Here is a 110222-nt window from a genome sequence, read left to right as displayed (position 1 = left end):
GTCTCGTCGGTGGCGATGTGGGAATGCTGGTGACACAGCACGCCCTCGAAGGGCTGGCAGAGGGTGGCCAGGGATATGGCGTTGGCCGCCGTGCCGGAGGCCACGAACCGCACGCTGGCGTCGGCGTCCAGCAAGGCGCGGACCGCGTCGGCGCCGGCCTTGGTGATGTGGTCAGAGCCGTAGCCGGAGGTGACGCCGGCATTGGCGGCCACCAGGGCGTTCATCGCCTCGGGCGTGGCGGGGGCGGTGTTGTCGGATGCGAAGTCGTATCGGGCCATCCGCCGAATAGAACCGATCGCCAGCCGTTGAAAAGAGCTAGACGCCCTTTCCCCAGTCCCGCACGTCGGCGACGAACAGGTCGGGCTCCTCCATGGCCGCGAAGTGCCCGCCGCGGGGCATCTCGGTCCAGCGCGTGATGTTGTAGGCGCGGTCGGCCCAGGTGCGGGGCGGGGCGGTATAGAGCGGCTCGCCGGGGAAGTTGGCGAAGGCGGTCGGGGTTTCGCAGCGCTCGCCTTCCTTGAAGGCGATCCCGCCTTCCTCCAGCAGGCCACGATAGTACCAGGCGCCCGTCGCGAAGCTGCCGGTCATCACATAGATCATGATGTTGGTCAGCAGGCGGTCCTTGGGGTGGACTGCGTCCAGGGGCTTCGCCCGCAGGTCGGACCAGTCATGGAAGCGCTCGGCGATCCAGGCGGCCTGGCCCACCGGATTGCCCGCCCCCATCCAGGCCAGGGACTGGGGCTTGGAGGCCTGCAGGCGGAAATAGGCGCCCATGACGTCCATCATGGCGCCCTGGCGGGTGAGCCAGGCGATCTCGTCGGGGGTCTGTGGACCGCCGAAGGGGCGAAAGGCCATCATGTTGAGGTGGATGGCGCGCACGGTCTCGCCGTGGTCGTGACCCAGCCACGAGGTCACCATGGCGCCCCAGTCGCCGCCCTGGGCGATGTAGCTCGGATAGCCCAGCACCTGCGTCATCAGGGTGTTGAACAGCCGCGCGGTGGTCCTCTGGCCGATCGGTTTCCTGGGCTTGGACGAGAAGCCGAAGCCCGGCAGGGACGGGATCACGAGGTCGAAGGCGTCCTTCGGATCGCCGCCGAAGCGGGACGGGAAGGCCAGCTTCTCGATCGCCCCCCAGAACTCGTAGTGCGAGCCCGGCCAGCCGTGGGTGATCAGCAGGGGCCGCTTGCCGCCGGCCTCGCCGATCACGTGCAGGAAGTGCAGGTCATAGTCCTCGACCCGGGCCGTGAACTGCGGAAAGCGGTTGAGCTCGGCCATGGCCGAGCGCCAGTCGTAGCGCTCGGTCCAGTGTTCACAGAGGCCCTTCAGATAGGTGGCGTCGCAGCCATAGGCCCAGCCGTCGGCGACCTCGGGGATCGGCGGCCAGGGATAGGCTCGCACCTGATCCAGCACGACCTGGACGTCGGCCTCGGGCCAGGTGACTTCGAAGGGTTGGATATTGGCCACGCGTGTTTCCCCAGACTGTTGCGGGGAACCTCGGCCAGTGACGCAGGGGCGGTCAAGTCTTACGGGCGCAGCCCTCGCGCGAGGGCGCCGTTCAGGTGACGGTGTAGCTCCCGCGCGGCGCCCGGGGGGATCTTGCCCGCCAGCTCCAGCCCCACCGCGCCGTGAGCCGCGGCCCAGAACATCTTTCCGATCTCCTCTGGATCGCCCTGCAGCACGCCCTCGGCCACCAGGGTCTTTACGTACTGGGTCTGGGTCTCGTGGGCGCGGTGGCCGGCCGCCACCAGGTCGGGATAGTTCTCGGCGTGGGGCTGATCCAGGTCGAACATCAGCTTGTAGGTCTGGGGATGTTCGAAGGCGAAGTTCAGATAGGCCTCGCCCACGGCCGCCCCCTTGGCTCGCGCGCCTTGCGTATTTGCGTAGGCGTCTTCCAGGGCCTGGGCGAAACGGTTGAAGCCGTTGGTGCGCACCGCCGCCAGGATGTCCTCCTTGTCGGCGAAGTAGCGGTAGGGGGTCATGGGGCTGACCCCCAGCTCAGAGGCCAGCTGGCGCATGGTCACCGCGTCGGGGCCGCGCTCGGCGAACAGCTTCTCGGCCGCCTCGCACAGGCGCTCACGGAAGTCGGCGACATCGCTTTCGGACAGGACGCGGGGCATACCGGAGACTCTAGCAAACAAATTGCTTGCAAGGCGTTACCTCTTACGCAATAAATTTACAACGTAAGAAACAAAATGGGGGAGACGATGGCCGGTTGGGACCTGTTGGTGGACCGCAAGGACCTGCGCAAGGCGCAGATCGTCTCCGCCGAGGCGCCGGCCCTGGCCGACGGCGAGGTCCGCCTCGAGGTCGAGCGTTTTTCGCTCACCGCCAACAACATCACCTACGGGATCATCGGCGACGCCTTCGGCTACTGGAAGTTCTTCCCGGCGCCCGACGGCCTGGGCCGCATTCCGGTCTGGGGCTTCGCCACGGTGACGGAATCCAGGGCCGCCGACGTGCCCGTCGGTCTGCGCCTGTTCGGCTATCTGCCGATGTCCACCAGCTTCGTCATGCAACTGGTCAAGGCCCGCAGCGGGTTCGTCGACCGCGCGCCGCACCGGGCCGAGCTGCCGCCCACCTACAACGCCTACAACGAAGCGCCGGCCGATCCCCTGGACGACCACCGCGCCCTGCTGCGGCCCCTGCTGATGACCAGCTTCCTGCTGGACGATTTCCTGGGGGAGGACGAAGGCCTGACCTCGCTGGTGCTCTCCAGCGCGTCCAGCAAGACCGCCCTCGGCCTGGCCTGGTTCGCCAAGGCTCGCGGCCGTGAGGTGATCGGACTGACTTCGCCCGCCAACGCCAAGCTGATCGAGGGCCTGGGCCTCTACGACAAGGTCCTGACCTATGACGAGGTCGCCGCGCTGAAGACCCGAGGCCCCACCGCCTTTGTCGACTTCGCGGGCGATCGCAGCGGGACCGCCAAGGTTCACGCCGCCCTCGGCGCCGGCCTAAACCGCAGCATCATCGTCGGCGCCACCCATTGGGAAGCCGGCGGCGGGCAGGTGGAGATCGCAGGCCCGACGCCGACCCTGTTCTTCGCGCCGGATCAGATCCGCAAGCGCATGGCCGACTGGGGCCCCGGCGAGGTCGAGACCCGCTTCGACGCGGCCCTGCGCGCCTTCGTCGCCGACAGCTCCTGGCTGAATCTGGTGCAGCACCAGGGCCAGCAGGGCCTGACCGAGGCCTATCACCTGGTCCTGGAAGGTCGCGTGCGGCCCCAGGACGGACACATCATCACGCCGGCCTAACCGGTCAATTAGAGGGAGACACGCCATGGACGGCGAGGTTCGCATCAATCCCTATCTCGGCGGCAACTTCGCCCCCGTGCGGTCCGAGGACGACTTCGATCTGCAGGTCACCGGTGAGATCCCGGCCGGCCTGCGCGGCACGCTTTACCGCACCGGACCCAACCCGCAGTTCGAACCGCGAGACCCCAACTATCACTGGTTCACCGGGGACGGCATGCTCCACGCCTTCCGGGTGGAGGACGGCAAGGTCAGCTACCGCAACCGCTATGTCCGCACGCCGAAGTGGGAGCTGGAGCACGAGCACGGCCGCTCGCTGTTCGGCGGCTTCAACCCGATGCTCACCGACCCTGTCGCCGCCGGCAAGGACAGTGGCGTGGCCAACACCAACATCCTCTGGCACGCTGGTCACCTGCTGGCCCTGGAAGAGGGCCACATGCCCTTCGAGGTCGCCCCCGGGACCATGGCCCCCAAGGGCTATGCGGAGCAGTACAAGGGTCGGGTGACGGCCCACCCGAAGATCGATCCCAAGACCGGCGAGATGGTCTGGTTCGGCTATGGGGTCGGCGAGGCGCCGCTGTCGGCCGGGATGAGCTACGGGGTCACCGACGCCAGTGGCGTGGTCAGCCGGCGCTCGGATTTCCAGGCGCCCTATTCGGCGATGATCCACGACTTCCTGGTCACCGAAAACTACGTGCTGTTCCCGGTTCTGCCGCTCACCGGCAGTCTCGAGCGGGCCATGAAGGGCCTGCCGGCCTATGCCTGGGAACCGGAGAAGGCCGGATATGTCGGGGTCATGCGCCGCGACGCCGATGTCTCCACCATCCGCTGGTTCAACGTGCCCGCCTGCTACGTCTTCCATCCGATGAACGCCCATGAGGCGGACGGCAAGATCATCGCCGAGGTGGCCCGCTACGACGCCGCCCCGCTGTTCCCCATGGCCGATGGATCGCCCGGCCTGCGCACCGCCGCGCGCCTGACCCGCTGGACTTTCGACCTGGCCGGAAACAGCGACGCCATCAAGGAAGAGGCCATCGACGACCTCGACTGCGAGTTCCCGCGCTTCGACGAGCGGCTGGCGGGCGGCGCCTATCGCCACGGCTTCTATGCCGGCGACACCACCAATTCGAAGTCGGTGAAGCTGAACGCCATCGCCCACCTGGACCTCGCCACCGGCAAGCGCCAGGTCCACGCCTTCACCGGCGGCGATCTGACGTCGGAGCCGGTCTTCACGCCGCGTTCGCCCGACGCAGCCGAGGGCGATGGCTGGCTGACCGCGGTGGTCTATCGCGCCGCAGAGGACCGCAGCGACTTCGTGGTGTTCGACGCCCTCGACGTCGCCAAGGGCCCCATCGGCATGGCCCACATGCCGCGCCGCGTGCCCTTCGGCTTCCATGGCAACTGGGTGGCCGACTAGACAAACCCCGTCATCCCGGACGCCGATAGGAGCTTGCTCCGGCGAGCACGGGCTCCCACCATCGCGCCATGACCTTCCTGGTGCGACCCGAGCCGCTTCCCCATCCCCGCCTGCGCGCTGTCCTGCGCTGGGCGCTGGCGGTCATCTACATCGCCTTTGGGGTCGTACACCTGCGTAGCGCGCCGGGCTTCCTGGCCATCATGCCGGCCTGGGTTCCTTATCCGCTGGAGGTGGTGCTGATCACCGGGGTCTGCGAAATCCTCGGCGGCCTGGGCCTGCTGATCCCGCGCCTGCGGTGGATCTCCGGCGTTATGCTGGCGCTCTACGCGATCTGCGTCTATCCGGCCAACCTGCATCACGCCTTCGGCCAGGTGGACGTGGGCAGCCTGCCGTCGAGCTGGTGGTATCACGGGCCGCGCCTGGCCTTTCAGCCGGTGTTCGTCTGGTGGGCCCTGTTCGCCGGCGGCGTGATCGACTGGCCACTTCGGAGGACACCCGCATGAAAGCCATCTGGTACGACCGCACGGGTCCCGCCCGCGAGGTGCTGGAACATGGCGACCGCCCGACCCCGGACCCCGGACACGGCCAAGCCCTGATCCGGGTGAAGGCGTCTGGGGTGAACCCCTCCGACGCCGGCATGCGCGCGGGCCCGGCCGCCATGGCCTATCCCCGCATCACCCCCAACAGCGACGGCGCGGGCGTGGTCGAGGCGGTGGGGCCGGGCGTGGCGGCGACCTGGGTTGGCAAGCGGGTCTGGTTCTACAACGGCCAGCGCAACGGCCGCGCTTTCGGGTCCGCCGCCGAGTACATCGAACTCGACACTGACCTCTTGATGGAGCTGCCCGACAGCGTGTCGTTCGCGGAAGGCGCGACCCTGGGCATTCCCTGCATGACCGCCCACCGCAGCCTGTTCGTCGCGGGCCCCGTCCAGGGCCGCACGGTGCTGGTGACCGGCGGAGCGGGCGCGGTGGGCCATTACGCCGTGCAGTTGGCCAAGTGGGCCGGCGCCACGGTGATCGCCACGGTCAGTTCGGAAGAGAAGGCCGACCGCGCGCGGGCCGGCGGCGCCGACCATGTCATCGACTACCGCCAGGAAAAGGTCGCCAGACGGGTCCGCGAACTGACCGGCGGGGAGGGCGTCCACCACGTCGTCGATGTCGACTTCGGCGGCAATATCGCCACCACGCTGCAGGTGGTTCGAGTCAACGGATCGGTGGCCTTCTACGCCACCAAGGGGGCCCGTGAGCCGGTGGTCCCGGCCGGCGCCCTGATGGGGCTGAACCTCGGCGTCCATGGGGTCTATCTGCCGATCTCTCCGCCCGAGGCCCGCAAGCGCGCCCAGCAGGACATCACCCGCTGGATCGGGACCGGCGAGCGCATTCTCTCGGTCGCCGGCCGTTTTCCGCTGGAGGATTGCGCCGGCGCCCATGAGCTTGTGGAGGCGGGCTCCAAGGTGGGTACGGTGGTCGTCGAGCCGTGACCCCAGCCGAGACCGCCATCCGGGCTCGGCGCAAGCTGACCAACAAGCTGATCGCCGCCCACGAGGCCGCCCGCCTGCGGCCCTTTCTCGCCTCGGACATCAACCTGATCGCCGGCGACGGCAGCCTGATGGTGGGCGTTGAGTCGGTGCTGGCCGCCTTCGACAGCCAGTTCCGCGATCCCAGCTTCGTCACCTATCTGCGCACCACCGAGGCCGTTCGCCCTGACCAGGACGAGGCCCGCGCGGCGGAGACGGGGACCTGGGTCGCCACTTGGCGCGGCTCGCCGACCCTGACCGGGACCTATCTGGCGGTCTGGAGGAAGGTCACGGGCCAGTGGGTGATCGAGTCCGAGCTCTACGTGACCCTCACCGAAACGCCCGCCTGACCCCATGCAGTCCTGCAGAGCGGGTCTGCGAAACTGACCCCTCCCGCAATGGCCAAGCTCACCCCATATACGGGCTGTCGCCGCTCCCCCGGCGACGCCTACCGCACTTGGAGACGACCCGTGAAGATCCTGTGGCCGCTGCTCACGCTGGGCGTGACGATCAGCATGGCGATGACGACCTGGTCAGGTCACGCCTTCGGCTAGCCCCTGACCTTCCCACGACGAGCGAGGCGCGGCTGTTGTGCGCCTCGCGGTGGAAGCCGGCGATCTTCTTGTATTCTCCGGGCCCGCTCGCAGACCGGTCAGACGCCTCGGACCCCGAGCAGGTCGTCGCTCCCCTAGACCAGGGTCCCGTGGCAGTGCTTGAACTTCTTGCCTGAGCCGCAAGGGCAGGCCGAGTTGCGGCCGGTCTGCTGCCAGCCGTCCGGCAGGGCGGCGACGGGCAAGGCCTCGCGCTGCGCCACCGACAGGCCTTCGGGCAGGGCGCCCATCTCGGCCGCGTTCTCGCCGGTCAGGGGATCCATGTGGACCTCGGTGTAGTTGCTCAGCGGCGCGGGCTCCTCCGGCTCGGCGTAGCTGAACTCCACCGTCATCAGCCAGCGCGTCACGTTCTGGCGCAGGTCCACCAGCAGCTTCTCGAACAGGGAGAAGGCCTCGGTCTTGTACTCGTTCAGCGGGTCGCGCTGGGCGTAGCCGCGCAGGCCGATGACGTTGCGCAGGTGGTCCAGGTGCATCAGGTGCTCGCGCCACTGCAGATCGACCATCTGCAGCAGGAAGCTCTTCTCGATATTGCGCATCTGGTCGGGGCCGACGGCGGCCTCCCGCTCGACGGCGCGCGCGTCGGCCGCCTGCTGGAGGCGCTCCTGGATTTCTTCGTTGGCGATGCCGTCCTCGGCCGCCCACTGGGCGATCGGCAGGTCCATGCCCAGCATGCTCACGACATGCTCGTGGAGGCCCACGACATCCCACTGCTCAGCATAGGCCTTGGGCGGCAGATGGCGGGTCACCAAGTCCTCAATGGTGTCCTGGCGCATCTCCGAGATCACTTCGGAGAGATCGACGGCGTCCATGAACTCGGCGCGCTGCTCGAACACCGCCTTGCGCTGGTCGTTCACGACGTCGTCGTACTTCAGCAGGTTCTTGCGGATCTCGTAGTTGCGCTGCTCGACGCGCTTCTGGGCCGTGGCGATGGCGCCGTTCAGCCACTTGTGGGTGATCGCCTCGCCTTCCTGGACGCCGAAGGTGCGCATGATCCCGTCGAGGCGCTCGCCGGCGAAGATGCGCAGCAGGTCGTCCTCGCAGGACAGGAAGAATTTCGAATGGCCGGGGTCGCCCTGACGGCCGGTGCGGCCGCGCAGCTGGTTGTCGATCCGGCGGCTCTCGTGGCGTTCGGTGCCCAGCACGAACAGGCCGCCGGCGGCCAGGGCCTGGACCTTCAGGTCGGCGATCTCGGTCTCGATCTCAGCCTTGCGCTTGATGGCCATCTCGGGCGTGACCTCGATGCCCAGGCCGAGCTGCTCGTCACGCCACTTCAGCACCCGCATGTCGACGTTGCCGCCCAGCTGGATGTCGGTGCCGCGACCGGCCATGTTGGTGGCGATGGTCACCGCGCCGGGGATGCCGGCGTCGGCCACGATCAGGGCTTCCTGCTCGTGATAGCGGGCGTTCAGCACGTTGTGCGGCACGCCCTTGACGGTCTTGCCGCTGGCGTCGGTGAAGGTGTGCTCCTTCAGCAGCTCCGACAGGGTCTCCGACTTCTCGATGGAGACGGTGCCCACGAGGATCGGCTGGCCCCGCAGGTGGCATTCCTCGATCTGTTTGAGGATGGCCAGATTCTTCTCGGCCTCGGTGCGATAGACCTCGTCGTCGTCGTCGATCCGCGCCACCGGGCGGTTGGTGGGGATCTCCATGACGTCCATCTTGTAGATGTCGCCGAACTCCTGGGCCTCGGTGGTCGCCGTGCCGGTCATGCCCGACAGCTTCCCGTAGAGGCGGAAGTAGTTCTGGATGGTGACCGAGGCCAGGGTCTGGTTCTCGGGCTGGACGTGAGCGCCTTCCTTGGCCTCGATGGCCTGGTGCAGGCCCTCCGACAGGCGGCGGCCCTGCATCATGCGGCCAGTGAACTCGTCGATCAGGATCACTTCGCCGGAGCGGACGATGTAGTCCTTCTCGCGGGTGTAGAGCACGTTGGCGCGCAGGGCCTGGTTCACGTGGTGGACGATCGAGACGTTGGCCGCGTCATAGAGGCCCGCCGAGTCCTCGGCCAGGTGACCGCCGGACATCAGGATGTCCTCGATCTTCTCGGCGCCGTCCTCGGTGAGGATGACCTGCTTCTGCTTTTCGTCGTGGTCGAAGGTGGTGGGGTCCTTGATCAGCTCCTTCACCAGCAGGTCGATGGTCTTGTAGAGCTCGCTGCGGTCCTCGGTGGGACCCGAGATGATCAGAGGCGTGCGCGCCTCGTCGATCAGGATGGAGTCGACCTCGTCGACGATCACGAAGTGGTGGCCGCGCTGCACCATCTCGCTGGCGTCATAGACCAGGTTGTCGCGCAGGTAGTCGAAGCCGAACTCGTTGTTGGTGCCGTAGGTGATGTCGGCGTTGTAGGCCGCCTGGCGCTGGCCCTGGGACAGGCCGTGCACGATGTTGCCGCTGGTCAGGCCCAGGAAGCTGTAGACCTGACCCATCCAGTCGCCGTGCAGCTGGGCGAGGTAGTCGTTGACGGTGATGACGTGGACGCCCTTGCCCAGCAGGGCGTTCAGATAGACCGGGGCGGTGGCCACCAGGGTCTTGCCCTCACCGGTCCGCATCTCGGCGATGCCGCCCTGGTGCAGGACCATGCCCCCCACCAGCTGCACGTCGAAATGGCGTTGACCCAGCACCCGCCGGGCGGCTTCGCGCACCACGGCGAAGGCTTCCTCCAGCAGCTGGTCCAGGGTCTGGCCCTTGGCCAGGCGCTCCTTGAACTCCGCGGTCTTGGCGCGCAGCGCCTCGTCCGACAGGGCCTGCATCTTGGGTTCGAGCGCGTTGATCTTCGCGACGCGGGCCGTCATGGCCTTGACCTTGCGGTCGTTGGAAGAGCCGAAGAACCGTTGGAAGAGCATGCGAGGGGAACGTCCGGATGATGCGGGGCGGCGGCGGCGGCCACACGGGACCCTTCGCCTGCCCGGAAATTCCGCTCTTTTCAGGGCGCGCGAGACTTAAGCAGCGCTCCACCAAGTGTCAACGCGGCTAGGGTGAGCAAGCCTAACGCTCAAGCTCGGGATTCGCCCAAAGAAAAGGCCCTCCCGGTGAGGGGAGGGCCGATCTCGTCGTTCAATTCGGCATTCGAGGTTTAGTAAACTTCGAACAGGCCCGCGGCGCCCATGCCGCCGCCGATGCACATGGACACGACGGCCCACTTGGCGTTCCGGCGCTTGCCTTCCTGCAGCACGTGGCCGGCGAGACGGGCGCCGGTCATGCCGTAGGGGTGGCCGATGGCGATGGAGCCGCCGTTGACGTTGAACTTCTCGGGATCGATGCCGAGCTTGTCGCGGGAATAGAGGCACTGGGAGGCGAAGGCCTCATTCAGTTCCCACAGGTCGATGTCGTCGATCTTCAGGCCGTGGCGTTCCAGCAGGCGCGGGATCGCGAAGACCGGGCCGATGCCCATTTCGTCAGGCTCACAGCCGGCGACGGCCCAGCCCTTGAAGGCGCCCATCGGCGACAGGCCGGCCTTTTCGGCGGCCTTTGAGTCCATGATCACCACGGCGGCGGCGCCGTCCGAAAGCTGGCTGGCGTTGCCGGCGGTGATGAACTTGTTGTCGCCTTCACGAACCGGCTTCAGCTTGGCCAGGCCTTCCAGGGTGGTGTCGGGACGGTTGCACTCGTCCTTGTCGACCACGAAGTCGACGATCGACTCTTCCTTCGTCTCCTTGTTGACGACCTTCATCTTGGTCTTCAGGGGGACGATCTCGTCCTTGAACTTGCCGGCCTGTTGGGCGGCGGCCATGCGGAGCTGCGATTCCAGGCTGTACTCGTCCTGGGATTCGCGGCTGACCTTGTAGCGCTCGGCCACGATGTCGGCGGTGTCGATCATCGGCATGAAGACGCCGGGATACTGTTGGAACAGGGCCGGGTCGTTGTTCTCACGCGAACCGCCGCCGCCGGGGAAGGAGAGGCTTTCCACGCCGCCGGCCACGACCGCGTCGGCGCCGTCATTGCGCACGTAGTTGGCGGCCGTCGCGATGGTGTTGAGCCCCGAGGAGCAGAAGCGGTTGACGGTCACGCCCGAGGTGGTGATGGGCATGCCGGCCAGCAGGGCCACCTGGCGGCCGAGGTTGCCGGCGCCGTGGGCCACGTTGCCGATCACGCAGTCTTCGATCGCCGAGGCGTCGAGGCCGGACTTGGCCACCGCGTGCTTCACGGCGTGGGCGCCCATGGTCATGGTCGGGGTCATGTTGAAGCCCCCGCGACCCGACTTGGCCAGACCCGTGCGGGCATAGGAAACGATTACGGCTTCACGCGTCATGAAATATATCCTCCCGAAAAATGGACCACGCCGGCCTGAATGTTTGGGGCCGCGCAGGTTTAGATCGGCGGCGACCTTTGCATCCCGTGGCGTAAATGGCTAGAGCGGGACGGCTGGACTCCCGGCATTTTCGACTTCGAGGTATGGCCCATGGCGCTGGGAAGTTTCACCCGCATTTCGCACCCGGTCCGCACGATGATTGTCGTGTTGGCGGCGACCCTGATGCTCGCTTCCTGCGGGAAGGGCCCCGGCGCGGAACATCCGCCCGAACCCGGTGACGCCGCGGTGGCCAAGGTGGACGGCCGTACGGTCTGGGCTTCCGACGTCAAGCGCGAGGCGGTGGCCCAGGGCCTGATCGGCGAGGGTGAGCCCCTGGACGTTTCCTCCGACCTGTTCCGCCGGGTGATGGACGAGGTGGTGGACCAGAAGCTGCTGGCCAGCGAGGCGCTCAAGCGCAAGCTGGACAAGGACCCCGCCGCCCAGCGCCGCCTGGCCGCCGCCCGCGAGCGAATCCTGGGCGACATGCTGGTGGAGAGCACCGTCTCCGACGCCGTCAACGAGAACGCCATCCGCGGCCTCTATCAGGAGCAGCTCAAGCTCGCCAAACAGTCCGAGGAGCTGAAGGCCCGCCAGATCGTCCTGGCCAGCCTGGCCGAGGCCGACGCGGTCAAGAAGCTCCTGGCCACCGGCGCCTCCTTCGAAGCCCTGGCCATGGAGCGCTCCACCGACGCCGCCACCCGCTTCAACGGCGGCGATCTCGGCTACTTCACCACCGACGTCATGCCCGAGGCCTATGACGCCAACCTCAAGGTGGCCAAGGCCGGCCAGATCGTCGGACCCTTCGAGGTGGACGGCGGCTGGGCCCTGGTGAAGGTCGAGGACCGCCGCCTGGAGCAGCCCATCACCCTGGAAGCCGCCCGGCCGCAGATCGTGCGCTTCCTGACCTATGATCAGGTTCGCGATCTTCTGGAGAAGCTGCGCGCCCGCTCCAAGATTCAAACCCTGATCCGGCCGCCCCAGGATGTGCCCGGGCAGCCCAAGGAGCCGGCCAACGCCCCGCCCGTGGCCCCCGGCGCCGCGGCGGTCCCAGCGACCCCGCCCGCGGCCGGCGCCAAACCTGCCGTCGCCGCCCCCACTGCAAAAAGCCCCGCCCAACCCGAAGCCAAGGCGGCCAAGCCATGACCCGTCCTCCCGCCAAGAAGCCTGCCGGCAAGTCTTCGCCCCCCAAGCCGGCGGCCACACCCATGGCTGCGGGCAAGACCCCCGCCGCCATCGCCCTGGAGGTCGCCTCCAAGCCGGTGGAGGTGATGGGCCAGACCATCGAACGCGCCCGCGCCGCCCTCAAGCGCGCTGACAAGCAGCCCCAGGCCGACGCTCCCCCGGCCACCCCGGCGCCCGCCAAGGGCGCCCTGCCGGTCTCGCCCCTGGCCGTGCCGTTCCCGAAGATCCCGGCCATCCCCGGCGTGCAGATCGCCACCAGCCGCGCCGGCTTCTACAAGCACGACCGCGAGGACCTGCTGGTGATGCGGTTCTCCAAGGGCACGTCCGTGGCGGGCGTCTTCACCCGTCACGGCATCGGCTCGGCGCCGGTGGACTGGTGCAAGAAGCATCTGGAGATGTCCAAGGGCGCCGATGCGCGGGCCCTGGTGGTCAACGCTGGCTGCGCCAACGCCTTCACCGGCAAGCCGGGCGCCGACGCCGTGCGCCGGGTGGCCTCGGCCGTGGCCAAGCGCTTCGACTGCCGCCAGCGCGACGTGATGGTGGCCTCCACCGGGGTGATTGGCGTGCTGCTGGACGACGCCAAGATCACCCAGCGCCTGCCCGACATCGAGGCCAAGCTCACCGACGATAACTGGGCCGGGGCCGCGCGGGCCATCATGACCACCGACACCTTCGCCAAGGGCGCCTATGCCGAGGCGATGATCGACGGAGAGAAGGTCAAGATCGCGGGCATCTGCAAGGGCTCGGGCATGATCGCGCCGGACATGGCCACCATGCTGGCCTTCGTGGCCACCGACGCCGCCATTTCGCCCGCCGCCTTGCAGACGCTCGCCAGCCTCTACACGCGCACCACCTTCAACTGCGTCACCGTGGACGGTGACCGTTCCACCAACGACACCCTGCTGCTGTTCGCCACCGGCCAGTCCGCCGCGCCAAATATCAGCCGCGCCGGCGACAAACGCCTGGCCGATTTCCGCGTGAAGCTGGAGGCTGTGCTGCTGGACCTGGCCCTTCAGCTGGTCCGCGATGGCGAGGGCGCCAGCAAGTTCGTGAAGATCAACGTCACCGGCGCCGAGAGCCCGGCCTCGGCCCGCAAGATCGCCCGCACCATCGCCGAGAGCCCGCTGGTGAAGACCGCCTTCGCCGGCGAGGACGCCAACTGGGGCCGCATCGCCATGGCCATCGGCCGCGCCGACGAGCCCATCGACCGTGACCGCGTGAAGATCCAGTTCGGCCCTCTCATCGCCGCCCAGGACGGCCTCGTCTCGCCCACCTATGACGAGGACAAGATGAGCGCCTACATGAAGAACCAGGAGCTGGAGGTCAGTGTCGACGTCGGCGTCGGCAAGCACGCCGCCAGCGTCTGGACCTGCGACCTCACAAAGCAGTACGTCGCCATCAACGGCGACTACCGAAGCTAGCCCACCGCCGCGAGCCGGGGCGTCTCGCCCCAGCCCGTCAGGAACTCGGTGAGGTCGGCCAGCGGGACGGGACGAGAAATCAGGTAGCCCTGGATGGCGTCGCAACCCAGCAGGGCGAGGGCGGCCTGGACGTCGGCGGTCTCCACCCCCTCGGCGACGACGCTCATGCCCAGGCTGTGGGCCAGGTCGATGGTGGACTTCAGGATCAGACGGTCGCGCTGGCTCTGCGCCACTGCCGCCACCAGCGACTTGTCGATCTTGAGCTCATCGGCGTCGAGCATCTTCAAATAGGACAATGACGACAGGCCAACGCCGTAGTCGTCGATGGAGACCTTGAGGCCGGCCGCGCGGAACGCGGCGATAGAAGCCGTCGCAGCGGTGGGGTTTTCGATCACGGCGGTCTCGGTGATCTCCAGGCAGATGCCGTGGTCGTGGCCCGCCATCATGGCCTGGACGTTGTCGCAAAAGCCACGGTCGGCCAACAGCCGCCCGGAGAGATTCACCGAGACGACCACGTCATGGCCCGAGGCCTTCAGGGCGGCCCGGTCCCGCAGGGCGCGCTCCAGGGTCCACTCGGTCAGCTCGCGGATGGCGCCCGTCTCCTCGGCGATGCCGATGAAGCTGTCGGGCGCGATCGGGCCCCGCACCGGGTGCCTCCAGCGCACGAGGGCCTCGACGCTGTGCACCGCGCTATCGGTGAGGGTGAGCTTGGGCTGGTAGTGCAGGCTGATTTCGCCGGCGTGCAGGCCGCGACGCATCTCGGTCATCAAGGCGAGGTTGAGCGAGGGATCCACGTAGGTCTCGGCCTCGAAGGTCACCAGGCGGCGGTTCAAGCGCCGGGCTTCGTCCAGGGCCAGGGCGGCGTTTTCCAGCAGCCGTTCAGGGTCGTCCTGGGTTGAGGTGCGGTGCGAGACGCCCAGCTTGATGAAGGCGTCCACCGGGTGTCCGGCCACTTCGTGACCGGGGTCCAGGGTCTCCAGCCTGTTGAGGTCGGCCAGCAGGGTGCGGGTGTCGGCGCGGTGCAGGACGAGTCCCAGCACCGAGGTGGAGAGGTGGGCGACCTGGCCGTCGCCGCACACGGCCTGCAGCCGGGCGGCGACGCCGCGAACGATCAGGTTGGAGAGGCTGTAGCCCACAGCGCCGCGCATGGTGGGGTAGCGGTCGATGCCGATGGCCACGACCGCCAGGGCGCCCCCCTCGGTTTCCTGCATCCGCGACGTGACTTCGCTCAGCAGGGCGCGGCGGTTCGGCAGGCCGGTCTCCGGCTCGTGCAGCGCCTGGTGCAGCAGGCCCGCCTCGCGCTCTTCGATGATCGAGCGGGCGCGGCGGGCGAGCTCGGCCTGCGTCGCCCACAGCAGGCACGCCAGCTGGGCGGCCACGAGCGGCGCCACCGACAGGCTCACGGGGGCCAGATTCTGCAGCAGGATGGGCAGGGTCAGCAAGCCGACCCCGACCGCCACGTGGCGGCGTGACAACGACGCCCGGGCGGTCTCGCTGTTGGCGCGCAGGAAGAATATCAGCAGGCAGGCCAGGGCGAAGGTCATCCAGGCCGGCGGAGTCGTCATGGCCCTGCCGCTGGTCAGGTTCTCGAACGCCAGGGCGTGGAGATAAACCCCATTCACCGTGCCGGCCTGCGGGGTGGCGAACTCGTCGCCAAGTTCCAGGGCCGTGGCTCCGATCAGGATCGACCGTCCCCGCACCAGCCTTGGATCGAACCGGTTGCGGTAGACGTCCTCGAAGCTGAGGTGGTCGATCTCGCCGACCCTCGCGGCATAGTCGATCAGGAAACTGTCGCGCCGCTGTTGAGGCGTCTGCGCGAGGGAGGCGCCCATGGAGGGGCGATAGGTCTCGTCCGCGCCGAAGCCGTAGGTGTAGCGGCGCACGCGGCCATCGGGGTCGATGGGGATGTTCACGCTGGCCAGCAGGGCTTCCGTCGAGAGACCGCGCAGCGGCGAGGTCTCCACCAGGCTGGTGCGGCCGTCCGCGCGCCGCACGGGCTGGACGAAGGTCGGCAGGATGACCGAGCCCGGCCGCGCGGCAATGGCGTCGGCCAGGGCCTTGTCGGTGGTGGCGGTTGAGTTGGCGCTGAAGTCGACATCGAAAGCCACCACCTTGGCGCCCGCCGCCTGCAGGTTGCCGATCGCGGTGGCGAAACGGTCGCGGCCCCAGGGCCAGCGTCCGGCCGCCCGAAGGCTGGGGACGTCGATCTCGACGACGGTGATCTGGTGGCTGGGCGCGCGCTGCAGGGCCTGGAAGCGGAGGGCGGCCAGGGCATCCTCAATGGGGGTGAGGGCGCCGCTCAGCATGGCCAACGCCACGCCGAGCGCCGCCGCGGCCAGGCCGACCTGCGACCGCAGGCGGCCGATCAGATGGCCCAGTCGGCTCACTTGGATCCGCGACCCTTGCCGTTACCGGTCACATCTTCGGCCACGCCGCCAACGGTGCTGATCAGGCCTGCGACCAAGCCGTCCGTGCCGCCGTTGCCGTTTCCGTTGCCGGTGTTTCCGCCGCCATTGCCATTAGAGCCGGCGTTTCCGGTCTCCGTGGCCGCGCCGCCGTTGCCGTTGCCGGCGCCGGTGTTCCCGCCGCCATTGCCATTGGAGCCGGTGTTTCCGGTCTCAGCGGCCGCGCTGCCGTTCCCGTTCCCGTTGCCGGCGCCGGTGTTCCCGCCGCCATTGCCATTGGAGCCGGTGTTTCCGGTCTCAGCGGCCGCGCCGCCGTTGCCGGCGCCGGCGTTCCCGCCGCCATTGCCATTGGAGCCGGCGTTTCCGGTCTCGGCGGCCGCGCCGCCGTTTCCGTTTCCGTTGCCGTTGTTCCCGCCGCCATTGCCATTGGAGCCAGCGTTTCCGGTCTCGGCGGCCGCGCCGCCGTTCCCGCTGTTTCCATTGCCGGGGCCGTTGGCGCCTGGGTTCTCGGGCGGCCCGCCGCCATTTCCGTTGCTTCCCGCACCGTGGGTCAGGGCCGCGCCGCCGCCGTCCGCGGGACCATTCCCGCCCCGGGCGTCGGAGGCTTCGAGTTGGCGATCGTTCCGGGCGACCTCGATTGGGAGGGCGGCCGGCCCGACGGTCTCCGCCCCCATCGCGGCGCTGGCGGCGCCATTGCCCGAGGCGATCGCGCCCGCCTCATTTGCAATCATGGTCGGTCCGCCGGAGTCCACCAGGCCGCCCGATACTGTCTTGTAGTCCAGGGGTTCGATCTTCACGGCCTCAGGCGCGCCCGCGGTGGGGGTCACGGAGCCGGTGACCTGCACCGACTGCGGCGCGTCCCGGGAGACCGCCCCGCTCGATCCCGCTCCGACGTCGCTGCCGAGATCCGAGCCGTTGGAGCGGACCTCCACCAGGCCCTCGGCCACATTCACCGCGTCCGACATCGGCCCCACAACCACGGTGAAGGTGGTCCCCTTCACGATGGCGGCCAGCAGGGGGGTGTCGACGCGGAAGTGCGGAGACTTCTGCTTGTCCACCTTGAACATCACCGCGCCCAGGTCCTGCATCACCCGGGTGAAGCCGCCGGCGTCCGGCGCCACGGTCATGCGGCTGTTGGGGCCGACGACAATCTGCTGCAACCCGTTGTCCAGGGACGCGCGGGCGCCGAGCGTGGTGGTGATGCTGGAACCCGTCGGCACCGCCTGATTCAATCGGGCCGGGACGGCCTCGGCGCCGGGGACGGTGATCCGCACCGTGCCGTTGACTTCCACCAACCGCCAGGCGGCGGCCTGGGCCGAACCGGCGGCGAACGCGAGAACCGAACAGGCAAAAAGCAGGGCGGTGCGGCGCATGGGTGACCCCAATCTGTGGACCGAAAAATTATCGCTCGCGTCACAAATCACCTCGCCGTGGCTAAGCCTTTGCTAAGGCGGGGAAAAATAACGGTACGTTAGGGTCTCGTTCACCATGTTCGTTCACCAACGGAGGTCGTGGTTCGAAGGTGCGCAGGCGTGACGTGGGCTGGAGCAGGGGTGTGGCGCACGGCGGACTGGCCCGTCCGCGTCGCCATGCTTGTCGCCGCGGTCATGTTTTTGTCGCTGCCGGTGTTCGCCTGGCCACAGGATGAAGCGCCCCCGGCCGCCGCCTGCGGCCTCCCCGACAGCGGCTGCTTCCAGCTCAACGCGGTCAGCCTGGAAGGCCTCACGGTCTACAAGCCCGGCGAGTTGGCGGCCCTGTACCAAGGCTATCTCACCCGCGAGGTCAGCACCGCCGACCTGGTCGATATCGCCACGGCGATCACCGACCGGTACCGCGCCGACGGCTACTTCCTGTCCCGCGCCGTCGTGCCGCCGCAGGCCCCGGGCACGGGCGTCGCGCGCATCCGCATCTATGAGGGCTACATCAGCGATGTGGCGTTGACCGGGATCGGCGCGCCCGCCGCGTCTCCCTACCTCAAGGGCCTGTCCGAGCTCCGCCCCCTGCGCCTCGCCGAGCTGGAACGCCGCCTGAGCCTGGCGGGCGACGAGCCGGGCGTGCAGATCAAGACCCAGCTGGAACCGGTGCTGGACGATCCTGCCCGCCACCGCCTGGTGGCGGTCGCCAGCCTGAAGCCCCTGGCCCTGAGCACCTATGTGGACAACCGCGGCCCCAAGACCAGCGGGCCCTGGCAGGCCTATGGCCGCGCGGCCAGGAACTCCGTTATCCGCCCTGGCGATCAGCTGGCCCTGGCGGTGCTCGCCGTGCCCAACGATCCGCGGGCCTTCACCTATGGCGAGGTGAGCTACTCCGCCCCCCTGGGTGGCGGGGCCCGCCTGCGCGGCACGATCGGCATGGCCAAGGCCCGCGACGGCGCCAACACCATGTCCACCGACGTGGGCAGCGAGAGCCTGTCGGCGAGCGTCAGCTATCTGAAGCCGCTGAAGCGCGACCGCCGGGTCAACGCCTGGACCCAGACCACCCTCCAGGCGCGGCACATCGAGCAGGACTGGACCGACACCGGCGGCTATGCCGACAACGTGGTCGTGCTGCGTGGGGCCTTCAACGCCGACGTGACCGTTCCCGGAGAGTCCAGCAACCTCTTCGCCCAGGTTTCGGCCGGCCAACGGGGCCGCCCCGGCGCCGGGCCCGAGGAGGGCCTGTCGCGCGCCGACGCCTCGCGCCAGTTCGTGAAGCTCAACGTCCACGGCTCGCACTATCGCGACCTCGGCCCCTGGGCGGGGCTGTTCCTCACCGCAGACGGCCAATGGTCGCCGCACCGCCTTCTGTCGTCGGAGGAGTTCGTGGTCGGCGGCGCGCCCTATGGACGGGGCTACAACTATGCCGAAATCGGTGGCGACCAGGGCGTCGCGGCGTCGGCCGAGCTGCGCGCCGGCTTCAGCCCCAAGCGTGGGCCCTTCAGCTTCCTCCAGGGCTACGGCTTCCTCGACGCGGGCAAGGTCTGGAACCTCGAGCGCTCAGGCGCCGACGCGGACCTGGTTTCCACGGGCCTGGGCGTCCGCGCCCGCGTCGTCGACCGCGCCACCCTGACGGTCGAGGCGGCCCGCCCCCTGACCCGCACGCCTTACGACCGCCGCAAGAAGACCTGGCGGCCGTTCTTCGCGCTCTCGACAAGGTTCTAAGGTCCACGCGCCGCGCTCCACGGCGCGTCCGCCCTCCGGCCCAATGAAAAGCGCCCCGCCCGGTGGGGCGAGGCGCTCGATCTAGCTCAGACTGTCAGGCCATCTAGTCGATGGGGCTCCAGCGCTTGGCCGGGGCCGCGGCGGCCCCTTCGCGCTTGGGACCCTTGAAGCCCGCCTGGCTGATGGGAGTGGTGGAGGCGCGCTCGCCGCCGGTGCGGGCGCCGTGGGGGTGGCGATCACCGCCGGCCCCGCCGCCATGACCCTTGGCGGGACGGTTGCGCTGCGCGCGCAGGCCGCCCGGCAGGTCACTACGGTTCTGCGGCTTGCGGGCGCCGCCGGCGCCGTTGCGGTCGCCGCCATGGTTCTTGCGGCCGGCCTCGGCCCGCTCGGCGGCCACTTCAGGCATGGCTTGCGTCATGACCATCAGGGCGCGGTCGCCGCGGCGTTCCTCGGTGGGGATGTTCTGGCGCGTCACCTTCTGGATGTCGCGCAGCAGGTTGCGTTCGTCGTCGGCGCAGAAGGCCACGGCCGAACCGCCGGCGCCGGCGCGAGCCGTACGTCCGATGCGGTGGACGTAGCTTTCGGGCACGTTGGGCAGTTCGTACTGCACGACGTGGGTCACGGCGTCGACGTCGATGCCGCGGGCGGCGATGTCGGTGGCCACCAGGGCGCGGACTTCACCGGCCTTGAAGGCGGCCAGAGCGCGTTCCCGCTGGCCCTGGCTCTTGTCGCCGTGGATGGCCGCGGCTTCGACGCCGGCGGCTTCCAGGGACTTGGCCACCCGGTCGGCGCCGCGCTTGGTGCGGGTGAAGACGATGACGCGCTTGAAGTTCTTCTCGGCGAACAGTTCGCAGAGCAGGGCGCGCTTGCGGGCCGTCTCCACGAAGATCACCTTCTGGTCGACCCGTTCCACCGTGGTGGCCTGCGGGGTGACCGAGACCTTCAGCGGGTTGGGGTTGAGCAGTTCACCGGCCAGCTTGCCGATCTCGGTGGGCATGGTGGCGGAGAAGAACAGGTTCTGCCGTTCCTTGGGCAGGTACTTCACGATCCGGCGGATGGGCAGGATGAAGCCCATGTCCAGCATCTGGTCGGCCTCGTCGAGGACGAAGATCTCCACGCCGCCAAGCGTGATGGTCTTCTCGCCCAGGTGGTCGATCAGGCGGCCAGGCGTGGCCACCAGCACGTCGACGCCGCCGGCCAGCGCACGCATCTGGCCGCCGTACTTCACGCCGCCGAAGACGACGGCGACGGAGACGCCCAGGTGCTTGCCATAGGCCTTGAAGCTCTCGCCGATCTGGGTGGCGAGTTCGCGGGTAGGGGAGAGCACCAGGACGCGGCAGCCGCGGCGCGGCGCGGGCTTACGGTCGGCGGCCAGGCGATGCAGGATCGGCAGGGCGAAGGCGGCGGTCTTGCCGGTGCCGGTCTGGGCGATGCCCAGCAGGTCCTTGCCGGTCATGACGCCGGGAATGGCCTGGGTCTGGATGGGGGTGGGGGTGGTGTAGCCTTCGTCGGCCAGGGCCTTCAGCAGGGGTTGGGCGAGGCCGAAGTCGGTGAACTTGGTCAAAACGTCAGTATCTTTCACATATGCGCCGAATGCGGCCGCCAGCCGGATGGCCAGGGTCGCTGAGCGCGGGGTCATTTGTGGAAAGCCCCCGCGTGGCGGGGCGATCTATGCGATCTCTTTCGGCGCTCGACAGGCTGGGACCTTCGTAAATCCCATCACGCGGCTGGAGCGCCATAGCGCCGCGAATTGCTGCAGCGCGGGGCTCATATGCGCCGCGAAGTCCTCAAAGTCAACCGAATACGGCCAAGCTCCTTCGCAGGTGCGGCGCCGGTGATACCTATTCGCGCGCCACCACGCCTGGGTCGTCCCCCGCCGCATAGGGCCGCATCTCGTAGTTCAGGACGTGGACGCCCGCCCCGATCTTGTAGCGGTCCAGCGTATCAGGCCCGCAGCTCGCCGTGCCCAGGCCCCGCTGGCGGACATCCAGATTGACCAGGGTCTCCGCCCGGGGCGTCAGGTCGGTGGTGTGCTTGGCGGAGAACAGGTCACCTGGCGCAAAGTGGCTGGCCGAGCCCTCGCAGGCGGCGAGGAACACCAGGCCGGCGTCGGCCCCCTCCACCGCCATCCACCTCAGGTCGGTCCGGTTGCCGTGCTCCTGCGGCAGGACATAGGGCACGTACTGATCGCTGACCGTCCCCTCGAACCGCCCGATCCAGCCGGCGGCCTTGCGGTCCACATAGGTGTCTCCTGGCCCGCGCCCGAACCAGGTCAGACGCTCGAAGCCCTCGGGCAGGGCCAGGGTGACCCCCAGGCGCGGGAGGTCCGGTAGTTCAGGCGCCACCTCGAAGCGGTTGCCGACCGCCACCCGCCCGTCTGGGGTGATCCTGTAGTCCTGCCGGTGGGTGATCGCCTCGGCGAGGTGGGCGCTGGCCCAGGCCTGGATGACCGTGACCACGACGCTGCCCGCCGCCTCCGCGACCCCGACCTCCACCGGCCCGGGAACCAGGGCGTCCAGCCCCGCCGCCAGCCACTTGCCCATGGGCTTGGCGTCCTGGTCGGTCCAGCCCTTGATCCCGTCATTGTCGGTGGCGCCGCGCCAGACCTGCAGACGCGGCCCCGCCAGCAGCAGGGCATGGTTGCGCCACAGGTAGCGCTCGAGGGTCCCGGAGGTCTTGGAGAAGATGAGCTCAAACCCCTCGCCCCCGACCCGCACCGTCTCCTCGGTCTGCATCAGCACCAGGGTCCCGGTCAGGCGCTCCGTCGGCTGGCCGGCCTTCACGGCCAGGCTGACGGGGAGTTGCGCCCAGGCGACCTCGTGCCCGGCCGTCGCCCAGCGGGTCGGCTCGGCAAGCGCGAACCGCACCATCAGGAAGGCTTCCTGGCCGGCCTCGATCTCGGGCCTCGTCAGGTTCAGCGCCACGCTTTCCGTCGCCCCCGGCGCGGTCGGAAGTCTGGGTAGCTTACCCTCCGCCACCACCCGCCCATCGACCTCCAGGGCCCACGATCCCGTCAGGTCCTCCAGCGTCGTGAAGTCGCGCTTGTTGGTCACCGACAGCCGTTCGCCGTCCCAGGCCACGCTGACCGGCTGGGCGAGGGTCTTGAACTCCCACAGGGCCGGGTGCGGAACGCGGTCGGCGCCGACGATCCCGTCGCAGCAGAAGTTGAGGTCGTTGGGCGTATCCCCGAAGTCGCCGCCATAGGCCATGAACGGCCGCCCGTCGGCGGTCTGCTGAGCGATGCCATGGTCGACCCATTCCCAGATGAAGCCGCCCTGCAGGCCGTGGTGGGTCTCGAAGGCCTCCCAATAGTCGCTGAGCGACCCGTTGGAATTGCCCATGGCGTGGGAATATTCGCACAGGATCATCGGCCGCCGGTCGGCCGGGTCATCGGCCTTGGCCCAGGCGACGATGTTCTCGATGGGCGGGTACATGGGACAGACGATGTCGCTGGCCATCGCCCCCGGCGCGCCGCCCGTCTGAATCCCGCCCAGGGCCGCGATGTGCTGCAGGGCCGCGCTGGGGTCCCAGCCCCAGATCGCGCCCTCATAGTGCAGGGGGCGAGAGGGATCATACTGCCGGATCCAGCCGGCCATGGCGTCGTGGTTGGGGCCATAGCCGCTCTCGTTGCCGAGCGACCAGAGGATGATGCTGGGATGGTTCTTGTCGCGCTCCACCATCCGCAGTCCCCGCTCCAGGAACTGGCTGGCGTAGCGGGGATCGCGGCAGAGCCCATGCATGAAGTCGTGGCTCTCGATATCGGCCTCGTCCACCAGATAGAGGCCGTACTCGTCGCAGAGCTCGTACCAGGCCTCGTGGTTCGGATAGTGGCTGGTGCGCACCGCGTTGACGTTGAACGACTTCATCAGCAGCACGTCGGCCAGCATGTCCTCGCGGGTGATGGCCTTGCCCCGGACCGGATGGTGCTCGTGGCGGTTCATGCCGGCGATCATCACCGGCTTGCCGTTGATCAGCAGCTCGCGGTCGCCCAGCTCCACGCGGCGGAAGCCGACGCGGACGGAGGTCGCCTCCACCGCCGGGCCGCCCGCGCGATGCAGCGAGATCACCAGGGTGTAGAGGTTCGGCGTCTCGCTCGACCACGGGCGTGGGGCGGGGACCGCGCTCTCCAGGGTCACCTGGCCCAGGGCCGGACGATAGGGACTGTGCCCCTTCACCGCCGACCAGACCTTCTTGCGCAGAGGCGCGTCGAGGACGGGCACGTCGCCGTCATAGAGCTGCGCCTCCACCTCCCAGCCATTGTCCGGCTCGGCCGGGAAGCCCAGCTTCACGGTCACGCTGAGCGCGCCGGTGGCGTAGTCGTCCTCCAGCCCGGCGCGGGCGAAGACGTCGGCGATGTGGGTGGGGGCCGAGGCGATCAGTTCGACGTCGCGGTGGATGCCGCCCATCCACCACTGGTCCTGGTCCTCGATGTAGGAGGCGTCCGACCACTTCACCACGGCGCAGGCCAGCAGGTTGTCCGCGCCCGGGGTCACGAAGGCGGTGACGTCGAAGTCCTGCGGCAGGCGGCTGTCCTTGCCCATGCCGACGGCCTGGCCGTTCACCCAGACATAGAGCACGCTCTCGGCGGCCCCGATCCGCAGCACGATGCGCCGCCCGTCCCAGTCGGCCGGGACCTCGAAGGCGGTGCGGTACAGCCCCGTCGGATTTTCGTCCGGCACATTGGGGGCGGCCAGGGTGAAGGGCATCTGGACGTTGGTGTAGTGCGGCCTGTCGTGGCCGTGCATCGTCCAGTTGGACGGCACGGGCAGGGCGCCCCAGCCCGCGTCGTCGAAGTCGCGGGCGGCGAACTCGGCCGGGATCGCCTCGGGCCGGTCCACCAGCTGGAACTTCCAGTCGCCGTTCAGGGAGCGGACAAAGGGGGAGGACCTGCGCGCCAAGGCGCTCTGCATATCGCCATAGGGCGTGAAGCTGGCGCGCGCCGGCAGGCGGCCCACCGACACGGTTTCCGGGTGAACCCAGGTGCGCACCGCACCCTGAAACAGCAGGTCCCTCACAGGTCGAGACGGTAGATCTTGGTGGCCGTGCCCGAGAACAGCGCCGTCTTCTCCGCCGCCGAGGCCCCCTTGGCCAGCACCTTGAAGGCGTTCCACAGCACGTCGTAGTCGCAGGTGCCGATGTCGACCGGGAAGTTGCTCTCGAACATGCCGCGGTCAGGTCCGAAAGCCTCGATGCAGGTTTCGATATAGGGCTTCCACTCCGCCGCCAGCGCCTCCGACGAGGTTGGCGGATCGGACATGAAGGAGGCGAAGCCCGGGAACACCATGGCCAGGCCCCCCAGCTTCACCGCCACATTGGGCAGTTCCGCCAGCTTGCGGATGTTGTCCTTCCAGATCGGGAACCGCTCCTCTCGCCTGCCGGCGTAGCTGGCGATCCCCAACGGGGTGCCGACGTGGTCGAGGATGATCTGGGTGTCGGGGAAGGCGCGGGCCAGATCGATCAGGTCAGGAAGCTGCGGCTCCAGCATCCAGGCGTCGAAGGAGAGGCCCAGGGGCGCCAGCTCAGCAAAGCCCTCGCGGAACTTGGCCGACATGTAGAGGCCGCCCTCGGTCCGAGCCAAAGGCCCCAGGACGTTCTTGTCGGGATCGGCCGAGGCGCTCTGGCGGATGCCGCGGAACCGTCCGCCGCCGGCGACGATGTGGGCCTCCAGAACGTCACGCACCGCCGCGCCAAGATTGCAGTCCGCATGGCCGACGATCCCGGCGCAGGCCAGGACGTCGCCATAGAGGCCGCTGGCCGACATGGCCGCCACGCCATTGACGAACTCGGTCTCCCCCACCGGCTTCAAGGTGGCGGGACCCCGGCCGCGGTACATGGAGCCGCACTCCATATAGACCGTGGCCTTGACGTTGTGGCCGCGCTTCATGTCGGCCAGAAGTTCGTCCAGCAGGTAGCGTGGGACCCTGCGGATCAACTGTTCGAAGCCGTGCTTGGGCGGGGGCAGGGCGGCCATCAGGGCGGCGGGCCGGTCCCACAGGTGGTGGTGCGGATCGACGATCGGCAGGTCGGGCTCGAGGATGGTCTCGCGGCTCATGCTTTGTGGTCCTTGAGGGCCGCGACCGCGTCGGCGATCAGGGGCAGGCGATCGTTGCCGAAGTACATGTCGGTGCGGTTCACGAAGATGGTTGGCGAGCCGAAGCCGCCGCGGGCGATCACCTCCTCTGTGTTGAGGCGCAGCTGATCCTTGATGGCGGGCTCGGCGATACCTGGGAGGAAGTCCGCAGGGTCGATCCCGACGGCATGGCAAATCTCGGCCAGCACCTCGTCCTGTGAGATGTCGCGGTTGTCAGTCCAGTAGGCTTTGAAGACGGCGTCGGCGAAGGCCACGAGCTTGCCCTGCGGCGCCAGCCAGATGCAGCCGCGCATGGCCTTGACGCTGTTCACCGGGAAGACCTTGGGCGGGAAGGTGATGGCGATGCCGGAATGCCGCGCCCAGTCCTCCAGGTCCTTCTTCATGTAGCGCGCCTTGGCCGGCACCGGTGTGGCCCGCTGCTCATAGACCGAGGGGTTCACGGTGTTGAAGATGCCGCCCACCAGGATCGGCCGCCAGTCGATCTCCACCCCCAGCTCCGCCGCCATCGGACGCAGGTTGTGGAAGGCCAGATAGGTCCAGGGGCTGGAGCAGTCGAAGAAGCACTCGATCATGTGGCGGCGATCCCAAAGAGGTTCTGCTTGGTCTGCGCGTCCATCTCGCCCGGCCGCGCCATCCGGCCCACCGAGGTCCCCGCCACCACGCCCGGCCGCGCCCGCACCGTGGCGAACCAGCGCTTGATATGGGGATAGTCGTCCAGGGTGAAGCCCTGCGCCTTGTGGGTGATCAGCCAGGGGAAGCAGGCCATGTCGGCGATGGAATAGTCGTCGCCGCCCACATAGGCGCCGGTCCGCCCCAACTGGCCATCCAGCACGCCGTACAGGCGCGCGGCCTCCCGCTCATAGCGGTCGATGGCGTAGGCGATCTTCTCCGGCGCATAGAGCTTGAAGTGGCCGTTCTGGCCCAGCATGGGGCCCAGGCCCCCCACCTGCCACATCAGCCACTGCATGACGCTTGAGCGGCCCCGCACATCGGCGGGCAGGAAGCGGCCGGTCTTCTCGGCCAGATAGACCAGGATGGCGCCGGTCTCGAAGACCCCGATCGGCGGCCCGCCGTCCGCCGGGTCCTGGTCGATGATGGCCGGGATGCGGTTGTTGGGGCTGAGCTTCAGAAAGTCGGGCGCGAACTGCTCGCCCCGGCCCAGGTTCACCGGATGCACGGCATAGGGCAGGCCGCACTCTTCCAGCATGATGCTGATCTTCCAGCCGTTGGGCGTGGCGGCATAGTAGAGGTCGATCACCGGCGTCTCCCGGGCCTCTCAGGGGGCCTTGGGTCTAGACTACCTGCCCTGTCGCGCGACGCCACCGTCACCCCGCGTCATTCGTCCCGGCTGTTGCATTTCTTCTTCCGGCCCGCGATGCAGGCGCCATGGCCGATCCCAAACCCATGGTGCTTGTCGCCGCCGCCGCCCTGATCGATAGCGACGGCCGCGTGCTGATCGCCCAGCGGCCGGAGGGCAAGACGCTCGCCGGCCTCTGGGAGTTTCCCGGCGGCAAGCTCGAGCCCGGCGAGACCCCGGAAGCGTGCCTGATCCGGGAGCTGGAGGAGGAGCTGGGCATCGGTGTGACCCAGGCCTGCCTGGCCCCCTTCGTCTTCGCCAGCCACAGTTACGAATCCTTTCACCTCATGATGCCACTCTACCTGTGCCGTCGATGGGATGGCGTGATCACGGCCAGGGAGCACGCGGCGCTGGCATGGGTGAAACCCTCAAGACTCGGCGACTATCCGATGCCGCCGGCCGATGCGCCGCTGGTGGCCTGGCTGCGCGATCTCATCTGATCGCCTTCCTGCGGGACGAGCGCGGGGCCACCATGATCGAGTACGCGATCCTGGCCGGCGTCCTGGGCATGGCGGTGGTGGCCGCCATCGGCGCCTTCCAGACCGTGCTGTTCGACCTGATGAACAAGGCCGCTACCGCCATCGAGACGGCCATCAGCTAGGCTTGTCCCGTGGACGCCTGGCTTTCCGACTTCATCGCCGCCGAGGGCTTGCCGCCCGACTTCGCCGAGACCGCCCTGGCGATCTGTGGGCCGCTGGCGGCCCGCATCATCGCTGACGCCCGGACGCCCGGTTTCGTCGTGGGGGTCTGCGGGAGCCAGGCCAGCGGCAAGTCGACCCTGACCGCCGTCCTGCGGCGGATGCTGGAGGACCAGGGTCTCAAAGTGGCCTCCCTCTCCCTCGACGACCTCTACCTGACCCGCGCCCAGCGCCAGGACTTGGCCCGCGACGTCCACCCCCTGATGGCCACGCGCGGCGTGCCGGGAACCCATGATGTGGCCCTGGGCCTGGCGGTGCTCGATGGCCTGGCCGGCCCCGGCGAGACCCTGCTGCCCGCCTTCGACAAGGCGGCCGACGACCGCCGGCCCCAGGGCGTGCCTGTCGCCGGGCCTGTGGACGTCATCCTGTTCGAGGGTTGGTGCGTCGGCGCCGTTCCGCAGGCCGATGTCTCGGCGCCCATCAACGCCCTGGAGCGAGACCGCGACCCCGACGGCCGCTGGCGATCCTTCGTCAACGACGCCTTGGCCGGCCCCTATCAGGCGCTATTCGCCCGCATCGACCTGCTGGTCCTGCTGAAGGCGCCCAGCTTCGACGTCGTCCTGGCCTGGCGCCAGGAACAGGAGGCCAAGCTGCGCGCCCGCCTGGCCCGCGAAGGCGGCGACCTGAAGCGCGCCATGACCGACGCCCAGGTCGCAGACTTCATCGCCCACTACGAACGCCTCACCCGCCACATCCTGGCCGAGATGCCGGGCCGGGCAGACATGATGGTGGCGCTGGATCAGCAGAGGCGGCCGGTGGTTATGGCCTCTCCGCCGCCGCCTCCCGCGCCTTGAACTTCTCGATCTCCTCGCAGCGCCGCTCCTCCATCACCCTGCGCCATTTGGCGCGCAGGACGGCGGGACGTTCTGGGTAGCGATCCTCCAGGAACTCGGCGCCGGTCACCCGGTCGGCGCGGAAGGAGCGGAAGTCCTGGCGCATCTCGCACCAGGCCATCAGCATCCGGACAGTGTCGTGATAGCCGATGGTCACCGGCCAGATGGTGCGCTCGCTGTCGCGGCCCTGCTCGTCCTTGTAGTGGATGGCGATCTTGCGACCGGCGTGGATCTGGGCGCGGACCTGGGCCATGTCGATGGCGTCGGGCTGGAGCTTCCACGACTTGGCGGCGCCCAGGGACGGGGCGTCGATATAGGGCCGCAGGCGTTCGGGAATGGCGGCGCTGATCTTGGCGATCAGGTCCTGGGCGGCTATGGCCAGGGCCGCGTCCCCCCGGCTGGCCACCCACTGGGCGCCCAGCACCGCGGCCTCGATCTCATCGGGTGTCAGCATCAGGGGCGGCAGGTCATAGCCCTGGTCCAGCACGTAGCCGATGCCCGCCTCGCCGCGCACCGGCACCCGCTGGGCCATCAGGTCGGCGACATCGCGATAGACCGTGCGCTTGGAGGTCTCCAGCTCCTCGGCCAACGCATCGGCGGTCACCGGACGGCGCGAGCGGCGCAGGATCTGGATGATCTGGAACAGGCGGTCGGCGCGTCTCATCGGACCAAAGCTCCACTGTTGCCGCCACTACAGTGGCAGCAGGATGGCAATAGAACCCGGATCAACGCAACCGGAGAAACGCCATGACCAAGCTGAAACTCGTTAGGTAACCGAACCAGTTTTGGGGGTCGCCGGAACAACTTCACCTGGCGCCTAAAGTTCAGTCCTCGTCCCGCGGCAGCGGCTGTTCGATCGTCCCCAGGGCGTCGGCCAGCCGCATCTTGGCGCTGCCGGGCTTCAGGGGCTGCTGCTGGCTGGCGTCCGGGGTCCAGCCGGTGAGCGTCAGGATCTCGAAGGTGGCGGGCGCCCGGCCGTCCGGCTCAGCGAATCGCTCGACATAAATCTCCATCGCCCGCGCCAGCAGGGTCTTGGTCAGGGCCCGCGGGTGGCGGTCGGCCAGGACGCTGGTCTCACCCATGGCCCGCAGGTCGGCCAGCAGCTTGATGGGATGCGAATAGCGCACGGTCACCCGGTCCACGTCGACGACGGGCAGCGCAAAGCCTGACCGCTGGAGCAGGCCCGCGGCGTCATAGGCGTCTGCGAAGGGCGAGATGCGGCTCGCCGCGCCGCCGGTCAGCTCGATCTCCGCCGACAGCAGGGAGGCCCGCAGCTCGGTGAGGGTCGCGCCGCCGAACATCGAGCCGATGAACAGACCGTCGGGCTTCAAGGCCCGCCGGATCTGGATCAGGGCGCCCACCACGTCATTGGTCCAGTGCAGGGCGAGCGTCGAGACCACCAGGTCCAGCGACCCGAAGGCGAAGGGCAGGCGCTCCTCGTCGGCGACGATGCGCGGACCCTCCCGGCCGGCCAGCATGGCCGGCGAGAGGTCGGCCTCCACCAGCAGGCCTACCCGGCCCGCCGCATCACTCGCCCTCAGCGCCTCACGAAAGGCCCCGTTGCGGGCCCCGAGGTCGACGGCGCGCGGAAACTCCCGCAGGATCGCCTCCAGGCGCACCACGGCGTCCTCCGCCGCGCGGCGCTTAAGGAAGTCGGCGTTTCCGTAGCCGGGCGCGGCGCGGGTCAGGCGGGCGCGCAGCTGGTCGCGGTCGAAGAGCAGGGGCGGGGCGGACATGAGCCTGCAAGATGACGTGTCGGAGGCCTGGTGGAAACCAGGGCCGCGCATGAAATCCGCCGCGCGGACCGCTTTGGACCTCCTGTTCCCGCCTCAGTCCCTGGACGACGGACCTCGGCCGCTGGCCACCGGCCTTACCGCACCCGGCTGGAGCCAGATCACCTTCCTCGACGATCCAGTCTGCGACGGCTGCGGGACACCGTTCGAATATTCCCTGGGGGAGGGGGTGCGATGCGCCGCCTGCCTGGCCAAGCCCCGCGCCTTCGCCCGGGCCCGGGCCGCCTGCCTCTATGACGACGCCTCGCGCGGCCCGATCCTGCAGCTCAAGCACGCCGACCGCACCGATCTGGCCCCCCTTTTCGCCCGCTGGATCAGCCGCTCCGCGCGCGACCTGATCGCGCAGGCCCATGCCATCGCCCCGGTGCCGCTGCATCCCACCCGTCTGCTGGGACGCCGCTATAACCAGGCCGCCGAGATCGCCCGGCCGCTCAGCCGGCTGTCCGGCGTGCTCTATCTGCCCGACGCCCTGACCCGGGTGCGCGCCACGGAGACACAGGGCGGCAAGTCCGGCTCCGGTCGGCGCAGGAATGTGGCGGCGGCCTTCGCCGTGCCGCCCAGCCGCGCGAAACAGGTGGCGGGCCGGCGAATCCTGCTGATTGATGACGTCATGACCACCGGCGCCACCCTCGAAGGCTGCGCGCGCGCCCTGCTCAAGGCCGGGGCCGCCTGCGTCGACGTGGCGGTGGTGGCCAGGGTGAAAGAAGCGGCGAACACCACCATATGAGATCCTTCAACCTCTTTCGGCGTTAGTGGAGCCATGACCCAAGTCACCATCTACACCAAGCCCTTCTGCCCCTACTGCGTCCGCGCCGTTTCCCTGCTGGAGAAGAAGGGCGTCGAGTTCACCGAGATCGAGGCCGCCTTCGATCCGGAGAAGCGCAAGGAAATGATGCAGCGGTCCAACGGCCGCGCCACCTTCCCGCAGATCTTCATCGGCGAGGAGCACATCGGCGGTTGCGACGACATGATGGCCCTGGAGCGGGACGGCAAGCTGGACCCCCTGCTGGCCGCTTGAGCCTTGCCAAGCCGGGCGTTGCGGGCTTGTAGATAGGCCATGACCTTGCGCGTCGGACTGATCCAGACCCGGACCCCCGCCAGCCACGCCGCGGCGCTCGACCACCTCGCGCCGCTGGTGCGGGAGGCCGCCGCCAAAGGCGCGACTTTCATCGCCACGCCCGAGGCCAGCAACATCCTGCAGAAGGACAAGGCGGCCCTGCTGCCGCAGCTCATGCTGCTGGCCGAGGATCCCGTCGTCCTCGGCATGCAGGCGCTCGCCAAGGAACTCGGCGTCTGGCTGCTGATCGGCTCGGCCTTGGTGCTGCGCGAGGACGGCAAGGCCGCCAACCGCGCGGCCCTCATCTCGCCGGCCGGTGAGATCACCGCCACCTACGACAAGCTGCACATGTTCGACGTCGACCTGCCCACCGGCGAGAGCGCGCGCGAGAGCGAGACCTACGAGCCCGGCGACCGCGCCGTCACCGCCCTGGCCGGCGAGACGCCGCTCGGCCTCACCATCTGCTACGACATGCGCTTCCCGGCGGTCTATCGGGCCCTGGCGCTCGCCGGCGCCCAGGTCATGCTGGTCCCGGCCGCCTTCACCCGGCCGACGGGCGAGGCGCACTGGGAGATCCTGTTGCGCGCCCGGGCCATCGAGACCGGCAGCTTCGTGCTGGCGCCGGCCCAGGGCGGCTTCCACGAGGACCGCCGCGGCACCTGGGGCCACACCATCGCCATCGCCCCCTGGGGTCAGATCATTGGCGAACTGGCCCATGACGAGCCCGGCGTCCTGGTGGTGGACCTCGACCTCGCCGCCGTCGGCAAGGCGCGTTCCGCGATCCCGGCGCTCGCCAACGCTCGGGCCTTCGCCGCTCCGGCGGCGCTCGCATGATCCGCTATGCGCTCGCCTGCGACCACGCCCACGAATTCGAGGGCTGGTTCGGCTCGTCGGACGACTATGACGCCCAGGCCGCCGCCGGCCAGATCGGCTGCCCGACCTGCGGCTCGACCGCCGTCACCAAACAGATCATGGCCCCCATGGTGGCCGGCACGAAGCGCAACACCCCCGACATGACGCCCGCTGCCCGCGAAGTCATGATGCAGGCGATGGCCGAGGTGCGTCAGCACGTCGAGGACAACTTCGACTATGTCGGCGACACCTTCGCCGACGAGGCCCGCGCCATCCACGCCGGCAAGTCCGAGAACCGCGGCATCTACGGCGAAGCCACCCCCGCCGAGGTTCGCGATCTCAAGGAAGAAGGCGTCAACATCGCCCCCCTGCCGCCTGCGCCGGTGAAGAAGGCGTCGCTGAACTGACCTAGCCGGCCTCCTTCCAGGCCTCCGCCAGACACGCCCGCACGAAGTCATCGACCTCCTGCGCGGATGAGAGTTCTAGATGGTGCGTGAAGCGGCCGGGCCTGGGCTCCACGACCTCCTTCCAGCGCGGCGAGGCGTCTCGTCGCCGCAAATAGACCGACAGGACGAGCGGCGCTCTTGCTCGCCTCAGGTACTGTTCCGGCCGCCAGGTCGCGGCGAAGGGATGTGCGCGAGAAAAGCCCACCTGACTCTTCCCGACCCGCACCCGCGCCGGGCCGATGGCCTCCACGGCGGCCTGGACGGCCTCATGAACGGCGCGAGCTTCGGGATGCCTCGCGAAGAAATCCTCCACGGTCATGAGACGCTTCTCCAGCGCGCAACCCGCGATACGGCAGCATTGGGCACCGTCACATCCTTGCTCCCCGTGACGCCCCTGCCTAGGGTCCCGCCCAACAGTCGATTGGGGCCTTCACATGATCCGCACCGTCCTCCTCGCCGCGCTCGGCGCCGCGACCCTTTCGGCCTCCGCCGCTCACGCCCAGGCGCGGCCGGACCAGGTCGCCTTCCGGGCGCTCTACAAGGAGCTGGTGGAGACCAACACCACGCTGTCGGTGGGCAGCTGCACCGCCGCCGCCGAGAAGATGGCCGTGCGCCTCAAGGCCGCCGGTTACGCTGACAAGGACGTCCAGGTCCTGGCCCCCACCGAGCGTCCCAAGGATGGCAATCTCGTCGCCACCCTGGCCGGGACCGACGCCAAGGCCAAGCCGATCATGCTGCTGGCCCACCTTGACGTCGTGGAGGCCAACCGCGCCGACTGGGAGCGCGATCCCTTCACCCTGATCGAGGAGGGCGGCTATTTCTACGCTCGGGGCGCCAGCGACGATAAGGCCATGGCGGCGGTCTTCACCGACAGCCTGATCCGCTACAAGACCGAGGGCTTCAAGCCGCGCCGGGGCCTGCGCCTGGTCCTGACCTGCGGCGAGGAGACGTCGGACACCTTCGACGGGGTCGAGTGGCTGCTGAAGCACCATCGCCCGCTGATGGAGGCGCAGTTCGCCCTGAACGAGGGCGCGGGCGGGCGGCTCGACGCGGAGGGCAATCGCCAGTTCCTCGGCGTCCAGGCCGGCGAGAAGGTCTATCAGGACTTCACCCTGGTCACGACCAACCCCGGCGGCCACTCCTCGCGGCCGTCGAAGGACAACGCCATCTACCACCTGGCCGCCGCCATCGACCGGCTGGCCGCCTATGACTTCCCCATTCGGCTGAACGACGCCACGAAGAACCACTTCGAGAAGATGTCGATGATCGAGGGCGGCGCCTCGGGCGCGGCCATGGCGGCCGTCGCCAAGGATCCCACCAACGCCGCGGCCATCGCGCAGGTGATCAAGGACGCCAGCCGCAACTCCATGATGCGCACCACCTGCGTAGCCACCATGGTCGACGCCGGCCACGCCCCCAACGCCTTGCCGCAGCGGGCGCAGGCCAATGTGAACTGCCGCATCCTGCCGGGCGAGAGTCTGGAATCGGTGAAGGCCCAGCTGGTGAAGGTGTTCGCCGACGACAAGATCGCCGTCACCATGGTGGGCGTCCCCAGCCCCGTCTCACCGCCGCCGCCGCTGACCCGCGCGATCCTGGGTCCCATCGAGCAGGTCTCCAACCAGATGTGGCCGGGCGTTCCCCTGGTGCCGACCATGAGCACCGGGGCCACTGACAGCCGCTTCACCAACGCCGCCGGCATCCCCAGCTACGGTCTCTCAGGCATGTTCGGCGATCCGGATGGGGGCGGGACCCACGGTCTGAACGAGCGCATCCGGGTCCGCTCCCTCTATGAGGGCCGGGATTTCCTGCATTCGGTGGTGAAGCTCTACGCGACCCAGAAGTAAGGCGAGCAGGGCCTCTTCCCGTCCTCCGGAAAAACTGGCATCTCTTCTGCCAATAGTTTTCCGGAGGATGCGATGGCGGCGAAGATCGGGGCGACCCTGGCGGACTCCACGCCCTACTGGCCGCCGCAGCCTACGCCGCCGAAAGGCGCGCCCAACATCCTGGTCGTTCTGTTCGACGATGTCGGGTTCTCCGACCTCGGCTGCTACGGCTCGCCGATCAAGACGCCCACCATCGATGCGCTCGCCGCCGACGGCCTGCGCTATACCGGCTTCCACACCACGGCCATGTGCTCCACCACGCGGGCGGCGCTGCTGACCGGCCGCAACCACCACTCGGTGGGGATGGGCTGTCTGTCCAATTTCGACTCAGGCTTCCCGGGCTATCGCGGCAAGATCGCCCGCGAGGCCGGGACCCTGCCGGAGATGCTCAAGCCGCACGGCTATTCCACCTACATGGTGGGCAAGTGGCACGCGACGCCCCTGACCGAGACCGGCCCTTCGGGTCCTTTCGACGGCTGGCCCCTTGGGCGCGGCTTCGACCGCTTCTACGGCTTCATGGACGCCGAGACCGACCAGTTCGCGCCCGAGCTGGTGCGCGACAACACCCCCATCGAGCAACCCACGAGCTACGCCGAGGGCTACCATCTGACCGCCGATCTGGTGGACCAGTCGATCCGCTTCATCGCCGACCACCAGGCCGATGCGCCGGACAAGCCCTGGCTGCTGTGGCTGGCGCCTGGCGCCTGCCACGCCCCGCACCAGGCGCCGCAGCACATCATTCGCCAGTACGACCCGGTCTTCGAGCACGGCTGGGACGTGGAGCGGGAGCAGCGCCTGGCTCGCCAGAAGGCCATGGGTGTCGTGCCCGCCGACACCGTCATGCCCGAGCGCAACGACGGTGTCCGCGCCTGGGACGAGTGTCTTCCCGACGACAAGCGGGTCTTCACCCGCCTGCAGAGCGCCTATGCCGGCATGCTCGACCACGCCGACCGGCACCTGGCCCGGCTGGTGGCCTTCCTGGAGGAGGCGGGGATCAAGGATGACACCTTGATCGTGGTCATGTCCGACAACGGCGCCAGCCAGGAGGGCGGGCCTCTGGGCATGGTCAACGCCATGGGCCCGTACAATCTGAAGTTCGAGCCCATGGCCGAGAAGCTGGCCCGGCTGGACGATATCGGCGGCCCCGACAGCCATTCCAACTTCCCGCAGGGCTGGGCCATGGCGTCCAATACCCCTCTTCGCCGCTACAAGCAGAACACCCACGGCGGCGGCATCCGCGATCCCCTGGTGATCTCCTGGAAGAACGGCCTGGCCGCGCGCGGCGAGCTGCGGACCCAGTTCGCCCACGTCAGCGACTTCACCCCGACCCTGCTGGACATCCTGGGCGTCGAGCCGCCGGCTGTGATCGCCGGGGTTCCACAGATGCCGCTCGAGGGGGTGAGCTTCGCCGCCTCGCTGAAGGACCCGTCCGCCCCGAGTAAGAGCAAGTCCCAGCACTTCGAGATGTTCGGCCACCGGGGTCTCTGGAAGGATGGCTGGAAGGCCGTGGCTTTCCATGCGCCCGGCACGCCCTTCGACACCGATGTCTGGGAACTCTATCACCTGAACGCCGACTTCTCGGAGACCCGCGACCTCGCTGCCGCCGAGCCCGAAAGGGTGGCCGCCTTGGTGGCGGAGTGGTGGAAGGCCGCGGAGGCCTACAAGGTTCTGCCCCTCGACGATCGCTTCGGCCCGCGCTTCGCCGAGAACGCCCTGCGCTACCACGGCGCCCGCAAGCGCTTCGTCTTCCACCCCGGCATGGGCCATCTGCCCGCCGACGTGGCCCCGGACGTGCGCAGCCGCTCCTATGTCATCGAGGCCGAGGCGGTGATCCCGCCGGGTGGGGCGGATGGGGTGCTGCTGGCCCACGGCGACGCCACCTGCGGCTACTCGTTCTATGTCCAGGGCGGCCGGCTGCATCACACCCTGAACGTCGGCGGCGCCCTGGCGACGGTCAGCTCCGCCGAGCCCATCGCCCCGGGTCTGCGCAAGCTCGCCCTGCGCTGCCGCCAGGGCTCCGACGGCCGCACCTTCACCCTGGCGATCGACGGCCGCGTGGCGGGCGAGGTGAAGACCCATATCGGCTTCGCCACCTTCATCTCCTGGTCGGGCCTGGATATCGGCCGCGACCGGGGCAGCCCCGTCGCCCCCTACGCCGCCCCCTTCACCTTCACCGGCAAGCTGCGGCGCGTCGTCGTCACCATGGACGCCGACCAGGACCTGGACGGCGAACTGCTGGGCGAGGCGGAGATGGCGCGGCAGTAGCGCTTCGCGCCCCAGCGCCTATCTTTCGGGCCAACCCGGAGCGCGCGCCATGGCCTACGACTACCTCGACCGGCTCGCCACCCCCAGCGTGCAGGCGGCCCAGGCGGCCAATGGCGCCCGCAAGATCTGGGAACGGTTCGAGGGCGAGCGGACCTCCGACCGGTTCACCGAAAATGAAGCGGCCTTCATTAGCGAGCGCGACAGCTTCTACCTGGCCAGCGTGTCGGAGAGTGGCTGGCCCTATGTGCAGCATCGCGGCGGCCCGCGGGGTTTCCTGCGGGTGCTGGACGAGACCACCCTGGGCTTCGCCGACTATCGCGGGAACAGGCAGTACTTCAGCCTCGGCAATGTCGCCGCCGACGATCGGGTGGCCCTGATCCTGATGGACTATCCCAACCAGGCGCGGCTGAAGATCCTGGCCCGCATGGAGGCCCGCGACCTCGCCGCCGACCCTGAGCTGGCCGCGCGCCTGACCGACCCCGGCTACAAGGGACGCCCGGAGCGGGCGTTCGTGCTGAAGCTGGAAGCCTTCGACTGGAACTGCCCGCAACACATCACCCGGCGCTTCACCGGCCCGGAGATCGAGATGGTGCTAGGACCCATGCGCGAGCGGCTCGAGGCGCTGGAGGCCGAGAATGCGGCGCTCCGGCTCCAGGCCGCCGGCCGGCCCTAACTTTTCCGGCCGCCACGCTTGTGTGGCGCAAAGGTCACACCTACATCGAGGCCGTGGAGGTTGCGCTTGATCAAGGCGGCCCCGCTAATCCGCCTTACGAGGGGACCTCATGAATATCGACCTCTATTCCGACCGCGCCAAACAGGCGATCCAGTCAGCCCAGAGCCTGGCCATGGCCAGGGGGCACCAGCAGCTGGCGCCCGAACACCTGCTCAAGGTTCTGCTTGAGGAGAAGGACGGCCTCTCCCGCGCCCTCATCGAGAGCGCCGGCGGGCGGCCCGATGTCGTCGAACCGGCGACTGACACCCTGCTCTCCAAGCGTCCCCGCGTGGAGGGCGGCTCGGGCCAGATCTACATGGCCCCTGAGACGGCCCGAGTCTTCGCCGAGGCCGAGAGCGGCGCCAAGGCGGCCGGCGACGCTTTCGTCACCACCGAACGCCTGCTGATCGCCATCGCCAAGGAAGGCGGGGAGGCGGGCAAGGCCCTGTCGTCCGCCGGCGCCACGGCGCCTGGTCTGGAGGAAGCCGCCAAGGCCGTCCGCAAGGGCCGCACGGCCGATAGCGCCTCGGCCGAGGAAGGCTATGACGCCCTCAAGCGCTACGCCCGCGACCTGACCCAGGCGGCCCGTGACGGCAAGCTCGACCCGGTGATCGGCCGCGACGAGGAGATCCGCCGCACCATCCAGGTGCTGCAGCGCCGCACCAAGAACAACCCCGTGCTGATCGGCGAACCCGGCGTGGGCAAGACCGCCATCGTCGAGGGCCTGGCCCTGCGCATCATCAACGGCGACGTCCCGGAAGGCCTGAAGGACAAGAAGCTCTTGTCCCTCGACATGGGCGCCCTGATCGCCGGGGCGAAGTACCGCGGCGAGTTCGAGGAGCGCCTGAAGGCGGTGCTCAACGAGGTGATCGCCGCCGAGGGCTCGATCATCCTGTTCATCGACGAGATGCACACCCTGGTGGGCGCGGGCAAAAGCGACGGGGCGATGGACGCCTCCAACCTCCTCAAGCCCGCCCTGGCGCGGGGCGAACTGCACTGCGTCGGCGCCACCACCCTCGATGAATATCGCAAGCACGTGGAGAAGGACCCGGCGCTGGCTCGCCGCTTCCAGCCGGTCTTTGTCGATGAGCCCACGGTGGAGGACACCGTCTCCATCCTGCGCGGCCTGAAGGAGAAGTACGAACTGCACCACGGGGTGCGGATCTCCGACAGCGCCATCGTGGCCGCCGCCACCCTGTCGCACCGCTACATCACCGACCGCTTCCTGCCCGACAAGGCCATCGACCTGATCGACGAGGCCGGCAGCCGCGTGCGCATGGCGGTCGACAGCAAGCCCGAGGAACTCGACGAGATCGACCGCCGCGTCGTGCAGCTGAAGATCGAGCGCGAGGCCCTGACCAAGGAGACCGACGCGGCCTCCAAGCACCGCCTCGAAAAGCTCGAGGAGGAACTCTCCGAGCTTGAATCCGAGTCCGAGGAGATGACCGCCAAGTGGCGCGCCGAGAAGGAGAAGGTCGGCCAGTCCGCCCAGCTCCGCGAGGCCGTCGACCGCCTGCGCGCCGAACTGGTCGCCGCCCAGCGCCGCGGTGACCTGCAGCGCGCCTCGGAGATCGCCTATGGCGAAATCCCCGGCCTTGAACGCCGCCTGGCCGAGGAGGAGGCCAAGGAGCCCACCGACGCCGTCAGCCCCGAGGTGGTGGACGCCGAGCAGATCGCCGCCGTGGTCAGCCGCTGGACCGGGGTGCCCGTCGAGAAGATGCTCGAGGGCGAACGCGAGAAGCTGCTGGCGATGGAGGACGCCCTGCGGGGCCGCGTGGTCGGTCAGGAAGAGGCCCTGGTCGCCGTCTCCGACGCCGTGCGCCGCGCCCGCGCGGGTCTGCAGGATCCGGCCCGGCCCATCGGCTCGTTCCTGTTCCTCGGCCCGACCGGCGTGGGCAAGACCGAGCTCACCAAGGCTCTGGCCGAATTCATGTTCGACGACGAGGCCGCCATCACCCGGATGGATATGAGCGAGTACATGGAGAAGCACTCGGTCAGCCGCATGATCGGGGCGCCCCCCGGCTATGTTGGCTACGACGAGGGTGGGGCGCTCACCGAGGCGGTGCGCCGCAGGCCCTATCAGGTCGTGCTGTTCGACGAGGTGGAGAAGGCCCACCCCGACGTCTTCAATATCCTGCTGCAGGTGCTGGACGACGGCCGTTTGACCGACGGTCAGGGCCGCACGGTCGACTTCCGCAACACCATCCTGATCATGACCTCCAACCTCGGCTCGGAATTCCTGGCCGGCCAGTCGGAGGGCGAGGATGTCGAGGAGGTCCGGCCCATGGTCATGGACGTCGTGCGCCGCCACTTCCGGCCCGAGTTCCTGAACCGGATCGACGAGATCATCCTCTTCAAGCGGCTGGGCCGCTCCGAGATGGACAACATCGTCGGCATCCAGATGCAGCGGGTGGAGAAGCTGCTGGCCGCGCGGCGGATGTCCATCACCCTGGACACTGCGGCCAACCACTGGATCGCCGAGCGCGGCTACGACCCGGTCTATGGGGCCCGGCCGCTGAAGCGGGTGATCCAGAAGGAGCTGATCGACCCCATCGCCAAGAAGCTCCTGGCCGGGGACTTCCAGGACGGCTCGGTGATCGAGGTCGGCGCCACGGATGAAGGCCTGCAGATCGGCAAGGCGAAGGTGCACTAACGCAAAAAGGTCCCGCTCATCGCTGAGCGGGACCTGATTTTACTGCGGGTCTGACCAGCCTAGAGCCTGCAGCGGGTCCAGACGCGACCCGTGAAGTACATGTCCCGGGCCGGGTTGTAGCTGCGGTAGCGAATCTGGCAGGCGCGGACATGCCCGTACCAGCTGTTGGTATGACGCCAGTGTCTCGGCGGCGGAGCCGGCTGGCGGCCCCACCGGTGGTCCCAGCGGCCATAGCGGTTGTCATAGCGGTCATTGCGATTGCGAATGCCGTCGTTGTCGCGGTCCCGGTCGTTGCGATTGCGGATACCGTCGCCATCACGGTCGCGGTCGTTTCGATCGCTGATGCCGTCGCGGTCCCGGTCGTTGTACTGTCCGTAGCCATATGGCTGGGCGGAGGCCGCCCCAACGCCGGCGGCGGCGGCCACGGAGACGGCGGCCAACCCGATAGTGATCAATCTGCGCATCAAGTCTCTCCCTGAGATATCCATCCCACCGGGCTTAACGCCTTGGTAATGGGTTAGTTCGGCAAAGGCCGGCAATCTGTGCTAAAGGGGTTCATGACTGATCGCGCCCCTGCTGTTCGCGTCTGCGAACGTTCGCGCGTTTTCCCAGACCAGTAAGGAGTCGGCGCTATGCCCGAGGAACAATTCATCCAGATGTACGTCCGCGATTTCGCCACCATGGCGTCGCGGGTCGAGGCCGGCTCGGACATCGAGGCCCAGCTGAACAAGCGCATCACGGAGACCCGCTCGCACGCCGCCCTGATGGACGCCCGCAAGGCCGAGGGCCACTTGGCCGCGGTCATCGAACGCCTGCGCTCGGAAGCCCGCAAGGACGCCTCCCAGGCGGTGAAGAATACGCCCGATCCGGTCGCGGCCGCCGCGCGTCGTCAGGAATTCATGCTGCGCGTGGCCGACATGCTCGATTCCGAGATGGCCGAACCCGAGAAGCGCGGCGCCGCGCGGTTCTAGATCCAAATCTGACCTGAGCGGTGGCGGGCGGGCCTAGAGCTCGATCGCCACTGGCCGGCCCGCGCGGATCTCCACGCGGCGCATGATCGCCATATCCGGACCACTGCCGCCAACGGGCTTGGCGACCGTGATCACGAACCAGGCGCCGTTCGCCAGACCCTGGAAGTTGAAGCGATCCGACGCGTCGCAGGTGGTGCGGCGGACAAAGGCCGAGTAGTCGCCATTGGGGGCCGACGGCGTGCGCGCCCGCACCTGTTCGGCCGGCAAGGCCGAGCGGTCGGGCGAGTTGTAGAGAATGGTCATCCGCCGGCGCGTCCACAGCGTCTCCGGCGTCAGCACCACGCCGGCGCCGGCGCAGGTGTAGCGCGCCACACCGCTCCGGAAGGTCATGCGCCCATCGATCCGGCCTCGGCCAGGAACGGCTGACCAGGCGAAGTCGCCCGGACGGAAGACGCCGGCCGACGGCGGACCGCCGGACCCTGGCGGGGGAGGCGGCGGCGGACCCAGCGGAGCTGTGGTGGCGCAGGCCGAAAGCCCAACGAGGGCGGCGGAGATCAGGAGAAGACGTGCGGGGGTCATGGCCGGCGCACCATAGGCAAGGGGAGGGGGCCCCGCCAAGGGGGTTCGTGGACCCCATGACCCTAGTCGTCGCCGCGCACCTTCCCCCGCGTCGCCTTGACGCCGCCGCGCTTGACCTTGGAGTCCACGCGCCGCGCCTTGGCCGCCTTGCTGACCTTGGTCTTCTTGCGCGGCGGCGGCGGCGGTTCGGCCGCCTGGCGGATCAGGTCCAGCAGGCGGGCCAGGGCGTCGGCCCGATTCCGCTCCTGGGTGCGGTGGGTCATGGCCACCAGCACCAGCACCCCGTCCAGGGTCACCTTGCGGCCCCCAAGCTTCATCAGGCGGATGGCCACGTCGTTGGGCAGGGACGGCGAGCCGCGCACATCGAACCGCAACTCCACCGCCGTCGACACCTTGTTGACATTCCGACCTATTAAACGACCCTGGGCCAGGGGCTTCAGGGAGGCAGAGCGTTGGCTCGTGCGTATAGCTACATTCGGTTTAGCCATCCTGGTCAGGTCGAGGGCGACAGCCTCAGGCGGCAACTGGAAGCGTCCGAAAGGTACGCCGCCGAGCACGGCCTGGAACTCGTAAAATCATATCAGGACCTTGGGACCTCCGCATTCAAGGGTGCCCATCGCAAGGGATCGCTCGGTCTCTTTCTGAAAGCGGTTGAAGCGGGGGAGGTGCCGAGGGGCTCGGTATTTTTAGTCGAGAACTGCGACAGATTAAGTCGAGAAGACCCACTGGAAGCATTAGACCTATTTCGGAGTATCACGAAGTCCGGAATTACTATCGTAACAACCGACGATGGACACGCCTATTCGACCGAAAGTATGGCGAATAATCCCATGCAACTCATGATGTGGATCATGGGTGCTATTCGCGGTAATGGAGAATCCCAAAGAAAGGCTGAAGTACTTCGAAAAAGCTGGGCAGAGAAGCGTCGGAAGGCGCGAACCGAACTAAAGCCAATATCTCGCATGTGCCCGCGTTGGCTTACGCTCGCGAATGGAGCTTACGAGCCCATTCCTGATCGCGTTGAGGTCGTGAAGCGCATATTCAATGAACTCGAATCTGGTGTTGGCGTCCATAAGTTGGCCCAACGATTGAACCAGGAACGGATTCCGCCATTTGCGCACGGCGACGGATGGCAACATTCCATTCTATTGCAGATCGCGCATAACAGGGCTGTGCTGGGCGATTTTCAGCCGCACACGAAAGTCAGCGGAAAGCGGGAGCCCGATGGCCCGCCAATCCAGAACTACTTTCCCTATGTTATTAGTGAGCAGCAGTTTTATCGTGTCCAGGCCGCCCTCCTCCGACGCCGCTTCAATGCTCCGGGACGAAAGGGAAAAGGTTTCTCAAACTTGTTTACTGGATTGGCGAAGTGCGAATCCTGCGGCGGATCGATGACCTACAGAGATCGAGGGGAGCGCAGCGGCGGTGCAACTCTCGTCTGCGCAAGAGCCCTCAGAAAACAACAATGTTCCAACGATCTCCGATATAATTACAGGGAAATCGAATTATCGATCTTGTCTATTATTCCTAATGTTCGGTTGCATCCTAGCGTCGATACCTCTGGAGTGGACGATGATGTTTCCGAAAAGCGGAAAGAGAGGGATGAACTGACTGATCGAATTCGTCGGTTAGCCGATCTTATCGAGACCGGAAGTTCTACACTCGTCCAGCGTCTACTGTCTGCCGAACAAGATTTAAAGGACTTAGACCGAGAAATTTCACGTCAACAGGACGCCAACATGCGGAGGTTGTCGGAATTTTCGGCAACCGACGAACAGCTTAGGCTAGTTGATTTTCTCAATAAAGAGCCCTCGCAGTCGAGTGAGAAAACGTATGCTGCGCGAGCGAGTATTTCGGAGGTCCTCAGAATTTTGGTCGATGAACTGGAATTCGGAGCTTCAGAACAGGGAGACTACCCGATCGTTAAGATGCAGCTACTTGCGGGAGGGCTGATTTTTTACCTCGACGGCTTAAGTGGAGAACGCTTCCCGTTGAGAAGTAACTATCTCGATTGGATCGGACCCGTGGACGAAGGTGGGTTCATCGAGACGGAGGACGCGGTCGGAGGCCAATTCGGTCGCGCCGAGTTACGAAGAATCTACCAGTCGCAAGCGACGGACAACCAAGATGACATCTGGGAAAATCTGGACGATTTCAGCTAATCGACGGTAAGGCCGGTGTTTCAGCGGCCCGAGCCCTAGCCTACGCCCCGGCGGCCTTCTTACCCCGTCCAGCAGACTTCGGCTTGGCAGCCTGCCTACCGCCCTGGCCTAATCCTGATGCTCTAGCCAACGCGGAGCGAGCCGCCGCGTAATTGGGCGCGACCATAGAATAGTCCTTCGGAAGGCCCCACTTCACCCGGTACTCCTCGGGGGTCATGTTGTACTTGGTCCGCAGGTGTCGCTTAAGGGACTTAAATTTGAGGCCGTCCTCTAAGCACACGACGAAATCCGGGGTTATCGACCGACGGATCGATACGGCGGGGGCCTGAACCGGGGCGGCTTCGGCGGGGGCTCCGGTCCCGATCTCGTTGATCGTTTTGTAGATCGCCTGGATCAGGCTGGGCAGATCGGCCTGCGACACGGAGTTGTTGCTTACAAACGCCGACGCTATGGCGGCTGTCATTTCAAGCTTTGCTGATGATTCTTCGGACATTTTGGCGACTCACCGAGATTGTGTGGGCTGAGCATCCGGACTTCCGTGCCAAGGGCAAGCTTCTAGGCGGAAGACGATGCGTGCAGTCGCGAGATCGTTTCCCAGAAATCGATGATGGCGTCTTTAAAGCGGACTAGATCGTCGAAGGTAATTTCTAGGTTATGTATTGAGTGCGCAGGCTCTCCGCCGAGCGTGAAGTATGAAAACCAATCACTGTGTGGTTGATTTGAAAACAGGCGGGGATTTGTGGCGAACAATGTCCTTGAGGAGTTGCCATTCCCGTGTCGGACAACCGATGTCACGGAGAAGAGAAGCTCCAAATCGTCATGGCTCGCGAATTTTGTCAGGGGAAACCCGCGAGTTTCAACGAACAGTGCGGATAGTGTTTTCCACCCACCTTCTTCGATATCCTTCAACTTTGTCTTTGTGTTGGGGCCAAGGGCAGACGCTGAATGGAAGAGATGTCGTCGAAAATGCCTTTCCCACAGTCCACCGAGGGCGAGGGCGTACGAGCGGTGAAGCTCAAGTTGAGCATCCCGTAGCTGGCCCCACTTCTGCCAGGACCGCTCGTCGGGGCCGCGAGGCGCGTTCGCCAACTCGGCGGCGATAGCGGAGCACGATGGCTCGATCGCCATGCGGAACAGCGTTTGGGCATTTTCCGCCAACCCGACACTGTGGCCGTCATGCAGGATGGGTTGCCATGGGGGAATGCCTGCGGGTAGCGCGCGCATTGGGTGCGTTTCTCAACATCAGGTGGGGGCAGACGGGTTGTCGCATGAGATTTGGGCGCGAGCACTGGGGACATGGGACACCGCTGCTCTCCTCGCGGCGTCGCTGGCGCCCCCTAGCTCCACGGGTACCTAAGAGTACTAAAATCGTCATTGCCGACGATCACCGGCATTGGCTCGATCCACTCATCCGCGACATGCGCACAAGGCGTGTGGCGGGTCAGCTTGGCATCTCGCGGCCCGATATCGATCCGCAGGCTCTGAAAGGACCGGGACCAGCCATCCACATATTCATATAGCCCGCTGATCCATTCCTTGGGCCACGCACCGTTCCCGTCGCAACTCGGGTGCCATGGTGCCGTTGCGTGCTGGATGCTCCCAGCCAAGGACTCCTGGACCAGGATCGCCGGATCGAACGGCTCGACACAGGTCTGGCCGGGAGATTTCCACCCTTCCGCCAGCGCGTGACCGAACCCTTGGTAGGGTAGGGTGCCATGGCACACCATGAGGTTGGTCGAGATCGCCCAACGCGGCTTGTCGGGGGGCGAACCCGCAGCGAGGCCCACCCGCATCCAACCCAGCACTTCGACATCGTGCCAGATGGCCTGTGCCACCCGTCGTTGATCGATGATGTTCCGAAGTTTCGTTCTCGCAGTGTCGAACATCGGGCCGATGTCGCCGACGCGGTCTGAGGCGCCGATCATGATCCTGGCATTGGCGAATTCACCGGGACGCGCCCCAGCGAACCGCATGGTTGCCTTAGCAGTCTGATGGCGAGTGTATCTCGCGATACAGACGGGGCATCCAACTCGTCCGCAATAGTATTTGTGCTTCCACTGCGACGGCGTCCCGCACTTAAGCATCCGTGATCGAAGTGGAGAGTCGTGGCCGAGCGCATCTATGACGCTCGTGTCTCTGTGTGCGGTGCCCGTCATGAGCATATTTATATAGCGCGGTCCTCAAGAAGACTGGCAATCATACACTAGTATTTGAATGATATGATCGGTAATGCTCGACGTATTGAAAATCGATGATATCGGTATCTCACAAACACTCTCAAATCTCGAAAGTGTTCAAGGAGGTTTTTGATATGATCATTGGTTACACGAGAATTTCAACGCCTTCTCAGAACGATCAACTGCAACGAGACGCTCTTGAGGCCGCAGGTGCCGAGCGCATTTTTTCGGATGTGGGAACGGGGGTTTCATTTCAGCGACCCGGATTGGCGATGGCGTTGTCGCAACTCAGAAAATCGGACGAACTTGTCGTCTGGAAACTCGACAGGCTTTCGCGAAATCTTCGGGGCATTATCGAGGTCGTAGACGATCTCGGGCGCCGTGGGATCGGCTTCAGATCGCTTACCGAGAACCTGTCGGCAGACTCCGCGTCCTCCAAGTTGCTTTTCACCATTGTCGCGGCCCTGGCTCAGGCGGAGAGGGACGTTCTTGTGGAACGGGTGAACGCGGGCTTGGACGCCGCCCGTCGCCGGGGCGTGCGGCTGGGCCGCCCCAACGCCCTGACGCCGGACAAGGAGAAGATGGCCGCCGCCCTGCTGCGCGAGGGGTCCATGTCGGTAAGGGCGATCGCCGCCCAGGTGGGTGTCAGTCCCCCGACGATCTACAGAGCATTCCCCGGCGGGAAAGCGGCGATTCAGGTGTCAGGAAGGGATGCGTGAGAAAACCGAAGCCCAAGCTCGGCCAATTGTTGTCCAGCGGCCTCTAAGAAGCGCGCGGCTGAGACGGATGGGTCGTGCTGGTGAATGAGCTTGATGCAGATCGGCAGGCCACGAGCGTTAGGCATCTGCTCGAATATCTGACCTGACGTTACAAAGTCGATGTAGCGCGAAATCTTCGCTTCTAGGAGAGCGAAGTGAGCCGGTTCATCGCTCCAAGGCCAATGATCTGAGATCAGCAGAGTAGCCTCTCCTCTGATCTTGTCGGTGCCAAGACCGTCGATTATTTCTGCGTTTTCAATCGACATAATCAGACCTGGAGATGGTGTGGGTGGCATCGACCCACGCAGGGCCGGGGGCCGGTGCGCCAGCCGGGTTACTAGGTCGGCGGGTTCAGTCCCGGCCCCAACGCCACCGCAAGTCGCCCTCAAAGGTCCGCGAGCAGATGAACAGGAATGCTCCCGTCACCAGCAGCACGGCCAATGCGGTGATGATCATCGCCATTAGGTGATCCGAGAACTGGCGCGGTAGCAGTATGCATGTCGAGACCACGGCGACGACGTACACGATCGTTGCGAGCACGCCTTCCCAGGACGAGGGCGTGAAGCCGTAGCCATACTGCTTCGGGCGAAACCAAGCCTTGGACATCGAAACCTCCGCGTCCCCAGGCTGAATTTGCTCTGGGCGCAGGCGGGGATCAATGGCCCGGCTTCACACACCTAGATCAAATGGAGGGACCATGTCCCGACCTGAAGCCAATCGGCGGGCCCGGAAGCAATTTTTAAGCGTCGGGGGCTGACAACGTCGCCCACAACTTGAGGTATGCCATGCGCATCTGGATCGCCGCCGTGCTCGCGCTGACTCTGTCGGCATGTGACCGCCTGAGTGGCGGCCCAGACAGCCTGCGTCCAGGACGCTGGGCGTTTGACTACTCGATGCCGGGGACGGAGGGGCGGCACTACACGAAGTGCCTTGTTGGCAGGCGAAGAATTGAGCCTGCCCGCGAGCAAATTCGCGGGCTATCCGTAATAATCCCTGATGATTGCTCGGACGAGAGCCTTCAGATCGTAGACGGTAAGATCAGCGGGGCTCTGGCCCGCTGCGCGGGAACCGGCGGCATCTCCAACTATAAGCTCCGCGTCCATGGCACCTACAGCCACAACAAGTTCAGCGTAACGACTGAGATGCCGATTGTTGGAACCGTCGTCAGCCAAAGGCTCAATGGGCGACGCATCGGCAGTTGCCCGGAGAGCCAACTTCCCGGAATCTGGCAAGAAGATCGGCACCGGAAACTTTCCGCACGAGAGCGCAAAGTCCTCACCGGACCCGCGACACTACCCTGATCAACGGACTTCCCAGCATCACGGGCTCCATTGGATCAACAGAGCCCGACCGTACAGCATGTGCCACACTGACTAAGGCTTGCGGCGAATGTTCCAAATCAAGGTTGCGAGCGCGCTGATTACGAGCGCGAGACCGGTAAGTTGGGTTGAGTCAGGAAGGGTCATCGGAGTCACCACACCATTGAAAAACTGGTGGCCGGTTCCGGTAGGTTTGGTGGGCTGTGATTCCGTCCGGTACGTCAATCCTGAAATCTGTCCACCGCACAGAAACCTGTGCTTCCTGTGAGGGGCGTTCGGTGATCTCGCATCAAGTCCCAGCCATCTATCCCTTGGGCTTCGGCTGAGCATCCGGAATCTAAAGGTGATCCCGATGGCAAGCCCGCGAGGCTAGGGCATGCTGGAATTGGAGAAGGCCCCATGGCCAGAGCCAAGAAAGCCCCGCCGCCGACGCACGAAGAGTTCGTCTTCCGCGTCCGGGCGCCGTCGCTGACCTACCACTTCGGGATCGAGCACAACCGACAACGGCGGGAGTGGCGGCCTTTCGACGAGAGCGAGACCATCCGCTTCGTCACCGAGTGCATCTGGCCAGATCGGTTCAAGGGCCGGGAGGGTCAGGCTGCGCTTCGGCCAGAGCCAGCCTTCGTTGATCACAAGCTGCTCGACGAGAACGACGTGCTGCGGAAGTGGGTTGGCTACATCCACGCGACCAAGACCGTATTCGAGACCTCGATCAGCCTGCCTCCCACGGTCGGTTGGCGGTTGGCTCAGGCCATGGAGTCGGGACTGGTCCGATCGATGCTCACCAATGGCCTGATCGAACCGCGAGGCATGAACAGGGTGATCCACGTGTCATTCCACGGCCAGGACTTCGATCCCGTTGAGTATGTGGGCTGATGCAGTTTGGGTCGTCACAAAAGTTTCGCAATGCATCCTGTTGAAACAATTTGGCATTCAGAGGTGGGCCTGTGGTATTTTGAGGCTCAACTTAAACACAGAAGGCCATGGAATACACAGTAACGAGCCGAGACGATCGATATGCCGCCATCTTACCAGCTAACAGTTACTCTAATAATCCGTCATACCGTTCCCTTAGAGCAAAGTGGAATAGCCGATCTTACATTCTAAAAGGTGGTGCTTACGAGTATGGCAACGATTGGCTGGCAGCTCAGAAGGTCTGGATTCTCCGCCATAGAGATGAAAAGGCCCAAGTTCTCGCGCGCCTGAGCATAGATTCGAAACCGCTCCACGAGCAGAGGTCGCATATTCAGCAATTGAAAATGCTAAATCGACATGGATTTACTGTCTACAACCGAAATAAAGTAGATCGTGATCAACTAGACGATGAGGTTAACGAGAATTTCTGCGTGTTAGTGTGCCTTAGGTCCGCTGATATTCAACAGACTGTAGAGGACCTGAAGGTTCGTGCCTACGCTCCACTTCGCTGGGGTAGGTGGACACTCGATGAGGGCCAAGTGATGCCGTGGTGCGAACCATGAGTGGTGCGATTTCTCCGGAGGCCAAGAAGGCCGAGCAGAACTTTCTTCTTATCGTCAAAGCGGCGGGAATCGTGAGGGTTGGAAAGAGCTATCAATACCAATTCTGGGCTACGCCGTACCGAGTATACGCTTATGTAGACGACGAATTATGTGCAGCAATGGGTGGAAAAGTTCGAGCAATGAGATTGTTGCGAATTTCCACATTGATAATGGAACTATCCAAGCTGGACCCAAAGTTCATCGATCCAATCGAATCGGCATTCGAAGAGCTTGTAAGTCACTTCCCATTGTTGGATTCGTACTTTCAAGCCGCCAGCCTGCGTGGTCGTTTCCACACTTGGATCAGACAGGGCTAATATCGAGATTGGTCGTCTCCTGATGAGGCGATCAATCCATTTCCGTGTTGCCGGTTGGCCAGGGGCCGCGTCGGGAAGTTTCCCGGCAGCAGCCCCCGGTCACTGTGGGTGCGGATTACGCAGCCTTGGCCCTCGTCTTCGGCTTCGTCTTAGCAGGGGCCGCAGCCTTGTCCTTCGCCCGCTTCTTGCGCATGCGGTCAGTGCTGGTTGTCCTCGGCCCGTCGCTCTTCGGCCTACCAACAGACCTGACCTTGATCGCGTCGGCGCCAACGTCAACGTGGGCCAGCGTCACGTTGAACCCATACCCCGCACCGACAAGGTAGTTTTCGAGAGCTTGGGCCTGGAAGTGATCGTAGACCCTCAGCGTTACGGGGCGATCATCATCAGGTTCACGGAGTGACGTCCGCATGACGATCTGGATCAGGTCCTCTGTCTCACGATCGGTGAGGATGTGTTGGCGACCAACCGCTCTCCCGAAGATCGCTTTAAGCATCTTCACCTCGCATGAAGATGCCTTGGCCGAATAAATGACCGTGCAGTCGGTGATCGATCTAAAAATGTTTGTTCCGGCGACCTTGGGGGTCACTTTGTCTCCACGTGAATCGAAGGCGTCTTTGTAGAGGTTCGCGCACCAGAGGTGATCATCCTTCGCGTTACCGTCTACATATTTCTCAATGAGATTGAGAACATTACGTCCGTCCCCATTATTCTGCCAAACTGTTCGTGATGCTGCATGAGTTGAGGAGAAATACTCAATTCTGACATCGCGGGTCACATAGGGCTGGAGGGGCGGCCCAGGCAGTTGCACCAATTTGACCTCGGTGGCGAACTTACGTGCGATCACCTCGAAGCTGAGCTTCTTCGAGAAGTTATTGGCCAGGATTGAGGCCCGGTCATAGCTCGCGAGTTTCCTCGGGTCCCACATGGACCACCACGCGAATTTCGGGGTTTTGGAGTCTGAAAGGTCGTCCCATGACGTTAGCGTGCAGTAGGCCGAGCCGCTCTGGACTCTGCGATGCAGCTTCAGCAAACCCTTGCAGAGGTCGTCGGCCTGAATGTCACCGGCGGTGACGGTGTTCCGCTTCGATTTGATGGCTGAGACCCCGTTTGCTGCGGGCTCAAGCTCATAATAGCTTTCGAGGAGAACCTTTCCGGCGGGGACGTTCCACGACACGAGTTCCAAAAAGCCGGGGTCTTCATCGATGATGATTTCCCATCCGGCGAACCCGCTGTGATCTGCTGACTTCATCCCCTCGTGGGTGATGATCGCGATGACGTGCTCTTGGTTCGCGTAGTAGTCCGGGAGGGCTTCGATGCGTCTCGCGACATTCTCGCAGAACTTCCCGCCATCTTCGGAAGCGATCCGCATGATGATCGGGGTGGTGTTCGCCGCTCTTGCGAAACCCCCGAGGGCCGCAATGCGGTCTGCAATCTGATCCCGACGATCGACTGCATAAATATATCTTCCGGGGCGTGCGGCCATGTCCTGGAGCGCGTTTAGAGTCTTTCCAGAGCCGCAACGCGACTCGTCATAATGTATATTCATAATTCTCCTATGTGACGCGGTTTCTAACCGCTAAATATGTGACGCTAATCTTCTATATATAAAATAAACGTCACCGATGTATTTATCTCGTACAGCTAATATACCTGATGTAACTTGATTTGGCGAATTAAATACACGAAGTAGCGAAGCGAAAGCGCAACGAAGTAAGCGTATCGCTTCGCTACTTCGTATCGCGCAATGGGACGAAGGCCCATTGGGCTGATCTGATTGATTGGTTCGAGATCGGTGATGTCATGCTGGCCGTCCGATCGCTCGGCTTCGCTCGCTCTCGTCCAGCCGCCCCTCCGCCGCCCACCCACGGGCAAGCCCGTTCCTTGGCGACGGGTGGCAGTTCTCAGGGAACCTGAGTGGGTTTCCTCGTAAAAGGATTGGGGTTTATGTCAGGCCGCCGAAGGCGGCTGAGTAACGCCGTCACCCAGATAATCTATTGTTTTTATTGAATAAAGCTAGATATTTGGCTACAAGGGGAATGCGAGCCCTTTTGGCTTCGCCTTTGAACTCCTGAAAGAAGGAAATTGATTTACTGTAAAAAAAGAGAAGTTAAGAATGGCGAGGCGGTAAATGTCGTCGCGTCTCGACAGAAATTACAACTGTCGGAGGTCGCGGAAATAGTATCCGTGCCAGTGACCGGCCTGATAAGCATGAAGGTTGTTCACGATGACGGCGGACGGGCCGCCGCAGGATTCAAGGGGACGGCTCGCGATTGTGTGACCCGCTCGATTGCGATCGTAGCTCAGCTTCCATATGCCGATGTCTACGCGGAGCTTGCAAAGCAAACGGGATCGCAACGTCCTGACCGCATAACCGGCAAGAAGCGTCCCGCAAGTGCCCGGAATGGGATCAACACCAAACGCAAATGGTTCAAGGACTACATGGCGTCGCTTGGGTTTAAATGGACCCCAACGATGGCTATCGGTCAGGGATGCAAGGTCCACCTAGTCGCGAATGAGCTTCCGCCAGGACGCCTGATCGTTGCGGTATCCAAGCACTACACGGCGGTCATTGATGGAGTGATCTATGACAATCATGACCCATCGCGCGACGGGTCGCGGTGCGTTTATGGCTACTGGAGCTTGTAGGTCGAAATCGTCTCGGGAAAACTAGGCCATGGATTGAAGCCTTAGCTTTGCTTCCCGAAACTTCACCGACGCCCGATCGATATCCTCAAAAGCCGCTTGGCCAATGACGTCGATCGGGCGAAGGCGGGATTTACATTCGACGCGATCCACAGCGGCCCGTATCGCGCGGTCTTGGCGATCCTATAGAAGCTCGCCCTGCTAATGTTTGTGAGCTTCATCACGTCGGCGTGCTTACAACCCGCCCCGACGAGCCGGTGAACTTCGGCACTCTTGGCGCGGACTGTCGGAGCCCGGCCTTTGAACTTACCTTCAGCCTTCGCCCTGAGGCCACGGCTAGGTGCTGATCAATAGGGTGAGGGCATTGAGCGTGCGGGACAGTCGGTGGGAAGGTAGAGAGAACTTACGGGGCTAGGGGGCCGGGCGTATTGCCGATCCGTTCCTTCGCCATACTGAAAAAATCGCTGTCCTTCTCGATTCCGATGAACTGGCGACCTTCTAGAACGGCGGCGACACCTGTCGTGCCCGATCCAATGCAGCAGTCGAGGACAGTGTCGCCCTCATTCGTGTATGTCCGGACGAGGTATCGCATCAGGTCGAGTGGCTTCTGGGTGGGGTGAATCGGCTTTCTCTCGGAGGCGAAGCGCAGGATCGATGTCGGGTAGTTGGTGTGGGATTGCTGGCCCCCGCCGCCGACAACGCGTTTGCCATTGAAAAGCAGGGGGTCCGTCGTTCGGCCACTTCGGCTTGCCACAGGCTGTTCGAGTTCGACGAGACCCTGTGGGTTGTATGTCATGGGACGCTTCGATCGACCCTCGTAGACAGTCGTCGCGGGGCTGAAGACTAGAATATCTTCATGGACCTTAAGCGGCTTCTGCTTCGCATGCAGAAAGCCGGTCGCCCGGTTCTTTTCCCAGACGAGAGCGTACTTCAACCACGGCAGGTTAGATGCGGCCAGCACCGTCGTGAACGGTTGGCTCGCAGTGAGGATGACGACCCCAGTCGGCTTCAGCAGGCGGCGGAACTGTTCCCAGAGCGGTGCCAGCGGGATCGGCTGGTCCCATTCCCAAGCCGTCACGGAGTAGGGCAGGTCCGCGATAATCGCGTCGATCGACTGGTCCGGTAGGGTGTGCATGGCAATCAGGCAGTCGCCCAAAATCAGGCGGGCGCCGTGGAGAGGGTCGGTCTGGGGCACGAGGGTCGTCGCCAAGCCGAGGACACTCATCGCCAACAGCAGGCTACGCAAATTTCCACGACCGTGTTCGACCTGGATGATCGTCGGCTTGCTCACGCCGATCCGGGCGGCCAGAGCCTGCTGTGAGAAGCCAGCCGCCTTACGCGTCGCCGCGTTCCATGGCCCAAGACCGAAACCGGAGGGCTGATCGGCGAAACGGTAGTCAACAACGCCGAGGACCGCGAGCAACGACCCGACCGTGCCCGCGCCACCTTCCAGACCGCGAACCGTGGCGAGGTCGATGCCAGCGGCCCCCGCTAGACTGCGTTGGGTCAGCTTACGTGAACGGCGAGCTTCCCGAAGGCTCGCGCCGAGCCGTCCAGCGGCCTGTGAGATGGTAGATTCGTTGACTATTTGCGCTGTGTCGAAGGGCATGGCGACAGCCATTCTGGGGTAGAAACGTTTACCGTAAGATTTCCGGAAGGCGCATGCCTGCGCGCCGCCCGAATCTGATGAAATAGCTATTCGCAGACGGAGATCGTTTCCCTAGGGTGTCGTCAGGGAGCGGCCAATGAACATTTTCAATCCGGTAGACCTACTTGGTCTTATCAAGGGCGCGGACCTCGCAACGGCGGTTGTTTCAGGAGCCGTGGGGTTGCTGTCGGTGATCCTGGCCAACGCAATCGCCTATTTGGCCTACAGGCGTGCTCACCGGTTTGAGGATAAGACGGACGCCGTCTTGAGGAGGCTGCTCAAGCTGAAATGGGTGCAGCGGAAATTCAGCACCATTCAGACATTCGTGCCCCTGGAAGACTCTAAGCTTCGGGAAGCCCTGCTCCGGGCGGGCGCGATCCGCCTGACAGGGCCTGAACATCGCAACGGCGAGCAGTGGGGGTTCCTCAAGGATCACCGGAGCCGGGTGTTCAGGGATAAGCCTTCCGGCGCCAGGGCGCGGTGAGTTCGTCGATTCCGATGCAGCGCAGATCAGACTGCTAGGTCCCTCGGAAGTTTTTCAGCAACCTCGCGAAACAGTTCGACCGGGTCCTCGCCCATGGCCGTCGCCAGCGCGAAGAATTCGAGTACATCGACTCGGCGTTGTGAGTTTTCTATGATCGAGATGTAGCTTTGGTCTTTGCCAATTCTCGCTGCGAGTTGTTGTTGAGTCTGGCCAGATCGTTGTCTGGCAGCGATTAGCGTTTCCACCAAGAACTTGTGGTGTCCGCTGAAAACGGATTTCGCCATGAGATGGGCCGCCAATTGAACGCGGCCCTTGAGCTATATGGACAAAGTCCATATGCACATTTTCCATATTTCGTTGATTGATGTGGCCTGATCCCGACCGGAGGCACTGAATGCCCAACTATTTCACAGTGATCAGCAATTCCGGGCTGCATGTTCCGACCGGCACCTTCGGAAATGAATTCTTCCTGGGCGACGTAAACGCTGACGGTCACGTTGATTTCGTATGGGCACGCCAACTCCTTCCACACACGACAAATTCAGTCCCGATCCAGGTCGCACTGGGCAACGGCCTGGGCGGGTTTGTCGAAGGAACCGCCGCTGTCTTTCCCGGCGGCGCGCCCGGAACGGTCGCGCCACGGGCACACGTCTTCGCAGACCTGAACGGTGACAATCGCCCTGACCTGCTTTTCGCGGACCAAGGCACTGATGCGCCGCCGTTTCCGGGCTTCCATGAGACGCTGAGCCTTAGCCAGGGCGCCGTACAGGTGGACCAGTCACAGACGTTGCCTCAGCGGAATGACTTCACACACTCCCTGGCTAGCGGAGATATCGATCGCGACGGTGACCTCGACATCTTTGTAGGCAATATCTTCGGCAGGGAGGAGATCGGTCCCTACTTCCTGATGAATGATGGCCAAGGCCATTTCACCCAAGAGGCGCGTAGCCTCTCCGGGGCGGGGGACCTCAACAACGGCCATTACACGTCGAGTGCCTTCATCGACACTGACGGCGACGGAGACCTGGACCTGTTCCTTGGTTCGAACGGTGACCGATCCAACAATTCGGCCTCACCGACCACTTCGAAGATGTTGATCAACGACGGCACCGGTCACTTCTCCGACCAAGGGATGGTCATCCCCAGCGTCACTAGCGGCGTCCCCGATATCATCATTGATACGGCGGTGGCGGACGTGAACGGGGATGGGCGGCCCGATTTGATCCTCTCCGTCGCCCTAGACAACTACGCTGGCGGCGGAACCGTGCGGGTTCTAATCAACAACGGCTCAAGTTTTGTCGATGAAACGACCACGCGTTTGCTGGGGGGCGTCGGCTATTCTCTGACCGTGGATTCCACGGGGGTTTACCGAGTCATCGTTGGCGATGTGAACGGTGACGGGGCCTCCGACCTGATCCTCAGCAGCGGGACCGATTCAGCCACCACTCCCTCGGTCTTTCTGAATGACGGCCTTGGTCACTTCGTTGGAATGCCGGGACTTATCCCTGGGTTGATCAAGTGGGACAACATCGCGGCAGGAGACGTGAACGGCGACAGCCGCCTCGACTTCGTGAACGTCAGGACCGATCCCCAAGGTAACGAAACCATCCGGGTGTTCCTCGGGCAGGCTCCCGCTGCGTACCAGGAGGGCACGGCGGGTGCCGATGGCATGATGGGGGGCGGCGGGATCGACACGCTGATGGGCGGTCAAGGTAATGACGCCATCGTGGGCGGCCTGGGAGATGACTTCCTGAGGGGAGGTGAGGGGGACGACGTTATTTTTGGCGGCCCCGGCTTCGACGACACCCACGGAAACCAGGGCAACGACACAGTTTACGGCGGACTTGGCCCTGACTGGGTCGTGGGCGGACAGGGCAACGACTTCCTATCCGGTGATGAGGGCGGCGACGTCGTCTACGGCAACCTGGGGGCGGACACCTGCATCGGCGGAGATGGACGCGACTGGGTTCGTGGCGGCCAAGCCGATGACTCGCTGTCGGGCGGCGCCGGTGACGACTTCATGTCCGGCGATCGGGGAAACGACACGATCTATGGCGGCCAGGGCGCCGACGTCTTCAACACCTTCGGGGACGCCGGGATCGACCGCGTGATGGACTTCAACAGCGCGGACGGAGATCGGGTGCACTTCGAAGCCGCTACCACCTACGTCCTGCGATACGAGGGCGGCGACACGATCATCGACATGGGTGGTGGCAACCAGATGATCCTCGTCGGGGTGAGCCAGTCATCCTTGGGGGACTGGCTCGTCTAGCTGCGCCGCCTGCTCAGCCACCAGCGTCTCGTCGTCTTTCAGAACCAGGACACTAACCCGACGAAGATTTCGTTCGATCTTCACCAGCACAAAACCGAAAACGACGATGAGGAATAGGAAGAAGGCAGATACAGCCGCGCCGCCTGCCACAAGGGCCGCTTGAAGATTCTGAGCGTTCTTTACAGCGCGCTCGGCCTCCAACTGGGTCGCGGCCTCGGTCGCCTCTTGGAACTTAGCATAGTGCCAGTCGATGAGTTGATCCGCGTCAACGCTTCGATCCGGCGAGGAAGCCAGACTTTCCATCAATTTCACCAAGCTATCCGCATAATCGCCCTGCAACGATTGAGGCAGGGCGAGTTGTTTCTCTGAAAGATATTCCTCAATCGGACCGACTGGTGGCGCGGAGCCATCCGGCGACTTCAAATGGGCCACTAGGGAAGCGGCAGCTTTCTTGATCCTGCTGTCGATCTTTCCTTCTTGGTCAGCGGATGCGTCGGGTGCTTCCGAAACTGCGGGGGCTGTTTGACCGGCCTGCGCAGCTTGAAAATCCTTCAGCGAGTCGGCGGAGACCAATGCGCGTGCGTCAGCCTCTTTCGCATCTGGGATCAACTTCGGTATCGCATTCACTGTCGCCAAAATTGCAGCGGCCAGGAAAGCAGTAGCCAATACCAATATAACAACCCGGAGTACGTTCAAATAGACGACCTCTAGGCGGTCAAAAGCTCCCAATCGGGTTCCGCTATTCATTTGAATATTCTTCCGTTCTAGTCGGCTCAGCGATCAAGGCGACTGCTTTGGCTTCCAGTTGCTTGATGTAGTCCGCTTGCGCAGCCTCTCGCCCATCGCTCGGGCCGAGCAGCATCTGCGCCGCTATGTCTTGGAGCCCCTGGCCTTGCTCAGGCATGACCGTCACGGACCAAACGCCAGCATCGGACGATGCAATGCGGGCGAGGTCGAATTCCGGGACCTCCTCCTTCCCCATGACCGCTTGGCCAGCCGGGGATTTCGTCACTCGGATATGCGCGAACACGCTGCATGTGAGATTGGAAAGGCCGCCCGCCAGCTTGCAGGTTCCTGTCGGCACGGAGGTGGTGGCGGCTACAAACCAGGGAGGCTGGGACACCGAAAACTCGTGTCCGGCCTTGGTGAGCGAGAATACTGGCTGGCCGTAAGCCACACCAACCAACTCAATTAGACCATGGGACCAGAGCCAGCGATCTACAGGGACGCGATCACCGCCAAGACCGATGACCAACTGGTCCGGCGTCGTTCGACCAACTGCGGCGAGTGACGCCGTAAGATCGCGAATCTGGGTCCACGCAGCATTGAATTCGGCCTGGGCGTCGTCGGTCACGGCTTTCGATGCAGCGGCTGGGATGGAGGTTGCCGAAACCTTGGCGTCCGAACGGGCTGGATTTTCCGCCTTACGGCAGGCCGTCAACGCGAGCATCACCGTGATCGCGGTGGCCAAAAACAGTCTCTTGCGCAAATTTCGCCCCCCGACGACAGAGCTACCAGATCGCGAATAGCTTGACCGGTCAACCGAAAGGCGATCGCGGAGTTTCCGTCTAATTATCTTGGTCGGGGAGAGTCAGACGTCGCTGGGGGACTGGCTGGCTTAGTGACGAAACCCGCCCCGCCACGGTGGCGTCACGCCTAGTGCGGCCTGCCGCCGTAAAAATAGGGGTCCTTGGTGAAGTGGGTCGCGGCGTCTCGAAGGGCGGCCAGGACGGCTTGCAGGGCGACATAGTCGGCACCGAATGGCGTGCAGACCAACTGCATCCGTCGGAGCCGGGTATGGGCATCCCGTAGCTCACGAAACTCTCTCTCCGGGTCCGAGACCCCGACATAGTTACGTTTGACCATCACTCACCTCGTTCCCGTTACGTTCCACATTTTGCGGAAAGTGAGTCAAGCGGGGGTGGTGTTCCGTCCACATGATCCTGACGGCTAGACGCCCAGCCCAGGTCGAGCCACGCTGACCACCATGTGCAACGAATACCAACTGCGGGTAGGGCGCGATCCGCTGGCCTGGGAGTTCTCCCAGGTGAAGGTTCCGGTGACCTGGGCTGACCCCACGCCGAACCGCGATCTCGACCAGCCGTTCAAGCCCACCAACCGGGCGACCATCATCCGGCCCATTGATCCCGCCGATCCGATCGCGGGCGTCGAGTTCCTCGACATCCGCTGGTGGCTGATCCCGTTCTTCCACAAGGGCGCGATCAAGGATTGGCGGAGCATGTGCACGAACGCGAAGATCGAGACGGTCGATACGGCGCCAACGTTCAGGGACGCATACAGAAAGCGGCGGTGTTTGGTGCCGCTGACCAGCTTCATCGAATATTCCGAGCCGCCGGGGTGGAAGAAGAGGGGGCCCAAGACCCGAAACGAGGTCACGTGGGCCGAGGGCGATGTCCGGTATTTCGCGGGTATTTGGGAGCGATCCAATCCGACCGATATGCCCGACGGTTTGCAAAGCTTTGCCTTCATCACCGGTCCGGCGGGGCCGGATGTTGCGCCGATCCACGATCGCCAGCCGCCGGTGTTGACCCTTGGGCAGGGTCTGGAGTGGTTGCGGTTGGATGGGCCGGGCAAGGCTCCGCTAGAGGCCCAGGTGCCGCAGGGGACCTTTAAGGTGGCGGAGCGGCCTCGGTCGTAGACTGTTTGGCGTCGTGAGCAGGCTGATGCGGCCACTGGTGATAAATATCACCATGAGCAATTCCTTCCGAAACAACCTTCGAGCCCTCGTCTCCAGCTATCAGAAACCCTGCCACACCTTCCTCGCGACGGAGTCCATCACCCTCGGCGCAGACCTGGGCCAGGAGCGCGACCAGTGGATGTGGGGCGCAGCGCACGGCCTGATCCATGAGATGGGGTTGGCGGACACCGCCCGCGTCAAACGGCCTTTGAACACCGATGCGATCGTCATCGAGTTCGAGGATCAAGATGAGGCCATGCTGTACTGGCTCACCATGCCGGTGGAATGGCACTGATTCCGGTCTGTCAGGCGGGTCACTTCACGAGCGAACATTTCCCGACTTCGACGTAGAGGCTGTCCTTCTCGTCATTCCGGGGGCGAGCCCCGACTTGGCCGTGGATATGGGTGTGGTGAAACCATCCATCTACGGCGCCTGCGAAGGTCTCTTCGGACGAGTGACACTGGACAATCCGTGGTGCCTGCTCAGGAACGTTGCCGTAGCTCTCCAGGCATTCCATCGACATGAACTTCAGATACTCAGAACCGATCTTACGAAGGTTTCCGCAGACCTCCCGGAATTTCACCGACGTGTAGTCAGTAACAGTCCCGACTGCGGACTTGCATTGGTTCTCGCCGCCGATCTGCACGATGTAGGAGTCGGGCTTGAAGTTCGTCCGGGACCAGTTTCCTGCTTGCCAATTGTACCCGGTCGATTGCTCCACCTGGCAAACAAGCGTGTAGCTGCTGGGCAACAAGGGCGGAAGCAATGCCGCTGCGGCGGCTAGGGCGGCAAAAAGTGTGCTCATCGAGGTGTCCTGAATTTCTTCCCGAAGGACGATAGGCCAAACCCCGCCAAGCCCAACATGCGAGGCTATTCTCAATGAACAGACGGGCCAAGTCGGCGGGCGAATTCTTCATCACGTCGAACGCCAAGATTCCAGAACGGCGGCTGAATGTCCTAGACAGATCGGCGATCCGTGAGAGTCTGTTCTCGATGATCTCGTCCCACGACATGCCCTGCGCCGCCCCGCGATTACGCGGCGACTAATTCGCCGCCTTTTCGGAGGCGAGCATGACCACCATCACCACGACGACCTCTCACCCGGCCACCCGGAACGACCGGCGACGCCTTATTCCCATTCGGTCGGGCTGGGCCTTGGACGCTGCGGCCCTGCTGGATGAAGCCCGGCCAGGGTTCCTGCGCCGTCTCATCGGCGCCAAGCCACGGGAGCGGCAGGCCGTTTTCACGGCGTTCGATCACGAGGTCCTCCGGGACCCGGTTGGTTTCGTGGAAGCGGCCACCGCGACGACCCCAGACCCCGCCGACGCCCTGGGTGAGGTGGCCGACCTCCTCCTGGAGCTTTCACCCAAGGCCGTGATCGAAGCTTCGGTTGGCCTCGTGCCCGACGGCCTCCTGGGAGCCCTGGATAGGGCGGGGGAGCATCCCCTGGCTCGCGGTGACTATGCCAAGCTCGTGGACCTTCTGGCGGGGTCGGGTCCGGATGGCCGCGCCCGGCGCCTTGCCCTTCGATATTGCAGGGACATCACGTCGCCACGGCTGGCCGTCATCGAGCGGCTGCATCCCTCACTGCTCCATGTGAACCTGATGCCCAAGGTTCGCTGTGCGGAGCACGCTGACTTCGCCAACACGATCGTCGAGACGATCCTGGAGCACTCATCCACGGCCACGCCGGAGTCGATCGCCCAGGCGGTGTCCGACACCAAGGGTAGGTTCACCCTGTCATCGTTCCTGACCGAACTCCTGATGAAGAACGTGGACCGGCTGCCGGAGCCACCGTTCGAGACCGATCCCGCGATCCTTCGCCCGTTGCGAACGCCAGAGGACTTCCGGGAGACCGGCACCCGGTTCAGGAATTGCCTGGGCAACAAGCTTGTATCACACGCCCTGGTGGGCCGGGCCGCGTTCTATGAGTTCCAGGGAAAGGCGATCGCTGTGGTGATCCGGACCCAGGATGCCTGGGTCCTTGGGCGTGTCCACATGCAGCGGAACGGCATGGCCGAACCCGAGGTCGTGGGAGAGGTCAGGGCCGCCTTCGCGGCGGCGGGGGTCAGGTGCTTGCTTCCCTACGTTCCCGAGGGTCGAATGGCGGCTGTGGCTGAGTTGTTCGATCCCCTTGGCCAGATGTCGTTCATGCTGGACGCGGACATGTGGGAGGCTTGACCTAAACCACGTTCCCAAGGGCGAAACCGCTGATGAATCCCGATCTCATCCAGGCCGAGTATGACCGCCTGGGCTAGGCTTCAAGCTCTGCGGCGGTCAGTTCGCATCCCTCTAGGTTCGCACCTGTAAGGTCAGCATCCAGGAACCGAGCGCGGACCGCGTGCGCCTTGGCGAGGTTGGCATAGCGCAATATCGCCCGGCTGAGGTCGGTGCGCATCGCACGGCCATCACCAATCGCCAGAGGGCTGAGGTCTACGTTTCGCAGGTCTGCACTCGTCATATTGACGTCCACCAACCTTGCCCCGCGCAAATCGGCCCCCCGTAAATTCGCGCCGCGCAAGTCACTGCGCGACAGGTCGGCTCCTTGAAGCTGCGCGCCCTCCATGTCGAGGCCAAAAAACACACCGTCGGGGGCGTTGAGTGCGGTGAGCGTGCGCTTCTTGAGACTGCCGACCGACCTAAAATCGACCTTGGCAAGGCGGGCAGGAGTGCCTTTGGCTCCCTGGCTCTGGCAGAAGCTCTCGTGGGCTGCGAGCACCTCAGCTAGAGGTGTGTCATCAAGGTAGACCAATACCGGCGGCGGTACTAACGCGTCGGTGAGATCGGCTCCAGCTAAGCTGGCGAATGCTAGGTCGGCGCGCGTCAGATTTGCTCGCTTGAGCGAAGCACCAGTGAGATCGGCACCAGAGAGATTGGCTCCAGTTAGATTGGCCCGGTCGAGCTTGGCCTTTCTAAGCTTAGCTCCGCCAAACGACACCCCAGTGAGATTGGCGCCGGTGAAATCGGTGGAGGTTGCTGAGGCCCCGGTCATCCGGCTGCCGGTCAAGTCAGCACCCACTAGGACAGCGAAATCCAACTCGCCGACTTTGGTCTCATGGACAAGGACCTTGAAGCCGGTCTGTATGTCCTGGAGTGCGATCTGGCCCTCTCGCAGATCGCAGGAAATGAGCTTGGCCCGAGCAAGGTTAGCCCCCCGCAGGCAGGCCCCTCTGAGATCGGCCTTCGTGAGGTTTGCGGCCCTAAGGTCTGAACCCCGTAGATCAACGCCATAAAGAGTTGCCCCTTCAAGGTTGGTTTCCGAAAGGAAGGCGGCGTTGAGGCGCGCGCCAGTGAAGTCCGCCTCCCGCAAGTCGGCGCGGTCAAGCTGAAATCCGGTCAGGTCCGTGTAAGCAAGGCTGGCACGCTGGCCGCCAGGGCGGCGGTCAAGAAATCGGACGTGAAGGTCCAATACCTTGCGAACCTCCTGTGCCGTGATCTTCCTCAGTGTGGTGGGCGGCGTGGTCAAAGCTTCAACCTCGAATAGGGGCCTCAAACCAATTGCATCGGCGACAGATCGCAGCCGCCAACATGTCCCGACCCGTCAACTCTAGACTAGGTCTCTCAATCTGGTGACTAGCTCAGAGATTGATATGGTTGGGTTAACGAACCCGGTTATACCATGAGGCACGAGGCGATTCAGGATCGGAACGTGGGGAACGACGAACAGCTTGTTGAGGTCCGTATCGATGGGGAACCCCATAGGGGCCTATGGACTGTCGTTGACCGGGTGATAACCGTCAGGGTCGGTGGGGCGTCAAAATCTGCCCGCATAGACGGGATGGAGAACTATCCAGACACCTTGGCCAAATGGTTGGTTGTGAAGCTGGTCAGTAGCTGACCATCAGCATGTGCGGGATGGTCAGGGATCGTGATCCCGATCTGTGGGCTCGGTTTCTGGCGTTCGCACACAAGACGCCGGTGAACGACTTCGCGATCGAAAATGACGTGTTCATCGCGTTTGAGACGTTCGGCGCCAGGACCGTGCCCAACATCGTCACCCGGCTCGGCGTGAACTCGGGGCAGGGCGCCCTGATCTACGCCCTCGATCTGGCCTGCGACCTGGAGGAGCTTGCTGGACTCGATGATGTGAAACTTCTGGCCCGCGTGAAGAAGTCGCCGCGTCCGATCCGGCGGATCAAATCCAATGCCGCTCCAATCCTGATGAGCCTGGACGACGCGCCGGATCATGTTTTGGGGGACGTCACCCGCGACGGGTGGCTCCAGCGCGCCGAAAAAATGCGTCAGGAGCCGGAATTCATTCAGCGGCTACTTCGGGGCGCCGAGGCGGCTGAGAGCGTCTACGGGACATCTAAGCACGTTGAAGAGCAAATCTACGAAGGGTTCGTGGGCCGCCAGGACGAACGCCTGATGGCCAGCTTCCACACGGTCGCCTGGGAGCATCGCGTCGAGATGATCCGACAGTTCCAGGACGTCCGGCTGAAACGTCTGGCGCAGCGACTGGTCTACTTCGAACGGCCTGACCTGCTGACCGACGCCGACCGCGATCTAATGGCCGCCGAGTTGCGGCGCCGTCTGGTTGGGGAGGGTCACGAAGCACCGCTATGGCTCACTGTCGAGAAGGCTTTGGCGGAATTAGATGAGGCTTTGGGTAAGGTCGGCTCCGATGCTCCGGCGTTGGCTGGCTACCGGGAGCATCTGGCGGGGCTACACGCAATTAGTGATGGGCTCTAGCGCAAGCCTGACGCTGACGTCCCCGCTGCAATCAACCGGCGGCGCGGAGAAACCAGTCCGCGATCTCGTGGAAGGCGTCCATTATGTGGTCGCCGGGCCGGGCTTAACGATCGTTGGCGCAACCATTGGCCAGCAGCCCGGCACCATCAATCGTCCGCCAAGTTAGCTCCGGTGATCGGACGCTAACAGGGCTCGATCGCTCCCTCATCGCTTCAACCTGATCCCAGAATTCCTCTGTCTCGTCCTTCATCCATGAGATTCTCTCGAAATTTGAGGCACGTGTTTCCGGCCCCATTTCGAAGCCATGTCTATGGGCTGACAGCGCATTCAGCACGACTGGCAATTCGTACCGATCTACCACGAACGTAAGCAGTACCAGAACCTGCTTCGGAGGCACGCCGACCAATATCAAGTCGTCGAGGTGCCGATGCTCGTAGCACCACAGGCCCATCCGAGCCGCTAGCGGTGCCGTTTCACCATATTCATTAAAGACAGAAAATCTCTGAGGATTGATGGGCGCGAAGCCAAATGGCAACTGACCGATCATCGGTTCTTGCGGGTCATCAGCAACAACAAACACAGGTGCATCGGGTTGCTTCAGCTTGATCGCCCGCGCGGTTAGTCCCGCCGTTCTTAGCTTAGGTGTCCACTTTTTTGCAGATTGTAACTCCGCGCTCTGGCCCGCAAACTCGCCATACGGCACTAGTGCGCCGAACGGCAACTTGAATCGTCTGTTGTTTTCCATTTAGATGTATTGGCGTTTACAGATGTTTCAACAAAAACGCAAGGAAAATATGCATGTATCGATATTATGATGAAGTCGTTCCATTATTTTGGAACATTAATACATGCATTCCGCAATAACAGAACGGTATTAAAGCAACAAACAAATGGGAGTATTTGTACGCAAAATGCCCATCTATATGTCCATGAAGACGCCGGGAATTTGGATCAAGATGATCTTCACGAGAGAAAGAGATTGATTATCTCGACGCGCAGTGGTTGCAGATTCAAACCGCTTCACGCTGCTCATATGCCAATCGGGGATTTTTCTAACTGCTCTCTCCCTTTCTCCCTCCGTAATGCCTCGACGAGGCTTGGGCGGTTGCTGCTGGTTCTCTATTCGAAAGACCCGATCTGCTGGCCTAGGCTGATCGCGACCGATGGCCGCCGAGTTGCGGCGCCGTCTGGTTGGGGAGGGTCACGAAGCACCGCCATGGCTAACGGTCGAGAAGGCTCTGGCGGAACTTGATGAGGCGTTGGCAAAGGTCGGCACCGATGCTCCGGCCCTGGTTGGATACCGGGAACATCTGGAGGGGCTTGCTAACAATCTCAGCCGGACTTAGCCGCCAGAATCGCCCCTCCGACGCTCTTTCCCTTCATATGGCGTGGCTCGCTTGCGTCGGCGGTCGGGGCCGAAAAAGGTTTGTGACTTTGCGAAGGGACGTGGGTGGAAGACCACACTGTTCAACCGATCCAGTATGGATTTCGCGGTAACGGGTTTTCTGAGGAATTCGGTTACGCCGCGATCGCGGGCGGCGATCAAGCGCGCCATGTCTGAGTGGCCGGTTACCATGATGATCGGAAGCATTCGAAAGTCGCGCTCACTTTCGCGCACCTCAGAGATGAACTCCAAGCCGTTGACGCCGGGCATATCATAATCGACGTACGCGACATCGATTGGCGTGCTCATCACCGCCTTGAGCCCTTCTGCGCCAGTTGGAGCATAGTGGATATGGGCGACACCTGCTCCGTTCAACACGCTGCCCAGAATGGTTCGCACTTGGGAATTGTCATCGACGATCAAAATCCGAAGCGACCGGAGATCACCATACGTCGCCCCTGATCCCACGTTGATTTCTCCTGTACACTGCCCGGCCAGCTATCGCGGCCATACGGCCTGATTTCTTGGCTCTCGTTGTTCTAATGTTTCAGTCGCTCCCGCCGCCGCCGTCGATTCGGGGGGCTGCATGTGTTTCACGGCTACGGCATTGCGATCTGTCACCCCGATTTTCGCGAGCCTTTCCAAGAGGTGGCCTGTGAGGCTCCCGAACGCCTCAAGCTCCGCACTGAGGCTCGGAACTTCTTCTACCAAGGGCGGAATGGCGAATCCTTCTCCGGCTCGACGCTCGACAAGCCCCCGTTGCGCCAACTCCTTGAGGTGACGGCGGGCGGTTTCGACCGGCAGTAGCAGAAGTGCGGATATGGTTCTGATCCGAATGGGCTCCTGGAAGTGATCCAGGGCTATGTCGCCCATCCTCATCATCGTCTGACCGAGTGTGTCATCAGGTGAATGGCGTTCAAGGTCATAGGCTGACACCGCGCACAGGACGAGGGCGGCGCGGAGATTGCCTCCTCCCAAGCGGGCAAAAAGACTAAGCCCGTCAACGAAGTAATCAACGGAGATGCGGACCGTCTGCCGTCGAACATCTCTGTGTTGCGCGTCCGACTGTAAGGGCGCGAATATTCCAAGTCGCGCCAATTCATCCACAAAGGCTCTGGTAAGGGACCAATTCTGATCTATAGCCATCAGGTAATTTGGTCCCATAAGGACCGAGCGGGGTATAATCAGCCCCCCGCTAACCTCGATGCACAGCCCATCTGACTTCAGCTTGCCGACATGTCGGCGGACCGAATCTTTGGGAAGCCGAAGGTCCCTTGAAAGCGCGTAGACGCTGATGGGTAGGCGCATTGTATCTGGGGGTATCGAGGTGAGGCCAGCAAACCGCGTGCTCGCTTCTGGACCGTCAGTTATCCCGGCCACATTTGCGCGCGAAATCGCGAGAAATAGGAGGGTCTGGATCAAATCACGGTCAATTGCCGCCGCTGCGAGCCGTGCCGCCTGAAGTAGGTATGTCGCGCCAAGAATGAAGGCTTGCCGCCGTAGATCGGCGTTTGGGGCTTCTGGCCCAGTGCTGCTCACCAAGGTCAATCCAACGCTCCGACAGAGCCCAGGTTTCGAATCCCACGGACAAAGGGTGACCGGCTGGAATGAGCCAAGTACCCTAACCTCGGGCCGTACCTTAACTGTTGAATTGACGTGTTTCTCCAAAATCTCCAAGGACTTAAGCGGTGCATCATCTGAGGTTGCGTACATTCCAGCAAGGGTTGTGCGTTGTGCGGAGGATAGTTCACAATTGCGCGCAGTTACTTCGAAATGAATTCAAGACTCACATGCCGCTGGTCTACCTCGAATGGGCTGATCTCCTGGCCGACGCCGACCGAGACTTGATGGGCGCCGTGTTGAGGAGGCGTCGTCCAGGAACCAATTTGGCCATCAGCCTAGGTGGAGCGCGTGTTCGTGATTTTGGGCGCGGAGCCGCTCTCGCCACCTTTTCGACCAGCCGACTTGGCCAAGGCGCGGTTCTGAGAAAAGGACCTCTTATCGGCGGGCACAGACGCTCCACCCCTCCGCGCGATTTCGGTCAGACGCTCGGGAGTCATCGCAGCGAAGCCGCGCCCGCACCTTGGTTTGATTGTGGGCGGCTCACTGGACGGCGCGGACGCCCAGGCGTTGGCTGGTTACCGGGAGCATCTGGAAGGACTGGGATCGTGATCGTGATTGTAGGCAGGCTTTGATCGAGGCCGGTCAGTCCTCCTTGCCCGGCTTGCTGCGCATAGATTTCACGCCGCTACGGCGCGTTTTCCCTTCAAGCCGCTTAAGCTTGGACGAATAGGTCGGCTTGGTCGGCCTGCGCGACTTTGGCCGGTGCAGGGCCTGCCGAACGAGGTCAGCAAGACGCGATCTCGCTTCTTGACGGTTCATCTCCAAGGAGCGCGATCCCTGCGAAAACAGGATCAGCACGTCGTCCCCGGATAAGCGGCTCCCGGCGAGGCGCCGGAGCCTCTCCTTCGCGTCGTCGGGCAGGGTTGAGGCCCCCACGTCAAAACGAAGCTCCACGGCATTGGACGACTTGTTGACATGCTGGCCACCGGGGCCGCTGGCCTTGACCATGCGTTCGGTGAACTCGTCGTCACTGATCGTGAAGGTTGGGGTCACCTGGATCATATCAGGCTTCAATGCCGGGGGATTTAATAGGTCGAACGTTCTTGACGTTCTGGCCGCCGGGACCCGCGGCGCGGATGAACCGCTCCTGGACCTCGTCGTCGTTCAGAGTGATGTCGGGGGTGACTTCGATCATGGGTTCCAGCCGCGCCTGCGACTCGCTAATCTTAGGCATGCGCAACGTAGCGACCCATATGCAGCTTTGCACCGCCCCGTCCGGGCTGGCGAGAACTGCTGTGCGCTAGGTTCGTACCACACCGCAGATCACCAGCCCCGCCGGCGACGGACGGGGCTTTTTTCATGGCCCTCTCCGCCGATCATTTTGGAGAGAGACATGAGCGACATCCTGATCCGGGCTCGAGAGCCTGCGGACATGGCCGACATCACCGAGCTGCTGAACCAGCCCCGCGCCATCTGGGGCACCCTGCAGCTGCCCTTCGTCAGCGTCGACGCCCGCCAGAGGCGCGCCGCCTCAAGTGCGCCTGGAGACCTGCATCTGGTGGCGGTGATCGACGGCAAGGCGATCGGCGCGGCCAGCCTCAACCGCTTCGAGAACCGGCGCGCCCACGCCGGGTCCATCGGCATGGCCGTGCACGACGCCTATGCCGGACGCGGGGCGGGCTCGGCCCTGATGGCGGCCATCGTCGGCCAGGCCGACAACTGGCTGAACCTGGCGCGGCTGGAGCTGAACGTCTGGTCCGACAACACCCGCGCCATCGCGCTCTATGAGCGCTTCGGCTTCGAGCGGGAAGGGGTGTTCCGGAACTACGCCTGGCGCGACGGCGCCTATGCCGACTCCGTGGCGATGGCGCGGTTGCGCTGAACTCTCCTCCACAGTGAAACGGGGAGGAATAGGTAGCTAGAGGCTCACTGGCAGGCCAGGCAAAGTCCGCGCGCCTCCAGCGTCACCGTCCGCACCGCATATCCCGCGGGTGCGGCGGCGGCGATCTGGGCGTCGAGGTCGGGTTCGAACTCCTCGGCCGCTCCACAGCATTCGCAGATCAGGAAGGCGGCCCGGTGTCCCTGGTCGTCGCGGCGGCAGGGGACATAGGCGTTCAGGCTCTCGATGCGGTGGGCGAAGCCCAGGCGCTCGAGGAATTCCAGGGCGCGGTAGACGGTGGGAGGCTTGGCCGGTTCCCCATGCGCGCCGAAGGCGGCGATCAGGTCATAGGCCTTCAGCGGGCCGTTGGCCTCCAGCAGCAGTTCCAGGACCCGGCGTCGCGGGGTGGTCAGCCGCTCCTGGGTCTCGGCGCAGCGGGTCTCAGCCGCCACCAGGGCATGGCGCAGGTCTACACCCTTGATACCCGGATGCGCGCCGTCCTCGTGATGGCACTCGGTTCCCATGCGTCCTGGCTACCTGTCCGCGCGGTTTCCCGCAACCAGCGGGATATGGGGAGGTGAGGCCCAAATGCGAAGGCCGGGATCATCGATCCCGGCCCAAGCCTCAGTCCTATGCGTCTTCAGTCTCGGACGGCGGTCCGCCTTCGCCGCCCTCGAAGCTGCGCGGGGCGCGGCGACGCTTGGGCTTGGCGGGCGCATCGTCCGTGGACGCGGCGGCCGGCGGGGTTTCCGCCTTGGGCGCGCGCGGCGCCCGCGGGGTGGTGGGGGCCTTCAGGAAGGCCGGGGCGTGGCTCTCGCCCCCGTCGTCATCGCGCAGCACCGGAGAGCTGTGGGTCTCGGGCGGCACCAGCGGCGCGGCCTGGGGTTCGACCACGGCCAGAGGGTCGCGCTCGGGGCGGTCCTCGCGCGGCGGCCGGTCGTCACGGTCGCGCCAGCGGTCGCGGCGCGGACGGTCGTCACGGGGCCGGTCATCGCGACTACGATTCTCAGCCTGCGGGCGATCCTCACGGGGACGATCGTCCCGGGGGCGATCATCCCGAGGCCGGTCATCGCGCGGACGGTCGTCGCGGCTGCGGTTATCGTCGCGAGGCCGGTCGTCCCGGGGGCGATCATCACGCGGACGGTCGTTGCGGTCCTGGCGGTCGCCGCGCGGGCGATCGTCGCGATTGCGGTCCTGGTCGCGGGGCCGGTCGTCGCGGCTGCGGGTCTCGGTCTGCGGACGGTCTTCGCGCCAGCCGTTGTTGCTGCGGGCTTCGGTCGGCTCGGAGCCGGCCTCGCCGCTCGCTTCTTCCTTGTCGGCCTTCTCGGCGGCGTCGGCGTCGGCCTGGGCCGCAGCCTGGGCGCCGCTCTCGTCCTCGAAGTCGATGTCGAAGCCGGAGGAGAATTGGTCACGGCCCAGGATCTCGCTGGCCGCACGGGTCGGCTGCATGGCGCGGACGACCCGGAAATAGTGTTCTGCGTGCTGCAGGTAGTTCTCGGCGAGGACCCGGTCCCCGGCCGTGGAGGCGTCTCGCGCCAACTGCTGGTATTTTTCGAAGACGTGCTGGGCGTTGCCCCGGACCTTCGAGCCTTCCGGCCCGTTGGAGTCGAACGCCCGGTTGGCGTTCTGCTGCTGGGGCTTCCCGCCGCCGCCGCCGCCACCGCCGCCGCGATTGCGACCGCGCTGACGCTTCATACCCTTGAAATCTCTCATTATTCGCTAACCGTTCCGCCGGCGCTCCAGCTCATGCCAGGATTGCGCGGGCTTGCCTTTTCGTCTTGCTCAGGTCCTCAAGGACCCGAGAATTCGTGTTGAAGACGTAAGTGTTTCCCCGTCTTCCGCCCTGACTTGAGGCGAGCGCCACTTAAAGCCGCGCCTGTCGGTGTGGTGCTCGATTCCTGCTTTTCAGGAGGCCGAACCCCGGGCGCCGACGAATTGGGTGGAGACAGGTATCTGATCTACCGATTCAGCCCCGAGTTTCCAAGGGGTTTTTCGTGCCTATGACAACGCGGTCGCGTGTGGAGAGGTCGGGAATGGTCGTCACCCCCTGCGCGCCGGCCGCTCGGAACAGCGCCTCGACCGCCTGTTTCTGGTCGTAGCCGATCTCCACGGCGAACATCCCGCCCGGCTTGAGCACCCGCAGAATCTCCGGCGCCAGCAGGCGGTAGTGGTCCAGCCCGTCGACCCCGCCGTCCAGGGCGAGACGGGGTTCGTGGTCACGCACCTCCGGCTCCAGGGTCTCGATCACCTCGGTTGCGATGTAGGGGGGATTGGAGACCACGAGGTCGAAGCTCGCGTCCCCCAGCCCCGCGGTCCAGTCGCTCCGGAGCAGGGCCAGGCGGTCGGCCAGGCCCAGGTTGGCGGCGTTCTCGCGCGCCACCGCCAGGGCTTCTTCCGAGACGTCGATCCCCAGTCCCTTGGCGGCCGGGCGCTCGGAGAGGATCGCCAGGATGATCGCGCCCGACCCCACCCCCAGGTCCAGGACCGAGAACGCCATCTCCTCCGGGAAGGCCGGCAGGACGGCGTCCATGATGGTCTCGGTGTCCGGTCGCGGGGTGAGCACGTCAGGGGTCACCGACAGCATGATCTTCCAGAACCCCTTGCGCCCCAGGATGTGGCTCACGGGTTCGCGGCGTTCGCGCCGCTGCAGGTAGTCGGCGAGCGTCGCCTCCTGCTCGGGGGTCAGTTCGCGATAGGGGGTGGTGACGATATCGGCGCGGGTGGCGTCGGCGGCGGCCTCCACCAGCAGGCGGGCCTCGATCACCGGGCCGTCCAGGCCCGCGGCCTCCAGGCGCTGCTTGGCGCCCTGCCAGGCCTGCAACAGGGTCAGGCTCATCGGGCAGGCTCCATCTGAGGGGCGGTGCAGGCGTCGCCCACGGTGATCTGGCCGCCGTCGGTGACGTGCATGTAGATGCCGCAGAACATGTGGCCATAGTTGTCGAACAGGGCCTTCACCACATCCATGTCGCGCTCGGCGGTCTCCGGGTCCACGTGGGTGGCGGCGCAGCGAATGATCGGCTTGAACACCTTGGCGCGCGCGAAGCCCAGCATCAGTTCGCGGCCCGTCCACGCCATCTCCGCCCAGGGCTCCCAGCCCTCGACATAGAGGTTGGCCCGGAATCTCAAGGGATCCAGCGGCCGGCCGATCTTCTGTTCCAGGTCGCGCAGGCTGGCCAGGTTGATGATGGAGACGTGGCCCAGCGGGTGGTCCATGAACCGGTGGCCGGGCGCCTCGATCACCCTCAGCTCCCCACGCACCTCGTCCCCCAGCAGGGCGGTGAGCCAGGTGGCGAAGCCGGCGCGGCCGGCCTCATCGGCCATCGAGCCCTGGAAGTCAGGCTGGCCCTGCGCGACCGCCCGCAGGACGCCGGTCGCCTCGTCATAGGCCGTGCGGGCCTTGGCGACATGGGCGATGGCCATCAAGACGGCGAACTTCTGCTTGGGAATGAAGGTCGGAGCCTGCGGATCGAAGCCCGAGGGCCCGTTCTCCACCGCCCACAGGCGATCGCAGGGGAAGGGCTGGCCGACGCTCAGCATCGCCTGGTTCAGGCGCTCGGGGGTGAAGCCCTTGATCGGGTGGCGATAAAGGGCGGCGACGTGACCGGTCATCCCGCCCTGTTGCCGCAAGCCTCCGCCGCACGCAACCGCCGCCGCGCCACATTCATGGCGCAGCTTGAGATCAGCCTGCCGGGCCGATAGCCTCCGCCGGAGGGAACGGCTATCGCGGGTAGGTGTTCAAGCGGTGGCTTTGCGCCTGGAGGGTGGGACACGTGCGCAGGCCGTTCTCGAAGAAGTGGACCAAGGAACGGCTGGGGCCCCTGGCGTTCCAGGCCGTGCCCTGGGTGGCCCTCGCCGCCCTGGCCGCCTTCTGGCCGCGCGGCCGCCGCGACCCCAAGCCGGGCCTCAGCGTCCAGGTTCACGCCGAGCCCGAATCCTTCGACGCCGCTGAGCCCGGCCGCGGCCGTCTGGCCGCCGCGCCGCACCACATCCCCCTGCGCGGCTGGAAGGATGTGCTCTGGCGCACTTATCGCGAAATCACCTGCGACCGGCTGCCCGCCGTGGCCGGCGGCGTGACCTTCTACACCCTCCTGGCCCTGTTCCCGGCCATCGGCGTCTTCGTTTCGCTCTATGGCCTTTTCAACGATGTCACCGCCGTCCAGGCCCAACTCAACCAGTTCGCGGTCGTGCTCCCGGGCTCGGTCATCGAGATCGTCGGCGACCAGATGCTGCGCCTGGCCGACCGCCCCACCGCCTCCCTCAGCGTGGCCTTCCTGATCAGCCTGCTGCTCTCGGTCTGGAGCGCGAACGCCGGGATGAAGGCGCTCTTCGACGGCCTGAACATCGCCTATGACGAGGCCGAAAAGCGGAGCTATGTGGTGAAGACCGCCTTCACCTACGCCTTCACCCTGGGGTTGCTGGTGTTCCTCACCCTAGTCAGCGCCATCCTGGTGGCCGTGCCGCTCTATCTGGAGGGCGCGGGCCTTTGGCAGTTCGCGGTCGTCTGGCTGCCGCTGCGCTGGCTGGTGATCCTGGGCCTCGCCGCGACCGCCTTCTCCATGGTCTACCGCTATGGTCCCTGCCGGGCCCGGGCGCGCTGGCGTTGGGTCAGCCCGGGCGGCGTGTTCGCCGCCGTCATGTGGCTGGTGGGGTCCCTGGGCTTCTCCTGGTACGTCAACAACATCGCCCACTTCGACGTCACCTACGGCTCCCTGGGCGCCGTCATCGGCTTCATGCTGTGGATCTGGTTCTCCGTGATGGTGGTGCTGATCGGCGCGGAACTGAACGCCGAGATCGAGCACCAGACGGCCCTGGACTCCACCACCGGCCCCGACCAACCCATGGGGGTGCGCGGCGCGGCCATGGCCGACACCGTGGGCCTGGCCTTCCACTTCGACGTCAGGAAGGTGCTGTCCAAGGTCTGGGTGGACGGGACCGATCAGGCCGAGCGGGTGCTGACCGCCGCCCGGCTGCGCAAGCCTCAGCCGAACTCGTCTTCCAAGGCCGACAACCGCGCGGCCTGATCCTCGGCGATCAGCGGATTGATCACATCGTCCAGTTCGTCGCCGCTGATGACCCGGGCCAGGTTGTAGAGCGTCAGGTTGATGCGGTGGTCGGTGACGCGGCCTTGCGGGAAATTGTAGGTGCGGATGCGTTCGGAGCGGTCGCCGGACCCCACCTGGCTCTTGCGGGCGTCGGCGCGGGCGGTGTCGAGGGCCTCACGCTGCTGATCGTAGAGACGGGCCTGCAGCACCTTCATGGCCCGCGCGCGGTTCTGGTGCTGCGACTTCTCCGAGGAGGTCACGACGATGCCGGTGGGCAGGTGGGTGATGCGCACCGCGGAGTCGGTCTTGTTGACGTGCTGGCCGCCGGCTCCGGACGAGCGGTAGGTGTCGATCCGCAGGTCGGACGGGTTGATGTCGATCTCAACGTCCTCCACCTCGGGCAGGACGGCGACCGTCGCCGCCGAGGTGTGGATGCGGCCGCCGGCCTCGGTGTCGGGAACCCGTTGCACGCGGTGGACGCCGCTCTCGAACTTCATGCGGCCGAACACGCCGTCGCCGGTCACCGAGGCGATGATTTCCTTATAGCCCCCGACCTCGCCCTCCGAGACGCTGTCGATCTCCACCCGCCAGCCGTGCAGGGTGGCGTAGCGCTGGTACATGCGGAACAGGTCGCCGGCGAACAGCGCCGCCTCATCCCCGCCGGTGCCGGCCCGGACCTCGAGAATCGCCGAAGCGTTCTCGTCCTTGTCCTTGGGCGCCAGCAGCAGGGCCACCTCGTGCTCCAGGGCCGGCAGCTTGTCGCTGAGGATCTGCAGTTCGTCCCGGGCCATGGCCGCCATCTCGGGGTCGCCGGACGCGGCCATCTCCTCCAGCTCGGGCCCTTCGGCGCGGACGCGGGCCAGGGTCATGACCGCGTCGGCCACGGGCTTGAGTTCCGCGTGCTCCTTGGACAGGCGCACGATCTCCTGGCCGTCAGTGGCGGCGCCCATGCGGGCCTCGATCTCGCGGAAGCGGTCGAGAACCTGGTCGAGTCTGGCTTGGGGGAGGCGCACGGAGGGATCACCGGGGAGAAACGGAGGCTTCCTCTAACCCTCCGCCGCCGGCTTGCCAAACATCTGATGGCCGCCAGCTCGCGCGAGACGAGAGCTGACCTTGCCAAGCTGACGCTTTGATGCTCGTTAACCATGATCATGGGGGCATGTCGTTCAGGTTGTTTCAGGCGTCGCGCCGGTGGACGCGGGGAGGGCGAGGGTGAGTGATCACCCCGCGCCTCCCGCCGCTGGCGCGCACCCGCAGCCGGCCATCTGCCGCTGCGGCTTTGGCGGTTTCGCCCAGCCGATGGTGGTCTGCGCCTGTCCGGTTCATCCGCCCGCTCCACCCAAGCCGGAGCCGCCCAAGAAGCCGCCGCCGCCGACCTTCAGCGACCAGGTGCCTGAGGCCTTCACCAGGGGGTTCAAGGACATCTGGGCGGGGGTCGCCGCGGGCCGCTCACCCGTGGGTCTGATCGCCGACTGCCGCATGCTGCTGGCCGTCCTGCTCACCGAACTGGAACGCCGCGTCGGGGTTTCGGCGCCCAGTCGCGGCTGGTTCGGCGGCGCGCCCCAGGCCGGCATGAGGGCCAAGATCGATTCGCTGGTGGCTCGGCACGTCCTGCTGAAGGGTGTGGCCGATCTCGCCCGGCGGATTTCCCAGCTGGAGCCGGGCGCGGAGGTCAACGCCCTCTATCCCATGGGCGATCCGGCCCAGGCCCGGGACTACATGAATCTCATCTGGCAGGTGGCTGACCAGGGATTCGAACAGGACCGCTGGAGTCGCACCGGAGAAGCCCCCCTGCGTGTAGGCCCCGTCGCAAAGGATGGCCATTGAGGGAGATGTTCGCCTCACACCCAATCTGGCCGCCGAAGGTTCGCCTACTGAGGGTTGCCGGGTTTCCCGACGCGGGGCCCGCGCCTATGGTCACCCCATGCCGTCGATCCTAGAGCCCGAGAAAAGAAGGCCGCGCCGGACCATGTCCCGTAAGGGCGTGGACCCCATGGTCGGCGAGATCGCCGAGGCCCTGCTGCATCTCGGCGGCTCGGCCCACCGCGACCGCGTGCTGGAAGTCCTGGCCATGAATCGCGCGTCGGAAGGCGAGGTGCAGCTCAGCCTGCGGGCCCGCGCCGTCGCGGCCTTTGACGCCCACTCGGGCTCCGACCGTGACAGCCGGGGCGTCCGCCCGCTGTTCCGCAAGCCCTTCGGTCCCGGCTCCCACCGCTGGGCCCTGACCGCCGAGGCCGAGGCCTTCCTGCGCGCCGGCGGCGCCGCCCGCGACGTGGCGGCCTCGGCCACCCTCTAGGCGACCGCCGCCTCCAGGTCCGCGCCATCGTCGCTCAGATCGACCCCGATTCGCCGAAGCTGGATGAACAGCCGGCGTAGGTTCAGGAAGCTCGCCCGGGTCAGCCGGGTCATCTTTTCGCTGGCCATGACCTGCGTGGGAACGATCAGGCCGCCGTCCACGCGCACCAACAGGCCCTGTTCGATCAGCCCCTTCACCTTGCGCCGCACCGTCTCATTGGGAATGCCCAGGGTGGCGGCCAGGGCGACGCCGGTCACCGGCCGCCGGAGTTCGTCCGGAGGCAGGCGCACCAGGGTCGCCAGCTGGGCCGTGGACTGGGGATTGGTCGCCAGGTGGCCGACATTGGCCTCCACAACGGCTGCGAAGACCAGGGCCGCGGTGATGTCGCCGTCATACTCGCGATTGACCATCTCGACGGCCCGGAGGATGGCCCCTATCGCCATGCGGACCGCGACGCGTTCCCTCAGTTCACTGTCCACGACCAGGCCCCGTTCCAGGCGGCGAGCGCCGCTGACGAACCCCATTATGGTGAAGCTTGACGGGAGCGCGATGGCCCCGACCCCCAGATTGGGGGGTTTTGACAATGGTTTACATTCGCGGGGCCGCCCACGGAAAAGGGCGGGCCGACCCAGGTCGACCCGCCCTCCGCGATTGCAGCGCTCGTGAGAGCGACTTTGACCTTAAGCGCGAACGCCGGTCAGCGGCGCGTTGCCGAAGGCGCCGAGCTTCACATTGCCCGACATGCTGTCGCCCGAAACGGTGGCTTCGAATTCCAGCGTCATGGGCATGGGCGAGGTGATGGAGGTGGACCAGGTCAGCTTGTCGCCGTCGACCTTGCCTTCGATGGCCTGCTCACCGGCCGGGGTTTGGGTGGTCCCGGTGAAGGCGCCGCCGTCCGTCTTGATAGAGGCCGTAACCGTCTGCGCGCCCATGGGCGAGTTGATGGTGATCTTCCAGTTGCCGTCAGCGGACATGGTGTCCCTCCCTTATGGTGGCCGGCACCTAACCAAGGCAATCGCCGGGGCGCAAGTGGTGACCCCGGCGTCAACTTTGAATTATTCGCGAACCTGTTGGCTAGTCTTCGTCACCGAAGGAGAAACCGGCTCCGCGCAAGGCGCTCACGAGGCTCAGTACGCGGGCATAGATCTCGTTGTTCCGGTCCATCATCTCCGGCCGCGTGAACACCGCCGATGGGATCACCAGGCCGTCGCCAAGCCGCTCGGCGGCGCCCTCGGCCACCAGCTTCTCCACATAGCGGGCGACGATGTCCCGCGGCATGCACAGCATATCCGCCAGGACCGCTTCCGAGATCGGCCGGCGCTGGCTGTCGGGCGGGATATCGGTCAGCTCGGCATAGCGTCCCTTGCCGCCGATCAGGTGCTGGGTGTTGGCGCTCCAGATGCCGCTGAACACCAGGAACTGGATCATGTCGCCGCCGCTGGTGCGGGCCATGGCGGCCAGCCCTTTGAGCACCTCGTGGGTCATGATCCGCGCGGTGGCGCGGCGGTTGTCGGGTCTGGGCGAAGCGTTTGTCATCATACGAATGCGTTCAACGAACGAGCTGGCCCCGGGTTCACCGGGGGCGGCTGGGGGCGGCCATCAACGACGTTGCGGGCGCCAGTCTACTCGGCGGCTTCCAGGAGCCTGGCGGCGTCCAGTTCGGCGGCCTTGGCCTCGACGAGTTGGACGATGTGCTCGACCATCTGCTCGTTGTCCATCTTGTGGTCGGGCTTGCCCGCCACATAGACCATGCCCGCGCCCTTGCCGCCGCCGGTGAAGCCGATGTCGGTCATCAGGGCCTCGCCCGGGCCGTTCACCACGCAGCCGATGATCGACAGGCTCATAGGCGTGGCGATGTGCGCCAGCCGCGCCTCCAGGGTCTCCACCGTCTTGATGACGTTGAACCCCTGCCGCGCGCAGGAGGGGCAGGCGATGATGTTGATGCCGCGGTGGCGCAGGCCCAGGGACTTCAGCATGTCGAAGCCGACCTTGATCTCCTCCACCGGGTCGGCGGCCAGGCTGACCCGGATGGTGTCGCCGATCCCGGCCCACAGCAGGTTGCCCATGCCGATCGAGGACTTGATGGTGCCCGAACGCAGGCCGCCCGCCTCGGTGACGCCGACGTGCAGCGGACAGTCGATCTGTTCGGAGAGAAGTTGGTAGGCGGCCACGGTCATGAAGATGTCCGAGGCTTTCACGCTGATCTTGAACTCGTGGAAATCGTGGTCCTGCAGGATGCGGGCATGGTCCAGCGCGCTCTCGACCATCGCCTCGGGGCAGGGCTCGCCGTACTTTTCCAGTAGATGGGGCTCCAGGCTCCCGGCGTTGACGCCGATGCGCATGGAGCAGCCGTGGTCGCGGGCCGCCTGGATGACTTCACGCACCCGGTCGGGCCGGCCGATATTGCCGGGATTGATCCGCAGGCAGGCGGCGCCCGCCTTGGCCGCCTCGATGCCGCGTTTGTAGTGGAAATGGATGTCGGCCACGATCGGGACCTTCGAGGCCCTCACGATGGTGGACAACGCCGCCGTGGACTCCACATCGGGGCAGGAGACCCGCACGATGTCGGCCCCGGCCTCCTCCAGCTGGCGGATCTGGCCGATGGTCGCGTTGGCGTCGGCCGTCAGGGTGTTGGTCATCGACTGCACGGTGATGGGCGCGTCGCCGCCGACCTCCACATTCCCCACCCGGATCTTGCGGGAGGGCCGGCGCGTGATGGCGCGCCACGGACGGAGATGGGTGTGATCGTGACCGGTCATGATGTCGGGGAAAATAGGCTCCTCGCCGCGAAATCCCAAGCCCTGCGTGGCGCCTCGGCTATCATGCGGACATGACCGCGAGGCGACGATCCGCAATCCCGCTGCTGCTGGCCGGCCTGATGGCCGCTGGCTGCGCTGTCCTGCTAGAGCGTGTCGAGATCCCCTGAGGGATTATTCCGCCGGCGCCGCCAGCTTGGAGACCAGGGTCTGGGGCGCGGGGAGCAGGCCCTTGCTCTGGCCGCCCACGAACACCTGGACCGCCGACGGGTCGGCGACGTCCACCGTTAGGCCCTTGAGCATCGGCGCGCGGTAGGCTTCCCCGGCCGCGAGCTGGCGGGCGAAATAGACCGAACCGTCGGCGCCGCGCACGATCACCGAGGTGGGCCGGCGCACCTGCAGGGTGACCACAGAGCCTGCCGCCGGAGCGCCGTAGACCGGGCCCGCCGGAACGAAGGTGGCCGAGAGCGGCGTCGCCGAAACGGCGGGAACCACGGTCTCGGGATTGGCCTTGGCCAGCTTGGCGGCGTCGTCGGCGGCCTTGCTGGAGCCATCGCCGGCGGTGGCGGCTTCCAGGCCCGGGGTTTCATAGGGCGTGGGGGTGGTGGATTCCACGGGCGCGGGCAGGGGCGCGCCGAGCGCCACCGGACCGCCGGGGGGCGCAGGCGCGGGCAGGCCGACGGCGGAGGCTTCCGGCGCGTTCGCCGCCGGTGGCGCCTGTTCGTTCATGGCCCGCTGGGCGATGTTCCACATGATGATGGCGCCCACGATCAGCAGGCCGACGATGACGATCGCCATGACCCGCGGGTCACCGTCGCGCCGCACGCCGACCGGCGCGCGCAGGGGTTCGTCAGGGGCTGGCTCGTCCAGCTTGAAGCGCTCGACCGCGGCTTCGCCGTCCATACCCAGCGCGTTGGCGTAGGCCCGCACATAGCCGATGGTGAAGGGGCGCGAGGGCAGCTCGTCCAGGCGCATCTCTTCGATCGCCGCCAGATAGGCGCGGCGGATGCGCGTGGAGTCGGCCACGTCCTGCAGCGTCAGGCCGCGAAACTCGCGTGCCGACTTCAATGCCGCGCCGATGTCAGGTCCGGTGTCCATGGTGGGCATGTAGGAGTCCGCGAGACCGGGATCGCGATCCCCGTCCGCTCGCAAATTCAGATTTGTAACCCCGCCAGTATCGAGAGGCATGGCTACCTGACACCCCACTGTTTGACCGCGGCTTAACTTCGCGGTTGCGACCCGCTCCGCCCAAGTGCGGAGTTGTTAATACAACAGACTAGGTATCACGCTAGACTACGGAATTCAATGCGTTATTTGGTCACTCATGGTTAACTCGCGCTGAAGGCGAGGCGCGAAAGCTTGGCCGTTATTTTGCGTCATCTGGCGCCGCCTGCGCCAAATTGGGACAGTCCGGCTCCGCCCGGTCGCGGCCTCGCGGCCCCCTTACCCACCCTTATGAAGACAAACCTTCCACTCAAGTCCGGTGTGCGGGGAGGGATCGTCTATAACGGCGCGCCAGCCAGGGGGAAGAGAAGATGCGGGCCGATGAGGTTTCCCGAAACAACCAGGCGGGCTGGGACCGCCGTGTCGAAGAACAGGACGTCTGGACGCGGCCCGTATCCCCGGGGGACGTGGCCCGCGCCAGGCTGGGCGACTGGTCGGTGGTCCTGACCCCTCATATCCCGGTCCCGCACGACTGGTTTGGAGAGATCGAAGGCAAGGATGTCCTGGCCCTGGCCTCCGGCGGCGGGCAGCAGGGGCCGATCCTGGCGGCGGCGGGCGCACGGGTGACCGTGTTCGACGCCTCGGCCCGGCAACTGGCGCAGGACGAGGTGGTGGCGGCCCGCGAGGGACTTTCCCTCACCACACGCCAGGGCTTCATGCACGACCTGTCGGCCTTCGACGACGCCAGCTTCGACCTGATCTTCCACCCCGTCTCCAACTGCTTCGCGCCAGAGATCCTGCCGGTGTGGCGCGAGTGCTTCCGAGTGCTGCGGCCGGGTGGGGCGCTGCTGGCGGGCTTCATGAACCCAATGGTCTACGTCTTCGACGCGGCCGCCGAGGAACGCGGTGAGCTGATCGTCAGGCACGCCCTGCCCTATGCCGACATCACCCACCTGCCGCCCGACGAGCTGGACCGGCGGGTGGCCCGCGACCACACTGTGGAGTTCAGCCATACCCTGGAGGCGCAGATCGGCGGCCAGCTGCAGGCCGGCCTCGTCCTGACCCACATGTTCGAGGACCGAGATGGCGGCGCGCCCGATACCGGACGCTCCGCCTATTTCCCGACCTGCATGGCGACGCGAGCTGTGAAGCTCTAGGCGTTCGCGGTCACCGGCGGCATCTGGTAGGGCGGCGCGCCGGGCGGGCGGCCGATCCAGATCTGGCCGCTGCGGGCCATCACCTGGCCGTTGGCGTCGAACAGGGCGACGCCGGCGAAGTGCTTGCGGCCCTCGACCCGGTCGGCCCAGGCGACGACGACATAGGTCTCCCCGGCCTTGGGCTTGACCAGGACCTCGCCGGCCATGGTGCCCAGCAGGCCCACGGGGGTCTCGGTCTTCACCCACCAGGCCATGGAGCCCGAGCAGTCGAGCGCCGCCCAGGTGATCTCGTCGGGCATGGTCCCATCGGGGTTGGCGAAGTTGGCGTGCGGGGTCCAGAGGCCGGCGCAGGTTCCCAGAGGCGCGCCGTCGATCTGGCCGACGTGAACGCCCAGGCCCTCGCCGTCCTCACGCTCGATGCAGCAGGAGAAGCAGCCGCGATGCAGGGACTTCTGCGCAAACCGCGAGGCGGCCTGATAGCGACGGGCCTCTTCCACCGTGGGCGGGGTCGGCGGCATGGGGATGGCGTCGTCGGCGGCTGGCTTGGCCGAGCCGAGCGGCTGGCCCTCGGCGTTGCTCAGCACCACGCTGCCGTCCTCACCGGGGGTGAGGGTGACGGGGACATCCAGCGGAACCCCGCTGCGCAGCATGGCGCTGCCGCGGCCGCCGACCGCATTGGAGAGCACGCCGCAGATATAGCCGCCGTTGGCGGTGACGGGTGGGCCGCGGAATTGTCTCGGAACAATGATCTCGGACATTGGAAATGAATCTCAGGTTCGTTGAAATGAAAAAGGCTATGTCCGTTCTCTGCCGTCCGACGACGGACTCTGCAATGGGTCTGGGCCTTGAGACGCAGCTCAATTGGCTTGCGGCCTGCCTATTGAGCCTGCGGTTGGCGGCTCTTGTTCAGCAACTCGAGATAGCGGTTAAGGCTCCCGGGCGGCAGGCTTCCGCGGTCTTGAAGCTTGGCGATGAGGTGCCCCACTAGGTCGAAGCTGTCGTAGCAGTAGTGGGCGATCAGCGCTGTTCGGCGCAGGATTTCATCGTCCCACGACTCGACCCGCGCGAAGTCCTTCATGTAGACGATGTCGGCCTCCAGCAGCTGGTTGAAGGGAGCCCGGTCGCTGTTTCTGCGCCGCACGGGTGAGATCGACCAGCGTTTCACATCGGTGAAGCAGTGCGGAATGTAGCCTTGGTCACGCATCCAGACGTCGACCTCGCCGAACGATGGCTGGTTCTCGTAGAGCGGGACGAAAGACACTTCCAGCTGGATCATGCAGCAGTCCCGCAGCCGTTCGACGCCATGCTGAAGCACCTGAAGCTCGGCCCCCTGAATATCCATCTTCAGATAGTCGAGGTTCGGCAGGTGCTCCACCGCGTCGAGGCGGGTGGTGGCGACCCGCTCGGAGCCGTGAATCTCACCGAAGGCGGTAAAGCCGTTGAAGAAGGCCAGGCCGGGTGAGGAGGGTTTCAGCAGGGAGGTCATTCCTGACGCAGGACTGGCCAGGTGAAGCATTTGCTCAGAGCCATCGCCGAGGTCTGCGTGAAAAGCGCGAGGTCGCCCCCGTAAATCCGCCTCAGTTCGTCGTGTTGCCGAACGTCGGCGTCAAAGGCGTTGAGCCGGGCAAGTCCGAGGTCGATCAGCTTCTTGTACGGCGGCGTCTCGGCGATGGCCGCGGCGCCGATGTCGGCGACCTCAATCTTGCCGCCACAGCCCAGGAGTTCGGCGATTTCGGGAGGCGGCTCTTCGGGCATGTCCTGGGTTCGTCCGCTTCGCTCGGGCCCTCCTCTTACCGGCGGCCAGTCTGCATGGGGAGTTAATTTGCAGGCGGGCCGAGGCTCCCGGGCTGGGAGGGTTTACTTGGGCGCTGCGTTCGCGGCAGGGTCGGCCAAATTCAATAGGGAAGTGGGCGCATGAACCCCAAGGCCGAATTCGACATCATCGTCTATGGCGCCACCGGCTTCACCGGGCGTCTGGTGGCCGAGTACCTCGCCAAGCAGTACGGCGTCGGCGGCGACGTGAAGTGGGCCATGGCTGGCCGCTCCGCCGACAAGCTGGCCTCGGTCCGCGACGAGATCGGCGCGCCCAAGGACACCCCCCTGATCGTGGCCGACGCCTCGGACCCGGCTTCGGTGAAGGCCATGGTCTCCCGCGCCAAGGCGATCCTCACCACGGTCGGCCCCTACCAGCTCTATGGCTCGGACCTGGTGGCCGAGTGCGCCGCCCAGGGGACCGACTATCTCGATCTCTCGGGCGAGCCCAACTGGATGGCGGAGATGATCGGCAAGCATGAGGCCGCCGCCAAGCAGAGCGGCGCGCGCATCCTGTTCTCCTGCGGCTTCGACTCCATTCCCTTCGAGCTGGGCGTCTACTTCGCCCAGAAGACCGCCAAGGAAAAACTCGGCGCCATGGTCCCCCGCGTGAAGGGCCGGATGCGCCGGATGCTGGGCGGCCTGTCGGGCGGCACGGCGGCCTCGGGCCGCGCCACCATGGCGGCGCTACAAAAGGACCCCAGCCTGTTCGCCTTGATGATCAACCCCTTCGCCCTGACCCCGGGCTTCACCGGTCCGGCCCAGCCGCCTGGCAACAAGCAGGAGCACGACCCCGACGTCGGCGCTGACGTCGGCCCCTTCATGATGGCGGCGATCAACACCAAGAACGTCCACCGCTCCAACCTGCTGCAGGGCCACCCCTACGGGACTGACTTCGTCTATGACGAGATGTCGATCATCGATCCGAGGGCGCCCGCCGCCTTCGCCGACATGCCCGCCGAGGGCGGTCCGCAGCCGGGTGAAGGCCCCAGCAAGGAAGAGCGGGAGGCTGGTTTCTACGACTGCCTGTTCATCGGCATCGCCCCGGACGGCCGCAAGGTTCAGGTCTCGGTCTATGGCGACAAAGACCCGGGCTACGGCTCCACCTCCAAGATCATCGCCGAGACGGCCATCACCCTCGTGAAGGCCGCCGACGTGGCGGGCGGTATCTGGACGCCTGGCGCGGCTCTGGGCGACCGGCTGGTGACGCGGCTGTCGGACAAGGCGGGCCTGACCTTCAAGGTCGAGAGCTGAAGCCCGCCCTGGCGCGTTAGACGCTCAGGACCTTGAAGGAATATCCATGAGCGTTGCGTTCACCAAGGAAGGGGATGCGGAGGCCACCGCCGCCGACCTCCCCGACCGCCCGATCTCGCCGCACCCGAACCTGGTGACGCCGGAAGGCCTGGCCTTCATCGACGCCGCCCTGGCCCAGGCGCGCGCCGACTATGCGGCGGCCCAGCACGCCGGCGGCATCGAGGCCGACCGCACCGCCATGGCCAGGGCCACCCGCGACCTGCGCTACTATTCCGCCCGCCGCGCCAACGCCCAGCTCATCGAGCCCAGTGATGACACGGACACCGTCCGCTTCGGCGGCGGCGTCACCATCGATCGCGAGGACGGCCGCCGGCAGACCTTCCGCATCGTCGGCGAGGACGAGGCCGACCCGGCCCAGGGCACGGTGTCTCACGTCTCCCCCCTGGCGCGCGCCCTGATGGGCAAGTCCGTCGGCGACACCGCCATGCTGGCGGGCGCCGAGGTGGAGATCGTCGCCGTCGGTTAATTCCATGGAACAAGGTTCTCCGAGACTTGGCGCGGGGCCCACAAGCTGCGACATTCTCGGCAGCCGCCCGGGCTGATCGGCCGGCGTGACAGCGTCCCGGGGGGGATGAGATGGCTGCAGTTTCTGATGGCGCACCCGCGCCGGTCGGCCGGGACGAGGGCTTTTTCGTCCGGGGCGCCGCCGCAATGGCCCTGGTGATCGTCGCAGGGTTCTCCGTTCAACTGGCGATGGGGCGCTCGAGCTTCTCCGCCCCGCCACTCGTTCACGCCCACGCGATCGTGTTCATGGGTTGGGTCGCGATCTATCTGCTGCAGAACGTTTTCGCGGCGACGGGGCAGGCGGCCTTGCACCGCCGTCTTGGCTGGATCGCCGCGGCCTGGGTGGTGCCCATGCTGATCCTCGGGTTCGCGGTGACGCTCGCGATCGTGCGCCGCGGCGGCGTGCCGTTCTTCTTCCGGCCGCAGCAATTTCTGATCTTCGACCCGGTGTCGTTGCTGACCTTCGCCGGCCTGACCATCGCCGCGATCCTGATGCGCAGGCAGACCGATTGGCACCGCCGCCTGCATTTCTGCGCGATGTCGATCTTGCTTGGCCCAGGCTTCGGGCGATTGCTGCCTATGCCCCTGCTCGCGCCCTGGGCCTGGGAGGCGACCCTTGTGGTGTGCTTGATCTTCCCCTTGGCGGGGATGTGGTTCGACAAGCGTCGCAGCGGCCGCGCGCATCCGGCCTGGAGCTGGGGCGTCGCTGCGATGATCGGCTCCCTGCTGGTGACGGAGGCGATCACCTACAGTCCGGTCGGCGACGCGATTTATCGCGCCGCCGTGGCCGGATCGCCGGGGGCCGCCGTGGCGCCCCTGGCGTTCCCGGCGCCGCCCGGGCCCCCAGCCGCCGGCTAACCCCGCCGTCCCCGGCCACCCGGCCGGATGGGGGAGGGCGCCGACTGGCCGCCGCGCGTACGCCCGCCCGCGTCCTGCCAGCGGGGCCGCGAGGCGCCGTGCGCGCCCTTGGTGGCGGACCCCGCCATCGCCTCCCACTTCACAGCGTAGCGGATGAAGGCCAGGGTCTCCGTCACCGCCTGCGGATCGGCGGGCGCCAGCTTGTGGGCCAGCACCGATCGCCCGATGGCCCAAGACCGGTCGATCAGCCCCGCCCATTTCGCATCGAGCCGCCCCTTGGCCCAGGCGCTGGCGGCCTTCTTCGAGGTCACCGTCCCGGTCTCCAGGCTGTGCAGCATCCGGCAGTACTGGGTGACGATGAACGCCTGCAACCAGTTGGCGTCGATGGCCACCGACCCGCCCAGCCACAGGGTGGTCACCCGGCGGAACAGGGTGCGAATCTCCGCCCGCAGGGCGTCGGGCGTCACGGGGTCCACCAGCTGGTCGGGCGGAGGGCCGGCGAGCACGATGCCCTTCTCCCGCAGACACCAGCGCACCACCAGGCTGTTGTCGTGCTCGGACCGCACCAGGCGGCTGGCGCCGTTGTCGAGATAGAGGAACGGATAGGCCCGGGCCGGCATGTCGGCCATGCCCGGATCGGCCCAGCCCGGCGCGCGCGGCTCCCCCGGAGGGTCGCGAGGCTCGGGGCTCCAGCGCCGCAGGACGGCGGCCGGCGCATAGGAGCCCTCCAGATGCTGCGCCCAGGGCGAGGGCAGCTTGAAGAGCTCGGCATGCGTGGCTTGCAGGGCGGGCTGTTGGGCGAGCGGCACGTCGCGGGCGGTGACGATCAGGAAATCGACGTCGCTCTGTTCGTCGGCGTCGCCCACCGCAAAGGAGCCCTGCAGATAGGCCCCCACGAAGTTGCCGCCGAGCACGGCCTGGGCGCGGGTCACAAGCTGGTGGAGCACGCCGTTGAGGTCGGCATAGGGGGTCGCGCCCTCGCGCGCCGGGGTGTGGGATTGGGGCATGGAATATCCGTGGTCGGAACCGGCGCACACGGGCGCGGGCTCGAATGAGAGCAATGATCGGGAAAGCGAGGCGCGCTGGGCGCCGCCCGGTCAGCTGTCTGTGGCCACCAATGAGTCCTCCAACTGGAGGGGAGAGCCTAAACCCGCGTCGCGTCGCGCGTCTAGATGGCGACGGAGGTCTTGCGCGCCAGGGTCTCGATCTCGTTGCGGATCGAGCCCGCCGAGCTCTTGATCAGGGCTGAAACCCCACGCCGGGCCGCCTCGCGGTCGCAGGACAGCACCATCTGCTTCACTGGCCCCAGGCCCGCCGGCGGCATGGACAGCCGCTCGAAGCCGAGCGCCACCAGGACGAAGGCCTCCAGGGGCCGGCCGGCCATCTCGCCGCAGACCGAGACCGGGGTGCCGGTCTCGGCGCAGGCCTGCTGGATCTGCTGCAGGGCCCGAAGCGCCGGCGGGGACAGGAAGTCGTAGCGGTCGGCCACGCGCGGGTTCCCCCGGTCGGCGGCGAACAGGTATTGCATCAGGTCGTTGGTCCCAACGCTGACGAAGTCGGTCATCGGCAGCAGGGCGTCCAGGTGCCAGATCAGCGACGGCGCCTCGATCATGGCCCCCACCTCCAGCCGCGAGGGCGCCGCGCGGCCCCGCCGCTGGGCCCAGGCGATTTCGTGGTCCACCAGGGCGCGCGCCGCCCGGAACTCGTCCACATTGGCCACCAGCGGGAACATGATCCGCAGCGGCCGGCCTCTGGCGGCGGCGATCAGCGCCCGCAGCTGCAGCCGCAGCAGGGCCGGCCGGTCCAGGCCCATGCGGATCGCCCGCCAGCCCAGGGCTGGATTGTCCTCCCGCTCGGCCTCTAGATAGGGCAGCACCTTGTCCCCGCCCAGGTCGAGCGTCCGGAAGGTCACCGCCAGGTCGCCGGCCGCGTCCATGACCCGGCCATAGAGGGCGGTCTGGGCGTTGAAGCGCGGCATCTCCTCGGCCACCATGAACTGGAACTCGGTGCGGAACAGGCCGATGCCCTCCGCCCCGGTCTCGGCCAGGATGTCCAGGTCGACGTCCAGGCCTGCGTTCATCAGCAGGGTGATCTTGGCGCCGTCGCGGGTGAAGGCCGGGGTGTCGCGCAGCTTGGCGAATTCCGCCCGCCGCTGGGTGCGCACCTCAAGTCTGGCCTGCAGCGCCTTGATGACGTCGGGCCGGGGCCGCAGATAGGCCTCGCCGGTCTCGGCGTCGACGATGACGGTGTCGCCCTCCGACACCTTGTCCCGCAGGCCCGCCAGCCGCCCCACGCAGGGGATGTCCAGCGCGCGCGCCACGATGGCCGCGTGGCTCGCCGCCGAGCCTTCCTCCAGCAAAAGGCCCTTCAGCTTGGTGCGGTCGTATTCCAGCAGGTCGGCGGGGCCTAGGTTGCGGGCGATCAGGATGGCGCCCTGGGGCAGTTCGCGGGTTTTGTGACCTTCGCCCGACAGGTGGCGCAGCAGCCGGTCGTTGAGGTCTTCGAGGTCGTGCAGCCGTTCGCGCAGATAGGGGTCGCGGGCCTGGCCCAGGCGGGCGCGGTGCTCGGAACGCACTCGCTCCACCGCCGCCTCGGCGGTCAGGCCGTTGCGCACCGCGTCCTCCAGGCTGCGGTTCCAGCCGCGGTCGTGGGCGAACATCCGGTAGGTGTCGAGCACCTCATAACTGGCTTCAACCAGCCCGTGCTGGCCGTCCAGCATCTGGTCGATCTGGGCCTGCAGGCTGGCGACCGCGGTGGACAGCCGGATCTCCTCGGCCGCCACGTCGTCGCTCAGCAGCTTGGAGGTCGCCACCGGCGGCTCGTGCAGGACCACGACGCCCAGCGCCAGGCCGTCGGCGAACTTGGCGCCCTTCAGCCGCTCGGGGCGGTGGGGCACCAGCTCGGCGTTCTTCAGCGCGCCTTCGCTGGCCAGCTCGCTGCTGGCCACCATCTCGGCCAGCACCATGGCGACGATCTGCAGGTCCTCGACCTCGTCGTCGGAATAGACCCGCTCGGTGCGGTTCTGGACCACCAGCACGCCGATCACCCGCCCGCCGCGCAGCAGGGGCACCCCCATGAAGGCGTGGAACGGGTCTTCGCCGGTCTCGGGGCGGTAGGAGAAGGCTGGGTGGTTGGGGGCGTCCGACAGGTTCAGCGGCCGGCCCAGGCGAAGAATCTCGCCCACCAGGCCCTCGCCGGGCTTCAGCCGGGTGACGTGGACAGCGGTGGGGTCCAGGCCCTCGGTGGCGAACAGCTCCATGTCGTTGGCGCCGCCGCGCATGTAGAGCGAGCAGACCTCGGCCACCATCGAGCGCGCGATGATGCGCACCACCATGTCCAGGCGTGACTGCGCGGGCCCGCCGCCGGCCAGCGCCTCGCGGATCTGCCGCAGCAGGCTCCGTTGTCCTCGAATGGCGATGCCTGGTGCGGCCATCGGCCCTGCGTCCCTCCCGAAACTCCCGCCCAGCCGGGCGGCCGCGGCCAGCCCGGCCGTCTTGACCGCTCCCTAGCAGCTTTGGACGTCGGAACGGAGACGGAAAAGCGTCGAGTGGACGCAGGAATGTCGCCGGTGGCGCAAGTTTGAGCGCGCGGACCGCGGGGCGATGACGAACTTTGATCTGGCTCAATGCGGCCGGGGCCCTCCACACCCGACCCTGGGAGGGCCGCGGTGCAACGACGCCAGCGTGCGGGGGAGGGACCATGACGTCATCGGGCGGATTGCCGCGGGTGAGGCGGATCGGCATGGCCGCGCCGTTCCGCTGGCTGGGGGGCGCCTGGAAAGATCTCTGGCGCGCCTGGCCGCCTCTCCTGGCCTACGGATTGGCGCTGGCGGCCTTCAGTGTGTGGATGACCCTGAGCTTCGTGGCCACCGGCGGCGCCTTCTGGGTCTTCGCCCTGACCTGCGGCTTTGTCTTCGTAGCGCCCATGCTGGCCATGGGGCTCTACGAGGCCGGCGCCCTGCTGGCCCGTGGCGAGCGCCCAACCCTGGCCCGCATGCTGTTCGTGCCCCGGGCGCTCTCGGCCGACGTCGCCATCCTGGGCCTGGCCCTGCTGATGATCTTCTTCTTCTGGCTGCAGATCGCCCAGATCGTCTACGGCCTGTCGACCTGGGTCATCTACCGCACGGTGGAGACCCTGGCGGCCTTCGCGCTCACCACGCCGGAGGGTCAGCGCATGCTGATCGTCGGCTCCCTGATCGGCGGGGCCATCGCCTTCCTCACCTACTGCCTGGTGGTGGTCTCGGCCCCCATGCTGCTGGACCGGGGGACCAGCGTCTTCGCCGCCACCATCACCAGCTTCCGCGCCGTGGCCGCCAATTTCGGACCGATGATCGTCTGGGCCCTGCTGATCGCGGCCCTTACCCTGTCGACCATCCTCACCGGCTTCCTGGCCCTGGTGATCGTCTTCCCCTGGCTCGGCCTCGCCACCTGGCGCGCCTATGGTGAGTTGGTGGAGGCTCCGGACGCATCCACGGTGGGGCCGGCTCCGTAGCTGGTCACAGACGAGGAGACGGGCAGATGGCCAATGCGTTTGAACTGGGCGCGGCGATCCTGGGGGGCCTGGGCGCCTTGGTGGGGATCCGCGCGGGGACCGAACAGCCGCGCTACACCGTTGTCGAGCGGCTCGGAGACCTGGAGGTTCGCCACTACGGCCCTCGGCTCGCCGCAGAAGCCACCGTGTCGGGTTCAGCCACGGCGGCGCGCAGCGCTGGTTTCGAGGCGGTGGCCGGCTACATCTTCGGCGCCAACACCGCCAAGTCCTCCATCGCCATGACCGCGCCAGTGGCCCAGAGCGCTGCGGGCGGTTCCCAGACCATCGCCATGACCGCCCCGGTGACCCAGACCGCCGACGGGGCGGGGTCCTGGAAGGTGCAGTTCATCATGCCGGCCCGCTACACGCGGGCCACCCTGCCGGTCCCCACCAGCGACAAGGTCTCAATCGTCGAGCTGCCGGCCCAGGACTACGCGGTCCTGCGGTTCTCCGGCTCGCGCAGCGGCCCGGCGGTGGCGCGCCGCACCGGCCAGCTCGCCAGCGCCCTCGCAGGCCAGGGCTGGAAGGCCACCGGCCCGCCCACCGCCTGGTTCTACGACCCGCCCTGGACCCCGTCCTTCCTGCGCCGCAACGAGGTCGCCGCCCCGGTGGCGCTGACCATCTCCGCAGGCTCTACGACGCCGCGCTAACTGGCGAGCCGCAGAGCGCCCACACGCCGAGCAGTCTCATCGAGGGGCTGTATTCCGTCACTCGGGCCGGTTGAGGATCGCGGCCGTGGCCACCATCTCCCCCAGCAGGGCCATGGTCGCCGCGCCCGAGCAGTCGAAGGGGTCCAGCTCCACGCGCTTGAAGTACTTCAGCAACAGGGCGGGGTTGAGCTTGGCGATGCTCACATGGCCCATGGTCCAGTTGCCGAACCGCCGCTCGGAGATTTCCTCATAGGTCAGCAGGCGCACCTGCTGGTGGCGGTCGTCCCGGACGAGGGCGTTGAACAGCTCGCAGACCTCGTCGCGGCCGCCCTCGATCACCTGGATGAACAGGTTTTCAGACACACACAGCAGGCCGGTGATCCCCAGGGCGGGGTTGTTCTTTCGCGACTGCTCCAGGATCAGGTCCAGGCCGGGACCCTGGAGAGCGGCCGACGGGCGGCTGGCGTACAGGCAGCGAACGAGCATCCTCAGCTCCGGTGCTTCAGCAGCGAGAGGAACTCGCTGCGCAGGTTGTGGTCCTTCAGGAAGGAGCCGCGCATGACGCTGTTGATCATCATGGTCTCGTTGTCCTTCACGCCGCGCCAGTGCATGCAGAAGTGATCGGCCTCCATCACCACGGCCAGGCCGTCGGGGCGCACCTTTTCCATCAGCAGGTCGGCCATCTGGGTGATGGCCTCCTCCTGGATCTGCGGCCGTGACATCACCCACTCGGCCAGGCGGGAATATTTCGACAGGCCGATCAGGTTGGAGTGCTCATTGGGCATCAACCCCACCCACAGCTTGCCCATGATCGGACAGAAGTGGTGGCTGCAGGCGCTGCGGATGGTGATCGGGCCCACGATCATCAGCTCGTTCAGGGCCTCGGCGTTGGGGAACTCGGTGACCGGCGGGGCCGGGGCGTAGCGCCCTCGAAACACCTCGGTCAGGTACATCTTGGCGACCCGCTTGGCGGTCTCCTGGGTGTTGTGATCGCTCTGGGTGTCGATCACCAGGCTGTCGAGCACGCCCTTGAACTTCCCCTCCACCTCGGCCAGCAGCGCCTCAAGCTCCCCGGGCTCCAGGAAGGCGGAGATGTTGTCATTGGCGTGGAAGCGCTTCTTGGAGGCCTTCAGCCGGGCGCGGATCCTCGCGGAAACCGGCTGCGCGTCGGGCGCGTCATCGACAGGCGTCTTGGTCACCGGGTCTCCACTCCTGAACTCTGGGCGCGGGCGCACGCGGCCTCTGGCGAGGCCTGCGCTCCGACGCCCAATCGATACGATGGCCAAGCTGTTCCAGATGCAACCTCCACCGCAGGACTATCTGCGGCCGTTCCTGCGACTTTCGGGCAAAGCCCGAGTTCTGTGAGCTGTTGATTCGCCAGACGGCTGGAGGAGGAAGGGGACAGGTCAGCCAGCTTGACCGTTCGTCTCTGCTTCCCGCCCGGGGAGCGCCAGACCTGCTTCGCGTCTTGTTCGCAAGCCCCTTTGCTCTGCGAGGCCTGCAAAGCGCCAGGGCAGCGTCTCGCTGGCATGAAATGGGACGAACTCCTCCGACGCTTCCATGAGCTTCGCGGGCACATCGACCGGTCGCCGTTCGAGAACGATCTGATCGCTATTTGGAGCAAGGCCGTAGAAGGCCGGTCCGTACTCAGATGCAAACCCCTCAAGGCGATGCAGAGCCCCTTCCTCTTCGAAGGTCATGGCGTAACTCTCGATCGCAAACGGGGCGTTGAAGATGCCGGCGCAACCACATGCCGATTCCTTCTGCATGACCGAATGTGGCGCAGAGTCCGTGCCCAGGAAGAACTTCGGTGATCCCGACGTCGCCGCGCGCCGAAGCGCGAGACGGTGCGACTCGCGCTTCGGCACAGGCAGGCAATAGTGATGCGGTCGGACCCCGCCCTCAAACATCGCATTGCGGTTCATTCTGAGGTGATGGGGAGTGATCGTCGCCGCAAGATTTGGTCCGCCGCCGATGACAAACGAGACCGCGTCCGCCGTCGTGATGTGCTCGAAAACCGTCTTGAGCCCTGGGAAGGCGACGTTGATTTTGGAGAAAACCCGCTCAATGAAGACAGCTTCGCGATCGAAGATGTCGATGGTCGGGTCTGTGACCTCACCGTGTACCAGAAGGGGCATGCCGATGCGCTGCATGCGCTCCAGGACGGGAAACACCTTGTAGATATCGGTGACACCGTGTTCCGCGTTCGTTGTGGCGTGCGCCGGATAGAGCTTACAGGCGGCGAACACCTTTCTGGCGAAGCCTCGGGCTATTTCGCCGGGGTCGGCCTCATCGGTGAGGTAGCAGACCATCAGCGGGTCGAACCTCAAGGCGGGATCGACAGCCTGCTTGATCCGCTCGCGATAGGCTTCAGCAGCCGCAACGGTCAAGATCGGTGGAACGAGATTTGGCATGACGATGGCGCGCCGGAACTGCCGCGCCGTGTAGGACGCGACAGCCGACAGCACATCGCCGTCGCGCAGATGGACATGCCAATCGTCCGGTCGCCTCAGGACGAGGCGGTCGTGCTGGGACGGCAGAGTCATGGACGGGGCATCAATCAAAAATTTCGAAGATGTCGCGACGCTTCTTCTTGCGATAGCCGTCGTCGTCGCGGTCGTATCGGCCTGGGTTCTCCGAACGGTATTCACTGGTCGCTGGTCGCTGATACCCGAGCGCAGATGGCGCCGGACGCCCTGGCGCCTCTCCGGAGGTTATAAGTTTCTCCAGTTCGCCGCGGTCTAGCCAGACGCCACGACAGGTGGGCCACATGTCGAATTCGACCCCGTCGCGGTTAACGGTCGACATCGCGGCGTTGTCGTTCGTGCACAGTAGCAGCGGCATAGCTTGGTCTCCCAAGAAAAGGCGTCAGCGCCGCTGACCGAGGAAAGTCAGCAGAAACTGGAACAGGTTCACGAAGTCGAGGTAGAGGCTCAGCGCCCCAAAGCTTGTAGCGGAGCCTAGCGCGGCCTTGTCGCCACCGAGCTGGTAGTAGGTCAGCTTCAGGCGTTGGGTGTCATGGGCGGTCAGACCAGCGAAAATGAGCACACCAATGCCGCTGATCATCAGCATCAACAGCGATGACTGCAGCACGAGGTTGACCAGACTGGCGATGAGCAGACCGACGACGCCCATGATCAGGAAAGCGCCGACGCCGGTCAGGTCACGCTTTGTGGTGTAGCCATAGAGGCTAAGCGCGCCAAAGGCCGTGGCGGTGACCAGAAAGGTCGAGGCCAAGCTCTGACCTGTGTACCGCAAGGCCAGCGCGCCGAACGATGCGCCGATCAGCGCTACGACCGTCCAGTAGAGGGCGCTAGCGGTCCTCGCGGACGCGTTCCGCATCAGGAAGGCCGAGCCCAGCAGGACCATGAGCGGTGCGAACACGAGGATCGTTCCCGCCAGGGTGTAGCCCGAGAGACGCCCGTCCGAGACGACGAACAGGGCGTTGCGCGCCGGCGCCCAGGCGGAGGTGCCCCAGGCCAGGCCCGCCGAGACCAGGAGGCCAAGGGCCATCTTGTTGTAGACGCCCAGCATGAACCCCCGCAGCCCGGCGTCGATCGCCATGTTGGGCCGGGTCAGGGCCTGGTCCAGGGTCGGATTCAACTTTTCCATGGGAAGCTCCCTTCAAGGGTTAGGACTAAGCAGCGGGTGGGGTTGCTGCAGCGACCCCCGGCCGGGTTCGCCAGAGCGACCAGATGACGCCTGTGGCGAGGATGGCGAAGGTGACACCCAAGGAGATGGCGGGCGGGAACTTCGTCCATCCCAGCAGGTCGGCGACAAAGATCTTCGAGCCGATGAAGATCAGCAGCACAGCCAGAGCCTGCTTCAAATAGGCGAAGCGATGGATGATGGCCGCGAGGGCGAAATACAGCGCCCGCAGGCCAAGGATCGCGAAGATGTTGGAGGTGTAGATGATGTAGGGGTCCGTGGTGATCGCGAAGATCGCCGGCACCGAGTCCACCGCGAAGATCACGTCGGCGACCTCGATGAACAGCAGCGCCATGAACACGGGCGTCACATAGGTCGCGGGACGGCCGGTTTTCTGATCCGGCAGCCTGACGAAGAAGCGTTCTCCATGCAGCTCGTCAGTGACTCGCAGTCGGCGGCGCAGGAAGCGCAGCAGCGGGTTATCCCCCAGGCTGTGAGACTTGTCGGCCATGGCGATCATCTTCACGCCGGTCGCGATCAGGAAGACCGCAAAGACATACAGGAGCCAGGAGAACTCCGCGACCAGCGCGGCGCCGCCGGCGATCATGATGGCGCGAAGAATAATGACGCCAAGGATACCCCAGAACAGCACCCGGTGCTGATACTTCTGGGGAATAGCAAAGTATCCGAAAATCATCGCGATGACGAAGACGTTGTCCATCGCCAGGCTTTTCTCGACCACGAACCCGGTCAGGTATTCGATGCCGGATTGGGCGCCGAGCGTGAACCAGACCCATCCCCCGAAGCCGACACCGAGCGTCAGGTAGCCAAGCGACATCAGCAGGCTTTCGCGGACGCCGATTTCGCGGTGTTTTCGGTGCAGAACACCGAGATCGAGCACCAGCAGCACGACGACGAGTGCGAGGAAGCTCGCCCACATCCACACCGGCTTTGACAGAAAGTCCTGAGTCAGAAAGTCCATGAAGTCTCCGGGGCGCGTCGGTGATCAGACGCGGATGTCGAACGTGTGCGGACTCACGCGACGCAAGGTCGTGTGGTCACTGACGGTGTTGACAGGCTCGACCGGACGCTCGGTCGAAACACTGCGATGACCTGCGGCCTGACCAACGGTCTGAGTCAGCTGGGCGGCCATGGCCGCAGTCCAGTAAGGTATGGCGGGAGGTCCGATCCTCATGGCTGACGACCTTGATCCGCCACGATTTCGAACGTGGCAGGCTCTAGATCCAGCAGGTCGCAGAGCCGCAGGACGACATCGCGCTCTTCGGCGTCGAAGCCCCCGTCAGCCTCGGCGACCGCGCAGGCGGTCTCAACCAGCAACCGCGAGGGGCCCTGTCGACCAGCGAGACGTCGCACGGCTGCCTCGGCCGCCGCGACGCCATCTTCGAGATCCCGATCAAAGCGTTCGTTGAGGCTCTCGAAGCCCAACAGGACCTCCTGAACGCCAAACACGGCGACAGCCGGCGATCTGCGCATGCGTTCGACCGTGCGCTGGCGTTCATCCGGTGTGACCCAGCCATCAGCCTGAGCCACGAGGGCGCAGGCCGCGATGAGGGCATCCATCTCGACCTCGTCGCCTGGAGTCCAGACGTCGGTCGCCGAGATGGCGGGGGGAGTCCGATGCTTTTGGGTGGCAAATGTCACGGGCGCCTCCTGAGCGGTCCAGATTCTTGATGGATAGCGGGTTAGCGTCTGCGCGACCTGACCGGCTGAAGGGCGAGGGCGCGGCCCCACATGGAGGGGCGCAGCGTCGGCTGCCCGCTGTACCGCCAAAGCCCGGCGCCCGAAGGCTTCTCCTGGTGGGCGCGGCGAACCGTGCGGCGTTGGCGCCTGACCCTGGGAGGGGTGAGCGCGGCCTGCACCAGCAGCCGCAGGCGACGCAGCCGCGCAAGTATGATGGACAACATGGAGCCACTCCTTCTCGAGGAGGGCGCGCTCGACGCTGGCGCGTCGGTGTTCGACTGGGAGAGAGAAACCGGACCCCATCATCGAGCGCACCCGATGCGATCCGACATCACGATCACGATGATCGTCAGAGGGGCCCGGGCCGCATCAGGAGAATCTCAAATCCGGCTCCCGATCGCCAATGAGAATGCGCGATGAAGCCCATAAGGCTCGCTTATGGACCTTGGAATTGAGCGCCCGACGCGGCCGTGGCCTGGGCGGGGTCAGGGTCCCGTCGCGCCCCGCTCGAGGGTGCGCAGGACTTCCTGGGCCAACAGCTTTGCGGGGCCGTCGGTCGCGCCGCGCGCGGTGACCAGGGCGATCTCGCTGTCCGCGAGCTTGGGGAGCGGTTCACCGATGACGATGAGCTCGCGCGGCGCCATGGCGAGCGGAAGCACGCCCACACCCAGGCCCGCCCTCAGGGCCGCCATCTGGCCGGCGAGGCTGGGGGAGGTGAAGGCCGCGCGGAAGGGAATATCGGCCTGCTGCAAGGCCGCCAGGGCTCGCTTGCGATAGATGTCCGGCGCGGGGGCTATGATCAACGGCAGGGGCTGCCTCTCAAGGCTTGCGGCGTCCTGCGCCACCCACATCAGCGGCTCACGCCAGACGCGAACCCCGAGCTCAGGACCGACGGGCTCTCGCTTGATAAGCGCCAGATCCAGCAGGCCGCGCGACAGCTGGTCCAGAAGGTTCGCCGTGTAGTCCGCCGTCACAGCGAGCGTGATGCGCGGATGACTGCGCGCAAAGCCGGCCAGGATTGCGGGCAGATGCAGCGTGGCGATGTCCTCGGGCGCGCCGAACCGCACTTCGCCTTCGAGGTCGCCCTCACCGAGGCTCGCGACTATCTCGTCATTCACGCGGAGCAGCCGGCGAGCCTGCGGCAGCAGGCCGGCGCCTTCGAGGGTCAGGCTGATGGACTTGCCGGTCCGGTCGATGAGGGGCGCGCGGAGCTGGCCTTCCAGGCGTCGGATCTGCAGGCTTACGGCCGGTTGGGTCCGTCCCAACAGCGCCGCGGCCCGGGTGAAGCTGGTGGTCTCCACCACGGCGACGAAGGCGCGCAGCAGCTCCAGGTCGAGGTTCACGAGACGGTTTGGCACTTCATAATCATTCGTTATGTCGACCATGACTGAAATAAACTGGAGTGAGGTCTAGGTCGAGGCCAAAGAGCGCGCCCCAACTCTTGAAAGGCGCCCCATGCTCGAAACCGTGCCCGGCCTCGCGTTGCTGACGACCCCGGCGGTTCTGTTCTTCCTGCTCGGGGCCGGCGCGGCCTTTGCGCGATCAGACCTCGCCGTGCCGGAACCGGTGGCCAAGTCGTTGGCGCTCTATCTGATGCTGTGCATCGGGTTCAAAGGCGGGGCGGAGGCCAGGACGGCCGGCCTGGACGGCGACTTCCTGGTGGCGGCCGGCCTCGGCGTCGCGCTCAGCGCGCTGTTGCCGCTCGTCGCCTACGTCGTCCTCAAGAAAATCTCGCGTCTCGACCACGCGACGATCTGCGCCCATGCGGCGACTTACGGCTCGGTCTCGGTCGTCACCTTCGCCGCGGGAGAGGCTTACCTGGCCGCACAGGGCCTGGCGCCGGGGCGCTACATGGCCGCGGTCCTTGCCCTTATGGAAGCGCCCGCCATCCTGACGGCGCTGCTGCTGCTGAATCGCTCCGCCGCGGGACCTTCGGGTCGCCCGGGCGGCGCCTTGGGGCAGGCCGGGATCATGAGGGAAGTCGTGTTCGGCGCCGCCACCGTCATGCTGCTTGGCAGCTTCATGGTGGGCCTGGTTTCGGGACCGCCAGGCCTGGCCAAGCTCGACGTCTTCGTCGGTCCGCTGTTTCAAGGGGCCCTCTGCTTCTTCCTGCTCGATACGGGTCTGGTCGCGGCCCGCAGGTTGATGGTTGGCGGGCGGAAACTGACGCCCCCTCTCCTCGGCTTCGCCATAGGGTTTCCGGTGCTGTCTGCGGTCTTGTGCCTCCTTGTCTCCCGATGGGCGGGTCTCGCCGTTGGCGACGGGGCGCTTCTGGCGATCCTGGCCGGATCGGCCTCCTACATCGCCGTCCCCGCGGCGATGCGGCTCGCGGCGCCGCAGGCGGATGCGGGGGTCTATGTGACCTCCTCCCTGGCAGTGACGTTTCCGTTCAATCTGACCCTCGGCATCGCGATCTACGCGGCCTCCGCGACGTGGATCTGGCGCTGAGACCTCCTCACCGAGCCTCCGGTCCGCCGGTCATCTCTCCAGCCCGGGGCGATCGCGGGGGACCGCCTCTGGCTGACCACTGCGCCTGGCGCCGCTCACCATGGACGGATCACCCCCGCCACCGCCATAGTCTCCCCAACAACCGTCTGGGGAGGCGACGATGCTGCGCAAATACCTGCTGCTGGCTCTTGGCCTGATCCTGATCCTGGCGGGCTCCATCCTCGCCCATGCCATCCAGACCACGAACGGCGTCACGGTCACCGATGTGCGGTTTCCGGGCGACAAGGGGGTGGTCATGAGCGGGCTGCTCTACCGCCCGGCCTCTGCCACGGCGGCGACGCCAGCGCCCGCGATCCTGGCCAGCCACGGCTATATCAACACCCGCGAGATGCAGAGCGCCTTCGCCATCGAGCTGTCGCGGCGGGGCTTCGTGGTGCTGGCCATGGACATGACCGGGCACGGCGGGTCCGGCGCCGCCGTCGGCCAGCAGGGCTTTGGGGGGCCGGCCGCCCTGCGCCACCTGCGCGGCCTGGCCTTCGTGGACGCCGCCAATATCGGCCTGGAGGGCCACAGCCTGGGGGGCGGTCCCGTGGTGGCGGCCGCCGAGTCGGCGCCGGACGGCTACAAGGCCGTGGTGCTGGAGGGCTCGACGCCGGCCATCGGGGCGGTGTTCGGCGCAGCGGCGAAGGGGCAACTACGCAACCTTTCCATCGTGTTTGGCCAGTACGACGAGTTCGCTCCCCTCATGTGGCAGGTGGCCAAGGGCGGCGACGTGGAGACCTCGAAATCCCTGCAGGCCATGTTCGGGTCAACGGGCCCCGTGGTGGAGGGCCGCATCTATGGCGACCCGGCCGCCGGGACCGCCCGCGTGCTGCACAATCCCCCCATCACCCACCCGTGGGAGCACTTCTCCTCCGCCGGGGTCGGCCACGCCGTGGACTGGTTCCAGGCGCAGCTCTCAGGCGCCGCGCGGCCCCTGCCGCCGGGCGATCAGATCTGGATCTGGAAGGAGGTCGGCACCGGCGTGGGCTTCCTGGGCTTTGTCATCCTGCTGCTCGGAACCTTCCAGGCGCTGCTGCGCCTGCCCGTGTTCGCCGCCATGGCGCGGCCGGCCGAGCCCCCCGGGACCGAGCGCGGCGGCAGGTGGTGGCTGGCGGCCATGCTGACCGCCGTGGTCCCGGCCGCCACCTTCTTCACCTTCATGGAGATCGGGAACCTGTTCTTCCCCATGAAGCTGTTCCCGCAGTTCATCACCAACCAGCTGCTGGTCTGGGCCCTGCTCAACGCGGTCCTCACCCTGGGGCTGAGCCTGTTCCTCAAGGGCGGCAAGGGCGGCTTCACCACCGACTGGCCGCGCGCCATCGCCATCGCCGTGGCCACCGTGGCGGTGGGCTACCTGTCGCTGGCCGCCGTCGATGCGGCGTTCCAGGTAGATTACCGGTTCTGGGTCCTGGGGCTGAAGCCCCTGGACGGCGCCCACGCCGTGATGGCGCTGGCCTATCTGCCGCTGTGGACACTGTTCTTCCTGGTGTCCCTGCGGGCCCTGCACGCCAACCTGGCGGTGCGCGGCGAGGGGGCGGGCCGCGCCTACCTGACCGCGGCCCTGGCCATGAGCCTGGGCTTTGTCCTGCTGCTGGCCATCCAGTACGGCAGCCTGCTGACCACCGGCCTGCTGGCCGTGCCGCAGCAGCCGCTGAACACCATCGTGGCCATCCAGTTCGTGCCCCTGCTGGCCATGGTGGGCGTGATCGCCGCCTTCACCTATCGCCGCACCAACAGCCACGTGCCGGGCGCGATCATCTGCGCCCTGGTGATCTGCTGGTACGTGACCGCGGGCACCGCCACCCACTGGTCGCCGGAGTTCCGGCTGCCGGGGGCGGCGTCGAAGTAAGGCGCAGCGCGCCGGGACGCGCCCAGCGCGCGCCTGACCCTAGCGTACCAGGGCGGAGACGACTTCGGAGATGAGGCCGGTGCGGGTCTGGGCCAGGTAGTACTGGTTATCCACCTGCACCCAGCGATAGCCGGCCGGCGCGGTCCTCAGGCGATAGGCGCTGGGGTCGGCCACATAGTAGGACGGCTTCACATAGGAGGAGGGCAGCCTCTGGCCCTGGCGATAGTGCTTCTTGTACTGGCCGGGGGGCATGCCGCCCGGCTTCTTGGCCAGGCCCGGCGGGGTCCAGGCGCCGCCATTGTCGTGGCGAGAGTCCTGATGGCCCTTGTCCTTCTTGTGGCCTTGCCCATGGCCCCCGGGCTCGGCGTGGGCGGCGATGGGCGCCAGGGCCAGGGTGGCGACGGCGGCGGCGGCGAGCAGGTTTTTCATTCTTATGTCCTTGGAGGTGGTCCCTCACGACCCCAACGCCGAGCTTCACCGAAGGTTCGGCGAGCTAGACCATGATCCGGTAGGCACATCGTCGCGCGCCGGCCAGGATGTGCTCCAGCCGCTCCACCCGGGCCGGCGCCAGCAGCATCTGGAACAGGGAAAGCTCGGCGCGGCAGAAGCCTTGGCAGGCCGCCGCGGCCGCGCAGATCGGGCAGTGGTTCTCGATCAGCAGGTAGGACCCGTCCGCCTGCAGGCTCCATTGCGCCATATAGCCCTCGGCGGCCCTCAGCTGGGCCAGCTTGGCGAGCCTGGCCTCCAGGCCTGCGTCCGGCAGGGCGGCCCGGTAGCCGTCCGCCACCACCCGCTCGCGCCGCGCGATCAGCCGGTCCAGCACGGCGGGGCCGAACTCGGCCCGCACCGCCTCGATCAGGTCCACGGTCATCTGGGCGTGGGTGTCGGGGAAGCGGCCATGCCCCTTGGCGGTCAGGGACCAGGACCGCCGGGGCCGCCCCACCCCGGCCCGCGCCGTGGCGTGCTCCACCAGCCCCTCGGCGGCCAGCTTCTCCAGGGATTGCAGCGCCGCCTGCCGGCTGATCGCGAGCGCGCCGGCAAGCTCCAGGGTCCGGCTGGGACCCCGGGTCTTGATCTGGAACAGCAGGTCGTCGGGCGTGCTTCGCATTTGACAATCATTCTATTGCAAATCTCCATGGCCCCGTCTAGTCAGGCCTGCATTCGCCCTGTTGAGCCTGTCGAAATGGAACCTGCCCAAGCCCAGGACGGAAGCTGGTCCGACGTCGTCGCCGACGGCCGGCTGCCGCTGTTCGCCCTGATCTGCCTGGGGGTCTGGCTGGGCGCCGCCGACAGCCTGGTGACAGCCACCATCATGCCCAGCGTCGGCGCCGACCTCGGCGGCTACGCCTATTTCGGCTGGGCCACGGCGGGCTACCTGCTGGGCTCGGTCCTGGCGGGCGCGAGCTCGGGCCTGCTGGCCCAGCGCTACGGACTGCGCCGCGCCACCGCCTGCGCGGCCCTCCTCTACGCCTTCGGCTGCGCCCTCAGCGCCGCAGGCCCCGACATGGCCAGCTTCCTGATCGGCCGCCTGCTCCAGGGGATCGGCGGCGGCTGGGTCACCGGCTTCTGCGCGGTGGCCATCGGCCTGCTCTTCCCCAACCGCCTGCTGCCCCGGGTCTATGCCGCCATCACCGGGGTCTGGGGGATCGCCAGCCTGGTGGGGCCCATGATCGGCGGGGTCTTCGCCGACGCCGGGAACTGGCGCGGGGTCTTCTGGTTCTTCGCCGTCCAGGCCGTCGCCGTGGCCATCGCCGCCTTCGCCATGCTGCCCAAGGGCCAGGACGGCCAGCGGGGCCAGGGCGTCGCCTGGGGCCAGCTTGGCCTGATCGCCGCCGGGGTCGTGGCCATCGGCGCGGCCGACATCGCCGGGACCTTCGGGCGCTCAGCGGTGCTGACGGCCGTGGGGGTCGCCTTCCTGCTGGCCATGGTCTGGCTGGACGAGCGCGCCGTCGTCCGCCTGCTCCCCAGGGGCTCGAGCTCCCTGCGCACCGTGCCGGGCTCCGGCTACGCCACCATGTTCCTGCTGACGGCCGCCTCCATGGGCTACGCCATCTACGGTCCTGCGATCCTGCAGCAGCTCGCCGGTTTGTCTGCCCTGACCGCCGGCTATGTGATCGCGGGAGAGGCGGCGGCCTGGACCCTCGCGGGTCTGGCCGTCGCCCATCTCACCGGTCGCTGGCCGGGACGCCTGATCCTGGCCGGCGCGGCGCTGGCCACCCTGGGCGTGGGCGCCAGCGCGCTGGTCTTCCCCACGGGTTCGGTGCCGGGGATTGTCCTGGCCGGGGCGGCCCTGGGCGCGGGGTTTGGTCTCTCCTGGGCCTTCATGAGCCAGGCCATCCTGGAGGCTCTGCCGGACGAGGAGCGGGCCATCGGCGCGGCGGCCATGACCACGGTGCGCCTGACCGGCTCAGCCGCCGGCGCGGCCATGGCCGCCGCCGTCGCCAATCTGGTGGGCTTCTCGCACGGCCTCAGCGAGGCGACCGCCAAGTCAGCCGGCGTCTGGGTCTTCGTCGCCGCCCTGCCGGTGGCGCTGGCCGGCGTCTGGACCGCGCGGCGCTTGGCCCGTCTCCGCTAGAGCTGGTCCAGCCCGTAGGCCGCGTGCAGGGCCCGCACCGCGAGCTCGGTATAGGCCGCGTCGATCAGGACGCTGATCTTGATCTCGCTGGTCGAGATGACCTGGATGTTGACGCCCTTCTCGGCCAGGGCGCCGAACATGGTCTTGGCGACTCCGGTGTGGCTGCGCATGCCCACCCCGATCACCGAGACCTTGGCGACGTCCTCGTTCACCTTGACGTCCTCGAAGCCGATCTTCGGCTGGGCGGCGCGCACGATCTCCACGGCGCGGGCGGCGTCGCGCTTGCCCACCGTGAACTCCATGTTGGCGGTGTCGGCGGTGCGGGCGTGGCTCTGGACGATCATGTCCACATTGACGTTGGCGTCGGCCAGGGCGCCGAAGATCGCCGAGGACACGCCGGGGTGGTCGGGCAGGCCGTACAGCGTGATCTTGGCCTCGTCGCGGCTATAGGCGACCCCGCTCACGATGCGCTTTTCCATGATCTCTTCCTCGTCGCACACGATGGTGCCTTGGCCGGGCGCTTCGCCGGGCTCGACAAAACTGGACAGCACCCGCACCGGCACGTTCTTGGCCATGGCGAGTTCGACGGAACGGGTCTGCAGGACCTTGGCGCCCAGGGACGCCATCTCCAGCATCTCCTCGTAGGAGATCTTGCTGAGCTTGCGGGCCTTGCTCTCGATCCGCGGGTCGGTGGTGTAGACGCCGTCGACGTCGGTGTAGATGTCGCAGCGGATGGCCTTCACGGCCGCGGCGATGGCCACGGCGCTGGTGTCGGAGCCCCCGCGCCCGAGGGTGGCGATGCGGCCATCGCGGGTGACGCCCTGGAAGCCGGCGATCACCGCCACCTGGCCCTTGTCCATGGCCTCGATGAGGTTCTCGGAGGGTACGTCGTCGATGCGGGCGCGGCCGTGGGCGTCGTCGGCGATGATCGGGATCTGCCAGCCCATCCAGGACCGCGCCGGGACACCCATGTTGCGCAGGGTCATGGCCAGCAGGCCGGCGGTCACCTGCTCGCCCGAGGCCACAACGACATCGTACTCGTCGTCGGAGGGCTCAAGCCCTTGGGCCGCGGCGCCCGCGCCATCGGTCCAGGCCACCAGCTCATTGGTCTTGCCGGACATGGCCGAGACCACCACGGCCACCTGATGGCCCGCGGCCACCTCGGCGGCCACCAGCCGACCCACGCGCCGGATGCGCTCGAGGTCAGCGACGGACGTACCGCCGAATTTCATCACCAGCCGGGACATGGGCGTGGTCACAAGCTCCTTGAGGGGAGAGGGAAGGGCCGCGTTCTAGCGACGCTCGGCCCCCGGAGCAACGCCGGGCTTCGCGTCAGCGCGGTTGGCGGATAGAAGGAGGCCCATGACCGTCGCTTCCAGCATCGACCCCGAAGACGTCGAACGCTTCTCCCGCATCGCCGCCGAGTGGTGGGATCCGAAGGGCAAGTTCGCGCCGCTGCACAAGTTCAATCCCGTGCGCCTGGCCTTCATCCGCGAGCAGGCCCTTGTCCGCTTTGGCCGCGACAGCCAGGCGCGCAAGCCCTTCGAGGGTCTGAAGCTGCTGGATATTGGCTGCGGTGGCGGCCTGCTCAGCGAGCCGATGACCCGCCTGGGCTTTTCCGTCACCGGCGTCGACGCCTCGGAGCGCAACATCGGCACGGCCAGCGCCCACGCCGCCGAGCAGAAGCTGGAGATCGACTACCGCGCCGGCACGGCCGAAGGGCTGGAGGCCGAAGGGTCGGGCCCCTTCGACGTGATCCTCAACATGGAGGTGATCGAGCACGTGGCTGATCCGGGGGAATACCTGCGGACCTGTTCGCGCCTGCTGGCCCCCGGCGGCCTGATGATCGTGGCCACCCTCAACCGCACCCTGAAGGCCTTCGCGCTGGCCAAGGTCGGCGCCGAATATGTGCTGCGCTGGCTGCCCGCCGGCACCCACGACTGGACCAAGTTCCTCAAGCCCGACGAACTGCGCGGCTTCCTCAAGGACGAGAAGCTGCGGGTTCAAGGGCCGTTCGGAGTGGCCTACGACCCCATGAACGGCCGTTGGTGCCGGTCATCAGACTGCGACATCAACTACATGATGACTGTCACCCGCGACGCGTCGTAAACACGGCCCGTTCAAAGGACCAATACATGGCTTCGATACGCGTGCTCAGTCACGCCTTCCGCGCTTGGCGGCGCAATATGAAGTGGGCCAAGCACGAACCGGAGACGCCGTATCTGGCTGACCTGCTGTCCGGCGCCCCCGTATGCCTGCATGTGGGCGCGAGTGACGGCCGCCACTCCTACGTGATGACCCAGGTGGCGCCCGACGCGCGCATCTATGCCTTCGAGCCCTCGGCCTTCACCTTCGAGGTGCTGCAGCATTGCCTGGCCTGGCACGGCATCTCCAAGCAGGTGACCCCGATTCACGCCGCGGTGTCCGACGCCCCGGGTGAGATGCTGCTGGTGACGCCGAAGAAGACCTCGGGCCGCATGGGCCGGGCCTACGCCTTCGTCTCCGACGCAGCTCCGGAGGGCAAGATCCGCCCCGACCTGGAGGATGTCGGCGTCGAGCTGCAGCCGACCCCGGTGGTCACCCTGGACCAGTACTGCGAGACCCACGGCGTCAACCGTGTCGACTTCATCCGCATGGATATCGAGGGCGCGGAGCAGAAGGCGCTCACCGGCGCGCTGGAGATCATCGATCGCGACCGCCCCCACGTGCTGCTGGAAATCCACCCGGCCATGCTGGAGGCTCGCTTCGGCGGCACGGCCGAGGCGGTGGTGGATATGTTCCGCTCACGCGGCTACCGCATGTTCGCCCTGAACGGCGACCGGCTTGAGGAACGCACCACGGTGGTGCCCAACCTCCCCTGGAAGGACTACTTCTTCGTCCACCCCAGCCGCGCTGCGAAACTCCCTGACGGTGTCTTCAAGGCGCGGATGGCCGCCTAGGCCTAGCGCGCCACCGGCCTAACGTCCTAAACCTCACCCCAACAACGATGTGGGGGAGGGACAGCGATGCTGGCCTTGATGATGGACCGGGCGCTCAACCTGCCGTCCATCCTGGAATATGCGGCGGCCTATCATGGCGACCGCGAGGTGGTGACGCGCACCGTCGAGGGGCCGATCCACCGTTACACCTATGCCGACGCCCTGGTGCGCGCCAAGCAGATGGCCAAGGCCCTGACGGCCCTGGGGGTGAAACGCGGCGACCGCGTCGCGACCCTGGCCTGGAGCACCCATCGCCACTTCGAGCTCTACTACGCCGTCAGCGGCATCGGGGCGGTGCTGCACACCATCAATCCACGCCTGCATCCCGATCAGGTGGCCTGGGTGGCCAACCACGCCGAGGACAGCGTCCTGCTGTTCGACATCACCTTTGGCGACCTGGTGGGCGAGATCGCGCCCAAGATGACCACGGTGAAGACCTTCGTGGCCCTCACCGACCGCGAGCATCTTCCTGCGGAGGCGCCGGCCGGGACCCTAGTCTATGAGGAGCTGATCGCCGCCAACACGCCGGACTTCATTTGGCCGGAGCTGGACGAGCGGACCGCCTCGGGCCTCTGCTACACCTCGGGCACCACGGGCAATCCGAAGGGCGTGCTCTATTCGCACCGCGCCACCGTGCTGCACGCCATGGCCATGGTGCAGCCCGACGCCTTCGACCTGGGAGCGCGGGACGCCGTCCTGCCCTGCGCTCAGATGTACCACGCCAACGCCTGGTGCACCCCCTATGGCGCGCCGCTGGTGGGGGCCAAGCTGATCCTGCCGGGCCGACATCTCGACGGCCCCTCGATCTGCGAACTGGCGGTGGCCGAGAAGGCCACGTTCCTGCTGGGGGTGCCCACCATCTGGATCGGGGTGCTGGATCACCTGGATCAGACGCAGCAGAAGCTCACCACCGTGCGCACGGTCGCCGTCGGCGGCTCGGCGCCCACCGCCGCCTTGATCAGCCGTATCGAGGATCAGATGGGCGCCACGGTCCGGCAGATCTGGGGGATGACCGAGACCAGCCCCATGGGGGTGATCAACACCGCCTTGGCGAGCCATGCCGGTGAAGACCAGGCCACCTCGACCGCGCGCAAGCTGAAGCAGGGCCGTGGGCTGTGGGGCGTGGAGATGCGCATCCTGGCCGACGACGGTTCTGAACAGCCCCGCGACGGCGCCAGCCCGGGCGCCCTGCAGGTGCGCGGCCCCTGGGTGTCCTCCGCCTATTTCAAGAACGAAGGCGCCCAGGCCTTCACCGACGACGGCTGGTTTGACACCGGTGACATCGCCACCCTCGACCCCGAGGGCTATCTGCGCCTCACCGATCGCGCCAAGGACGTGATCAAGTCGGGGGGAGAGTGGATTTCCACCCTGGACCTGGAGGACGCCGTCTCATCCCACCCGTCCGTGGCCATGGCGGCGGCCATCGGGGTGCCGCATCCGAAGTGGGACGAGCGGCCCCTGCTGCTGGTCACCCTGCGTCCCGGCCAGACCGCCGACCCGGAGGCGCTGAAGGCCCACGTCGCCGCCCGCGTCGCCAAGTGGTGGACGCCCGACGAGGTGCGCATCGTCGAGGCCCTGCCGATCGGCCCCACCGGGAAGGTGCTCAAGCGCGAGCTGCGTGACCAGTTGAGCGCAGCCTCCTCAAACTAAGGGGCCGCGCGCCCGAACCCGCCTTGCCATCCCGCGTTCAGATCCCAGTTGAGTCGGGACGACGGAGTATCGAGCGTGGCGCGTAAACGGCCCAAGGGCGTTCTGGAGATCACCTGGGCCGTGGCGGAATCCGCTGTCCGAGGCCGGCAGGAACACGTCCCCGTCGCCGATGACTATCCTGACACCGTGGTGCGGCGGATCAGCTTCGCCGCTGGCGGCGGTCTGGGCTGGAAGCTGTCGGCCATCGAAAGCCCTCGCGCCAGGTCCGCCCCCTGGAAGATCGTCGTCGTCACCGGCGCCCCGTCGTGGGCCGAGTACTGGGCCCCGGCCATCGCCGCCCTGCCCGAGGACCGGGAGATGGTGGTGGTGGACCGCCCCGGCTATGCGGGCTCCGAGCCGGTGGAATATGTCGGTGACATTGGACAGCAGGCTCTCGCCCTCAGTCCCCTGCTGCAAGCCAAGCCCGGCCAAAGGATCCTGCTGGTGGGCCAATCCTATGGCGCCGCCATCGCGACGCTGATGGCGTCCGCCAACCCTGGCAAGGTCGCCGGCTTGGTGCTGCTCTCGGGCTACTATGGCCAGCCGGGTCCCACCGCCGAGTGGCTGCTCAAGGTGGGCGCGCGGATGCTGAAGATCATCCCCCGGGATGTCCGGCACGCGGTCCTGGAGGTCACCAATCAGGCCGGCCAGCTAGAAGGCATGCATGCCGCGCTGCGCAGGTTGAAGGTTCCCGTCCATGTGGTGCACGGCGACAAGGACGACTTCGCCCCCATCGAACTGGCCGAGAAGCTGGTGGCCGAGACCCGCACGCGCCGGCCCATGCGTTTTGAGCGGGTGACCGGCGCCAACCACTTCCTGAACGACGGCCCGGCCGAGGATCTGTTAGCGACCCTCGAGGGCTGCATACCCAGGCCCTTGGCGTTCAAGCTCAGCTGGCCCCGGTGGCCGAACCGTTTGTGGCTTGCCAAACCCAAGGCCAGGGCCGCGGTGGCGACTTGATGAACAAGTCTCCGTGATACCGGATCTCTCGCCAGGACGGCTGCGGCCGCGTCGCAGGTCGCAGCTTTGACGACCGACCCCAGCAAACCCAATTTCCCTTGGCGCGCGTCACCTGAACGGCGATAAGGTCTGCCTCTCGGAAGTCTTGGGCATACCCGGACTTCGATAATCCGCCCGGATCAATCGGGCGCTGTTGGGGAACGCCAGGATGAAAGCCGCAGTGCTGCGCGAAGTGGGTAAGCCGCTTCAGATCGAAGATGTCCAGATCAACAAGCCGGGTCCCCACGAGGTCTTGATCCGCACCAAGGCCGCCGGCCTTTGCCATTCCGACCTGCACTTCATGCTCGGCTCGTATCCGACCGTCCTGCCGACGGTTCTGGGCCATGAGAGCGCCGGCGTCGTGGAACAGGTGGGCTCCGAAGTCCGCACGGTGAAGGTGGGCGATCACGTCATCACCTGCCTTTCGGCCTATTGCGGCCACTGCGACCAGTGCCTCACCGGCCACCTGTCGCTCTGCGTCTCGCCCGAGACCAAGCGCGACAAGGACGAGGAGCCCCGGCTCAGCGCCGCCAACGGCCCGATGGCGCAGTATCTGAACCTGTCGTCCTTCGCTGAGCAGATGCTGATCCACGAGCACGCCTGCGTCGCGATCCGCAAGGACATGCCCCTCGACCGCGCCGCCTTGATCGGCTGCTCGGTGATGACCGGCGTCGGCGCCGCGATCCACACCTCCAGCGTCCGTCCGGGCGAGACCGTGGCCGTCATCGGCCTGGGCGGCGTCGGCCTGGCGGCGGTCAACGGCGCGTCCATCGCGGGCGCTGGCCGGATCATCGCCATCGACAACGTGGGCTCCAAGCACAATCTCGCCATGCAGTTCGGCGCCACCGACTTCATCGATGCTTCGCAGACCGACGCGGTCAAGGAAGTGCTCGAAATGACCAAGGGCGGGGTGCATCACTCCTTCGAGGCCATCGGCCTGTCCAAGACCGCCGAGCAGGCCTTCAACATGCTTCGCCGCGGCGGCACCGCCAACATCATCGGCATGATCCCGGTCGGCCAGACCATCACCCTGATGGGCGCCGCCTTCCTGGGCGAGAAGAAGCTTCAGGGCTCGATGATGGGGTCCAACCGCTTCCCGGTGGACATGCCGCGCCTGGTGGACATGTACATGTCGGGCAAGCTGAAGCTCGACGAGATGATCTCCCAGCGCATCAAGCTGGAACAGGTCAACGAAGGCTTCGACGATATGAAGAAGGGCGGGCTCGCCCGCTCCGTCATCATGTTCGACTGATCGCTTCGGCGATCCGGAAATAGGCAAGG

Annotated in this window: 114 protein-coding genes (1 of these 114 cut by a window edge); 51 read left to right on the top strand and 63 right to left on the bottom strand. The window is 66.0% G+C overall.

Annotation, left to right across the window (positions count from 1 at the left end):
• The 3 genes in view from OCL97_RS02245 to OCL97_RS02235 are tightly spaced (at most 59 nt apart) and all read right to left on the bottom strand, a layout consistent with a single transcriptional unit that may run on beyond the window.
• Positions 1-278, bottom strand: partial view of a threonine aldolase family protein gene (locus OCL97_RS02245; RefSeq protein ID WP_377367208.1) — the 5' end (the start) only. It extends 730 nt beyond the left edge of the window; 278 of the gene's 1008 nt are visible here — the first part of the coding sequence; the start codon lies at positions 276-278; the stop codon falls past the left edge of the window.
• Positions 279-315: 37 nt separating this feature from the next.
• Positions 316-1464, bottom strand: coding sequence for an epoxide hydrolase family protein (locus tag OCL97_RS02240; protein WP_377367206.1), 1149 nt, complete (start codon positions 1462-1464; stop codon positions 316-318).
• Between the two features lie 59 nt (positions 1465-1523).
• On the bottom strand, positions 1524-2117 hold the full coding sequence (locus OCL97_RS02235; protein ID WP_305338720.1) for a TetR/AcrR family transcriptional regulator: 594 nt from the start codon (positions 2115-2117) through the stop codon (positions 1524-1526).
• Between the two features lie 87 nt (positions 2118-2204).
• Between OCL97_RS02235 and OCL97_RS02230 the strand changes: the two genes are divergently transcribed.
• The 5 genes from OCL97_RS02230 to OCL97_RS02210 all read left to right on the top strand — a co-directional run bounded on the left by OCL97_RS02230 (position 2205) and on the right by OCL97_RS02210 (position 6531).
• Positions 2205-3251: a DUF2855 family protein gene (locus OCL97_RS02230; protein ID WP_377367204.1), complete on the top strand. Its 1047-nt coding sequence runs from the start codon at positions 2205-2207 to the stop codon at positions 3249-3251.
• Between the two features lie 25 nt (positions 3252-3276).
• Positions 3277-4665, top strand: coding sequence for a carotenoid oxygenase family protein (locus OCL97_RS02225; protein ID WP_377367202.1), 1389 nt, complete (start codon positions 3277-3279; stop codon positions 4663-4665).
• Positions 4666-4733: 68 nt separating this feature from the next.
• The gene (locus OCL97_RS02220; RefSeq protein WP_377367200.1) at positions 4734-5168 is read left to right on the top strand and encodes a DoxX family protein; all 435 of its coding nucleotides are present in this window, start codon (positions 4734-4736) and stop codon (positions 5166-5168) included.
• Entirely contained in the window at positions 5165-6145 is a 981-nt protein-coding gene (locus OCL97_RS02215; protein ID WP_377367198.1) for an NADPH:quinone reductase, read from the top strand. The genes OCL97_RS02220 and OCL97_RS02215 overlap by 4 nt, the downstream gene beginning before the upstream one ends.
• Positions 6142-6531, top strand: a complete 390-nt coding sequence (locus OCL97_RS02210) for a nuclear transport factor 2 family protein (protein WP_304774526.1) — start codon at positions 6142-6144, stop codon at positions 6529-6531. Before OCL97_RS02215 ends, OCL97_RS02210 begins: the two co-directional genes overlap by 4 nt.
• A gap of 338 nt (positions 6532-6869) precedes the next feature.
• Here OCL97_RS02210 and secA read toward each other — a convergent pair whose 3' ends face one another.
• Both secA and OCL97_RS02200 read right to left on the bottom strand, forming a co-directional pair.
• Complete coding sequence (secA, locus tag OCL97_RS02205; RefSeq protein WP_377367196.1) at positions 6870-9632, bottom strand: preprotein translocase subunit SecA; 2763 nt, start codon at positions 9630-9632, stop codon at positions 6870-6872.
• Between the two features lie 230 nt (positions 9633-9862).
• Complete coding sequence (locus OCL97_RS02200) at positions 9863-11038, bottom strand: acetyl-CoA C-acyltransferase (protein ID WP_304774530.1); 1176 nt, start codon at positions 11036-11038, stop codon at positions 9863-9865.
• A gap of 150 nt (positions 11039-11188) precedes the next feature.
• Here OCL97_RS02200 and OCL97_RS02195 point away from each other — a divergent pair, with 150 nt between their 5' ends.
• Positions 11189-12220, top strand: a complete 1032-nt coding sequence (locus tag OCL97_RS02195; RefSeq protein WP_377367194.1) for a peptidylprolyl isomerase — start codon at positions 11189-11191, stop codon at positions 12218-12220.
• Positions 12217-13680 (top strand): bifunctional glutamate N-acetyltransferase/amino-acid acetyltransferase ArgJ, encoded by a 1464-nt coding sequence (argJ, locus tag OCL97_RS02190; protein WP_377367192.1) that lies wholly within the window; start codon positions 12217-12219, stop codon positions 13678-13680. Before OCL97_RS02195 ends, argJ begins: the two co-directional genes overlap by 4 nt.
• Here argJ and OCL97_RS02185 read toward each other — a convergent pair.
• Together OCL97_RS02185 and OCL97_RS02180 are read right to left on the bottom strand one after the other, a co-directional pair.
• Complete coding sequence (locus OCL97_RS02185; protein ID WP_377367190.1) at positions 13677-16067, bottom strand: putative bifunctional diguanylate cyclase/phosphodiesterase; 2391 nt, start codon at positions 16065-16067, stop codon at positions 13677-13679. The two genes, argJ and OCL97_RS02185, sit on opposite strands and share 4 nt — an antisense overlap.
• Positions 16064-17458 (bottom strand): FecR domain-containing protein, encoded by a 1395-nt coding sequence (locus OCL97_RS02180; RefSeq protein WP_377367188.1) that lies wholly within the window; start codon positions 17456-17458, stop codon positions 16064-16066. The genes OCL97_RS02185 and OCL97_RS02180 overlap by 4 nt, the downstream gene beginning before the upstream one ends.
• A gap of 180 nt (positions 17459-17638) precedes the next feature.
• Between OCL97_RS02180 and OCL97_RS02175 the strand changes: the two genes are divergently transcribed.
• A complete protein-coding gene (locus OCL97_RS02175; protein ID WP_377367186.1) occupies positions 17639-19225 on the top strand; it encodes a ShlB/FhaC/HecB family hemolysin secretion/activation protein in 1587 nt (528 codons plus the stop codon).
• 103 nt (positions 19226-19328) lie between these two features.
• On the opposite strand, the gene OCL97_RS02170 is transcribed toward OCL97_RS02175, so the two are convergent.
• The 5 genes from OCL97_RS02170 to OCL97_RS02150 all read right to left on the bottom strand — a co-directional run bounded on the left by OCL97_RS02170 (position 19329) and on the right by OCL97_RS02150 (position 26574).
• The gene (locus OCL97_RS02170) at positions 19329-20789 is read right to left on the bottom strand and encodes a DEAD/DEAH box helicase (RefSeq protein WP_377367258.1); all 1461 of its coding nucleotides are present in this window, start codon (positions 20787-20789) and stop codon (positions 19329-19331) included.
• Between the two features lie 277 nt (positions 20790-21066).
• A complete protein-coding gene (locus OCL97_RS02165) occupies positions 21067-24213 on the bottom strand; it encodes a glycoside hydrolase family 2 TIM barrel-domain containing protein (protein ID WP_377367184.1) in 3147 nt (1048 codons plus the stop codon).
• Between the two features lie 23 nt (positions 24214-24236).
• Complete coding sequence (locus OCL97_RS02160; RefSeq protein ID WP_377367182.1) at positions 24237-25277, bottom strand: amidohydrolase family protein; 1041 nt, start codon at positions 25275-25277, stop codon at positions 24237-24239.
• The gene (locus tag OCL97_RS02155) at positions 25274-25888 is read right to left on the bottom strand and encodes a 2-hydroxychromene-2-carboxylate isomerase (RefSeq protein ID WP_377367180.1); all 615 of its coding nucleotides are present in this window, start codon (positions 25886-25888) and stop codon (positions 25274-25276) included. Before OCL97_RS02155 ends, OCL97_RS02160 begins: the two co-directional genes overlap by 4 nt.
• Positions 25885-26574 carry a glutathione binding-like protein gene (locus tag OCL97_RS02150; RefSeq protein WP_377367178.1) on the bottom strand — a complete coding sequence of 230 codons (690 nt, stop codon included), beginning with the start codon at positions 26572-26574 and terminating at the stop codon, positions 25885-25887. Before OCL97_RS02150 ends, OCL97_RS02155 begins: the two co-directional genes overlap by 4 nt.
• Positions 26575-26702: 128 nt before the next feature.
• Here OCL97_RS02150 and mutT point away from each other — a divergent pair, with 128 nt between their 5' ends.
• The 3 genes from mutT to OCL97_RS02135 are packed head-to-tail and all read left to right on the top strand — an operon-like array spanning position 26703 to position 28165.
• Positions 26703-27113 carry an 8-oxo-dGTP diphosphatase MutT gene (gene mutT / locus OCL97_RS02145; protein WP_304774548.1) on the top strand — a complete coding sequence of 137 codons (411 nt, stop codon included), beginning with the start codon at positions 26703-26705 and terminating at the stop codon, positions 27111-27113.
• Positions 27029-27274, top strand: coding sequence for a Flp family type IVb pilin (locus tag OCL97_RS02140; protein WP_377367176.1), 246 nt, complete (start codon positions 27029-27031; stop codon positions 27272-27274). Before mutT ends, OCL97_RS02140 begins: the two co-directional genes overlap by 85 nt.
• A 9-nt stretch (positions 27275-27283) precedes the next feature.
• Positions 27284-28165, top strand: coding sequence for a kinase (locus tag OCL97_RS02135; RefSeq protein WP_377367174.1), 882 nt, complete (start codon positions 27284-27286; stop codon positions 28163-28165).
• On the opposite strand, the gene OCL97_RS02130 is transcribed toward OCL97_RS02135, so the two are convergent.
• Together OCL97_RS02130 and OCL97_RS02125 are read right to left on the bottom strand one after the other, a co-directional pair.
• On the bottom strand, positions 28131-28868 hold the full coding sequence (locus OCL97_RS02130) for a helix-turn-helix transcriptional regulator (RefSeq protein WP_377367172.1): 738 nt from the start codon (positions 28866-28868) through the stop codon (positions 28131-28133). The two genes, OCL97_RS02135 and OCL97_RS02130, sit on opposite strands and share 35 nt — an antisense overlap.
• 160 nt (positions 28869-29028) lie before the next feature.
• Positions 29029-29940 (bottom strand): methyltransferase domain-containing protein, encoded by a 912-nt coding sequence (locus OCL97_RS02125; protein ID WP_377367170.1) that lies wholly within the window; start codon positions 29938-29940, stop codon positions 29029-29031.
• Here OCL97_RS02125 and OCL97_RS02120 point away from each other — a divergent pair.
• From OCL97_RS02120 to OCL97_RS02105, 4 genes are read left to right on the top strand one after another with little or no spacing between them, the layout of a single operon-like run.
• On the top strand, positions 29939-30724 hold the full coding sequence (locus tag OCL97_RS02120; protein WP_377367168.1) for a ComF family protein: 786 nt from the start codon (positions 29939-29941) through the stop codon (positions 30722-30724). The genes OCL97_RS02125 and OCL97_RS02120 overlap by 2 nt on opposite strands.
• Before the next feature lie 33 nt (positions 30725-30757).
• On the top strand, positions 30758-31015 hold the full coding sequence (grxC, locus tag OCL97_RS02115) for a glutaredoxin 3 (protein ID WP_304774557.1): 258 nt from the start codon (positions 30758-30760) through the stop codon (positions 31013-31015).
• Between the two features lie 39 nt (positions 31016-31054).
• Positions 31055-31888 (top strand): carbon-nitrogen hydrolase family protein, encoded by an 834-nt coding sequence (locus tag OCL97_RS02110; protein WP_377367166.1) that lies wholly within the window; start codon positions 31055-31057, stop codon positions 31886-31888.
• On the top strand, positions 31885-32313 hold the full coding sequence (locus OCL97_RS02105; RefSeq protein WP_377367164.1) for a DUF1178 family protein: 429 nt from the start codon (positions 31885-31887) through the stop codon (positions 32311-32313). Before OCL97_RS02110 ends, OCL97_RS02105 begins: the two co-directional genes overlap by 4 nt.
• Before the next feature lies 1 nt (position 32314).
• Here OCL97_RS02105 and OCL97_RS02100 read toward each other — a convergent pair whose 3' ends face one another.
• Positions 32315-32671, bottom strand: a complete 357-nt coding sequence (locus OCL97_RS02100) for a DUF5655 domain-containing protein (RefSeq protein WP_377367162.1) — start codon at positions 32669-32671, stop codon at positions 32315-32317.
• Between the two features lie 115 nt (positions 32672-32786).
• Here OCL97_RS02100 and OCL97_RS02095 point away from each other — a divergent pair, with 115 nt between their 5' ends.
• The 4 genes from OCL97_RS02095 (at position 32787) to clpB (ending at position 39865) form a co-directional block, all read left to right on the top strand.
• Positions 32787-34196 carry a M20/M25/M40 family metallo-hydrolase gene (locus OCL97_RS02095; RefSeq protein ID WP_377367160.1) on the top strand — a complete coding sequence of 470 codons (1410 nt, stop codon included), beginning with the start codon at positions 32787-32789 and terminating at the stop codon, positions 34194-34196.
• A 72-nt stretch (positions 34197-34268) separates the two neighbouring features.
• A complete protein-coding gene (locus OCL97_RS02090; protein ID WP_377367158.1) occupies positions 34269-36500 on the top strand; it encodes an arylsulfatase in 2232 nt (743 codons plus the stop codon).
• A gap of 49 nt (positions 36501-36549) precedes the next feature.
• Positions 36550-37173, top strand: a complete 624-nt coding sequence (locus OCL97_RS02085) for a pyridoxamine 5'-phosphate oxidase family protein (RefSeq protein WP_377367156.1) — start codon at positions 36550-36552, stop codon at positions 37171-37173.
• A gap of 109 nt (positions 37174-37282) precedes the next feature.
• Entirely contained in the window at positions 37283-39865 is a 2583-nt protein-coding gene (gene clpB, locus OCL97_RS02080) for an ATP-dependent chaperone ClpB (protein ID WP_305762400.1), read from the top strand.
• 59 nt (positions 39866-39924) lie between these two features.
• Here the strand turns inward: clpB and OCL97_RS02075 are convergent, their stop codons facing one another.
• The gene (locus tag OCL97_RS02075; RefSeq protein ID WP_377367154.1) at positions 39925-40329 is read right to left on the bottom strand and encodes a hypothetical protein; all 405 of its coding nucleotides are present in this window, start codon (positions 40327-40329) and stop codon (positions 39925-39927) included.
• A gap of 168 nt (positions 40330-40497) precedes the next feature.
• On the opposite strand from OCL97_RS02075, the gene OCL97_RS02070 reads away from it, so the two are divergent.
• The gene (locus OCL97_RS02070; RefSeq protein ID WP_304774578.1) at positions 40498-40836 is read left to right on the top strand and encodes a hypothetical protein; all 339 of its coding nucleotides are present in this window, start codon (positions 40498-40500) and stop codon (positions 40834-40836) included.
• A 33-nt stretch (positions 40837-40869) separates the two neighbouring features.
• Here the strand turns inward: OCL97_RS02070 and OCL97_RS02065 are convergent, their stop codons facing one another.
• Positions 40870-41415 carry a hypothetical protein gene (locus OCL97_RS02065; protein ID WP_377367152.1) on the bottom strand — a complete coding sequence of 182 codons (546 nt, stop codon included), beginning with the start codon at positions 41413-41415 and terminating at the stop codon, positions 40870-40872.
• Between the two features lie 62 nt (positions 41416-41477).
• Complete coding sequence (arfB, locus tag OCL97_RS02060) at positions 41478-41828, bottom strand: alternative ribosome rescue aminoacyl-tRNA hydrolase ArfB (RefSeq protein WP_377367256.1); 351 nt, start codon at positions 41826-41828, stop codon at positions 41478-41480.
• A gap of 39 nt (positions 41829-41867) precedes the next feature.
• Here arfB (OCL97_RS02060) and OCL97_RS02055 point away from each other — a divergent pair, with 39 nt between their 5' ends.
• A complete protein-coding gene (locus tag OCL97_RS02055; RefSeq protein WP_377367150.1) occupies positions 41868-43577 on the top strand; it encodes a recombinase family protein in 1710 nt (569 codons plus the stop codon).
• A gap of 40 nt (positions 43578-43617) precedes the next feature.
• Here the strand turns inward: OCL97_RS02055 and OCL97_RS02050 are convergent, their stop codons facing one another.
• The 3 genes from OCL97_RS02050 to OCL97_RS02040 form a co-directional block, all read right to left on the bottom strand.
• On the bottom strand, positions 43618-44070 hold the full coding sequence (locus tag OCL97_RS02050; RefSeq protein WP_377367148.1) for a MucR family transcriptional regulator: 453 nt from the start codon (positions 44068-44070) through the stop codon (positions 43618-43620).
• A gap of 62 nt (positions 44071-44132) precedes the next feature.
• Positions 44133-44801, bottom strand: a complete 669-nt coding sequence (locus OCL97_RS02045) for a hypothetical protein (protein ID WP_377367146.1) — start codon at positions 44799-44801, stop codon at positions 44133-44135.
• Positions 44802-44914: 113 nt separating this feature from the next.
• Entirely contained in the window at positions 44915-45550 is a 636-nt protein-coding gene (locus OCL97_RS02040) for a hypothetical protein (protein WP_377367144.1), read from the bottom strand.
• A gap of 338 nt (positions 45551-45888) precedes the next feature.
• Between OCL97_RS02040 and OCL97_RS02035 the strand changes: the two genes are divergently transcribed.
• The gene (locus OCL97_RS02035) at positions 45889-46473 is read left to right on the top strand and encodes a recombinase family protein (protein WP_377367142.1); all 585 of its coding nucleotides are present in this window, start codon (positions 45889-45891) and stop codon (positions 46471-46473) included.
• On the opposite strand, the gene OCL97_RS02030 is transcribed toward OCL97_RS02035, so the two are convergent.
• Positions 46449-46778: a DUF6572 domain-containing protein gene (locus OCL97_RS02030; protein WP_377367140.1), complete on the bottom strand. Its 330-nt coding sequence runs from the start codon at positions 46776-46778 to the stop codon at positions 46449-46451. The genes OCL97_RS02035 and OCL97_RS02030 overlap by 25 nt on opposite strands.
• A gap of 85 nt (positions 46779-46863) precedes the next feature.
• Entirely contained in the window at positions 46864-47118 is a 255-nt protein-coding gene (locus tag OCL97_RS02025) for a hypothetical protein (protein WP_377367138.1), read from the bottom strand.
• Positions 47119-47297: 179 nt separating this feature from the next.
• On the opposite strand from OCL97_RS02025, the gene OCL97_RS02020 reads away from it, so the two are divergent.
• The 3 genes from OCL97_RS02020 to OCL97_RS02010 all read left to right on the top strand — a co-directional run bounded on the left by OCL97_RS02020 (position 47298) and on the right by OCL97_RS02010 (position 49665).
• Positions 47298-47813, top strand: a complete 516-nt coding sequence (locus OCL97_RS02020; protein WP_377367136.1) for a DUF3617 domain-containing protein — start codon at positions 47298-47300, stop codon at positions 47811-47813.
• A gap of 417 nt (positions 47814-48230) precedes the next feature.
• Positions 48231-48707, top strand: coding sequence for a hypothetical protein (locus tag OCL97_RS02015; protein ID WP_377367134.1), 477 nt, complete (start codon positions 48231-48233; stop codon positions 48705-48707).
• Between the two features lie 598 nt (positions 48708-49305).
• The gene (locus OCL97_RS02010) at positions 49306-49665 is read left to right on the top strand and encodes a hypothetical protein (RefSeq protein WP_377367132.1); all 360 of its coding nucleotides are present in this window, start codon (positions 49306-49308) and stop codon (positions 49663-49665) included.
• Positions 49666-49780: 115 nt separating this feature from the next.
• On the opposite strand, the gene OCL97_RS02005 is transcribed toward OCL97_RS02010, so the two are convergent.
• Positions 49781-51211, bottom strand: coding sequence for a hypothetical protein (locus OCL97_RS02005; protein WP_377367131.1), 1431 nt, complete (start codon positions 51209-51211; stop codon positions 49781-49783).
• Positions 51212-51747: 536 nt separating this feature from the next.
• On the opposite strand from OCL97_RS02005, the gene OCL97_RS02000 reads away from it, so the two are divergent.
• Positions 51748-52311 (top strand): hypothetical protein, encoded by a 564-nt coding sequence (locus OCL97_RS02000; RefSeq protein WP_377367129.1) that lies wholly within the window; start codon positions 51748-51750, stop codon positions 52309-52311.
• A gap of 400 nt (positions 52312-52711) precedes the next feature.
• On the opposite strand, the gene OCL97_RS01995 is transcribed toward OCL97_RS02000, so the two are convergent.
• Positions 52712-53917, bottom strand: coding sequence for a DNA methyltransferase (locus OCL97_RS01995; RefSeq protein WP_377367127.1), 1206 nt, complete (start codon positions 53915-53917; stop codon positions 52712-52714).
• A 136-nt stretch (positions 53918-54053) separates the two neighbouring features.
• Between OCL97_RS01995 and OCL97_RS01990 the strand changes: the two genes are divergently transcribed.
• Positions 54054-54440, top strand: coding sequence for a hypothetical protein (locus OCL97_RS01990; protein ID WP_377367125.1), 387 nt, complete (start codon positions 54054-54056; stop codon positions 54438-54440).
• Positions 54441-54466: 26 nt separating this feature from the next.
• Here the strand turns inward: OCL97_RS01990 and OCL97_RS01985 are convergent, their stop codons facing one another.
• Positions 54467-54724 (bottom strand): helix-turn-helix domain-containing protein, encoded by a 258-nt coding sequence (locus tag OCL97_RS01985; protein WP_377367123.1) that lies wholly within the window; start codon positions 54722-54724, stop codon positions 54467-54469.
• Positions 54725-54834: 110 nt separating this feature from the next.
• Here OCL97_RS01985 and OCL97_RS01980 point away from each other — a divergent pair, with 110 nt between their 5' ends.
• The gene (locus tag OCL97_RS01980; RefSeq protein ID WP_377367121.1) at positions 54835-56712 is read left to right on the top strand and encodes an FG-GAP-like repeat-containing protein; all 1878 of its coding nucleotides are present in this window, start codon (positions 54835-54837) and stop codon (positions 56710-56712) included.
• Here OCL97_RS01980 and OCL97_RS01975 read toward each other — a convergent pair.
• The 3 genes from OCL97_RS01975 to OCL97_RS01965 all read right to left on the bottom strand — a co-directional run bounded on the left by OCL97_RS01975 (position 56686) and on the right by OCL97_RS01965 (position 58494).
• On the bottom strand, positions 56686-57459 hold the full coding sequence (locus tag OCL97_RS01975; protein ID WP_377367119.1) for a hypothetical protein: 774 nt from the start codon (positions 57457-57459) through the stop codon (positions 56686-56688). The two genes, OCL97_RS01980 and OCL97_RS01975, sit on opposite strands and share 27 nt — an antisense overlap.
• Positions 57452-58201, bottom strand: coding sequence for a hypothetical protein (locus OCL97_RS01970; RefSeq protein WP_377367117.1), 750 nt, complete (start codon positions 58199-58201; stop codon positions 57452-57454). The genes OCL97_RS01975 and OCL97_RS01970 overlap by 8 nt, the downstream gene beginning before the upstream one ends.
• 167 nt (positions 58202-58368) lie before the next feature.
• The gene (locus OCL97_RS01965) at positions 58369-58494 is read right to left on the bottom strand and encodes a hypothetical protein (RefSeq protein WP_377367115.1); all 126 of its coding nucleotides are present in this window, start codon (positions 58492-58494) and stop codon (positions 58369-58371) included.
• Positions 58495-58699: 205 nt separating this feature from the next.
• Here OCL97_RS01965 and OCL97_RS01960 point away from each other — a divergent pair, with 205 nt between their 5' ends.
• Positions 58700-59371 carry an SOS response-associated peptidase family protein gene (locus OCL97_RS01960; RefSeq protein ID WP_377367113.1) on the top strand — a complete coding sequence of 224 codons (672 nt, stop codon included), beginning with the start codon at positions 58700-58702 and terminating at the stop codon, positions 59369-59371.
• A 52-nt stretch (positions 59372-59423) separates the two neighbouring features.
• Positions 59424-59705: a hypothetical protein gene (locus OCL97_RS01955; protein WP_377367111.1), complete on the top strand. Its 282-nt coding sequence runs from the start codon at positions 59424-59426 to the stop codon at positions 59703-59705.
• A 19-nt stretch (positions 59706-59724) separates the two neighbouring features.
• On the opposite strand, the gene OCL97_RS01950 is transcribed toward OCL97_RS01955, so the two are convergent.
• Complete coding sequence (locus tag OCL97_RS01950) at positions 59725-60216, bottom strand: hypothetical protein (protein WP_377367109.1); 492 nt, start codon at positions 60214-60216, stop codon at positions 59725-59727.
• 266 nt (positions 60217-60482) lie between these two features.
• Here OCL97_RS01950 and OCL97_RS01945 point away from each other — a divergent pair, with 266 nt between their 5' ends.
• Positions 60483-61592 carry a hypothetical protein gene (locus OCL97_RS01945; RefSeq protein ID WP_377367107.1) on the top strand — a complete coding sequence of 370 codons (1110 nt, stop codon included), beginning with the start codon at positions 60483-60485 and terminating at the stop codon, positions 61590-61592.
• 73 nt (positions 61593-61665) lie between these two features.
• On the opposite strand, the gene OCL97_RS01940 is transcribed toward OCL97_RS01945, so the two are convergent.
• A complete protein-coding gene (locus OCL97_RS01940; protein ID WP_377367105.1) occupies positions 61666-62877 on the bottom strand; it encodes a pentapeptide repeat-containing protein in 1212 nt (403 codons plus the stop codon).
• Positions 62878-63329: 452 nt separating this feature from the next.
• Between OCL97_RS01940 and OCL97_RS01935 the strand changes: the two genes are divergently transcribed.
• Positions 63330-64103, top strand: a complete 774-nt coding sequence (locus tag OCL97_RS01935) for a hypothetical protein (protein ID WP_377367103.1) — start codon at positions 63330-63332, stop codon at positions 64101-64103.
• A gap of 103 nt (positions 64104-64206) precedes the next feature.
• Here OCL97_RS01935 and OCL97_RS01930 read toward each other — a convergent pair whose 3' ends face one another.
• Both OCL97_RS01930 and OCL97_RS01925 read right to left on the bottom strand, forming a co-directional pair.
• Positions 64207-64848 carry a hypothetical protein gene (locus tag OCL97_RS01930; RefSeq protein ID WP_377367101.1) on the bottom strand — a complete coding sequence of 214 codons (642 nt, stop codon included), beginning with the start codon at positions 64846-64848 and terminating at the stop codon, positions 64207-64209.
• A 597-nt stretch (positions 64849-65445) separates the two neighbouring features.
• Positions 65446-65910, bottom strand: coding sequence for a response regulator (locus tag OCL97_RS01925; protein WP_377367099.1), 465 nt, complete (start codon positions 65908-65910; stop codon positions 65446-65448).
• A gap of 165 nt (positions 65911-66075) precedes the next feature.
• Between OCL97_RS01925 and OCL97_RS01920 the strand changes: the two genes are divergently transcribed.
• Complete coding sequence (locus OCL97_RS01920; RefSeq protein WP_377367097.1) at positions 66076-66294, top strand: hypothetical protein; 219 nt, start codon at positions 66076-66078, stop codon at positions 66292-66294.
• A 1091-nt stretch (positions 66295-67385) separates the two neighbouring features.
• Here the strand turns inward: OCL97_RS01920 and OCL97_RS01915 are convergent.
• The 3 genes from OCL97_RS01915 to OCL97_RS01905 form a co-directional block, all read right to left on the bottom strand.
• Positions 67386-67547: a con-10 family general stress protein gene (locus OCL97_RS01915; RefSeq protein ID WP_377367095.1), complete on the bottom strand. Its 162-nt coding sequence runs from the start codon at positions 67545-67547 to the stop codon at positions 67386-67388.
• Between the two features lie 145 nt (positions 67548-67692).
• On the bottom strand, positions 67693-68112 hold the full coding sequence (gene arfB, locus OCL97_RS01910) for an alternative ribosome rescue aminoacyl-tRNA hydrolase ArfB (RefSeq protein WP_377367093.1): 420 nt from the start codon (positions 68110-68112) through the stop codon (positions 67693-67695).
• A gap of 1 nt (position 68113) precedes the next feature.
• Positions 68114-68284 (bottom strand): hypothetical protein, encoded by a 171-nt coding sequence (locus OCL97_RS01905; protein ID WP_377367091.1) that lies wholly within the window; start codon positions 68282-68284, stop codon positions 68114-68116.
• A gap of 159 nt (positions 68285-68443) precedes the next feature.
• Between OCL97_RS01905 and OCL97_RS01900 the strand changes: the two genes are divergently transcribed.
• Positions 68444-68932 carry a GNAT family N-acetyltransferase gene (locus tag OCL97_RS01900; protein ID WP_377367089.1) on the top strand — a complete coding sequence of 163 codons (489 nt, stop codon included), beginning with the start codon at positions 68444-68446 and terminating at the stop codon, positions 68930-68932.
• A 44-nt stretch (positions 68933-68976) separates the two neighbouring features.
• On the opposite strand, the gene OCL97_RS01895 is transcribed toward OCL97_RS01900, so the two are convergent.
• From OCL97_RS01895 to OCL97_RS01880, 4 genes are all read right to left on the bottom strand, one after another.
• Positions 68977-69453 carry a Fur family transcriptional regulator gene (locus OCL97_RS01895; RefSeq protein WP_310539409.1) on the bottom strand — a complete coding sequence of 159 codons (477 nt, stop codon included), beginning with the start codon at positions 69451-69453 and terminating at the stop codon, positions 68977-68979.
• A gap of 106 nt (positions 69454-69559) precedes the next feature.
• The gene (locus OCL97_RS01890) at positions 69560-70624 is read right to left on the bottom strand and encodes a DUF4167 domain-containing protein (protein ID WP_377367086.1); all 1065 of its coding nucleotides are present in this window, start codon (positions 70622-70624) and stop codon (positions 69560-69562) included.
• A gap of 271 nt (positions 70625-70895) precedes the next feature.
• The gene (prmC, locus tag OCL97_RS01885; protein ID WP_377367084.1) at positions 70896-71765 is read right to left on the bottom strand and encodes a peptide chain release factor N(5)-glutamine methyltransferase; all 870 of its coding nucleotides are present in this window, start codon (positions 71763-71765) and stop codon (positions 70896-70898) included.
• A complete protein-coding gene (locus OCL97_RS01880; protein WP_377367082.1) occupies positions 71762-72538 on the bottom strand; it encodes an MOSC domain-containing protein in 777 nt (258 codons plus the stop codon). Before OCL97_RS01880 ends, prmC begins: the two co-directional genes overlap by 4 nt.
• A 161-nt stretch (positions 72539-72699) precedes the next feature.
• On the opposite strand from OCL97_RS01880, the gene OCL97_RS01875 reads away from it, so the two are divergent.
• Entirely contained in the window at positions 72700-73950 is a 1251-nt protein-coding gene (locus OCL97_RS01875) for a YihY/virulence factor BrkB family protein (RefSeq protein ID WP_377367080.1), read from the top strand.
• Here OCL97_RS01875 and prfA read toward each other — a convergent pair.
• On the bottom strand, positions 73908-74984 hold the full coding sequence (gene prfA, locus OCL97_RS01870) for a peptide chain release factor 1 (RefSeq protein WP_305703869.1): 1077 nt from the start codon (positions 74982-74984) through the stop codon (positions 73908-73910). The two genes, OCL97_RS01875 and prfA, sit on opposite strands and share 43 nt — an antisense overlap.
• Positions 74985-75183: 199 nt before the next feature.
• Between prfA and OCL97_RS01865 the strand changes: the two genes are divergently transcribed.
• The gene (locus OCL97_RS01865; RefSeq protein WP_377367078.1) at positions 75184-75798 is read left to right on the top strand and encodes a hypothetical protein; all 615 of its coding nucleotides are present in this window, start codon (positions 75184-75186) and stop codon (positions 75796-75798) included.
• 142 nt (positions 75799-75940) lie between these two features.
• The gene (locus OCL97_RS01860; RefSeq protein WP_377367076.1) at positions 75941-76267 is read left to right on the top strand and encodes a hypothetical protein; all 327 of its coding nucleotides are present in this window, start codon (positions 75941-75943) and stop codon (positions 76265-76267) included.
• Here the strand turns inward: OCL97_RS01860 and OCL97_RS01855 are convergent.
• From OCL97_RS01855 to OCL97_RS01835, 5 genes are all read right to left on the bottom strand, one after another.
• On the bottom strand, positions 76264-76791 hold the full coding sequence (locus OCL97_RS01855; protein ID WP_377367074.1) for a DeoR family transcriptional regulator: 528 nt from the start codon (positions 76789-76791) through the stop codon (positions 76264-76266). The genes OCL97_RS01860 and OCL97_RS01855 overlap by 4 nt on opposite strands.
• Positions 76792-76947: 156 nt before the next feature.
• Positions 76948-77241 carry a hypothetical protein gene (locus OCL97_RS01850; RefSeq protein ID WP_304774604.1) on the bottom strand — a complete coding sequence of 98 codons (294 nt, stop codon included), beginning with the start codon at positions 77239-77241 and terminating at the stop codon, positions 76948-76950.
• A 100-nt stretch (positions 77242-77341) separates the two neighbouring features.
• Positions 77342-77806, bottom strand: a complete 465-nt coding sequence (locus OCL97_RS01845; RefSeq protein ID WP_377367072.1) for a hypothetical protein — start codon at positions 77804-77806, stop codon at positions 77342-77344.
• A gap of 83 nt (positions 77807-77889) precedes the next feature.
• On the bottom strand, positions 77890-79026 hold the full coding sequence (gene ispG, locus OCL97_RS01840) for a flavodoxin-dependent (E)-4-hydroxy-3-methylbut-2-enyl-diphosphate synthase (RefSeq protein WP_377367070.1): 1137 nt from the start codon (positions 79024-79026) through the stop codon (positions 77890-77892).
• A gap of 171 nt (positions 79027-79197) precedes the next feature.
• Positions 79198-80130 (bottom strand): RodZ domain-containing protein, encoded by a 933-nt coding sequence (locus tag OCL97_RS01835; protein WP_377367068.1) that lies wholly within the window; start codon positions 80128-80130, stop codon positions 79198-79200.
• A 428-nt stretch (positions 80131-80558) separates the two neighbouring features.
• On the opposite strand from OCL97_RS01835, the gene OCL97_RS01830 reads away from it, so the two are divergent.
• Positions 80559-81344 carry a class I SAM-dependent methyltransferase gene (locus tag OCL97_RS01830; RefSeq protein ID WP_377367066.1) on the top strand — a complete coding sequence of 262 codons (786 nt, stop codon included), beginning with the start codon at positions 80559-80561 and terminating at the stop codon, positions 81342-81344.
• Here OCL97_RS01830 and OCL97_RS01825 read toward each other — a convergent pair.
• The 3 genes from OCL97_RS01825 to OCL97_RS01815 form a co-directional block, all read right to left on the bottom strand.
• Positions 81341-82102, bottom strand: coding sequence for a hypothetical protein (locus tag OCL97_RS01825; protein ID WP_377367064.1), 762 nt, complete (start codon positions 82100-82102; stop codon positions 81341-81343). The two genes, OCL97_RS01830 and OCL97_RS01825, sit on opposite strands and share 4 nt — an antisense overlap.
• A 119-nt stretch (positions 82103-82221) precedes the next feature.
• Positions 82222-82830, bottom strand: a complete 609-nt coding sequence (locus OCL97_RS01820) for an FkbM family methyltransferase (RefSeq protein WP_377367062.1) — start codon at positions 82828-82830, stop codon at positions 82222-82224.
• Entirely contained in the window at positions 82827-83099 is a 273-nt protein-coding gene (locus OCL97_RS01815) for a hypothetical protein (RefSeq protein WP_377367060.1), read from the bottom strand. The genes OCL97_RS01820 and OCL97_RS01815 overlap by 4 nt, the downstream gene beginning before the upstream one ends.
• 159 nt (positions 83100-83258) lie before the next feature.
• Here OCL97_RS01815 and OCL97_RS01810 point away from each other — a divergent pair, with 159 nt between their 5' ends.
• The 3 genes from OCL97_RS01810 (at position 83259) to OCL97_RS01800 (ending at position 85832) form a co-directional block, all read left to right on the top strand.
• On the top strand, positions 83259-84410 hold the full coding sequence (locus tag OCL97_RS01810; protein WP_377367058.1) for a saccharopine dehydrogenase family protein: 1152 nt from the start codon (positions 83259-83261) through the stop codon (positions 84408-84410).
• A 46-nt stretch (positions 84411-84456) separates the two neighbouring features.
• Positions 84457-84936 (top strand): transcription elongation factor GreA, encoded by a 480-nt coding sequence (gene greA / locus OCL97_RS01805; RefSeq protein WP_304774619.1) that lies wholly within the window; start codon positions 84457-84459, stop codon positions 84934-84936.
• 185 nt (positions 84937-85121) lie between these two features.
• Positions 85122-85832: a hypothetical protein gene (locus tag OCL97_RS01800; RefSeq protein ID WP_377367056.1), complete on the top strand. Its 711-nt coding sequence runs from the start codon at positions 85122-85124 to the stop codon at positions 85830-85832.
• On the opposite strand, the gene OCL97_RS01795 is transcribed toward OCL97_RS01800, so the two are convergent.
• Both OCL97_RS01795 and ptsP read right to left on the bottom strand, forming a co-directional pair.
• Complete coding sequence (locus OCL97_RS01795; RefSeq protein WP_377367054.1) at positions 85829-86839, bottom strand: nucleotidyltransferase domain-containing protein; 1011 nt, start codon at positions 86837-86839, stop codon at positions 85829-85831. The genes OCL97_RS01800 and OCL97_RS01795 overlap by 4 nt on opposite strands.
• A gap of 161 nt (positions 86840-87000) precedes the next feature.
• Complete coding sequence (ptsP, locus tag OCL97_RS01790) at positions 87001-89265, bottom strand: phosphoenolpyruvate--protein phosphotransferase (protein WP_305336698.1); 2265 nt, start codon at positions 89263-89265, stop codon at positions 87001-87003.
• 308 nt (positions 89266-89573) lie between these two features.
• Between ptsP and OCL97_RS01785 the strand changes: the two genes are divergently transcribed.
• On the top strand, positions 89574-90323 hold the full coding sequence (locus OCL97_RS01785; RefSeq protein ID WP_377367052.1) for a DUF2189 domain-containing protein: 750 nt from the start codon (positions 89574-89576) through the stop codon (positions 90321-90323).
• 26 nt (positions 90324-90349) lie between these two features.
• Positions 90350-91012 carry an SOUL family heme-binding protein gene (locus OCL97_RS01780; RefSeq protein ID WP_377367050.1) on the top strand — a complete coding sequence of 221 codons (663 nt, stop codon included), beginning with the start codon at positions 90350-90352 and terminating at the stop codon, positions 91010-91012.
• A 57-nt stretch (positions 91013-91069) separates the two neighbouring features.
• Here the strand turns inward: OCL97_RS01780 and OCL97_RS01775 are convergent, their stop codons facing one another.
• From OCL97_RS01775 to OCL97_RS01735, 9 genes are all read right to left on the bottom strand, one after another.
• Positions 91070-91498 carry a BLUF domain-containing protein gene (locus OCL97_RS01775; RefSeq protein WP_377367048.1) on the bottom strand — a complete coding sequence of 143 codons (429 nt, stop codon included), beginning with the start codon at positions 91496-91498 and terminating at the stop codon, positions 91070-91072.
• A gap of 2 nt (positions 91499-91500) precedes the next feature.
• Positions 91501-92211, bottom strand: coding sequence for a GTP cyclohydrolase I (gene folE / locus OCL97_RS01770; RefSeq protein ID WP_305338142.1), 711 nt, complete (start codon positions 92209-92211; stop codon positions 91501-91503).
• A gap of 207 nt (positions 92212-92418) precedes the next feature.
• Positions 92419-93558 (bottom strand): dihydroorotase, encoded by a 1140-nt coding sequence (pyrC, locus tag OCL97_RS01765; RefSeq protein WP_377367045.1) that lies wholly within the window; start codon positions 93556-93558, stop codon positions 92419-92421.
• Positions 93559-93568: 10 nt separating this feature from the next.
• A complete protein-coding gene (locus OCL97_RS01760) occupies positions 93569-93856 on the bottom strand; it encodes a TFIIB-type zinc ribbon-containing protein (RefSeq protein WP_377367044.1) in 288 nt (95 codons plus the stop codon).
• Positions 93857-93880: 24 nt separating this feature from the next.
• Positions 93881-94624 (bottom strand): Bax inhibitor-1/YccA family protein, encoded by a 744-nt coding sequence (locus OCL97_RS01755; protein WP_377367042.1) that lies wholly within the window; start codon positions 94622-94624, stop codon positions 93881-93883.
• Positions 94625-94649: 25 nt separating this feature from the next.
• Complete coding sequence (locus OCL97_RS01750) at positions 94650-95642, bottom strand: TerC family protein (protein WP_305338145.1); 993 nt, start codon at positions 95640-95642, stop codon at positions 94650-94652.
• A gap of 24 nt (positions 95643-95666) precedes the next feature.
• Positions 95667-95813: a hypothetical protein gene (locus OCL97_RS01745; RefSeq protein WP_304774643.1), complete on the bottom strand. Its 147-nt coding sequence runs from the start codon at positions 95811-95813 to the stop codon at positions 95667-95669.
• Positions 95814-95851: 38 nt separating this feature from the next.
• Complete coding sequence (locus tag OCL97_RS01740; RefSeq protein ID WP_377367039.1) at positions 95852-96322, bottom strand: tellurite resistance TerB family protein; 471 nt, start codon at positions 96320-96322, stop codon at positions 95852-95854.
• A 524-nt stretch (positions 96323-96846) separates the two neighbouring features.
• A complete protein-coding gene (locus tag OCL97_RS01735; protein ID WP_377367037.1) occupies positions 96847-97719 on the bottom strand; it encodes a LysR substrate-binding domain-containing protein in 873 nt (290 codons plus the stop codon).
• 97 nt (positions 97720-97816) lie between these two features.
• Between OCL97_RS01735 and OCL97_RS01730 the strand changes: the two genes are divergently transcribed.
• Both OCL97_RS01730 and OCL97_RS01725 read left to right on the top strand, forming a co-directional pair.
• The gene (locus OCL97_RS01730) at positions 97817-98809 is read left to right on the top strand and encodes a sodium-dependent bicarbonate transport family permease (protein ID WP_377367035.1); all 993 of its coding nucleotides are present in this window, start codon (positions 97817-97819) and stop codon (positions 98807-98809) included.
• Positions 98810-98969: 160 nt separating this feature from the next.
• Positions 98970-100700: an alpha/beta hydrolase gene (locus OCL97_RS01725; protein WP_377367033.1), complete on the top strand. Its 1731-nt coding sequence runs from the start codon at positions 98970-98972 to the stop codon at positions 100698-100700.
• 39 nt (positions 100701-100739) lie between these two features.
• Here OCL97_RS01725 and OCL97_RS01720 read toward each other — a convergent pair whose 3' ends face one another.
• Together OCL97_RS01720 and OCL97_RS01715 are read right to left on the bottom strand one after the other, a co-directional pair.
• A complete protein-coding gene (locus tag OCL97_RS01720; protein ID WP_377367031.1) occupies positions 100740-101129 on the bottom strand; it encodes an RcnB family protein in 390 nt (129 codons plus the stop codon).
• A gap of 64 nt (positions 101130-101193) precedes the next feature.
• A complete protein-coding gene (locus OCL97_RS01715) occupies positions 101194-101808 on the bottom strand; it encodes a helix-turn-helix transcriptional regulator (protein ID WP_377367029.1) in 615 nt (204 codons plus the stop codon).
• A 75-nt stretch (positions 101809-101883) separates the two neighbouring features.
• On the opposite strand from OCL97_RS01715, the gene OCL97_RS01710 reads away from it, so the two are divergent.
• Positions 101884-103275: an MFS transporter gene (locus OCL97_RS01710; RefSeq protein ID WP_377367027.1), complete on the top strand. Its 1392-nt coding sequence runs from the start codon at positions 101884-101886 to the stop codon at positions 103273-103275.
• On the opposite strand, the gene OCL97_RS01705 is transcribed toward OCL97_RS01710, so the two are convergent.
• Positions 103272-104522, bottom strand: a complete 1251-nt coding sequence (locus OCL97_RS01705; protein ID WP_304774703.1) for an aspartate kinase — start codon at positions 104520-104522, stop codon at positions 103272-103274. The two genes, OCL97_RS01710 and OCL97_RS01705, sit on opposite strands and share 4 nt — an antisense overlap.
• Positions 104523-104637: 115 nt before the next feature.
• Here OCL97_RS01705 and ubiG point away from each other — a divergent pair, with 115 nt between their 5' ends.
• The 5 genes from ubiG to OCL97_RS01680 all read left to right on the top strand — a co-directional run bounded on the left by ubiG (position 104638) and on the right by OCL97_RS01680 (position 110193).
• Positions 104638-105384: a bifunctional 2-polyprenyl-6-hydroxyphenol methylase/3-demethylubiquinol 3-O-methyltransferase UbiG gene (gene ubiG / locus OCL97_RS01700; RefSeq protein ID WP_377367025.1), complete on the top strand. Its 747-nt coding sequence runs from the start codon at positions 104638-104640 to the stop codon at positions 105382-105384.
• A gap of 26 nt (positions 105385-105410) precedes the next feature.
• Positions 105411-106214 (top strand): FkbM family methyltransferase, encoded by an 804-nt coding sequence (locus OCL97_RS01695; RefSeq protein ID WP_377367023.1) that lies wholly within the window; start codon positions 105411-105413, stop codon positions 106212-106214.
• Between the two features lie 66 nt (positions 106215-106280).
• Positions 106281-107903: a long-chain fatty acid--CoA ligase gene (locus tag OCL97_RS01690; RefSeq protein WP_377367021.1), complete on the top strand. Its 1623-nt coding sequence runs from the start codon at positions 106281-106283 to the stop codon at positions 107901-107903.
• A 75-nt stretch (positions 107904-107978) separates the two neighbouring features.
• Entirely contained in the window at positions 107979-108902 is a 924-nt protein-coding gene (locus OCL97_RS01685) for an alpha/beta fold hydrolase (RefSeq protein ID WP_377367019.1), read from the top strand.
• A gap of 208 nt (positions 108903-109110) precedes the next feature.
• Positions 109111-110193, top strand: coding sequence for a Zn-dependent alcohol dehydrogenase (locus OCL97_RS01680; RefSeq protein ID WP_304774665.1), 1083 nt, complete (start codon positions 109111-109113; stop codon positions 110191-110193).
• Positions 110194-110222 lie beyond the last annotated feature (29 nt).

Source organism: Phenylobacterium ferrooxidans, from assembly GCF_042714595.1.
Classification (GTDB): domain Bacteria; phylum Pseudomonadota; class Alphaproteobacteria; order Caulobacterales; family Caulobacteraceae; genus Phenylobacterium; species Phenylobacterium ferrooxidans.
The sequence above is the reverse complement of the archived record's forward strand: the minus strand, read 5'-3'. Positions and strand labels throughout refer to the sequence as shown.

Bases quoted from the DNA above. Each gene is read 5' to 3' on its own strand.
- OCL97_RS02235 (WP_305338720.1), bottom strand. From the start codon at position 2,117: ATGCCCCGCGTCCTGTCCGAAAGCGATGTCGCCGACTTCCGTGAGCGC.
- OCL97_RS02230 (WP_377367204.1), top strand. From the start codon at position 2,205: ATGGCCGGTTGGGACCTGTTGGTGGACCGCAAGGACCTGCGCAAGGCG.
- OCL97_RS02225 (WP_377367202.1), top strand. From the start codon at position 3,277: ATGGACGGCGAGGTTCGCATCAATCCCTATCTCGGCGGCAACTTCGCC.
- OCL97_RS02220 (WP_377367200.1), top strand. From the start codon at position 4,734: ATGACCTTCCTGGTGCGACCCGAGCCGCTTCCCCATCCCCGCCTGCGC.
- OCL97_RS02215 (WP_377367198.1), top strand. From the start codon at position 5,165: ATGAAAGCCATCTGGTACGACCGCACGGGTCCCGCCCGCGAGGTGCTG.
- secA (WP_377367196.1), bottom strand. From the start codon at position 9,632: ATGCTCTTCCAACGGTTCTTCGGCTCTTCCAACGACCGCAAGGTCAAG.
- OCL97_RS02200 (WP_304774530.1), bottom strand. From the start codon at position 11,038: ATGACGCGTGAAGCCGTAATCGTTTCCTATGCCCGCACGGGTCTGGCC.
- OCL97_RS02195 (WP_377367194.1), top strand. From the start codon at position 11,189: ATGGCGCTGGGAAGTTTCACCCGCATTTCGCACCCGGTCCGCACGATG.
- argJ (WP_377367192.1), top strand. From the start codon at position 12,217: ATGACCCGTCCTCCCGCCAAGAAGCCTGCCGGCAAGTCTTCGCCCCCC.
- OCL97_RS02180 (WP_377367188.1), bottom strand. From the start codon at position 17,458: ATGCGCCGCACCGCCCTGCTTTTTGCCTGTTCGGTTCTCGCGTTCGCC.
- OCL97_RS02160 (WP_377367182.1), bottom strand. From the start codon at position 25,277: ATGAGCCGCGAGACCATCCTCGAGCCCGACCTGCCGATCGTCGATCCG.
- OCL97_RS02155 (WP_377367180.1), bottom strand. From the start codon at position 25,888: ATGATCGAGTGCTTCTTCGACTGCTCCAGCCCCTGGACCTATCTGGCC.
- mutT (WP_304774548.1), top strand. From the start codon at position 26,703: ATGGCCGATCCCAAACCCATGGTGCTTGTCGCCGCCGCCGCCCTGATC.
- OCL97_RS02140 (WP_377367176.1), top strand. From the start codon at position 27,029: ATGGGTGAAACCCTCAAGACTCGGCGACTATCCGATGCCGCCGGCCGA.
- OCL97_RS02130 (WP_377367172.1), bottom strand. From the start codon at position 28,868: ATGAGACGCGCCGACCGCCTGTTCCAGATCATCCAGATCCTGCGCCGC.
- OCL97_RS02120 (WP_377367168.1), top strand. From the start codon at position 29,939: ATGAGCCTGCAAGATGACGTGTCGGAGGCCTGGTGGAAACCAGGGCCG.
- OCL97_RS02125 (WP_377367170.1), bottom strand. From the start codon at position 29,940: ATGTCCGCCCCGCCCCTGCTCTTCGACCGCGACCAGCTGCGCGCCCGC.
- grxC (WP_304774557.1), top strand. From the start codon at position 30,758: ATGACCCAAGTCACCATCTACACCAAGCCCTTCTGCCCCTACTGCGTC.
- OCL97_RS02110 (WP_377367166.1), top strand. From the start codon at position 31,055: ATGACCTTGCGCGTCGGACTGATCCAGACCCGGACCCCCGCCAGCCAC.
- OCL97_RS02105 (WP_377367164.1), top strand. From the start codon at position 31,885: ATGATCCGCTATGCGCTCGCCTGCGACCACGCCCACGAATTCGAGGGC.
- OCL97_RS02100 (WP_377367162.1), bottom strand. From the start codon at position 32,671: ATGACCGTGGAGGATTTCTTCGCGAGGCATCCCGAAGCTCGCGCCGTT.
- OCL97_RS02095 (WP_377367160.1), top strand. From the start codon at position 32,787: ATGATCCGCACCGTCCTCCTCGCCGCGCTCGGCGCCGCGACCCTTTCG.
- OCL97_RS02090 (WP_377367158.1), top strand. From the start codon at position 34,269: ATGGCGGCGAAGATCGGGGCGACCCTGGCGGACTCCACGCCCTACTGG.
- OCL97_RS02085 (WP_377367156.1), top strand. From the start codon at position 36,550: ATGGCCTACGACTACCTCGACCGGCTCGCCACCCCCAGCGTGCAGGCG.
- clpB (WP_305762400.1), top strand. From the start codon at position 37,283: ATGAATATCGACCTCTATTCCGACCGCGCCAAACAGGCGATCCAGTCA.
- OCL97_RS02075 (WP_377367154.1), bottom strand. From the start codon at position 40,329: ATGCGCAGATTGATCACTATCGGGTTGGCCGCCGTCTCCGTGGCCGCC.
- OCL97_RS02070 (WP_304774578.1), top strand. From the start codon at position 40,498: ATGCCCGAGGAACAATTCATCCAGATGTACGTCCGCGATTTCGCCACC.
- OCL97_RS02065 (WP_377367152.1), bottom strand. From the start codon at position 41,415: ATGACCCCCGCACGTCTTCTCCTGATCTCCGCCGCCCTCGTTGGGCTT.
- OCL97_RS02050 (WP_377367148.1), bottom strand. From the start codon at position 44,070: ATGTCCGAAGAATCATCAGCAAAGCTTGAAATGACAGCCGCCATAGCG.
- OCL97_RS02045 (WP_377367146.1), bottom strand. From the start codon at position 44,801: ATGCGCGCGCTACCCGCAGGCATTCCCCCATGGCAACCCATCCTGCAT.
- OCL97_RS02040 (WP_377367144.1), bottom strand. From the start codon at position 45,550: ATGCGGTTCGCTGGGGCGCGTCCCGGTGAATTCGCCAATGCCAGGATC.
- OCL97_RS02035 (WP_377367142.1), top strand. From the start codon at position 45,889: ATGATCATTGGTTACACGAGAATTTCAACGCCTTCTCAGAACGATCAA.
- OCL97_RS02030 (WP_377367140.1), bottom strand. From the start codon at position 46,778: ATGTCGATTGAAAACGCAGAAATAATCGACGGTCTTGGCACCGACAAG.
- OCL97_RS02025 (WP_377367138.1), bottom strand. From the start codon at position 47,118: ATGTCCAAGGCTTGGTTTCGCCCGAAGCAGTATGGCTACGGCTTCACG.
- OCL97_RS02020 (WP_377367136.1), top strand. From the start codon at position 47,298: ATGCGCATCTGGATCGCCGCCGTGCTCGCGCTGACTCTGTCGGCATGT.
- OCL97_RS02015 (WP_377367134.1), top strand. From the start codon at position 48,231: ATGGCCAGAGCCAAGAAAGCCCCGCCGCCGACGCACGAAGAGTTCGTC.
- OCL97_RS02010 (WP_377367132.1), top strand. From the start codon at position 49,306: ATGAGTGGTGCGATTTCTCCGGAGGCCAAGAAGGCCGAGCAGAACTTT.
- OCL97_RS02005 (WP_377367131.1), bottom strand. From the start codon at position 51,211: ATGAATATACATTATGACGAGTCGCGTTGCGGCTCTGGAAAGACTCTA.
- OCL97_RS01995 (WP_377367127.1), bottom strand. From the start codon at position 53,917: ATGCCCTTCGACACAGCGCAAATAGTCAACGAATCTACCATCTCACAG.
- OCL97_RS01990 (WP_377367125.1), top strand. From the start codon at position 54,054: ATGAACATTTTCAATCCGGTAGACCTACTTGGTCTTATCAAGGGCGCG.
- OCL97_RS01985 (WP_377367123.1), bottom strand. From the start codon at position 54,724: ATGGCGAAATCCGTTTTCAGCGGACACCACAAGTTCTTGGTGGAAACG.
- OCL97_RS01980 (WP_377367121.1), top strand. From the start codon at position 54,835: ATGCCCAACTATTTCACAGTGATCAGCAATTCCGGGCTGCATGTTCCG.
- OCL97_RS01975 (WP_377367119.1), bottom strand. From the start codon at position 57,459: ATGAATAGCGGAACCCGATTGGGAGCTTTTGACCGCCTAGAGGTCGTC.
- OCL97_RS01965 (WP_377367115.1), bottom strand. From the start codon at position 58,494: ATGCAGTTGGTCTGCACGCCATTCGGTGCCGACTATGTCGCCCTGCAA.
- OCL97_RS01960 (WP_377367113.1), top strand. From the start codon at position 58,700: ATGTGCAACGAATACCAACTGCGGGTAGGGCGCGATCCGCTGGCCTGG.
- OCL97_RS01955 (WP_377367111.1), top strand. From the start codon at position 59,424: ATGAGCAATTCCTTCCGAAACAACCTTCGAGCCCTCGTCTCCAGCTAT.
- OCL97_RS01950 (WP_377367109.1), bottom strand. From the start codon at position 60,216: ATGAGCACACTTTTTGCCGCCCTAGCCGCCGCAGCGGCATTGCTTCCG.
- OCL97_RS01945 (WP_377367107.1), top strand. From the start codon at position 60,483: ATGACCACCATCACCACGACGACCTCTCACCCGGCCACCCGGAACGAC.
- OCL97_RS01930 (WP_377367101.1), bottom strand. From the start codon at position 64,848: ATGGAAAACAACAGACGATTCAAGTTGCCGTTCGGCGCACTAGTGCCG.
- OCL97_RS01915 (WP_377367095.1), bottom strand. From the start codon at position 67,547: ATGACTCCCGAGCGTCTGACCGAAATCGCGCGGAGGGGTGGAGCGTCT.
- arfB (WP_377367093.1), bottom strand. From the start codon at position 68,112: ATGATCCAGGTGACCCCAACCTTCACGATCAGTGACGACGAGTTCACC.
- OCL97_RS01905 (WP_377367091.1), bottom strand. From the start codon at position 68,284: ATGCCTAAGATTAGCGAGTCGCAGGCGCGGCTGGAACCCATGATCGAA.
- OCL97_RS01900 (WP_377367089.1), top strand. From the start codon at position 68,444: ATGAGCGACATCCTGATCCGGGCTCGAGAGCCTGCGGACATGGCCGAC.
- OCL97_RS01895 (WP_310539409.1), bottom strand. From the start codon at position 69,453: ATGGGAACCGAGTGCCATCACGAGGACGGCGCGCATCCGGGTATCAAG.
- OCL97_RS01890 (WP_377367086.1), bottom strand. From the start codon at position 70,624: ATGAAGCGTCAGCGCGGTCGCAATCGCGGCGGCGGTGGCGGCGGCGGC.
- prmC (WP_377367084.1), bottom strand. From the start codon at position 71,765: ATGAGCCTGACCCTGTTGCAGGCCTGGCAGGGCGCCAAGCAGCGCCTG.
- OCL97_RS01880 (WP_377367082.1), bottom strand. From the start codon at position 72,538: ATGACCGGTCACGTCGCCGCCCTTTATCGCCACCCGATCAAGGGCTTC.
- OCL97_RS01860 (WP_377367076.1), top strand. From the start codon at position 75,941: ATGTCCCGTAAGGGCGTGGACCCCATGGTCGGCGAGATCGCCGAGGCC.
- OCL97_RS01855 (WP_377367074.1), bottom strand. From the start codon at position 76,791: ATGGGGTTCGTCAGCGGCGCTCGCCGCCTGGAACGGGGCCTGGTCGTG.
- OCL97_RS01850 (WP_304774604.1), bottom strand. From the start codon at position 77,241: ATGTCCGCTGACGGCAACTGGAAGATCACCATCAACTCGCCCATGGGC.
- OCL97_RS01845 (WP_377367072.1), bottom strand. From the start codon at position 77,806: ATGATGACAAACGCTTCGCCCAGACCCGACAACCGCCGCGCCACCGCG.
- ispG (WP_377367070.1), bottom strand. From the start codon at position 79,026: ATGACCGGTCACGATCACACCCATCTCCGTCCGTGGCGCGCCATCACG.
- OCL97_RS01835 (WP_377367068.1), bottom strand. From the start codon at position 80,130: ATGCCCACCATGGACACCGGACCTGACATCGGCGCGGCATTGAAGTCG.
- OCL97_RS01830 (WP_377367066.1), top strand. From the start codon at position 80,559: ATGCGGGCCGATGAGGTTTCCCGAAACAACCAGGCGGGCTGGGACCGC.
- OCL97_RS01825 (WP_377367064.1), bottom strand. From the start codon at position 82,102: ATGTCCGAGATCATTGTTCCGAGACAATTCCGCGGCCCACCCGTCACC.
- OCL97_RS01820 (WP_377367062.1), bottom strand. From the start codon at position 82,830: ATGACCTCCCTGCTGAAACCCTCCTCACCCGGCCTGGCCTTCTTCAAC.
- OCL97_RS01815 (WP_377367060.1), bottom strand. From the start codon at position 83,099: ATGCCCGAAGAGCCGCCTCCCGAAATCGCCGAACTCCTGGGCTGTGGC.
- OCL97_RS01810 (WP_377367058.1), top strand. From the start codon at position 83,259: ATGAACCCCAAGGCCGAATTCGACATCATCGTCTATGGCGCCACCGGC.
- greA (WP_304774619.1), top strand. From the start codon at position 84,457: ATGAGCGTTGCGTTCACCAAGGAAGGGGATGCGGAGGCCACCGCCGCC.
- OCL97_RS01800 (WP_377367056.1), top strand. From the start codon at position 85,122: ATGGCCCTGGTGATCGTCGCAGGGTTCTCCGTTCAACTGGCGATGGGG.
- OCL97_RS01795 (WP_377367054.1), bottom strand. From the start codon at position 86,839: ATGCCCCAATCCCACACCCCGGCGCGCGAGGGCGCGACCCCCTATGCC.
- ptsP (WP_305336698.1), bottom strand. From the start codon at position 89,265: ATGGCCGCACCAGGCATCGCCATTCGAGGACAACGGAGCCTGCTGCGG.
- OCL97_RS01785 (WP_377367052.1), top strand. From the start codon at position 89,574: ATGGCCGCGCCGTTCCGCTGGCTGGGGGGCGCCTGGAAAGATCTCTGG.
- OCL97_RS01780 (WP_377367050.1), top strand. From the start codon at position 90,350: ATGGCCAATGCGTTTGAACTGGGCGCGGCGATCCTGGGGGGCCTGGGC.
- OCL97_RS01775 (WP_377367048.1), bottom strand. From the start codon at position 91,498: ATGCTCGTTCGCTGCCTGTACGCCAGCCGCCCGTCGGCCGCTCTCCAG.
- pyrC (WP_377367045.1), bottom strand. From the start codon at position 93,558: ATGACTCTGCCGTCCCAGCACGACCGCCTCGTCCTGAGGCGACCGGAC.
- OCL97_RS01760 (WP_377367044.1), bottom strand. From the start codon at position 93,856: ATGCCGCTGCTACTGTGCACGAACGACAACGCCGCGATGTCGACCGTT.
- OCL97_RS01755 (WP_377367042.1), bottom strand. From the start codon at position 94,624: ATGGAAAAGTTGAATCCGACCCTGGACCAGGCCCTGACCCGGCCCAAC.
- OCL97_RS01750 (WP_305338145.1), bottom strand. From the start codon at position 95,642: ATGGACTTTCTGACTCAGGACTTTCTGTCAAAGCCGGTGTGGATGTGG.
- OCL97_RS01745 (WP_304774643.1), bottom strand. From the start codon at position 95,813: ATGGCCGCCCAGCTGACTCAGACCGTTGGTCAGGCCGCAGGTCATCGC.
- OCL97_RS01730 (WP_377367035.1), top strand. From the start codon at position 97,817: ATGCTCGAAACCGTGCCCGGCCTCGCGTTGCTGACGACCCCGGCGGTT.
- OCL97_RS01725 (WP_377367033.1), top strand. From the start codon at position 98,970: ATGCTGCGCAAATACCTGCTGCTGGCTCTTGGCCTGATCCTGATCCTG.
- OCL97_RS01720 (WP_377367031.1), bottom strand. From the start codon at position 101,129: ATGAAAAACCTGCTCGCCGCCGCCGCCGTCGCCACCCTGGCCCTGGCG.
- OCL97_RS01715 (WP_377367029.1), bottom strand. From the start codon at position 101,808: ATGCGAAGCACGCCCGACGACCTGCTGTTCCAGATCAAGACCCGGGGT.
- OCL97_RS01710 (WP_377367027.1), top strand. From the start codon at position 101,884: ATGGAACCTGCCCAAGCCCAGGACGGAAGCTGGTCCGACGTCGTCGCC.
- OCL97_RS01705 (WP_304774703.1), bottom strand. From the start codon at position 104,522: ATGTCCCGGCTGGTGATGAAATTCGGCGGTACGTCCGTCGCTGACCTC.
- ubiG (WP_377367025.1), top strand. From the start codon at position 104,638: ATGACCGTCGCTTCCAGCATCGACCCCGAAGACGTCGAACGCTTCTCC.
- OCL97_RS01695 (WP_377367023.1), top strand. From the start codon at position 105,411: ATGGCTTCGATACGCGTGCTCAGTCACGCCTTCCGCGCTTGGCGGCGC.
- OCL97_RS01690 (WP_377367021.1), top strand. From the start codon at position 106,281: ATGCTGGCCTTGATGATGGACCGGGCGCTCAACCTGCCGTCCATCCTG.
- OCL97_RS01680 (WP_304774665.1), top strand. From the start codon at position 109,111: ATGAAAGCCGCAGTGCTGCGCGAAGTGGGTAAGCCGCTTCAGATCGAA.